Source organism: Mesorhizobium sp. M0040 (assembly GCF_040323505.1).
Lineage (GTDB): Bacteria > Pseudomonadota > Alphaproteobacteria > Rhizobiales > Rhizobiaceae > Mesorhizobium.
In genome coordinates, this window is sequence record NZ_JAMYVA010000015.1 from 56,390 (window position 1) to 146,151 (window position 89,762).

The following is an 89,762-nucleotide window of genomic DNA, read 5'->3' on the forward strand; positions in this document are numbered from 1 at the left end:
GCGGCCTGGTACATGGGCTTGAGCAAGCCGTGGCTGAAGGCCGCCAAGCTTGATCCGGCGACGATGAGCAAATCGATGCTGCCCTTCGTCGTCTCCTTCATCGCGGAGCTCGTCATGGCGCTGGTCATGTCGCTGATCATCGGCGCCGTAACCGGCGGCGAGCCGAGCCTGCTTGCCGGGGTGATCTTCGGCTTCGTTCTCTGGCTGGGGTTCGTCGCCACCACGCTTTCGGTCAACCATCGCTACGAAGGTTTCGGCTGGGATCTGACGCTCATCGATGTTGGTCACTGGCTCGGCGTGCTGCTTCTCATCGGCGCGGTGATCGGCTGGTTCGGCGCGGCGGCGGGCTGACCGTCAGCTCGGGGTCCTGGCGATTTCCTCGAGAAGCCAATCGCGAAAGGCGACGATGCGCGGATCATTCGCCGCGGTCTCCGGATAGACCAGGAAATAGGCGAATTCAGGCGCGACCTTGATGCCGAGTTCGAACGGCCGGATCAGCCTGCCTTCGGACAGGTCGTTTGCCACCATGGCGAAATCGGCGAGCGCGACCGCGTTGCCGTCGAGCGCGGCCTGGACGGCATCGGTCGAGTTGCCGAACACGATGGTCCGGCTGTCGTCGAAATCGTCGACGCCCGCCGCCGCCATCCACATGCTCCAATTCGGCCAGGTGACGCCCTGGCGCGACCACTCGATATGCGCCAGCGTGTGATGAAACAGGTCGCGCGGCTCTTTCAGCCGCGGCCCAGCCCGCAGCAAGGCCGGGCTGCAGACGGGGATGATGACGTTTTCGAACAGCCGGTGTGAGCGAAGCCCCGGATATTTGCCGGTGCCGAAACGGATGCCGAGATCGACGTCGTCGCGATCGAAGTCGCGCACCTCGTAACTGATGTCGAAACGCAGCTCGATTGCCGGATGCTGCTTGCGAAAATCGTCGACGCGCCGCATCAGCCACTTCGTCGCGAATTGCGCATCGAGGGTGACCTTCAGCAGCGCCGATCCGCGCGCCGCCTTCTGCGCCCGTGAGACGGCCCGGCCAAGCAGGTCGAGCGCATCGGTCGAAGCTTCGAACAGCACCGCGCCCGCCTCGGTCAGCCGGATCGTGCGGCTGGTGCGTGTGAACAGCACGATGCCGAGCTGATCCTCGATTTCCTTGATCTGATGGCTGACCGCTGCCGGCGTCAGGCCGAGCTCGTCGGCGGCGCGGGTGAAATTGAGGTGCCGCGCCGCTGCCTCCAGCGTCCGCAGCGCACGGGTTCCAGGCAGCAGGCGCGCCATCAGTGCCAGAGGAGGAGGGTTCGGTCGAGCATTCCAATCATCAAACAAAACTTGAAGATGCAGAAAAAACTACTCGTTTCTCGTTTGAATTTCAATCAGCCATGCTCTGAGCATCGAAGAAACATCAAACCGGATTTGATGTCCGGAGAAGCGGATTGCACCATGTCTGACATCGCCTTGCGCTCGGTAATCCTCCGCCCGGCCTGGCTGCGCGCCGTGCTTGACTGGTTTCGCCATGCAAAAATCGCCGTCAATCTTCCCTGCGAGAATGTCGAGGATCTCTCCGATCGCCAGCTTCGCGACATCGGCGGCGAACGCAAGGACATCGCACGCGCCATGGACCGAGAACTCGGCCGGCTCGGCCTTCTCGACATCGGTTGGCAGAGGCCGAGGAAGCGGATAGGGCAGTAGTGAATGCAGTAGTGAATAGTGAATGGTGAATGGTGAATGGTGAATGGGAAGCTAGGCGGTGCGCCTGCACATGTCCCTACCGATCGCTTCTCACCACTCACTATTCACTATTCACTATTCACTACCTCACCACCCTTACCACCGTCCGCTCCGACAGCAGCGGCAGCAGCCGTGCCATGGTGCGGGCCGTTACCGCGACGCAGCCTTGCGTCGGCGTGAAGCCGGGGCGCGCCAGGTGGAAGAAGATGGCGCTGCCGCGCCCGCGCCGGCGCGGCACAATGTTCCAGTCCAGCACCAGGCAGGCGTCATAGAGATCGTCGGTGCGCAGCATCCGCTCATGGCTGGCGCCATAGGGGATTTTGACCGGGCGGTTGTAGTTGCGGTCCCCAGGCACTTCGCACCAGCCGAGGTCGCGGCCGATCGGCATCATCGCCAGCCGCGTCCGGCGGCCGCCGGCAAAACGGTCGCCGCGAAAATATCCCGACAATATCCGCATCGAGGCAAGCGGCGTGGCGCCGTCGCCCTCGCGCTTGCCGGCCGAGATGCCGCCATGCCCCAGCGCACATGGAAACACCAGTTTGCCGGCCTGCAGAAAGCCCTGGCTGGGTTGGCCGGGGCGCGCGCGCACGGTGAGCACGGTGAGCCCTTTCGGCAAAATTGCGCCGACTGCATTGCGATCGTGTTTTTTCTTGTATGATCGTGCCACGGAACAAATCACTGTGAACGGCTGTTGTGCCCGGTCAGCTTCCGCATAAACAGGCAGCGGTCAACTGAAATCTCTTTTCAAAACAACGGATTGATCCATGACTTCACGCACCATTCTGATCGTCGACGACGATGACGACCTGCGCGGCACCCTTGTCGAGCAATTGTCGCTTTATGAGGAATTCGATGTCCTGCAGGAAGCGACCGCCGCCAAAGGCGTCGCCACGGCGCGTGGCGGGCTCATCGACCTGCTCATCATGGATGTCGGCCTGCCCGACATGGATGGCCGCGAGGCGGTAAAGATATTGCGCAAGGGCGGCTACAAGGCGCCGATCATCATGCTGACCGGCCATGATACCGATTCCGACACCATCCTTGGCCTCGAGGCCGGCGCCAACGACTATGTGACGAAGCCGTTCCGTTTTGCCGTGCTGCTGGCCCGCATCCGCGCGCAGTTGCGCCAGCACGAACAGAGCGAGGACGCCACTTTCTCGGTCGGCCCCTACACGTTCAAGCCCAGCCAGAAGCTTCTGATCGACCCGCGCGGCGCCAAGGTGCGGCTGACCGAAAAGGAAGCCTCGATCATCAAATATCTCTACCGTGCCGACCAGAAGGTGGTGACCCGCGACGTGCTGCTGGAGGAAGTCTGGGGCTACAATTCCGGCGTCACCACGCATACGCTCGAAACTCACGTCTACCGGCTGCGCCAGAAGATCGAGCGCGATCCTTCCAACGCGGAAATTCTCGTGACAGAAAGCGGCGGCTACAAGCTGGTTCCTTAAACATTTCATTATTCAAATAAGCGATCCGGGCGGGGCGCTTTTCGGGTACGGTCCTGAGGCTGGAGGTGGTTTTGGATCGGCCTCGTAGGGGAGGAGTCGGACTGACGGTTCGGGGACATAGCTAGATGGCGCTGGATGACGACATCCGCATCCTGTCCACCGTGAGGCTCTTCGAGGGCTTTACGCAGGAACAGCTGCGTCTGCTCGCCTTCGGCGCCGAAACCACCATGTTGAAAGCCGACCACAAGCTTTACCGCGAGGACGACGAGGCTGATTCGGCCTACATCGTGGTCAGCGGCCGCATCGTGCTCTACCGCGAGCACGATGGCGAGCGCATCCCGATCGGCACCGCCGGCCCCGGCACCATACTCAGCGAACTGGCGCTGATCGCCGACACCAACCGGCTGACCAGCGCCTCCGCCGAAATCGATTCGGAAGTGCTGCGGCTCAGCCGCAAGATGTTCCGCCGCATCCTCGAGGAATACCCGGAACTGGCGGTTCACTTGCACCAGCGCATTTTGGAGGATTTCCAGGCGATGATCCGCCGCATCGAGGAACTTGGGCCGCGTTTTGCCGGCTAATATAGCGCCTCTGGCCTAACCAGATCGATTTCGGAACTGCGAGGGCTCAGGGCCGGTGCGTTGCGGAAACAAGCTCGGCCTTGCGCCGTGCCGTCTCCAGTCCCAGCGCAATGAAGCGGCGCGCATGTTTGGCCAGCTCCATATTGTCGGTCCACAGATTGCGCCAGATCGCGGTTTTCCGCGACAGGTTCTCGTCGACGATTTCCGAGGAGAAGGATTCGAAGCTGAGGTCGTCGCTGTAGCCGATGGCGGTCAGCGCATCGAATATCGCGGCAAAATCGATATTGCCGGTGCCGAGGAAACCGCGATGGCTCTCGCCGATATGGACATAGCCGATCTTCCCGACCGCATTGCGAATGGCCAAGCCGACATCGGCCTCCTCGATGTTCATGTGGAAGCTGTCGAGATGCAGGAAGATATTGTCGGAGCCGCTGTCCGCGATGAAGGCCATGCCTTGCGCGGCGGTGTTGAGCAGATTGCTTTCGAAGCGGTTGACGATTTCGAGGTTGAGGGTGACGCCGGCTGATTTTGCCATGTCCGCCACCTCGGCCAGCGTGCCGGCGCTGCGGTTCCACTGGTCACGCGTCGGCGCCTCGCTCTGCAAGCCGTGGCTGGTGCTGAGGATGCCGGCAACCTTCTGGCCGCCGAGATCGCGGGTCAGCGCGATCGTACGTTCCAGGATTTCGACGCCGTGCGCCGCAATCGTTTTGTCGGCGCTCGAAATATCGCCGTCGGCCGGCAGTCCGATGCTGATCGCAACGCCGAGGCCGAGATCGGCGATCCGCTTGGCCAATCCGTCAATGTCGACATTGGCGGGGTCGAGATAGGAGAATTCGATCAGGTCGAAGCCGGCCTCCCTGGTGTTGGCCAGCGTCCACTCGAGGTCGCCCTGCGCCGAGCTCGCCGACCAGACGAATGAGTGGATTCCGATTCGCGACATGATTGTCTCCGGTCATTCCAGGAGTAGCGGACCCAAGGCCAAAGCGGTTTTGGCAATCCGCTGCTCGGACAAAAAAGGTGCGGCCGGTCATACCCGCCCCACCAGGCTTGGGAGGCTTAGCGAGCCGCGGTCCAGCCCTTGTAATCCTTCAAATTGTCGGCCGTGATCAGCTTCGGGTCGAGCAGCACCGTCGGCTCGGCCTGCTTCTTGCCGGCAAGCAGGTCAGCCGCCATCGTCAGCGACTGGCCGGCCATCACATAGGGATCCTGCGAGGCCGACGCCTTGATCATCGACGTGCCGGAGGCGAGTTCCTTCTCGATATCGGGTGCACCGTCGACCGCGGTGAAGATGAACTCCGAGCGGTTGAGCTGCTTGGCCGCAAGCTGGGCGCCGATCGCCGTCGGATCGTTGATGGCGAAGACCGCATCGATCTTGTCGAAACGCGTCAGCAGCGACTGGAACACTTTCAGGCCGCCGTCACGCGAGCCTTCGGCGTTCTGGTCGTCGGAAAGGATCTTGATGTCGGGGTGCTTTGCCAGCACGTCCTTGCAGCCCTTGACCCGCTCCAGGATCGACGACGAGGCCGGGCCATTGAGGATGACATAGTCGCCCTTGCCGCCGGTATGATCGACCAGATACTGGCACGCCTCTTCGCCGGCCTTGACGTTGTTGGTCATCACGGTGACGTCGGCGCCCGGCGCCGAAACGTCGAAAGCGGCAACGACGATGCCGGCCGCCTGCGCCTTCTTCACCGCCGGCGCGATCGCCTTGGCATCGACTGCGTTGAGCATGATGACGTCGACACCGGCAGCGATGAAGGAATCGACCTGCGATACCTGCTTGTTGAGATCGTAGTCGGCCGATACCGAGGTCACCTGCACATTCGGGTTGATCTTCTTGGCCGCGTCCTCGATGCCCTTGATGGTGGCGACGAAGAACGGGTTGCCGAGCAGTCCGACCGAGATGCCGACCTTGTTCAGATCCTTTGCCGATGCCGGCGCGATGACGGCGGCCGCAAGGGCGACGCCGCAGAGCAGTTTAGCGATGGTCTTCATTGTTTTATTTTCCTCCTGATGCCCCGCGCCTCTCACGGTGCGTTACACATGAAACCGGCTCGTTGGATGCCGGCGACTAAGGGCCATCACGTTCTTGCTCCTGCCTGGAGCCGGTAACGGTCGAGGGCGACCGCCACGATGATGACCAATCCCTTGATGATGTACTGCCAGATGTCCGAAACACCGGCGAGGATGAGCCCGTTGGACAGCACGGCGATGATCAGGCCGCCGATCAGCGTGCCCCAGATCGAGCCGACACCGCCGACGAAACTGGTGCCGCCGAGGATGACTGCGGCAATGGCGTCGAGTTCGTAGGACTGGCCGAGCTGAAGCCCGTTGGCGGCATAGAGCCGGGCCGCCGACATGGCGCCGCCAAGGCCGGCCAGAAGGCCGGAAACGCCGTAGACGAAGAGCAGCACCAGCGGCACCTTGATGCCGGTCAGCCTGGCGGCCTCGGCGTTGCCGCCGACGGCGTAGATCCAGGTGCCGAGCACGGTGCGCTTGAGCACCAGCCAGGACAGGACGACGACCGCCAGCGCGATGATTACCAGCCACGGAATGCCGAACAGCGAACCGTTGCCGATGAAGTCGAACGGCAGGTCCGCGTTGAACACCGTCGTGTCCTGGCCGAGCAGGCGGGCGACGCCGCGCACGGCGGTCAGCGATCCCAGCGTGACGATGAAGGGCGGCAGCTTGATATAGGCGATCAGCAGCCCGTTGATGACGCCGAAACCGAGCCCGACGAGAATGGCCGCGGGCACGCCCAGCAGTCCCCAATCGGGCACCAGCGACACCATCACCGCCACCATCGCCGAGGCGGCAAGGATCGAGCCGACGGACAGGTCGATGCCGCCGGTCAGGATGACGAAGGTCATGCCGGCGGCCAGCACGATGTTGATCGACGATTGCTGCATGACGATCAGCAGATTGGTCTGGGTGAAAAAGCGCGGATTGATGAACTGGAAGCCGACCGCCAGCAGGATCAGGATCGGCAGCATGCCGAGTGCGGCGATGGCGGTACGCCACCTCGTGCTCCTGCCGACCGCCCGGTCGTCCGCTTTCATCGTGTCGGCCACCTTGTCGGTCATCGCTGAGCCGCTCCCGTTGCAAGTTCCATGATCGCTTCCTGCCGCAGCGGCTCGCCCTCCGACGCCGTCACCTCGCCGGCAATGGTGCCGTCGCGCATCACCAGCACGCGGTCGGCGATGCCGATCACCTCCGGCAGTTCGCTGGAGATCATCAGGATGGCGATGCCTTTCTTGGCCAGGTTGTCGATCAGCCGATAGATTTCCGACTTCGCCCCGACATCGACGCCGCGGGTCGGCTCATCGAGGATGACGACCTGCGGCTCGGTTTCCAGCAGGCGGGCGAGCAGCACCTTCTGCTGGTTGCCGCCCGACAGCGAGCCGGCATTGGCCTGCACCGAGCTGGTGCGGATGGAGAGGTCTGACACCGCCTTGGCGGCGCGCTTTTCGGCAGCCGTGAAGTCGCGCAAACCGCCGGCCTTCGCGTCCTTTGCCAGCACGCCCATGCTGATATTGTCGGAGATCGACATGTCGAGAAACAGGCCAAGTTGCTTGCGGTCCTCGGTCAGGTAGGCGATGCCGGCATCGAGCGCCTCGCTCGGCGAACCGATGGATATCGGTTTGCCGCCGAGCTCCAGCGTGCCTGATGTGTGCCTGTCGGCGCCGAAGATCAGCCGTGCCAGTTCGGTGCGGCCCGAGCCGACCAGGCCGGCCAGTGCCAGCACCTCGCCCTTGTGGAGGTCGAAGGAACAATTCTTTATGAGATTGCCGTCCGACATGCCGCGCACCGACAGCGCGATGGCGCGCTTGCTGTCCGGCGGACGGTGATCCTTCTTGTAGAACGTCGACAGATCGCGCCCGACCATCATCGATACCAGGCGCGAGGCGTTCAGGTCGGCGCGGTCGAGCGTGCCGACATAGCCGCTGTCGCGTAGCACGCTGACGCGGTCGGCGAGCTGGTAGACCTCTTCCATGCGGTGGCTGATGTAGATGATGGCGATGCCTTGCGACTTCAGCGTCGCGATCACCTCGAACAGCCGGTCGGTCTCACGCGAGGTCAGCGACGTGGTCGGCTCGTCCATGACGATGATGCGCGCATTGGTCGACAGCGCGCGGGCGATTTCCACCAGCTGTCGCTCGCCGAGCGACAGGCTTGCGACCGGAGTGCGCGCCGAGAAGGTCACGCCGAGCCGCGCGATGATCTCGCTGGCGCGCCGATTGCACTGCTCGCGGTCGACAACGCCGAACCGTCGCGGCTCGTTGCCGAGAAAAATGTTCTGCGCTACCGACAGATTAGGCGCCAGCGACAGCTCCTGATAGATGACCGCAATGCCGGCGGCGCGCGCCTTGATCGGGTCGCCAGTCGCGGCCGGCACGCCGTCGATCAGGATTTCGCCGCCGGGGTCCGGCCGGTAGGCGCCGGACAGCACCTTCATCAGCGTCGACTTGCCGGCACCGTTTTCGCCCATCAGCGCGTGCAGCTCGCCGGCGTGAACGGTCAGCGACACATCGTGCAAGGCGCGGATCGCACCGAACGTCTTGGAGATGTGGCGCATCTCCAGCACCGGCTGGCGCACCGTCTCGATCCGGGCGGCGGCGCTCATCGCGCACCTCCTGCAGCTGCGCTGGCCACAGCCCGGTCGGCGGCAAGGTCGCGCCAGTCGTTGCGATAGCCGGCAAGGCCGCTGAAACTTGCCGCATGCACCGCCTCCGGCGCTTCGGTGGCAAACTCGCGTCCGACGCTTTCGAAGGCAAGTGCGGCAGCACCGGTGGCGCTGCCCTCCAGCGTTGCGCCCTGCAGGAAAGCCTGCCCGGGCCGCAACTGCGCCAGCAACGCGGCAAGCAGCCCGCCATTGTTCAGGCCGCCGTCGACGATCACTGTGTTGTCCGAATGGATCAGCTCGAGGCACAGATCGACCATCAGCGCGACATAGAGCAGCGCCATGGCCGCGCGTTCCTCGGCATTGGGCGTACGCCCGACCAGTTCGCCGCGGCGGTGCGGCATCGGGCCGCCGGGCGCGAAGCTCGGCAGCGCCATAATGCCGGCGTCGATCACCCGTTGTATCGATGACGGCGCGATTGCGCCCTGCCAGCCGGCGCTGATCGTGGCGAATTCGCGTCCGCCCATGAACCGGACGGTTGGCACCGGGCCGCCATCGACATCGACATTGACCAGCATGTCGCGCTCGCCGTCGAGTGCGTCGAGCGGGCAGTCCGGATTGAGCACGACCACCCAGGTGCCGGTCGAGACCACGGTCACCGGCCCGAGCTGCTGCCGGCGGTAGGCATGGAGCGCGGCATTGCTGTCGTGGACGCCATTATGGATGGCGACTGGCTTCGCGGCCTGGCCGAAGCGCTGCTCGCCGATCACCGCGCCGGCACGCTCGAAGGCGGGCATCTGGCCGCGCCAGCCCTCGGCATCGACCAGCGAGCTGAAATCGCGTTTGCGCGGCGCCCATAAATGCGAGTGGCAGCCAAGATACGACACTTCCGATACCGGCCGGCCGCCAAACCGCCAGCTCCAATATTGGGGGTAGCCGAGGATCGATTTCGCTGTGGCGAAGGCACCGGGCTCCACCTCCTTCAGCCACAACATGTGGCGGCCGTAGTTGAAGCCAAGCGGCAGGCGCGGCGAAAAGGTCTCGGCAAAATCCGGAATGCGGCGGTCGATCTGCGCGGCGATTTCAGCTGGCGGTTCCTGCTCGTAATCGAGGATCGGATGCGTCAGCGCGGCTTCGTCGACCAACGCGAAGGTGCAGCCATGGCCGGATACCATCAGCCCTTCCACGCCATGCGTGTCGACTGCATCATCGATGGCGCGGGCCGCCCAGTCGTGCAGCGCTGGCTCGTCGAGCACGCTGAAGCCGCCTTTGCGGATCCAGCTCGGCTGGGTACGGCGCTCGTCGAGGATCTGTCCGTCCTGGCCGAAGACGAACAGCTTCGAATTGGTCTTGCCGAAATCGAGGACGGCGATGTTCACTGGGCGCCTCCCGAGGAAGCCGCGATCCGCACCATGACGCCGGCATCTTCGAGCATGCGGGCATCTGTCTCGGACAGGCCGTCATCGGTGACCAGCGTGCCGATCCGCGACAGCGGCAGTGCCACATTGCGCGCGTGGATCGACAGTTTTCGGCTGTCGGCCAGCACGACGATCTGGTCGGCGCAGAGGCTGAGCTCGACGATCGAGCGGACCAGCAGCGGGTGCGATTCCAGAAGGCCTTCCTGGCCGATGCCTTGCGCGCCGAGAAAGAACTTCGAGGCGTAGAACGGCACCGTCTGCGTCAGCGAATGGATGATGCCCGGCTCGCGGTGCAGTTCGCCGCCGGCGACGGTGAGGCTGCAATGGCCGTGGTCGCTGAGATAGGCCGCGAGCGGCATCGAGTTGGTGTAGAGCCGGATGTTGCGGTCGGCGAGCTTGACGCCGAGATGGAAGCAGGTCGAACCGCCATGCACGATGACCGCGTCGCCGTCGCGCACCATGGTGGCGCCGAGAGCGGCGATCTGCCGCTTGGCCTCGACGGCGAGGTCGCGGTTCTCGTCATAGGGCCTGGCATAGGCGACGCCGGCTTGCGAAGCGCCATCGAGCGCCGAGATGCCGCCATAGACCTTGCGCGCTTCGCCGGCCTCGTCGATCTTGTCGATGTCGCGCCGCACTGTCGCCGCCGACACGCCAAGCCGTTCCTGCAGCTCGCGCACCGATGCGAAAGGCCGGTCCCGCAAAAGCTCGACAATCTGGCGCTGGCGGCCGGAGTCGCTCAACCCTTACCTCCCAATGCACTTGCCTCCCAAGCATTTTGCACGTCATTGCCATTTTGCACGGCAATTGGTGCAACTTACTCAACACGCCTCGGATTGCAAGCCTGATCTGACGCGATAACATCACTGTTGACGTAACTTACTCGCATCTGCGATACCAGCGTCGGTCTTCGTCCCGGCACCGGGACGTCCAAAGCCGTGGCCACGCGGCCGGTTTGTGGAGGAATTTCGATGACGATCAGTGCGGATGCGCAGGAACTGGCAGCGCTGCGGTCGCTTTCGGCCGCCATCGGCAGCGACCCGCATCTGACCCAGGCCGCCGGCGGCAACACCTCGCTGAAAGCCGGCGACACGCTCTGGATCAAGGCCTCCGGCACCTGGCTGAAGGACGCGCTCATCGCGGACATCATGGTGCCGGTCGGCATCCCGCCATTGCTCGACGCCATCGAACGGCGCGACCCGGCCGCCGAACAGCCGCAGGCCTTCACTGTCGACGCCCTCAACGCGCGCGGCTTGCGCCCGTCGATCGAGACCACCGTGCATGCGCTGATGCCGCAGCGCATCGTTCTGCATGTTCACTGCGTCGAGACCATTTCGCTGGCCGTGCAGGCCGACTGCGAGGCCGAGGCCGCCAGGCGGCTCGACGGCCATCAATGGGCGTATATTCCCTATCGCCGGCCGGGACTGCCACTCGCGCAGGGTATAGCCGAGCGCCTTCGGCCAGGCGTGGATATCCTGATCCTCGGCAATCACGGCCTGGTCGTTGCAGCCGAGACCGTCGCCGCGGCCGACATGCTGCTGCGGCGCGTGACACGACTGTTGGCGCGGCCGCCGCGCCAGGTGGCGGAACCGGACATCGCGGCATTGACGGCGCGCGCCGGCGACAGCGACTACAGATTGCCGGCGGACGTTGAGGCGCATGCGGTGGCGATCGACGCCGAAAGCTGCCGCATGGCTTCGGGTGGCAGCCTCTACCCCGACCACGTCATCTTTCTCGGCGAAGGCTCGGTCGTGGCGAGACCGGACGAGGGTGTGAAGCGCGTCATCGAGCGCTGCGGCGCCGCACCCGCGGCGATCCTGTTTCCTGGACTCGGCGTGTTGATGCGCGGCGACGCCGGCGCCGGTGCCGACGCCATGCAGCGCTGCCTTTCCGACGTGACAGCGCGGATCGATGTCGCGGCGAAGCTGAATTATCTGACAGCGGCGGAGAATGACGAGCTGATCAACTGGGACGCCGAAAAATATCGTCAGAAACTCAATGCCGGAGGCAGCTGACATGCCGCGTTCGTCTGGCCCGCTTGCCATCGGCATCGACATCGGCACATCCGGCGCGCGCGCCGTCGCCATGCGTCCGGATTTTTCCATTGCCGCGCATTCCGCTATTGCCCTCGAGCGATTTGGGCCGAACGGCCGCGACCCCGCCATATGGTGGGAGGCGGTCGGCGCGGCGTTGGCGGAACTGCTCAAATGTATCGATCGTGCGGCAGTGCGCTCGATCGCCGTCGACGGTACGTCGGGCACGCTGCTGCCGGTCGACGGCGCCGGGCGGCCGCTGGCCGAACCGCTGATGTACAACGACAAGGTCGCTGACGACACTATTCTGACAGCAATAGCCGGCGCGGCACCGGCAACGAGCGCTGCACTTGGGGCGACCTCCGGTCTCGCCAAGGCGCTGTCTTTCCAGCACCTGCCCGGCGTCGCCACTGTGCTGCACCAGGCAGACTGGATCGCCGGACAGTTTTCCGGCCGCTTCGATGTCAGCGACGAGAACAACGCCCTGAAGACCGGCTACGACGTCGAGGCCCGGCGCTGGCCGGACTGGATCGCGGCGACCGGCGTGCGCATGGAATTCCTGCCCCGCATCGTGCGGCCGGGCGATGTCACGGACACGCTCACCGCCAGCGCTGCGAAAATGTTCGGCCTGCCGCGCGACGTGGTTATCGTTGCCGGCACGACGGATGGCTGCGCCTCATTCCTGGCGACCGGTGCGAGTGCCGCGGGCGACGGCGTTACCGCGCTCGGCTCGTCGCTGACCATCAAGATCCTCTCCGACCGGCCGATCTCGGCGCCGCAATTCGGCATCTACAGCCATCGGCTGGGTGACACCTATCTGGCGGGCGGCGCCTCGAACTCCGGCGGCAAGGTGCTGGCCCAGCATTTCCCCGTCGCCCGCATTGTCGAACTCAGCAAAAAAATCGACCCGGCGACGAAGACCGGCCTCGATTATTACCCGCTGCCGGCGCCGGGCGAACGCTTCCCCATAGCCGATCCGGCGCTGCCGCCGCGCCTCGAGCCGCGGCCCGCCGACGACGCCGACTATCTGAAAGCGATGTTCGAGGGTATTGCGGCGATCGAAGCGCTCGGCTATCGCCGGCTTGCCGAACTCGGCGCCCCCCGGCTGACATCGGTCAGGAGCGTCGGCGGCGGTGCGGCCAATCCGGCCTGGACAGCGATCCGGCAGCGCAAGCTTGGCGTCGCTCTCGTGCCGGCTCTTTCGGAGGAGGCCGCTGCCGGCACGGCGCGGCTGGCGCTGATGGGCGCAAGCGCAGCGGGGCTTTTATGACGGCCAAGGCAATTCAACACCTCGACGGCATCGCCGCGCTGACCGACCGCTATCAGGTGTTCCTGCTCGACCAATTTGGTGTGCTGCACGACGGCACCAGCGCCTATCCGGGTGCTGTCGAAGCGTTGTCGGCACTCAAGCGCGCCGGCAAGACCATCGTACTGATCTCGAATTCCGGCAAGCGGGCGCAACCCAATGAGCGCCGCCTGCTGAAGCTCGGCTTCGAACCGGGAAGCTGGGATCACTTTGTCTCCTCCGGCGAGGTGGCGTGGCGCTCCTTCCACCAAATGGCAGCATCCGGAGCCCTGCGCCCGCAGACAAAATGCCTGCTGATCCGCCGCGACAATGACCGTTCGGCTGTCGACGGCCTGCCCTTCGTCCTGGCCAAGGACGGCAACGATGCCGAACTGGTGCTGATTTCCGCCAGCGAGGGCGATCGCTACGACCTCGACCATTATCGCCGGCTTCTTGGTCCGGCGGCGGCGCGGCGGGTGCCATGCTTCTGCACCAATCCCGACAAGATCATGCTGACTGCCGTCGGCCCTCGCTTCGGCGCCGGCCGGCTCGCCGATCTCTATGAGAGCCTCGGCGGCAGCGTGGCGCGCATTGGCAAGCCCAATCCGCAGATATTCGAGGCAGCGCTGGCACTGGCGGGCCACCCGGAGCGCGACAGCGTGGTCTGCGTCGGCGACAGCGTCGAGCACGACATCGCCGGCGGCAACGGCGTCGGCGTCGCGACGACGCTGGTCCTGTCGGGCATATTGGCGGGGGCGCCTGACCTGGAGGACGTTTTCGCCACGCTGAACGCCCGTCCCGACTACATCGCGGATAGTTTCAGGTTTCGCTGAGTTGTTAAGGCGAGACAAAGCTAATCCAGGTTGAAACGCCCGATCACCGGCACATGGTCCGAGGGCCGTTCCCAGCCGCGCGCCGGCCGCAGGATTTCATAGCCGGCAAAATGCGGCACCAGGTTTGGCGACGACCAGACATGGTCGAGGCGGCGGCCGCGATTTGAGGCCTGCCAATCCTGGGCGCGATAGCTCCACCAGGTGTAGAGTTTCTCCTCGTAAGGCACATTGAGCCGCATCAGGTCGATCCAGTCGCCGGCGAGCCGCATTGCCTCGAAGTTTTCCGTCTCGACCGGCGTATGGCTGACGACCTTGAGGAGCTGCTTGTGCGACCAGACATCGTGCTCGAGCGGCGCGATGTTGAGGTCGCCGACCAGGATCGAGCCGGAGTGCTCGTCATGCTCGGCGCGGACGGCGTTCATCTCGGCAACGAAATCGAGCTTGTGCTTGAACTTGCGGTTGACGGCCGCGTCGGGCTCGTCGCCGCCGGCCGGTACGTAGAAATTGTGCAGCAGGATCGTTTTGCCGCCGGCGTTGACGGTGACCGACAGATGCCGGCTGTCGTCGATCTCGCAGAAGCGGCGCTTTTCGACCACCTCGATCGGCCGCCGCGCTATGGTGGCAACGCCGTGATAGCCCTTCTGGCCATGGAAGGCGATGTGCTCGTAGCCGAGCTTGCGGAACGCTTTCTCCGGAAACAATTCGTCCGGAACCTTGGTTTCCTGCAGGCAGAGCACGTCCGGCGCCTGCTCGACCAGCAGGCGTTCGACGATCGGCATACGCAGCCGGACGGAGTTGATGTTCCAGGTAGCGACGGAAAACGGCATGTGGGTTCCGGATAACGCGAGATCCGCCGGATTGGTCCGACGGAAGTCAATCGCGGAAACTACTGCCAGCCGCGCACCGCAAAAACAAGCCGCCTGCACCAACGCGGAAAAGCCATCCCGCAGCAGTAGAAAGTTACCGCGTCTTGGTGTTCAGCTCGCGGTTCGCCGTATAGTCGATGGCGAAGGTGTCGGGGGCGAAGCTGACGCCCTCCTTGGTGTTGAAGATCATCACCGTCGTGTCCTTGCCTTGCGCATCGGTGATGGTCCACTGCCGCAATTCATAAGATTTCGGATCGAACATCATGGTGATCTTCGAATTGCCGAACACCGATTTGTCGGCAAGCTGGATGGTGGTGAGATCGTCCTCTTCCTTGACGCTTCTGACGCGCCCGCCCGACAGATCGATCTTGTCGTCGAGCAGCAGCTTCAGCGGCGTCTTCGACAGCGGATAGAGGTCGGAGGTCCGCAGCTTCTTGTTGAGGATGACCACCGACTTGCCGTCGGAAATCACTCTGAAATTCGAGGCGCCGTCGTAATTGAAGCGGATCTTGCCCGGCCGTTCCAGAAAGAACTTGCCGCCGGTCTGCTCGCCCTTGGGTCCGAACTGCACGAACTCGCCGCTCATCGATTTGACCGAGGAGAAATGATCGGCGATCTTCTGCGCCGTCGCCGGAACCGCTGCTTGCGCCGACGCCAGCAACTGGAAGCCGGGCACGAGGTTGGCGGCCGCCGCACCGGCCAGGACCAGGCCGAGGCCGAGCACCTGCCGGCGGGTTGGGGCGAAATCCCTGCTTGGGGCGAGAGTTGCGTTTTTCATGCCGGTCACCATCATCTGATTGCTTGCTCGTTATATTGGTCTGGCCCCCCAGTTGGGCTTAAGTTTGGCGGGCCGCACGGCGCCCGTCCGCTGCAACGCGCCAAAAGGTTCAAAGTTGCCGGCGCGGACGCGCTCTAGAACTTGTCGTCCTCCGTCGGCACCAGGATTTCGCGTTTTCCGGCATGGTTGGCCGGGCCGACAATGCCTTCCTTCTCCATCTTCTCGATGATCGAGGCGGCGCGGTTGTAGCCGATGCCGAGCCGGCGCTGGATGTAGCTGGTCGAGGCCTTGCCGTCGCGCAGCACCACCGCGACCGCCTGGTCGTAGGGATCGTCGGAATCCTCGAAATTGCCGCCGTCGCCGCCGCCACTGCCTTTGCCCGTCGGCTCGTCGTCATCCTTGTCGTCGTCCTCGGTGATGGCGTCGAGATATTCCGGCACGCCCTGCAGCTTCAGATGCGCGACAATTTTCTCCACCTCGTCGTCGGAGACGAAGGGACCGTGCACGCGCTGGATGCGGCCGCCGCCGGCCATGTAGAGCATGTCGCCCATGCCGAGCAGCTGTTCGGCGCCCTGCTCGCCCAGGATGGTGCGGCTGTCGATCTTCGATGTCACCTGGAAGGAGATGCGGGTCGGGAAATTCGCCTTGATGGTGCCGGTGATGACGTCGACCGACGGCCGCTGCGTCGCCATGATGACATGGATGCCGGCGGCGCGCGCCATCTGCGCCAGGCGCTGCACCGCGCCTTCGATGTCCTTGCCGGCGACCATCATCAAATCGGCCATCTCGTCGATGATGACGACGATGTAGGGCATCGGCTCGAGGTCGAGGTTCTCCGTCTCGTAGATCGCCTCGCCGGTTTGGCGGTCGAAGCCGGTCTGCACGGTGCGCGAGATCCTTTCGCCCTTTTTCTCGGCCTGCTGCACGCGCGCGTTGAAGCCGTCGATGTTGCGGACGCCGACCTTGGACATCTTGCGGTAGCGGTCCTCCATCTCCCGCACGGTCCATTTCAGCGCCACCACCGCCTTCTTCGGATCGGTGACGACCGGCGTCAGAAGATGCGGAATGCCGTCATAGACCGAGAGCTCCAGCATCTTTGGATCGATCATGATCAGCCGGCAGTCCTGCGGCGTCAGCCGGTAGAGCAGCGACAGGATCATGGTGTTGATGGCGACGGACTTGCCCGAGCCGGTGGTGCCGGCGACCAGCACGTGCGGCATTTTGGCGATGTCGACGATCACCGCCTCGCCATTGATGGTCTTGCCCAGCGCCAGCGCCAGCTTGGCCTTGGTGGTTTCGAAATCGCGGCTGGCCATGATCTCGCGCAAATAGACCGTCTCGCGCCTGGCGTTCGGCAATTCGATGCCGATCGCGTTGCGGCCGGGCACCACGGCGACACGGCAGGCGATGGCGCTCATCGAGCGGGCGATGTCGTCGGACAGGCCGATGACCCGCGACGATTTGATGCCGGGCGCCGGTTCCAGCTCGTAGAGCGTGACGACCGGACCCGGACGCACATGGATGATTTCGCCCTTGACGCCGAAATCCTCCAGCACGCCCTCGAGCAGGCGGGCGTTCTGCTCCAGCGCGTCCTTGGACAGGCTGGCGTCGCGCACCACGTTCTTTGGTTCCGACAGGAAGTGCAGCGACGGCATCTCGAATTTTTCCGAGCCGATCAGCGAAGTCTGCGCCTCGCGCTGGACGCGGGCGCCGGGGGCCGGCCGCGGCGCCGGCGCCTCGACGCGTGTCGCCGCGTCGGAACGGAAGTTCTGCACCTTCGCCGTCGGCGCCGCGCGGCGCTGGCCGGCCGGCTCGGGCGCGAAATCCATGTCGTCGTCATTGTCGTCGTTATCGAAGACGTCGGCATCGTCAGGGTCGATCGAGGCACTGCGGTCGTTGACCATGGCGGCGAAGAATTCCGGCTCGACGCGGGCGCGCCCGCCCGGGCTCATCCGCGCCTCGGCGAACTCGGCCGATTCGACCCGTTCGGCCGCCCGCCGCCAGGCGCTGGGCCGCGGTTCCATCTCCGGCTCGAAATCGTCGCGCTCGCGCCGGCGCGCGGCGCGGCGGCGCAGATAGGCCCGCAGCGACAGCCACCAGTGGGTGATGGCGCCAAGCGCCAATATACCTTCGTCGCCCTCGTCCTCTTCATTGTCGAAAAGCAGGTCGTCCTGCGGATCGGGCACTGCAGGCTGTTCGAGGACCGCAAAGCCGTTCTTGCGCGAAATCAGCGCCGAGCCATACAAGAATACCCACAGCGCCGGCGCTGCCAGGAGCACGGCGAGCACGCTGGCGACGAGGCCGGTCGGATAGCCGCCGATGACCAGGCCCGGGATATTGAGCACCATGTCGCCGAAGACGCCGCCGAGGCCGGTCGGCAGCGGCCAGGTCTTGGGCGGCACCACGCAGCCGGCAATTGCCGCGCCAAGCAGCGAAAACCCGAACCAGGCCAGCGCCCGTTTCGGCAGCCGGTCGACGCCGCGCGCGGTAAACAGCAGAAATCCCCAGATCACCGCCGGCACCAGCGCCGCAACGGCGGCAAGTCCGAAGAACTGCATGGCAATGTCGGAAAAGACGGCGCCGGCATAACCCATTGCATTGGTGACGATATTATCGGTGGCGTGCGAAAAGCTCGGATCGGCGACGTTCCAGGTGGCAAGGGCGGCGACGCCGAAGCCAACCAGAGCAAACAGCCCGGCACCGACCAGGCGCCCGACCTGGCGCCTCGCGAACGCCCGGATGCCGTGCCCCGTATCGGCCAGCGCAAGCGGTGCTGAAGCCCCTGAACGCATGCTCTTCCTCGTCTGTCGTTGCCCGGCCGGGCGCGGACGCGCAACACGGCAGATTCGGCTGTCAGACTAGCGGCGGGAAGGTTAAGGGCGCATTAACCATGGGCATTCTGCGTCACCGGTACGGGCGACCGCCACCACAGTTCGAAGCCGCTGCGGCCGATGTTTCACGCCGCCGGCGGATCGAGCACCTTGATCAAGCGACCGTGATCGAGCCATCACGGCCATCCGCGCGCAAAAAAGAGGCCCGGAAATCTTCCGGGCCTCAAGGCGTGAGCCCTTTCGGGAGCATCACGACGGGATCTTCCCGGCACCGGCAAAACGCCGGTACCAGCCAATACCTTTACGGCACCACTTCGCCGTGCTGGCTGATGTCGAGGCCTTCGACCTCTTCCGGGGTGGAAGGACGCAGGCCGACCAGCGCCTTGACGATGTAGAGGATCACGAAGCTCGCGATCGCCGTCCACAGGATGGTGAAGACGATACCGTAGAGCTGCTTGCCGACAGAGGCGCCCGAGCCGAGGCTGTTGATCGCCGGATCGGCGAGCACGCCGGTCAGCAATGCACCGATGATGCCGCCGATGCCGTGCACGCCGAATGCATCGAGCGAGTCGTCATAGCCGAACGCGTGCTTGAGCTTGACGGCCGAGACGTAGCAGAGCACGCCGGCGACGATGCCGACGATGAAGGCGCCGGTCGGATTGACGAAGCCGGAAGCCGGCGTCACCGCGACCAGGCCAGCGACGGCGCCCGAGATGATGCCGAGAACGCTCGGCTTCTTGGCGACGATCCATTCGGCGAACATCCAGGCGAGCGCCGCAGCAGCAGCGGCAACCTGGGTGTTCAGCATTGCGGCACCGGCAAGGCCGTCGGCGGCCAGTTCCGAGCCGGCGTTGAAGCCGAACCAGCCGACCCACAGCAGCGAAGCGCCGATGACGGAGTAGACGAGGTTGTGCGGCGCCATGTTGGTGGTGCCGTAGCCTTCACGTTTGCCGAGAACCAGCGCGCAGACCAGGCCGGCAACACCGGCATTGATGTGAACGACCGTGCCGCCGGCGAAATCGAGAACGCCGGCTGTGCCGAGGAAGCCGCCGCCCCACACCCAATGCGCGATCGGGGCGTAGACCACCAGCAGCCACGCGCCCATGAAGATGAGCAGCGCCGAGAACTTCATGCGTTCGGCGAAGGCGCCGGCAATCAGCGCCGGCGTGATGATGGCGAAGGTCATCTGGAACATCGAGAAGACGAACTCAGGAATGTTCGCCACGCCCGGCAGCCACAGCGAGGAGGTGGTGATGCCGTTGTGGAAGAACTTCGAGAAGCCGCCGAGATAGGCATTCATGCCGCCGCCATCCGAGAAGGCCAGCGAGTAGCCGAACATGAACCACAGCACCGTCACCAGGCAGGTGATGGCAAAGCTCTGCATGATGGTGGCGAGCACGTTCTTTTTGCGCACCATGCCGCCATAAAACAGCGCCAGGCCCGGTATGGTCATCATCAGCACCAGCGCCGTCGAGGTCAGCATCCAGGCTGTGTTGCCGGTGTCGAGCGCGGGCGCAGGGGCAGCCGGTGCCGCCGGTGCCGCTTCCTGCGCGAACGCAGCAACCGTGCCCAGTGCAGCGAGAGCGAGCGAACCTAAAACGGCCGCGCGTCCCGTTATCTTCAAGGTGGAAGGAATATTCATTGAACTCTCCATTGGAATACGTATCCGCAGCTCAAAGCGCGTCGGTGTCTGTTTCGCCGGTGCGAATGCGCACCGCCTGGTCGATGCCGAAAACGAAGATCTTGCCGTCGCCGATCTGGCCGGTCTTGGCCGCCGCAGTGATGGCTTCGACGGCCTTGTCGACCATGTCGACAGCGACCGCGACTTCGATCTTGATCTTCGGCAGGAAGCTGACCGCGTATTCCGCCCCGCGATAGATTTCCGTGTGCCCCTTCTGACGTCCGTAGCCTTTTACTTCGGTGACGGTCAGGCCCTGGATGCCGACTGCGGTGAGCGCCTCGCGCACCTCGTCGAGCTTGAACGGCTTTATGATTGCCATCACGATCTTCATAAGGTTTCACCCTTTGCTGTTGCGGGTCCCCGCGTTTGCACGACTTCGCCGATCCCCATGAGAGCCGGAGAGTGCCCGCTAGGATTCAAGCTCCGTGCCAATTGCCGAAGCAGGGTGTTAAGCTGTTGTTAAACAACGAAATCGAGAAGGTCTGGCAGCTGCCTGTTCACAGGCGCGGCAGTGCATATGCTTAAAAAATAGGCAAATTTCGAAAAATGCCTACTCCGCAGGCGGCCGCTTCAGCCGGATGAGTCCTTCTTGGGCAACCGAGGCGATCAAGGTGCCGTCGCGGGCAAACAGCGAGCCGCGGGTAAAGCCACGCGATCCTTGCGTCGACGGGCTGTCTTGCGTGTACAGCATCCAGTCGTCGAGCGGATGGCTGCGGTGGAACCACATGGCGTGGTCGAGGCTGGCTGCCTGGATATCACGATCGAAAATGGCGCGGCCATGGGCAAAGGTCGAGGTGTCGAGCAGAGTCATATCCGAGAGGTAAGCGAGCACGGCCGCCTGCGTGGCGCGGTCGGCCGGCACCGGGCCGGTGGTGCGGATCCAGATGTTCTGCTTCGGCTCGAGCTTTTCCCGGCTGGTATAATGCTTCAGCATCACCGGCTTCATCTCGATCGGCCGGTCGCGCTCCCAATAGCGCTTGATGCCGTCGGGCACGGCTTCGCCGAACTTGCCCAGCAATTCGCGCTGCGACAGCAACGTGTCGGGCGCCGGCACGTCCTGCGGCATCGGCACCTGATGTTCCAGGCCGACCTCATCCTGCTGGAACGAGGCTTCCAGCGAAAAGATCGCCTGGCCGTGCTGGATCGCCACGACGCGGCGCGTGGTGAAGGAGCCGCCGTCACGGATGCGGTCGACCTCGTAAATGATAGGCACCTTGGTGTCGCCCGGCCGCATGAAATAGCCATGCAGCGAATGCACGTGGCGCTCGGGCTCGACCGTTCGCTGCGCGGCGACCAGCGCCTGGGCGATGGTCTGGCCGCCGAAGATGCGCTGCCAATCGAGCTTGGGGCTGCGACCACGATACAGGTTGTGTTCCAGCTGCTCGAGGTCGAGAATGCCGAGAAGCTCGTCCATGGCTGCCGTCATCTTGACCTCGCCGCAAAATTACCATGGCGGTTTCCGACAGGAACAGCGGGCAGTCAAGGGCGGAATGCCCGGCGACAGTCAGGCTGCGAAAGGAATTGCCCATGGTCGACAGCAAGAATTCGCTCGACGTTCTGGTCGCCGGCGCCGGTTATATCGGCTTGGCCGCCGCCGTGTCGCTGAAGCAGGCGCGGCCGAGCCTCGCCGTCGCCGTCGTCGATGCAGCACCCGCCGGCGTCTGGCAGAAGGACGGCCGCGCCTCGGCGATTGCCGCCGCCGCGTGCCGCATGCTCGACCAGCTCGGCGTCTGGAATGAGATCGCGCCGGAGGCGCAGGCAATCACCGAAATGATTGTCACCGATTCGCGCACATCCGATCCCGTCCGCCTGGTGTTCCTCACCTTCGACGGCGAGGTCGCGCCCGGCGAACCCTTTGCGCATATGGTCGCCAACAAGGATTTGAACGGCGCCTTGCGCCGGCGCGCCGAACAACTCGGCATCGGCATCATCGAAGGCGTCGCCGTCAGCGCCTTCGACATCAACGGCGCCGGCATAACGGTGCATCTTGCCGACGGCGCGACGCTGAAGGCGCGGCTGCTGGTTGCCGCCGACGGCGTCAATTCGAAGCTGCGCGACATGGCCGGCATCAAGACGGTGAAATGGGAGTATGGCCAGTCCGGCATCGTCTGCACGGTGGCGCACGAGCGGCCGCACAACGGCCGCGCCGAAGAGCATTTCCTTCCCGCGGGCCCGTTTGCCACGCTGCCGCTCAAGCCGGGCAAGGACGGCACCAACCGCTCGTCGATCGTCTGGGTCGAACGGTCGCAGGATGCCGAAAAGCTGGTCGCGGGCGACACCCTGGTCCTAGAATACGAGCTCGAGCAGCGCTTTGGCCTCAAACTCGGCGAAATCCATATCGCCGACAAGCCCCGCGCCTGGCCTCTCGGGCTGACCATTGCGCGCGCCTTCGTCGCGCCGCGCATCGCCTTGGCCGGCGACGCCGCCCACGGCATCCACCCGATCGCCGGACAGGGTCTCAATCTCGGCTTCAAGGACGTGGCGGCGCTGGCCGAAGTGGTGGTCGAGGCCGACCGGCTCGGCCAGGACATCGGCGCGCTCGACGTGCTCGAGCGCTACCAGCAATGGCGGCGTTTCGACACGGTGCAGATGGGCATCACCACCGATGTGCTGAACCGGATGTTTTCCAACGATTTCGGCCCGCTGCGCACTTTGCGCGACATCGGCCTCGGCCTCGTCGAGCGCATGCCCCGGCTGAAGGGGTTTTTCATCCGCCAGGCGTCGGGTCTGTCCGGCGACACGCCGAAACTGTTGAAGGGCGAGGCGATTTAGGCTTGGCGAGTGCGCGTCTTTGGCCGTTCGGTCAGTTGACCTCGAAGCCCAGCTTCTGGCGCAGCCGCAGCATGCGCTGGTCGGGAATCTGCAGGTTTTGCCCACCGGCTTCCGCCACACGGCCGACCATCTGCAGCAGATCGTTCCTTTCAGCCGCGTCGAGGCGTTCGCGCAGGAACGGCGCCAGCTTGTCGATGACGACCGTGGCGTCATCAATTTGCGATGCCGCCCATTTGGCGTAGATCACCGCTTCATCGGTCTGTTTTTTGTCGGCAATCTCCGAGATCACCGATCGAATGGCAGCTTCGCGTTGCGGCAGCACAGGACCATGTTCGGAAACGATGGCGGTGATCAGCGTCGCGGCCGCCACGACCGGATCGTCGATCGCCGTCAGCGGCGAGAGTGCCGCCTGCTTGCGTAGCTTCTTGCGGCGCGCATTGCCCTGCACGCGACCAACGACGTCGGCAACCTCACGCGCCGCGTCGTTCATGATCTTCAGCCGGTATCACCAGAAGCCCGCTGCTCCGAGCAGGCCGATTGCTGCAATCAATATATGCATGCCCCGAAATCCCCCGATCTCGGCGACGATAGGAGAAGTATTGCTTCGCTTCAACACGCAAAAGTTGCGTCCGACGAAGAAAACGAAAGCCCGCGCCAGTCGTTGGTCGCCACCGCTCCGCGGAGGAACTTATCGAGACATCTCTATGACCCGGGCACCTTGTAGATCGCCCGCACCTCGATCGTGCCGATTTCGGCCAGCGGAATCTCGCCCGCGATCTCCAGCGCCTCGTCGAGGCTCTCGGCCTCGATCATGACGAAACCGAGCAACTGCTCCTTGGTTTCGGCGAAGGGGCCGTCGGTGACCAGCCGCTTGCCCTTGCGCCTGCGAACGGTTTTCGACGTTTTCACCGATTGCAGCGCCTGCGCGATGATCAGCATCCCGCGTTGGTCCAATGACCGGTCATGGGCCATCGAATCGGCGTCGAGCTTGGCCAGCCTCTCGGGCGTCATTGCGTAGAGATCTTTTTCTTCACCATAGACCAGGCAAACATACTTCATTTTATCTCCATTCCTGGCTTGAAGCCGAAGACGAGGCTACGGAAATCTCCGCGGAGCCCTTGCCTGCCGCAGAATCGAGACCGGCCGCAGCATAGTCGAGAAGAGATACCGCAATCCCGATAATGGCAATCGCCGCAAGCAATCGGCCGAAGCCGGAAGGCTGCAGGCGCGACCAGTCGGCTTGTTGTTCACCGGCCCTGTGGCCGGTGCTTGTCCAGTGAGCAGAAAACAGGTTGTTCATGTGGTCCTCCATCCGGCCACCAAGTCCATGGCCGCCCGCAGGACGGCCGGGACAGATGGAAGTCGACATTTTTGCACGCATATTTTTTCGCGATTTTTTTCCCGAGCGATTTTGCCCGACCATGCTGCTGTCGATACGAAAGCGCGGGTGGCCTTCGCTCCCGCGCGCGCTATAGTCGACTGGATGCCGATCACGGGCTCAGCCACGACAATCAAGGAGGAATTGATGGACCGCACCGCCAACGCCGTTTGGAAAGGCAGTTTCAAGGAAGGCAAGGGCACACTCGAAACCCAGAGCGGGGCGCTGAAGGGCACTCCCTATTCCGCCAAGATGCGTTTCGAGGACGAGAGCGGCAAATCCGGCACAAACCCGGAAGAGCTGATCGCCGCCGCCCATGCCGGCTGCTACGCCATGCAGCTTTCGCATTTCCTCGCCGAGAACGGCACCCCGGCTGCCGAGCTCGACGCCAAGGCCGTGGTAACGCTTGTCCCCGGCACCGGCATCACCGGCAGCGCGATCACGCTGGTCGGCAAGGTGCCGGGCATCGATGCCGCCAAGTTCAAGGAATTGGCCGAAAAGGCCAAGGCCGAATGCCCGGTCTCGAAGGCGCTCGGCGCCATCAAGGTATCGCTCGACGCCAGGCTCGGGTGAGAGCTGGTCTGCGGAAAGCGGGCGATCCTTCGCGCCCCCCTCTGCCCTGCCGGGCATCTCCCCCACGAGTGGGGAGATTGGCCGTCATCCTGCCTTTCGCCAATCTCCAACGCTGAATGAGAGGCGGGACGGCGAAGCTGCCAATCTCCCCCCTCGTGGGGGAGATGTCCGGCAGGACAGAGGGGGGCGCTGTCCCGCCAACCTCTCGAATGATTATTGGCTTTTTTCGCCAACGAGCGCGTCGAGGCGGGCGCGCAATGCCGCGACCTCTTCCTCGAGGGCCTGCACGCGCGTCTCCAGATCCGACGCCGGCGAGGACGACTGCAGGGGCGCTGCGGCAGCCGACAGCTGCGGCGGCCCGCTGAGCAGATGGACATAGCGATCCTCGCGCTGGCCGGGACCACGGTCGATCTGCTGCACAAGCGGCGGCCTGCGGCCGATCAGCAGATCGAGATTGCCGCGAAGCTCGTCGATCGACGGCAGCCGCGCCATGCGCTCGCTTCGCGCCAGCAATTCATAGGCCGTCTGCGGGCCGCGCAGCAGCAACAGGCCGAGCAGCGCGATCTGCGCCGAGGTCAGGGAAAAGCGCTGCGCTACGACATGGTCGTAGCGCTCGACGCGCGACGCGAACACCTGCCTGACTAGGCCCTTCTGCTCGAGCTGGCCAAGCGCTCTTCTGACCTCGGCAAGCTCGACCGACATCACCGGCTCGCGCGCCGTCTTCTGGTTGGCCGCCGCATGTGCCGCATTGAGCGTCAGCGGATAGACGTCCGGCGTCAGCTCCTTCTTCTCGATAAGGCAGCCGAGCACGCGGGCTTCGATGGGAGAGAGGATGGGAAGGTCGGAATCGGTCATAAGTTTGCTATCCTTTCGAACTCGGCGGGACAGCGCCCCCCTCTGTCCTGCCGGACATCTCCCCCTCTAGTGGGGAGATTGGCTGTCATCACCGCTTCGCCACTTTTCAAGGCTGCAGAAAGGGCGCTGTCCTCCAAGCTGCTAATCTCCCCCATTGAGGGGGAGATGTCCGGCAGGACAGAGGGGGCGCGAAGGATCGCTGCGGACGAGACGATCTCGGCTGCAACCCGCCCGCCGCCTACACCCGTCGCTCCACCATCATCTTCTTGATCTCGGCGATCGCCTTGGCCGGGTTGAGCCCTTTGGGGCAAGTCTGGGCGCAGTTCATGATGGTATGGCAGCGATAGAGCCGGAACGGGTCTTCGAGATTGTCGAGCCGCTCGCCCGTCGCCTCGTCCCTGGAATCGATCAGCCAGCGATAGGCCTGCAGCAGCGTCGCCGGGCCGAGATAGCGCTCGCCGTTCCACCAGTAGCTCGGGCAGGAGGTCGAGCAGCAGGCGCACAATATGCATTCGTAGAGCCCGTCGAGCTTTTCGCGGTCCTCATGGCTCTGCAGCCATTCCTTGGCCGGCTCGGGCGACACCGTCTTCAGCCACGGCTCGATCGAGGCGTGCTGGGCGTAGAAATTGGTGAGGTCGGGCACCAGGTCTTTGACCACAGCCATGTGCGGTAGCGGATAGACCTTGATCGCGCCGGAAATGTCGTCGCAGCCCTTGGTGCAGGCCAGCGTGTTCGACCCGTCGATGTTCATGGCGCACGAGCCGCAAATGCCTTCGCGGCAGGAGCGGCGCAGCGTCAGCGTCGGATCGATCTTGTTCTTGATCCAGAGCAGCGCGTCGAGCACCATCGGCCCGCAATCGTCCATGTCGACGAAATACGTATCCATGCGCGGGTTCTCGTCATCGTCCGGCGACCAGCGGTAGATGCGGTATTCGCGCAGGTTGGTCGCGCCCTCCGGCTTCGGCCAGGATTTTCCGGCCATGATCTTCGAGTTTTTCGGAAGCGTGAGTTCGACCATTACCTCAGGTCCTTTCGGATGACGAGCTTCAGCCCGGACCAGATCTCGTTCACGGCGGCGACCTTGACGTCGACGAGGTCGAGCTTCAGCGCCTCTGTGCGGATAACGTCCTCGGTGACGTCGATCGGCACTTTCGATGCCTTCTTCGGCCAAGAGACCCAGACCATGCCGTCCCGCTTGATCGCCGCTTCGACGTCGCCAAGACGGTCCTCGATCTCGACACGCTGCCGGGTGAAAGCATGCACGGCATCGTATTTGTCATGAACGCCCGAAATCGCCGACCAGTTGGCCAGCCGGTCGACACCGGCAAAATCGACGGCGTCGGCCAGATCGTCCAGTTCCGCCGGCAGCGCGATGAAGGCCGCGGTCATCCCGCCCTTCAGGCCGAGCTTGGCCGGAAGGAGCGTGCCGGAATATCCCGCAACCGCCAGCGCCATCGTCAATACACCCTGGCCTTTGGCGCGATCTTGGCCGGGTTGATGCCGCCGTCTGCTTCCTTAAGCAGCGTTTCGGTGTGCACCGGCCGGTAGGTGAGCGCCACCTCGCCGGCCTCGTTGAGCCGAGCCAGCGTATGCTTGCGCCAGTTGGCGTCGTCGCGGGCCGAAAAGTCCTCCCGCGCGTGCGCGCCGCGGCTTTCCTTGCGCGCCTCGGCGCCGTAGACGGTGGTGATGGCGTTGGCCATCAGGTTTTCCAGCTCCAGCGTCTCGACCAGGTCGGAGTTCCAGATCATCGAGCGGTCAAACACCTTGACGTCGCCGAGTTCACCCCAGATCTGCGAAATGCGCCTGCAGCCGCTTTCCAGCGATTCCTGGGTGCGGAACACCGCCGCGTCCTCCTGCATCGCCTTCTGCATCTTTTCGCGTAGCACCGCGGTCGGCGTCGAGCCGTTGGCGTGACGCAGCCGGTCGAAGCGGTCCATGATCTTTTCGACGGCGGCCTCGTTGGGCGAAGGGATCGCCGATGTGCGGTCGATCACCTGGCCGGCCCGGATTGCCGCCGCACGGCCGAACACCACCAGGTCGATCAGCGAGTTGGAGCCCAACCGGTTAGCACCGTGCACCGAGGCGCAGCCGGCTTCGCCGACCGCCATCAGCCCGGGCGACACCTGGTCCGGATTCGACGCCGTCGGGTTCAGCACCTCGCCCCAGTAATTGGTCGGCACGCCGCCCATATTGTAGTGGACCGTCGGCAGCACCGGGATCGGCTCCTTGGTCAGGTCGACGCCGGCAAAGATCTTTGCCGATTCCGAAATACCCGGAAGCCTCTCGTGCAGAACGGCCGGGTCGAGATGGTCGAGATGCAGGAAAATGTGATCCTTCTTCGGGCCGACGCCGCGGCCCTCGCGGATCTCCAGCGTCATGCAGCGCGAGACCACGTCTCGGGAAGCAAGGTCCTTGGCCGACGGCGCGTAGCGCTCCATGAAGCGCTCGCCCTCGGAATTGACGAGATAGCCGCCCTCGCCGCGCGCGCCCTCGGTGATCAGGCAGCCGGCGCCGTATATGCCGGTCGGGTGGAACTGCACGAACTCCATATCCTGCAGCGGCAGGCCTGCGCGTGCGGCCATGCCGCCGCCATCGCCGGTGCAGGTATGCGCCGAGGTGGCCGAGAAATAGGCGCGGCCATAGCCGCCGGTCGCCAGCACCACCATCTTGGCCGAAAAGCGATGGATGGTGCCGTCGTCGAGGTTCCAGGCGACGACGCCGGTGCAGGTGCCGTCCGGCTCCATGATCAGGTCGAGCGCGAAATACTCGATGAAGAACTGCGCATTGTGCTTCAGCGACTGGCCGTAGAGCGTGTGCAGCATGGCGTGGCCGGTGCGGTCGGCGGCCGCACAGGTGCGCTGCACCGGCGGCCCCTCGCCGAAATTCATCATCATGCCGCCGAACGGCCGCTGGTAGATTTTCCCGTCCTCGGTGCGGCTGAAGGGAACGCCGTAGTGCTCGAGCTCGTAGACCGCCGCCGGCGCTTCGCGCACCATGTATTCTTGAGCGTCGGTGTCGCCCAGCCAATCTGAGCCTTTGACGGTGTCGAAGAGATGCCACTGCCAGTTGTCGGGACCCATATTGGCGAGCGAGGCGGCGATGCCGCCCTGCGCCGCAACCGTATGCGAGCGCGTCGGGAACACTTTGGTGATGCAGGCGGTGCGCAGGCCCTGTTCGGCCATGCCGAGCGCGGCGCGCAGGCCGGCGCCGCCGGCGCCGACGACCACGACGTCGAATTTGTGATCGACATAGCTATAGGCGGAAGCCGTGTTGGCGTTCTTCGCGTCCTTGGCCAAAAAATCAGCCTCCAAATGCCAGTTTAAGCAGGGCGAAGACCGAAGCGACGCCGACGACTACGGGAAAGAATGTGTTGAGGGCGAGCAGCGCCAGCCTGGTGCCTTCGCCATGCACATAGTCTTCGATGATCGCCTGCATGCCGAGCCGCATGTGGTAGAGCACCGACAACAGCACCAGCGCCAGCACCAGTGCAACGAACGGATTGGCAAGTGCGGCGCGCACCTCGAGATAGCTGGCGCCGTTGAGTGCGATCAGGAAGCCGACGAAGAACAGGACCAGCGGGATGTTGGAGATCGCCGTCAGCCGCTGGCGCCAGAAATGGCCGGTGCCCTCGCGGGCGGAACCGAGGCCGCGGACCTTGGCCAGCGGCGTGCGCATGTCGGTGTTCTTGCCGTTCATGTCAGGCTCCCCGCGCCATGTAGCCGGCGATCCAGATCAGCAGCGTCAGCGTGACCGAGCCGGCAAGCGTCGCCCAGGCGATCCTCGATGCCGTATGCTTTTCCAGCCCTGCCCCAGTGTCCCAGATAAGATGGCGCACACCGCCCAGCATGTGGTGCATCAGCGCCCAGCTGTAGCCGAACAGCACCAGCCGTCCCAGCCACGAGCCGAAGGCCCAGTTGACGGCATTGAAGGTCGCCTCCGAGCTCGCCGCCGCCATCAGCCACAGCGCGACCAGCAGCGTGCCGAAATAGAGCGCCCCGCCGGTGATGCGGTGGACGATCGACATCGTCATGGTGATCGGCGGCCGATAGACGGTCAGATGCGGCGAAAGCGGCCGTTCACGTCTGGCAAATTCGCGGGTGGCTGGTGATTTGCTCATGGCTCCCCCAGTTCGGCGTCTCTGGAGCCTCAGGTGGGAATGCGGCATTACCGCTTCCGGTTGCGACTTCGGACAGCCGGTTTCTAATGCTCTTTTTGCACCGCGTCAAAGCCGGAAAACCGTTTCGAAAACGTAATTTAGTCTGATGAAAGCGAGGCTTTCAGCTTCAATCGATTAGGACTGTCGCCTTGCGCCGGCACAATGTCGCCGCACTGCAAAATATGGCTGGCGCAAGGGGCGGATCAGCGCTTGCAGGCCAGCGGTGATGCACCGCCCTTCATCACCAGCGCCTCACGCCCATCGATCACGATTGCGTCATGCGCCTCGCCGTAACGGCTGGTCTGATTGGCCGGTGACGCCGGCAGCTCGGCGCTGGCGCCGTTCTGGCCGAGGACGCGCACCGACGTGCCGAGATTCTCGATGGTCATCACGCTACCGTCGGCGCAGTTGTAAGTAGCTGTGCGCGGCTGCGGTGCCGTCGGTTCGCTAGCGGCGGGAGCCAGCGACACGGAAGCGGCGGCCGTGTTGCCGAGCTTGGGCGCGCTGGTCTGCGGCGCGCAGGCGGCGGCAGCCAGCAGCGGCGGAATGGCCAGCGCCATCCGAAACGTGCGGCGTAATCTCATTTGCTGCTTTCCCCCCGCGTATCGAGCCCGCCGCGATGCTCCGGCAAGCCACCGGATTTCATGCTTTTTGAGTCGCGCCCGATGCTGGGGATGGTGGGAACAAGGCATGGCCGAATGATGGCCGGTGGGCGATCGAGTATTAACCATATTTTCCGAGACCTCGCCCCTGCTGCGGTTGCCCTCTTAACAAAGGTTAATAAAAGGTTAATTTCTGATTCGAGGAGGCTTGCCTCTCAGCAATGGAGCAGCACGCCATGCATTCGAATTCAGCAGGATCGCGCCTTCCCTGGTTCCTATTGGCGGCGCTCGCCGTCGGCGTCGTCGCACCGGCATTCGCCGGGACGCGCCATCATGACCGCGTCTATGCCGATTCCTTCGGCAATCTCGTCATCGACAGTGCCGCCGGCTACAAGCGTATCCTCGTTGGCGAGGGCAAGCTGGCCAAGGAATTGTCCGACTACACCAGCGCCGGCCAGCCCGACGTGATCTACGAAAACGAATCGGACGATGTCCGCGGCGGCGACTGCTATAGGCCGCCGGTTTTCGTCAAGGGCCGCAGCTATATGTACGGCCTCTCCGACGGCGAAATGCCGGAGCTCAGCCCCTGCCGCTGACGGCCACGCCGCCCTTGGTTGACGGCGCCGGCAGGGCAACAGCCGGCCCCACCGAGACACGCACGCAATCGCGACCGCTGCCCTTCGCCTGATAGAGCGCTTTGTCGGCGCGCCGCAGCAGGTCGGAAAAGCTTTCACCCGGACCAAGCTCGGCAACGCCGAAGCTGGCGCTGCAGCGGTGATCCGCGGGCAGGCAGTCGATCGGCGTGGCACCGAAGGCGCTACGCGTGCCCTCGGCAAAGAGCCGGGCGGCGGCTAGATTGGTCCCCGGCAGGAAAATAGCGAATTCCTCGCCGCCGATGCGGCCGGCGACATGATGGTCGGCCGCGGCATCGCGGAGAAAACCGGCAAAGGTCTCGATGACCCGATCGCCCGACGCGTGGCCGTAAGTATCGTTGATGCGCTTGAAATGGTCGAGATCGGCAATGACCAGTGCCGCCGGAACGGCGCGCCGCATGGCGTCACGCAGTGCGATCTCGGCATGGCGCTCGAAGCCGCCACGGTTGAGCAGCCGCGAAAGCGTGTCGGTTTCCGATTTCGACGTCGCCTCGGCGAGCACGTCGCGGACCAGGATAGCCAATGTCACCAGCGCAAGCGCCAGGCCGAACACGGTGCCGACCGACTGCGACACCAACGCATAGCTGGTCTGCGCATAAGATTGCGGGTTGGCGCCCCAGCCACCAAGCGCATGGGCGATGAAGGGTTTGCTGGCGAACTGCAAGGTGCTGGCCGCCAGGACAGCCATCAGCATATAGTCGAGCCGCTCGCGTCTTTGCCTGGACGACACGACGATCGCCAGCCCGGTGAACTGCATGGCCGCATAGGGAAGCTGGTAGGCCGCCATTCGCACAAAGGATTGGCGTGGCAGGTCCTGCACGAAGTAGACCGCGAGGGTGGCGAAGACCAGGAAGAACAGCATCGGCGGCCAAGGCGGCGAAACGCGGTATTTATGGGCAAGCCCGCCATTGAAGGCGACGGTAGCGCCAAGGAAGGCGGCAAAGGCGGCGACAACCATGGGGCGCGCATTGTCGAAGGCAGGAATGCTGAACTCGATCGCGAAATAAGCCGTGCCGAGCACATAGCCGAACGCCAGCCAGCGTGCCGACACCCGGCCGGCGTCATAGACCGCGATCGTCATGAAGGCCGCCGCCAGCAGCCCGGCAACGAACAGGTTGATCATCAGGATGAAATTAGCGCTGCCCATGGCGTTTTGGCACTCCCCCCGAACAGCAAATCACCAACGCGCGAAAAAGACGTTAATTCGAAGCCGCCGCTGACGCTCAGCCAGCACTGGTCCGATTGGGAAGGACGACCGTTTCAGGCCGCTGACAGGACAGGCATACGCTGTCGCGGCCACTCCTTTTGGCTTTGTAGAGCGCTTCGTCGGCGCGGCGCATCAGTGGGTCCAGCCCTTCGTCGCTGGTGCGGGCGGCCACGCCGAAGCTCGCGGTCACTCTTGTGTCGGGCGGAAGTCCGTCGATTCTGCCCGCCGAATAGACCGTGCGAATGGCTTCGGCAAACAGTCTTGCCGCGCCAAGGTCGCTGAGCGGCAACAGCACGGCGAACTCTTCGCCGCCGATACGGCCGGCAACGCCGCGCGTACCTGCAGCCGACAGAAGCTTGGCAGCGAAGTCGGCGATGACGCGATCGCCGGCCGCGTGGCCATGCTGATCGTTGAGCGCCTTGAAATGATCGAGATCGGCAAGCACCAGCGCAACCGGCAATTGCGCCGTGGCACAGTGCTGCAGGACAAGCATGGCGCGCTCCTCGAAGCCGCGGCGGTTGAGCAGGCCCGACAGCGGGTCTGTCAGGGTTTCGGTCTTCAGGGCCTTCATCACGTCGAGCGCGGCGGCGCCGAACAGGCAAAGCGCAATAAGCAGCGACAGCAATGCATGCGACAGCAAAGCCGTCGTCCAGTAGGACGAGGAGTAAAGCCCTTCATAGCTGGTGAACGGCCCATGCGCGATGACGACGGCAAGCGTCCGCGCCAGGAAGTTCAGGCCGGAAAGCAGCGACAGCACGAACAGGATCATTTCTGTCGGGCCGTTGTTGCGCACCACGCGCAACTCGGCGGCGACAACCAGGCTGATGCCGCCGAAGCTGAAATTGATGGCAAGGATACGCCAGGTGAGATCCGGCCGGGCAAAAAGAAACCACGAGAACGCGGCCAGGCCGCCGCAGGCCAGAATGCCGACCGCCGGGTAAGGCACGCGCCGCCCATAGCGCGCAATGACCGCGCCGGCGAGACAGCAGGTGGCGAAGGTGAAGCACAGGATCGAGATGAGCTTGGTCGGTGCCATGCCGACCGGCAGCGTGAAATACTGGAGCAGGAAGCCTGCGGCCGAGGCCGAGTAGCCCGCCGCCAGCACAGCCAGATAGGAACGGTGGCGCTGATAGAACCACAGCACGAGAAATGCCGCGCCGAGTGTGAGGGCGATGCCTGGATTGAGCAGCGCTATGAGCAGGTCGGTGTCCAAGCGCTGTAATTTCCCCTCGCTTCCCCTTGGAGGACCTTAGAGCGGAAGCCCAAACAAGCGGTTAAGCGAAAGCGAATATACGACAGGTGCGTCGACAAAGCCGCTGGGCGGAACCGCGAACGGCGAGCGGCGTTTCACGACGGCAACCAGGAGACGCTCCGATGGCCGACACGATCATGCTGACCGATCACGATGCAATTCGCTCATGGGCCGCGGCACGCGCCGGCTTTCCGGCGATCGTCGACGTGTCGCCCGAAGCCGGAACGCAGCCCATGCTGAGGCTGGTCTTCGGCCAGCATGCCTACCAGGACCAGGATGAGGCCGAACGCCCGGTCAACGCCGGCGGCTACGAACTGGTCGAATGGGACGAATGGTTCAAACTCTTCGACGAGCGCCAACTGGCGCTGGTCGTCGCAAAGGACCAACCCGGCCGCCGTGAGGGATTCCACGAATTCGTCAGGCGGCCCGACTGAAGAATGCCCGAACCGCATTGCGGCTCGGGCTCCTCATATCCGACTGCGCGCGCCTGCCCTATTTCCACTCGCGGATGTCGACGAAATGGCCGGCGATCGCCGCCGCCGCGGCCATTGCCGGCGACACCAGATGCGTCCGGCCCTTGAAGCCTTGGCGCCCCTCGAAATTGCGATTCGAGGTCGAGGCGCAGCGCTCATGCGGCTTCAGCCGGTCGTCGTTCATAGCAAGGCACATCGAGCAGCCCGGCTCACGCCAGTCAAAGCCGGCGGCGACAAAGATCTTGTCGAGGCCTTCGGCCTCTGCCTGTTCCTTGACCAGGCCGGAGCCCGGCACGATCATCGCACTGACCCGCGGATTGACTTGTCTGCCCTCGATCACCTTGGCGGCGGCGCGCAGATCCTCGATGCGGCCATTGGTGCAGGAGCCGATGAAGACGCGATCGAGTTCGATATCGGTGATCTTGGTGCCCGGCTTCAGGCCCATATAGTCGAGTGCGCGCTGCTTGGAGGTGCGCTTGTTCTCATCAGTGATGTCGTCCGGGTTCGGCACGATGCCTTGCACCGAGACCACGTCCTCGGGCGAGGAGCCCCAGGAGACGATCGGCGGCAGCTTTGCCGCGTCGAGCACGACCACCTTGTCGAAATGCCCGCCTTCGTCGGACTGCAGCGTCTTCCAGTAGGCGAGCGCGGCGTCCCAGGCTTCGCCCTTGGGGGCGCGCGGCTTGTCCTTGACATAGGCGAAGGTGGTCTCGTCGGGCGCGATCAGGCCGGCGCGGGCGCCGGCTTCGATCGACATGTTGCAGATCGTCATGCGGCCTTCCATCGACAGCGCACGGATTGCCTCGCCGGCATATTCGATGACATAGCCGGTGCCGCCGGCCGTGCCGATCTCGCCGATAATGGCGAGGATGATGTCCTTGGCGGTGACGCCTTCCGGCAGTGCGCCGTCGACGCGCACCAGCATGTTCTTGGCCTTGCGCTGGATCAGCGTCTGCGTCGCCAGCACATGCTCGACTTCCGAGGTGCCGATGCCATGCGCCAGCGCCCCGAACGCGCCATGCGTCGAGGTGTGGCTGTCGCCGCAGACGATGGTCATGCCGGGCAGCGTAAAGCCTTGCTCGGGACCGATGATGTGGACGATGCCCTGGCGGATATCCTTCTCGGAATAATATTCGATGCCGAAATCCTTGGCGTTCTTGGCCAGCGCCTCGACCTGGATGCGGCTTTCCTCGTTCTTGATGCCGAACTTGCGCTCGGGCGAGGTCGACACATTGTGGTCGACCACGGCCAGCGTCTTTTCCGGATGCCGAACCTTGCGGCCGGTTATGCGCAGGCCTTCGAAAGCCTGCGGGCTGGTGACTTCGTGGACCAGATGGCGGTCGATATAGAGCAGGCAGGTGCCGTCGTCCTGGCGGTCGACAACATGGTCGTCGAAAATTTTGTCGTAGAGGGTGCGCGGTGCGCTCATTTGCGTAAATCCGTCGATTTAAAAAGGGAAAACGACGCCGGTCGGACCGGCGAAACAGCCTGGCGAGTCTGCCCTAGCTAAGTCGGCTGGTCAGCGCCCCGCAGACGCGCGCGGAAAATCGCGACGGCAGGCGTTTCCTGTCCTGCAGCACGAAACCTTTATAGGCCGGATCGCCAAAAAGCTCTTCCATGGCGCTGCTCATATCAATGTTTTGGCTTTTCAGCAATCGCGTCTGCCTTCGCAGGCGCTTCACAGCACCTCGAACACGAAGGTCTTCACCAGCGCGTCGGGCTCGGCGATTGCGTAGCAGCGAAACCACGGGCTCTCCTCGACCGGCCGCCATTTTTTCGCCTGCTCCAGTTCGCCAAACACGGCCTTGAACCCGCCGCTTTCAAACACCTGGTCGCGAACCGTGAAGATGGCGTGGCCGCCCGTCCTGGTGATGCGTACCAGTTCATGCAGGCCCGACGCCGGTGCGTGGCTGATGGTGAACACGCCGGTCGAGAAAAAGGCGCGGAAATACCCGTCCGCCCAAGGCAATGGCCCGCCGAGCATCGCCTGTTTCAGCTCGCTGTAGGCCTGCCGGCTGCCGGCGATTTTCAGCATGTCCTGCGACAGGTCGAGCCCGGCAATATCGTGGTAGCCGAGCGCCTTGAGCGACGGCCCCGACAGGCCGGTGCCGCAGCCGGCGTCGAGCAGCGGCCCTTCGCCCGCCGGCACGTGGCGCGCCACCCAGGCGGTGATCAGGAACGGCAGGAGATAGCCGAGCGCCGCGGTTTCGCCGTCATAGGTCGCGGCCCATTGCGCATAGGCCTTGGCGAGCGTCTCAGGCGTGTCGGCCGTATAGACCGCTTCCAGCGCCGCATTGGCCTTGTCGATGATCATGGGTCCTCCCCGGTCGCGTCCGCTCGATGGTAGCGCCGTTTTCGCCTGCCTTCTATTCCCCATGCTGGTGGCGGAGCCGCTTCTCCAGCGCCCGCAAGGCCAGCGACAGGCCGACGGTCAGGATGAGATAGATATAGGCGACGATCGAATAGGTTTCGAAGAAGCGGAACGAGCCGGCGGCGTAGATCTTGCCCATCTGGGTGATGTCGGCGACGCCCAGCACCGAGACCAGCGAGGAATCCTTGACCATGGCGACGAAATCATTGCCGAGCGGCGGCAGGATGGTGCGGATCGCCTGCGGAAAGATGACCAGCCGGAAGCGCTGGGTGCGCGTCAGCCCGAGCGCCTTGGCCGCCTCGATCTGCCCCTTCTCGACCGCCTGGATACCGGCGCGGAACACCTCCGAGATGAAGGCGGAATAGCCGATGGTCAGCGCCATGACGGCGCGCCAAAGCAACGACACGTCGCGTACCAGCAGCTCACCGAAGAGGCCGGCGCTTTGCAGCGGCGCCGTCAGCGCGTTCCATGCCGCGACGAAGGCCGGCGCGCCGGCAAAGGCGATCCAGAACAACAGCACCAGCATCGGCACGCCGCGGATGATCTCGACATAGAAGCGGCCGATCTGGCTGAGCCAGCGTGAGCCCGACAGGCCCATCAGCGCGACGCCGAGGCCGATCGCGCAAGCCAGCGCGAAGGCGACCACCGTGACGAAGATGGTGACCCCGATGCCCTTGGCGACGGTTGCGAAGACCTGGGCATAGAGGTCGCTGGCAGCGATGAAGATGGCGGCGGCCAAGGCGATCGCCACGGCCACGGCAAGCCACCACGGGAAGTCGGATTTGGCTGAGGCGAGAGGCGCCGACGGCATCAAGCGGTACCGATAACAGAGTCACGAAGGCAGCGTTCTGTCACACCCCCCTCTGGCCTGCCGGCCATCTCCCCCTCCAGGGGGGAGATCGGCAGCTTTGACCTCGCGGCCCGTTCTGCAACACTGAAAATTGGCGAAAGCCGATGCGAAATCCGATCTCCCCCTTTGAGGGGGAGATGTCCGGCAGGACAGAGGGGGGTGTACGAGCGCAGAGTCAGCGCGAGTTCCCGCGCACAATCGTCATGAAATGCGCGCAACAAGCGGGCCTACTGCCCCATCTTGTAGTCGAGGAACCACTTCTTGTTGAGCGCGTCGAGCGTACCGTCGGCCTTGAGCGCGGCGATTGCCGCGTTGACCGGCTTCACCAGGTCGGAGCCCTTGGGGAAGATGAAGCCGAAATCCTCGGTGCCGAGCGGGCCGCCGATCAGCTTCAGCCCGCCATTGGACGCATCGACATAGCCCTTGCCGGCAGTGCCGTCGGTGAGCACGACGTCGACGTCGCCGGCCTTCAGCGCCTGCACCGTCGCGCCGAATGTCTCGAACAGCTTTATGCGCGGGTTCTGCTCATTGCCGTCGAGCACGCTGTAGACAGCGGTGTAGAAGGGCGTCGTGCCGGCCTGCGCGCCGATCAGCCCGTCCTTGAAGACGGCGAACGTCTTGGCATCGGTGAAGCGCTTCTCGTCGCCGCGCACCAGCATGAACTGTTCCGAGCGCATATACGGATCGGAGAAATCGACCTTCTGCTTGCGGTCGTCCTTGATGGTGATGCCGGTCATGCCGATGTTGTACTGATTGTCGGAAACCGCCTGGATCATCGCGTCCCAAGAGGTATTCTGGTACTCGACCTTGAAATTCAGCCGTTTGGCGATCTCGTTCATCGCGTCATATTCCCAACCGATCTGCTTGCCGGTCTTGGCATCGATGAACTGCAGCGGCGGATAGGCGTTTTCGGTCACCACCACCACTTTCTTGCCGCCGAGGTCGGGCAGCGCCTGCGCCAGAGCCGCGACAGGCACGAGAAGGCAAGCCAGCAGGCCGGCCAGCAGCAGTTTCGAATTGATCATGACGATGCTCCCCAGGAACTGAACCGCCTCGATCGGCCGAGGCATGCAGGAAATCCGGCGCCGACTTTAGCTTTCCGCAGGCGCCTTGCAAGCCGCTCCGATGCGGCGTTCGGCACGAAAATGGATTCCAATGCTTTCAACGGCGGCATTACGCAACGATCCGTATCGATTGCGGCCGACGCAGCCCGGCAAAATAGAATCCGCCTCGCGAAACAAAAAGGCGGCCGAAGCCGCCTTTCCGAAAATACGTTCTTGAAAAGCCTTATTCGGCGGCAGCTGCTTCCGCGGCCTTCGCGGCCTCGTCGGCGGCCTTCTTCTCGGCGGCGTCCTGCGCGGCCTTCTCGGCGGCCAGCGCCTGGGCGGCGGCCACTTTCTCGGCCTCGATGCGCGCCTTCTCGGCGTTCAGCGCATCGCGCTCTTCGTCGTTGAGCTTGCGGGCGCGCACACCGGTGTTTTCCGAAATGCGGGCCGACTTGCCGCGACGGTCACGCAAATAGTACAGCTTGGCGCGACGCACCTTGCCGCGGCGCACGATCTCGACCCCCTCGACCATCGGCGAATAGACCGGGAACACACGCTCCACGCCTTCGCCGTAGGAGATCTTGCGGACGGTGAAGTTTTCCTGGAAGCCGGCGCCGGCGCGGGCGATGACGACGCCCTCATAGGCCTGGACGCGGGTGCGGGTGCCTTCGGTCACGCGGACCTGGACGCGCACGGTATCGCCGGGCTGGAATTCGGGGAGCTTGCGCTTGGCTTCGATCTTGGCGGCCTGCTCGGCCTCAAGCTGACGGAGGATGTCCATCTCATAGATCCACTTCTTGTTCTTCCGACAGTCAGAGCGTCCGACACTCGCCTTGCAGTCGCATCGACCGCTCGGCTATGCCCTTCGTTCGAGAACTTCTGTTCGAGAACATCGGGCAGGGGCGACTACACCGTCATTGTTGACGGGCCAGAAGATCGCTCTTGGCAGATTTTTCTTCCGGTTCGGCGCGCACATACAGCTATTTCGGCGCTTTGTCACGTCTTCGCCGTTTCTTTTTTGGGCCGTTTCTTTTTTGCGCTGCTTCTTGGGCTGGCGCCCGCTGTGGCAATCCCGTGATCGCTTGTGGTCCAGGGGGTTGCGCCCGCGCGTCAAGCTTCCTAAGCCGGAAGACAGGCATTTTCCTCCAGCGACGACACCCCTCATGCCAATCTTGGACGCGGTCCTGCTCTTTCTCGCCGGCTTTGTATCAGGCGCGGTCAATGCCGTTGCCGGCGGCGGCACGTTCATAACCTTTGGCGCCATGACACTGGCCGGCCTGCCGCCGATCGTCGCCAATGCGACATCGTCGGTGACGCAATTTCCTGGCTACATCACCTCGACGCTCGCCTATTGGCACGACATCAAGCATTTCTGGCGCGGCGCACTGCTGCTCAGCCTCATTTCGGCTCTCGGTGCGCTGTCTGGCGCGCTTATCCTTCTAGGGCTCGACAACCCGTCGTTCCGCGCCTTGGTGCCGTGGCTGCTGCTGGCGGCAACCGCACTGTTCGCTGCCGGGCCATGGCTGAAGCCGGCGCCCAAGCCGGAGCATGAGGCCGCGGTAGGTTCGCTGGTCGGGTCGCTGGCGCAGTTCGCCACCGCCGTCTATGGCGGCTTCTTCGGCGCCGGCATGGGCGTCATGATGCTGGCGACGCTCGGTCTCACCCAGTCCGGCGACTATCACCGGCTGAACGCACTGAAGAACATGCTGGCCGTGGTCATCGCTGCGGTTGCCATCCTCGTCTTCGTCTCGGGCGGCGTCATTGCCTGGCTGCAGGCGATCATCATGATCCCGGGTGGCGCGCTGGGCGGCTATGCCGGCGTCTGGATCGCCAGGCGCGTGCCGCAGAACGCGGTGCGCGGCTTCGTCATCGCCGTCGGCCTGTTCCTGGCTTTCTACTATTTCGATAAGGGCTGAGCGGCTGAAAGATCCGGCCGTCGCTCCTTCGTCAGCCTCTCCGCTTCGGCCCGCCGCCACGCCGCGATCTTCCTGTGATTGCCCGAAATCAGCACTTCGGGAATCGGCCGGCCCTCGAACTTCTGCGGCCGCGTATAATGCGGATGTTCGAGCAGGCCGTTTTCAAAGCTCTCTTCCTCGCCCGATACCGCATTGCCCATGACGCCGGGCAGCAGGCGCACCACGGCGTCGAGCAGCACGAGTGCCGCCGGCTCGCCGCCGGACAGGATGAAGTCGCCGATCGAAACTTCCTCGAGGCCGCGCGATTCAATGACCCGCTGGTCGACGCCTTCGAAGCGGCCGCAGACGATCACCGCACCCGGCCCGCCGGCGAGCTCGCGCACCCGTGCCTGCGTCAGCGGCTTGCCGCGCGGGCTCATCAGCAGGCGCGGACGTGGATCGCCTGCCGGCGAGGCGTGGTCGATGGCGCTGGCCAGCACGTCTGCCCGCATCACCATGCCGGCGCCGCCGCCGGCCGGCGTGTCATCGACGGTCCGGTGACGATCGCTGGCAAAGTCGCGGATCTGGATCGTTTCGAGCGACCAAATGCCGGTCTCGAGCGCACGACCGGCCAGCGACAGGCCAAGCGCGCCGGGAAACATCTCGGGATAGAGCGTCAGCACCGAAGCCGAAAAACTCACCGGTTGCCTCCGGCGTCCCTCGGCCCGCGCGGCCTGCCCTTGGGGTCGAAACCGTCGTCAGCGATAGGCTCGCCGTCCTCGTCCTCGACCAACCCTGCGGCGGCTGGATCAACGCGGACAAAGCCGCCGGCGATCGACACTTCCGGAACGGCGGCCTGCGTGAACGGGATGAGCACCCCTTTGCGCCCGACAAGCGTCACGTCGAGAATGTCGCCGCCGCCGAAATTGTGCACGGCGACGACCTTGCCGACGACCGCACCGGTGTCGTCCTTGACCTCCAGTCCGACGAGGTCGGCATGGTAGAATTCATCCTCTTCGCCCTCATCGGGCAACACCGAACGATCGACGAACAATTCGGTGCCGGCCAGCGCCTCGGCGGCATTGCGGTCGTTGACGCCTTTGAACCGCACCACCACCACGGTGTTGGCGGGCCTGATGTCGACGATCTGGAAGGCGCGGCCATCCCTGGCGTAGAGCGGACCGTAATCGGCCAGCGCCAGCGGGTCGCCGGTAAAGCTCTTGACGCGCAATTCGCCCTTGATGCCATGCGCGGCACCGATCACGGCCATCTGGACGGGGTTTTGCGGCTTGATCATCTGCGGAAAATCCTTTGCCTTGCTCTAACCCCAGCCCGTCGTCATTTCAATGACGCCGCTCTTCACCACTTCCTAACCCGCGTGCCGGAAGATGGCGGGGAACTGGAAGAGTGCAATGCAGGAATTCCTCATACCGGCAAAACCCGACCTGCAGGCGGCGCGCGAGGCCTGGCTGAAGATGCTGGCGCGCGAACGCCGGCTATCGCCCGAAACCGTCGAGGCCTATGAGCGCGACACGCGCCAGTTCCTGCATTTCCTGACCGGCCATTGCGGCGGCTCGCCCGGCATTTCCGACATCGCCGATCTGCGCCCCGCCGATTTGCGCGGCTTTCTCGCTGCCCGCCGTGCCGAGGGCGCCGGCGCCCGCACGCTCGGGCGCGGGCTGGCCGGCATCCGCTCGCTGCTGCGTTTCCTGGAACGGCGCGGCCTCGCCAATGCGGCAGGTGCGACAGCCTTGCGCGCGCCGCGGCAGCCGAAATCGCTGCCCAAGCCGCTGACCGCAAGCGATGCAAAACACGTCGTCTCGGTGGAAGGCCAACTGGCGGAGGAGCCGTGGATTGCCGCGCGCAACGCCGCCGTGCTGACCCTGCTCTATGGGTCCGGCTTGCGGATCTCCGAGGCGCTCGGCCTGTCGGGCGCCGATCTTTCCTCACCTGGTGATACCGTGCTGCGCGTCACCGGCAAGGGTGGCAAGACCCGGCTGGTGCCGGTGCTGCCGGTGGCGCTGCGGGCGATTGCCGAATACCGCCGCTTGTGTCCCTGGCATCTCGATCCCAAGGGCCTGCTGTTTCGCGGTGCCCGCGGCGGCCCGCTGAACCCGGCAATCGTCCAGCGCGACATGGCCAAGCTGCGCTCGGCGCTCAACCTGCCCGACACGGCGACGCCGCATGCGCTGCGCCATTCCTTCGCCACGCATCTGCTAGGGCGCGGCGGCGACCTGCGCACCATCCAGGAGTTGCTCGGCCATGCCAGCCTGTCGACAACCCAGATATACACCGGCGTCGACACCGCCAGGCTGCTCGAGATTTACGAAGCAGCTCATCCTCGTGCGTGATCGATGCATGTGTCGGTGGCCATCTCGCAACAATTTTGATGCGCCGATTAACCGTTTTGCCGCTTTTCGCGCTTAGAACCGCGGCATGAAACGCCTCATCGCCATCGCCGACCGCGCGACCCATATGTCGCTGAAGCTGCTCGTCGCGCTCAACGCCCTGTTTTTCCTCTCTTTCCTCATCGTCGCGCTGCTCGCCGCGGGCAAGGCACGCGCCGAGACTTCGGCCTGCGCCGGTAGCGATATGCTGAGCGCGCTGCAAAAGGACGACCCGGCTGCCTACCGCAAGATCGAGGCAGACGCGGCAGCGACGCCGAACGGCAAGGGCCTGCTGTGGAAGCTCGAAAAATCGGGCGAAAAACCGTCCTTCCTGTTCGGCACCATGCACGTTACCGACCCGCGCGTCACCACGCTGCCACCCGCCGCGCAGAAGGCATTCGATGCGGCTGGCACCGTCATCATCGAGACCACCGAAGTGCTCGACAAGCAGAAGATGATGGCCGCACTGCTGAAAGAGCCGGATCTGATGATGTTCACCGACAAGACGACGCTTTCGTCGCTGCTGTCGCCGGAGGATGCGGCGGTGGTCAACAAGGCGCTCGATGCGCGTGGCATCCCGCCAGCGACCGTCGCCAAGATGAAACCCTGGTTGCTGTCGGCGATGGTGGCGCTACCTGTATGCGAAGTCGCCCGCCAGGCTGGCGGTGCGCCGGTGCTCGACGTCAAGCTTGCCAAGGACACCGAGGCTTCGGGCAAATCGGTCGAGGGGCTGGAGACAATCGCCGACCAGCTGCGCGCCATGGCTTCGCTGCCGATCGCCTTTCACCTGAAGGGGCTGGTCGATACGCTGAAGCTTGGCGACAAGGTGAACGATGTCAACGAAACCATGATCGTGCTTTACCGGCGTGGCGACACTGGCATGTATGTACCGCTGTTTCGGGCCGTCATCCCCGAACAGGTCGACGACCAATCGGGTTACGCCGAATTCGAGCAGACCATGATCACCAGCCGCAACAAGGTGATGGTCGATCGTGCAGCGCCGATCCTCGCCCACGGCAATGTCTTCATGGCGGTCGGCGCCATGCACCTTCCCGGAGCGCAAGGCTTGGTCGAGGGTTTCCGCAAGACCGGCTATACGGTGACCGCCGTCAACTGAACGACACGGCGGAGTTGCACACCGAATCATTGCCGAGGCGGGATCAGCCCTTACTCGTGGCGCGACGGCGGACCAGCCGCGCTTCGTGCCAAGAAACTGAAAAAGGTTCGGTTTGGCTCGATCGAAACCCATTTTGCGGTGGAAATGCATGCCTGCAAGCGATTCCGGATCAGAATTGCCCTGTTTTCGGCGTTTTCAACGCCTAATGTGAAACCGATTCAACGATTGTACGTTGATGGCTATTACTTGATGTTTTTCATCCACGGAGGACACTTTTATGGCGAACACACCCAATCCGAACGACCCATTCACCTCACCGGGTACCGCACGGCCACGCGGCGGCGGCAGCGGCTGGCTGATTGCACTGGTCGTCGTTATCCTGGCAATTGTCGCCTATTATGTTTTTGGAAGACGTAGCGAGGCACCTGCGCCTGCCGAACCGCCCGCAGCCAGCACACCGGCTCCCGCCCCAGCGCCCGCCGAGCCGATGAAACCAGCCGAACCGGCTCCTGCGCCAGCTCCGGCAACACCCGCTCCGGCTCCGGCTCCGGCTGAGCCTGCACCCGCTCCGGCCCCTGCGCCAGCCCCGGCCCCGGCCCCAGCACCGGCACCAGCCCCGGCTCAGTGATCAGACTGCTGATTTAATATATGAACGGCCCGCTGAAAGGCGGGCCGTTTTGTTTTTGGAGCAGCAGTCGATGGTCTGAGCTGCGATTAGCCATAGGCTAACTTCATCTTCGTCATCCAGCGCGGAGCAGGAGCGAAGCGACATCGCGGAGATCCTGGAATCCATCTGCGGTTCAGAATGGAAGCCGTCTGTGGTGATCCTTCGCGCCCCTCTCTGTCCTGCCGGACATCTCCCCCACTTGGTGGAGATTGGCTACCAGCCCGCTTTCGCCAATCGCCACCGTCGCCCGCGATTCAACCGCTCAGATATGGATCGGCTTGAAGAACGTCGCCAATGCCGCCTCCTTTACCGCTTCCGACATTGTCGGATGGGCGTGGCAGGTGCGGGCAAGGTCTTCCGACGAGCCGCCAAATTCCATCAGCACGACCGCCTCATGGATCATCTCGCCGGCCCCGAAGCCGACGATGTGGACGCCGAGTACACGGTCGCTGGCCTTGTCGGCCAGGATTTTCACAAAGCCGTCGGTATGCAGCATGGCGCGCGCGCGGCCATTGGCGCTGAACGGGAATTTTCCGGCCTTGTAGTCGATGCCGGCCTTCTTCAATTCTTCTTCGGTCTTGCCGATCGTGGCGATTTCCGGCGTGGTGTAGACGACGCTCGGAATCACGTCATAGTTCACATGACCGGCCTGGCCGGCGATGGTTTCGGCCACCGCCACGCCCTCGTCCTCAGCCTTGTGTGCAAGCATCGGCCCGGCGATGACATCGCCGATGGCATAGATGCCAGGCACGTTGGTCCTGAGATGGCCGTCGGTCTTGACCCGGCCGCGCTCATCGACGTCGACGCCGGTCTCCTTCAGCCCGAGAGCGTCCGAATAGGCCCGTCGTCCCGTCGCAATCAGCACCGCGTCCGCCTCGATCGTCTCGGCTGCTCCGCCCTTGACCGGCTCAAAGGTAACCGTCGCCCCCTTCTTGGCCTTGGCGACGCCGGTCACCTTGGCGCCCAGCCTGAACTCAAAGCCCTGCTTCGACAGCAGGCGCTGGAACTGCTTGGAGACCTCGCCATCCATGCCGCCCAGGATGGTGTCGAGGAACTCGACCACGGTGACCTTGGCGCCGAGCCGCGCCCAGACCGAGCCGAGCTCCAGACCGATGACACCGCCGCCGACCACCACCAGATGGCCCGGCACCTTGTCCAGCGACAGCGCGCCGGTCGACGAGACGATCACCTTCTCATCGAAATCGACCTCGACGCCGGGAATGCCGGCAACGTCGGAGCCGGTGGCGATGACGATGTTCTTGGTCTCGATCTCCTCGACCTTGCCGTCATCGGAGGTCACCGACACCTTGCCGGCCGCAACCACCTTGCCGGTGCCACGAAAACTGTCGATCTTGTTCTTCTTGAACAGGAAGGCGACGCCATTGACATTGGCCGTCACCGTCGCATCCTTGTGTGCCATCATCTTCCCAAGATTGAGCTTGGGCGCGCCGATCTCGACGCCGAGCGCGTCGAAGGAATGGCCGGCCTCGGCAAACATCTCGGACGCATGCAGCAGCGCCTTTGACGGGATGCAGCCGATGTTGAGGCAGGTACCGCCGAAGGTCGGGTTCTTTTCGACTACCGCCGTCTTCAGACCGAGCTGCGCCGCCTTGATGGCGCAGACGTAGCCGCCTGGTCCCGATCCGATGATAACGACGTCATAGGCCATGATACTGTCCCTTTTGCTTTAGCGGCCGCCGCCGATTTCCAGATTGGCGCCTGTTGTGTAGGACGCCTCGTCCGACAGCAGCCAGAGAATTGCGGCTGCGACTTCCTCGGCGGTGCCGACGCGCTGCATGGGCACCACCTTGCGCATTCTCTCGACGCGATCCGGCTGCCCGCCGGAGGCATGAATTTCGGTGTCGATGATGCCCGGGCTGACCACGTTGACACGAATGCCTTCGCCGGCCACTTCGCGGGCAAGCCCGATGGTGAAGGAATCGATCGCGCCCTTGGAGGCGGCGTAGTCGACATATTGACCCGGCCCGCCAAGCCTTGCCGCGATCGAAGAAACATTGACGATGGCGCCACCCTTGCCGCCATGCCTGGTCGACATCCGCTTCACCGCCTCGCGGGCGCAAAGCATCGGCGCGATCACATTGATGCGCATCATGCTCTCCAGCCTTGCAGCGCTAAGCTCGTCGACGCGCGCGCTCTGGTCGACCACGCCGGCATTGTTGACGAGCGCGTCGAGTCGACCGAAACGGCCATCGACAGCCTCGAACATGGCCAATACGTCCGTCTCGCTGCCGACATCGGCCTTGACGGCGAAGGCTTCTCCGCCAGCGGCATCGACGTCGGCGACCACCGCTTCGGCGGCTTTTGCATTCGACGCGTAATTGACCGCAATGCGATAGCCGGCCTTGGCGGCAAGCCTGCATGTAGCGGCGCCGATGCCGCGGCTGCCGCCGGTCACCAGCAGGATTTTTCCGCTCGCGCTCATTCCTGACATCCCTTCAGGGCAAAGACGTCCCAGGGCACCTTGGAAAAGCCGTTGGCGCCATAGGCCGCCGACATCTGCAGCGACGCTCCCAGATCGGGCAGGATCAGCTTCTTCGGCGCATCCTTTCCTTCGCCCGGCAGCAACGCGATATTGCCCTGGTCGTCGGCAGTGTAGATGACGCCCTCCCACACAGTGCAGGCGGCGAGTTCGTCGCCGGTGACGTCGCCGGCCGGGCATTTGTACATCAGCGAGCCATGCGGCCGCGCCACGCCCTCCGTCCACATGACGATGCCGTCGAGCACGACGCCCTTGTCGAGCACCATCTTGAAGCTGTTGGTGACGGCGGCCGACTCGCCGGTCGGCCTGAAATCGATCTCGGCGGCGTTTTCAGGATCGCCATAGACGGCGAGCTCGAGCGGGCAGGCGGCATGGGCGGCGGAGACCGTCTGCACGCCGAGTGCGCAGATTGTGACAAACAAACCGGACCGGAAACGAGACGAACTCATCCGGCGGCGCAGATCCATGCTCCGGCTCACGTCGGCTGCCCCTAGAGGTCGAGCACCAGCCGCTCAGGATCCTCCAGGCTTTCCTTGACGCGGACCAGGAAGGTCACCGCTTCCTTGCCGTCGACGATGCGGTGGTCGTAGGACAGCGCCAGATACATCATCGGCCGGATGACGATCTGGCCGCCGACCACCATCGGCCGCTCCTGAATCTTGTGCATACCCAAAATGCCCGACTGCGGCGCGTTGAGAATCGGCGTCGACATCAGCGACCCGTAAACGCCACCGTTGGAAATCGTAAACGTGCCGCCTTGCATATCCGCAACCGACAGCTTGCCGTCGCGCGCCGCAAGCCCCAGCCTGCCGATGTCCTTCTCGATTTCGGCGATCGACATCTGGTCGGCATTGCGCACAACCGGCACGACAAGGCCTTTCTCTGTACCGACGGCAACGCCGATATGAGCGTAGTTCTTGAAGATGATGTCGGTGCCATCGATCTCGGCATTGACCGACGGGATCTCCTTCAGCGCATGGGTGACGGCCTTGGTGAAGAAGCCCATGAAGCCGAGCTTCACGCCGTGCTTCTTCTCGAACACGTCCTTGTATTTGCCCCTCAGCGCCATCACCGCGCTCATGTCGACCTCGTTGAAGGTGGTCAGCATGGCGGCGGTCGATTGCGCTTCCTTGAGGCGGCGCGCGATGGTCTGGCGCAGCTTGGTCATGCGCACGCGCTCCTCGCGCGACGCATCGTCGGCCGGGGACGGCGCGCGCGCGGCAACGGGTGCCGGTACAGGCGCTGCCTTCGGCATTTCGGCCGGCTGCGACGGCGCGCCCCTGGCGATCAGGTCGAGCACGTCGCCTTTCAGCACCTGGCCGCGCTTGCCCGAGCCCGACACCTGGTCGACTGCGAGATTGTGCTCGGCCAGCAGCTTTGCCGCCGACGGCGCCGGCGGCATGGTGCGCGTCTCGATTGCGCCGGCGTCGCCGGCGATCTTGGCCGTCTCGGCAGCGGCCTGCTTGACGCTCGAGGCCGCAGTCGGAGCCGAGGCCTGCGACACCGCCTCCTGCTTCGTTGCCGGAGCGGCGGCATTGGCTGCCGCGCCGGCGCCTGCCGAAATCGTGCCGAGCAGTGCGCCGACGCCGACCGTCTCGCCTTCCTTGACGGCGATCTCGGCGAGCGTGCCCGCGGCGGCGGCCGGCACTTCCACCGTCACCTTGTCGGTTTCGAGCTCAACCAACGGCTCATCGGCGGCGATCGCGTCGCCGACCTTCTTGAACCATTTGCCGATGGTTGCCTCGGTGACGGATTCACCAAGTGTCGGGACGCGGATTTCGGTTGCCATTGTGCCTGTCCGTTTCTTTCGGTTCTGTTCTATTCACCAAGCGCGTCGTCGAGCAAGGCGGCAAGCTGGGCGAGATGCTTCGACATCAATCCGGTCGCCGGCGAGGCGGCGGCCGGCCGGTCGGTATAGCGCACCCGCTGATGCTTGGCGTCGATATGCGCCAGCACCCATTCGAGATACGGATCGATGAACGACCAGGCGCCCATGTTCTTGGGCTCCTCCTGGCACCACACCATCTCGGCATTGCGGAAGCGCGACAGTTCGGTGATCAGCGCCTTGGCCGGGAACGGATAGAGCTGCTCGACGCGCAGCAAATAGATGTCGTTGATGCCGCGCTTCTCGCGCTCCTCGTAGAGGTCGTAATAGACCTTGCCCGAACAGAGCACGACACGGCGGATCTTCGAATCCTTGGTGAGCTTGATGGCCTGGCCCGACAGCAGCTGGGCATCGTCCCACAACAGCCGGTGAAAGGCGCTTTCGCCCGACATCTCCGGCAGCGTCGATACCGCCCGCTTATGGCGCAGCAGCGACTTCGGCGTCATCAGGATCAGCGGCTTGCGGAAGTCCCGCTTCAACTGCCGGCGCAGTATGTGGAAATAGTTGGCCGGCGTCGTGACGTTGGCGACCTGCATATTGTCTTCGGCGCAAAGCTGAAGGAAGCGCTCGAGCCGGGCCGACGAATGCTCGGGGCCCTGGCCTTCGTAGCCATGCGGCAGCAGGCAGACGAGGCCCGACATTCTGAGCCATTTGCGCTCGCCCGACGAGATGAACTGGTCGAAGACCACCTGGGCGCCGTTGGCGAAGTCGCCGAACTGCGCTTCCCACAGCGTCAGTGCCTTCGGCTCGGCCAGCGAGTAGCCATATTCGAAGCCGAGCACGGCCTCTTCCGACAGCATCGAGTTGATGACCTCGAAACCGGCCTGCGCCGCCGACAGATTGTTGAGCGGGATGTAGCGTGTCTCGTCGCGCTGGTCGTAGAGTACGGAATGGCGCTGCGAGAAGGTGCCGCGCTCCGAATCCTGGCCGGACAGCCGGATCGGATTGCCGTCGAGCAGGATGGCGCCGAAGGCCAGCGCCTCGGCCGTGGACCAGTCGATGCCTTCGCCCGACTCGATCGCCTGGCGGCGGTTGTCGAGGAAGCGGATGATCGTCCTGTGCGCCTCGAAATCCTTCGGCACCTCGGTCAGTTTCTTGCCGATCTCCTTCAGCGTCTTGACCGGCACCGCAGTCTTGCCGCGCCGCTGTTCGTCCTGGTTGTCGGCCGAGCGCAGGCCGGACCAGGCGCCGTCCAGCCAATCGGCCTTGTTGGGCTTATAGTGCTGGCCGACCTCGAATTCCTGCTCGAGATGCGCCCGCCAATCGGCCTTCACCTTTTCGAGCTCGGCCTGGGTGATGTGGCCTTCCGCGATCAGCCGGTCGGCATAGATCTGCATGGTCGTCTTCTGGTTGCGGATCTTGCGATACATGATCGGCTGGGTGAAGGCCGGCTCGTCGCCCTCATTGTGGCCGAAGCGGCGGTAGCAGAACATGTCCACCACGACAGGCTTGTGGAACTTCATGCGGAATTCGATCGCCACCTTGGTGGCATGGACCACGGCTTCCGGATCGTCGCCATTGACGTGGAAGATCGGCGCTTCGATCATCTTGGCCACGTCGGACGGATAAGGCGACGAGCGCGAGAAGCGCGGGTTGGTGGTGAAGCCGATCTGGTTGTTGATGATGAAATGCAGCGTGCCGGCGACGCGGTGGCCGCGCAGGCCCGACAGGCCGAGGATTTCGGCAATCACGCCCTGGCCGGCAAAGGCCGCATCGCCATGCAACAGCAGCGGCAGCACCTTGGCGCGCTCTTCCAGCGGCACGATCTCCTCGCGGCTGCGGCCGAACAGATAGTCCTGCTTGGCGCGCGCCTTGCCCATCACCACCGGATCGACGATTTCCAGATGCGACGGGTTGGCGGTCAGCGACAGATGCACCTTGTTGCCGTCGAACTCGCGGTCCGACGAGGCGCCGAGATGGTACTTCACGTCGCCCGAGCCCTCGACCTCGTCGGGCGCTGCGGAGCCGCCCTTGAACTCATGGAAAATGGCGCGGTGCGGCTTGGCCATCACCTGCGACAGCACGTTCAGCCGGCCGCGATGCGCCATGCCGAGCACGATCTCCTTCATGCCGAGCTGGCCGCCGCGCTTGATGATCTGCTCCAGCGCCGGGATCAGCGACTCGCCGCCATCGAGGCCGAAGCGCTTGGTGCCCTTGTACTTGACGTCGATGAATTGCTCGAAGCCTTCCGCCTCGACCAGCTTCTGCAGGATCGCCTTCTTGCCGGCGGCGGTGAAGGAGATCTCCTTGTCGGTGCCCTCGATGCGCGCCTGGATCCAGGCCTTCTCCTCGGGATCGGAAATATGCATGAATTCTACGCCGAGCGTCGAGCAATAGGTCCGGGTCAGGATGTCGAGCATCTGCCGGATGGTGCCGAATTCCAGCCCGAGCACATTGTCGAGGAAGATCGGCCGGTCGTAGTCGGCTTCGGTGAAGCCGTAATTCTCCGGCGACAGCTCGTTATAATCCTCGAGCGGCTTGGCAATGCCAAGCGGATCGAGATTGGCGTGCAGGTGGCCGCGCATGCGGAAGGCGCGGATCATCATGATGGCGCGGACGGAATCGCGCGTCGCCTGATGCACGTCGGCGTCGGAAAGCGCTGCGCCGTTGCCGGCGGCCCTGTCCTTGACCTTCTTTTCGATGTGCTTTTCGACCAGGCCCCAATTGCCGTCCAGCGCCGAGACCAGCTCGCCATTGGCCTGGATCGGCCAGGAGGGCTTGGCCCAAGAGGCGCCCTTGGCGTTCCTGCGCACGTCGCCGGCGTCGTCCTTCAGCGCCGCGAAGAAGTCCTGCCATTCGGGATCGACCGAAGCGGGATCGTCCTCATAGGCGGCATAGAGCGCGTCGATATAATCGGCATTGCCGCCATAGAGGAAAGAGGTAAGCGAAAACTGGTCGTTGGCCTGATCTTGTCTTGCCATTTTTTTCCGCGGAGCGCCTGCCCCGTCTCCTTTTCAGAAGTGAATGGTGAATAGTGATTGGTGAATGGGAAAAAGGGGAGGTCCCTCGCTCGCCCCATCACTCATCCGTTCCTCACCCATTCACCATTCACTATTCACCATTCCCTAACCCTTGATCGCCTCGACCAGCGTCGTGCCGAGCCGGGCCGGCGACGGCGAAACCTTGATGCCGGCCGATTCCATCGCCGCGATCTTGTCCTCGGCGCCGCCCTTGCCGCCGGAGATGACCGCGCCCGCATGGCCCATGGTGCGGCCCGCCGGCGCGGTGCGCCCGGCGATGAAGCCGGCCATTGGCTTGCTGCGGCCGCGCTTTGCCTCGTCCTTGAGGAACTGCGCGGCATCTTCCTCGGCCGAACCGCCGATCTCACCGATCATGATGATCGACTTGGTCTCGTCGTCGGCGAGGAACATCTCCAGCACATCGATGAACTCCGTGCCTTTGACCGGATCGCCGCCGATGCCGACGGCGGTGGTCTGGCCGAGGCCGACATTGGTGGTCTGGAACACCGCCTCATAGGTAAGCGTTCCCGAGCGGGAAACAACGCCGACCGAGCCCTTGCGGAAGATGTTGCCGGGCATGATGCCGATCTTGCATTCGTTGGGGGTCAGCACGCCGGGGCAGTTCGGCCCGATCAACCGCGACGTCGAGCGGTCGAGCCTCGCCTTGACCTTGATCATGTCCATCACCGGTATGCCCTCGGTGATGCAGACGATCAGCGGGATCTCGGCCTCGATCGCTTCCAGGATCGCTTCCGCGGCCCCTGCCGGCGGCACGTAGACGACGGAGGCATTGGCGCCGGTCCTGGCCTTGCCTTCGGCTACGGTGGCGAAGATCGGCAGTGCCTCGCCCTTGGCGCCGGTCCAGGTTTCGCCGCCTTTCTTGGGGTGGATGCCGCCGACCATTTTCGTGCCGTGATAGGCCAGCGCCTGTTCGGTGTGGAACGTGCCGGTCTTGCCGGTCAGGCCCTGCACCAGCACCTTGGTGTTCTTGTCGACGAGAATGGACATGATGGTCCTTTTTAAAAACCGTTGATCGGGGAAGGCCGCGCGCTCATGGTCACAACCGCTTCAGCTCGGCGACGGTAAGGTCGCTTTTGGCATTGCCGGTGTTGAGCGTCGTTGCCGGCTCGAACATCAGCACCACCGGCTCCTCGCTTAGCGAGCGCGGCCGGTGCTCGACGGCGCGCGGCACGACAATGAACTCGCCGCTGCCAAGCTCAACCTTGCCGTCGCGGAAATCGATGGCGATGCGGCCGCGCAGCACCAGGAATGCTTCGTCTTCATTGTCATGCGCGTGCCAGTCGAAGACGTCGCCGAATTTGGCGATCTTGACTTGGGAATCGTTGACGTCGCCGGCAATATGCGGATCGAAGACCTTGTTGATCTTCTGATCCGCCGCCTCGACGAGATTTATCTTGTACGGAGGCACAGGCTCATTCCTTTTCCGTTATCGGGCATCTGCAGCGTGCTGTTCATCAATCTCGTCCCGCAGGAAACGGTCAGGTGCATGTCCGAGATCATTCTCTTTGCCATACATCCAGGCTCTCATTTTCATCGTAGGTTTGAACGGGCTCTTTCCTGCTCCGACGACGACGTACCACTCGCGCCCAATCTCATCTGACACCTGATAAAGCCAGAAACGTCGATAATTATCGGTCTTCTCAGCGACTACGCCCCGCACTTTGTAGTGCATCGGTTTTTCGTCCAGCTTCCAATGATAGTGGCACTCCCAAAGGTATTGTTCGATTTCCTCGACCGAATAGGGGCTGCGGTCGGGCAGCCGGTCCAAGCTCTCAACCTCTTCTTCCCCGTGGATGGGGAAGCTACCCAACGCAACGCTCCTAGTTTGTCAGTGCTTCACCGCCGCGACGATCTTCTTGGCTGCGTCATCAAGATCATCGGCCGACACCACGTTTAGCCCGCTGTCGTTGATGATCTTCTTGCCGAGCTCGGCATTGGTGCCTTCCAGCCGCACAACCAGCGGCACTTGCAGGCCGACCTCCTTGACAGCGGCGATGACGCCCTCGGCGATGATGTCGCATTTCATGATGCCGCCGAAGATGTTGATCAGGATGCCTTTGACCGCCGGATCCTTGGTGATGATCTTGAACGCCGCCGTCACCTTCTCTTTCGACGCGCCGCCGCCGACATCGAGGAAGTTGGCGGGCTCGGCGCCATAAAGCTTGATGATGTCCATCGTTGCCATGGCGAGGCCGGCGCCGTTGACCATGCAGCCGATATTGCCGTCGAGCGCGACATAGGCGAGGTCGTATTTCGACGCCTCGATCTCCTTCTCGTCCTCTTCGGTGGTGTCGCGCAATTCGAGCACGTCCGGGTGGCGAAACAGCGCATTGTTGTCGAACGACACTTTGGCGTCGAGAACGCGCAGCCGGCCGCTCCTCATGACGATCAAAGGGTTGACCTCGAGCAGGCTCATGTCCTTCTCGACAAAGGCCTTGTAGAGGATGGGGAACAGCGTGGCGCCATCCTTGGCGGCGTCGCCGTCGAGCTTCAGCGCCGCGTTGAGCTTCTTCACGTCGTCGGCCGTAACGCCCTTTTCCGGGTCGATGGCTACGGTGATGATCTTTTCCGGCGTGTCGTGGGCGACCGCCTCGATGTCCATGCCGCCCTCGGTCGAGACGACGAAGGCGACGCGCCCGACCGAGCGGTCGACCAGGATCGACAGATAGAGCTCGCGCTCGATGTCGGCGCCGTCCTCGATATAGAGCCGGTTGACCTGCTTGCCGGCCGGGCCGGTCTGCTTGGTGACCAGCGTATGGCCGAGCATCTCCTTGGCGTTGGCGACGACCTCGGCCACCGACTTTGCCAGCCTGACACCGCCCTTGGCATCGGCGCCGAGCTCTTTGAACTTGCCCTTGCCGCGACCGCCGGCATGGATCTGGCTCTTGACCACATAGAGCGGGCCGGGCAACGCCTTGGCGGCGGCTTCCGCCTCGTTCGCCTTGAACACCGGCACGCCCTCGGCCACCGGTGCGCCAAAACCTTTCAGCAGCGCCTTGCCCTGATATTCATGGATGTTCATGCGCTATGTCTCCAGCTTGCTTGGCGGGCTTGGTTAGCGGCTTACTTGGCCGCGAGATGCGGAGCGATCTTGACGCAGGCGTCGCACAGGCCCTGCACCGCCGCGACCGAATTGTCGAACATCTTCTGCTCGCTCTTCGCGAGCTCGATCTCGATGATCCGCTCGACGCCGCCGGCGCCGATTACCACGGGAACGCCGACATAGGTGTTCTTGACCCCATATTGGCCGGAGAGGTACGCCGCACAGGGCAGCACCCGCTTCTTGTCCTTGAGATAGGCTTCGGCCATGGCGATGGCCGAGGCGGCCGGCGCATAAAAGGCAGAGCCGGTCTTGAGCAGGCCGACGATCTCGGCGCCGCCGTCGCGGGTGCGCTGCACGATCTGGTCGAGCCGCTCTTTCGAGGTCCAGCCCATCTTGATGAGGTCGGGCAGCGGGATGCCGGCAACCGTCGAATAGCGGATCATCGGCACCATGGAATCGCCGTGGCCGCCGAGCACGAAGGCAGTGACGTCCTCGACCGAGACCTTGAATTCCTCGGCAAGGAAATAACGGAAGCGCGAACTGTCGAGCACGCCGGCCATGCCGACGACATGGCTCTTGGGCAGGCCGGAAAACTTCTGCAGCGCCCAGACCATGGCGTCGAGCGGATTGGTGATGCAGATGACGAAGGCTTTCGGCGCGTATTTCTTGAGGCCGGCGCCGACCTGCTCCATCACCTTCAGATTGATGCCTAGAAGATCGTCGCGGCTCATGCCGGGCTTGCGCGGCACGCCGGCGGTGACGATGCAGACGTCGGCGCCCTCGATACCGGCATAGTCGTTGACGCCGGTCAGCCTGGAGTCGAACCCATCGACCGGTGACGACTGCGCGATGTCCAGTCCCTTGCCTTGCGGGATGCCTTCGGCGATATCGAACAGCACGACGTCGCCGAGATCCTTGAGGCCGACCATGTGGGCGAGGGTGCCGCCGATCATGCCCGAGCCGATGAGCGCTATCTTGTTGCGTGCCATGTCAGGATATTTTCCCTTTGACTATGACGGCGCCCAAATCCTTGACGATTTGATGACGGCGTCGGAGGAAGAGGCCGGAATGCTGCGGAACCGCGAAATTCGCCGCACGCAATAGCCCCGGCCGCACAAAAATTCAAACGATTATTTTGGAGTGAGTAATTTCAATCGGTTAGAAACAATGGGAATTACGTAAACGTCAAAATTCTGAAGCCGACTAGAGGAATTCTACACAATGGCACTGGAAATCAGAAGGCTGTTTCCTGACGATGACGCCCTTGTGATGCGGGTTGCCGATGAAGTCTTCGACGAGCCGGTCAGGCCGGATCGGCTCTCCGCCTATCTCGCGGAGCCCTGTCATTTCATGGTCGTGGCCCTCGCCGACGGCATCGTCGTTGGCCAATGCGCAGCCGTCATCCACCGCCACCCGGACAAGGTGAGCGAACTCTACGTAGACGAGGTCGGCGTGGCGCCGGCCTTTCAACGCCAGGGCATTGCGACGAGGATGCTCGGCGCCATGTTCGCACTCGGTCGCGAGCATGGCTGTGAGGAGGCGTGGGTCGGCACCGAGCCGGACAATGTTGCTGCTCGCGCACTTTACGAGTCGCGAAAAGAGCCGCATGGGCCGGCGGAGGGGTTCGTCATGTATGTTTATCGATTATAGGCGCCGGCGGCAGCGCCCCCTTCGGTACTATCCCTCACGCCTGTGCCTGCCGTGCCTCCGTCGATGATCCCTGCGCCCTCTGCCTCTCCGCCCAGTCCTCCAGCCAGTCGTGGCTCTGCATCTCGATCAGCCGCGATGCGGTGCGCTCGAACTCGAAGACTTCGTTGCCGCGCTTGGCCGTATAGAGCTGCGCCGGCGGTGCCGCGGCGCTCATCACCAGCCGCACATGATGATCGTAGAGCGTATCGACCAGCAGGATGAAGCGCTTGGCTTCGTTGCGCTTGCCTTCGCCGAGCACCGGCACATGGTCGATGAAGATGGTCGAGAAACGGCTGGCAATGGCAAGATAGTCGCGGGCGCCGAGCGGCCTCTCGCAGAGATCGGCGAAGGAAAACCGCGCCGCCTCGCCGGCAGCACGCGGCACTACGACGTGCCGGCCCTTCACCGTCAGCATCGTCTCGGCCGTCGGCCTGCCATGCGTCATCACCGCCCACGCGTCGTCGAGCGCATGGTCGGCGACGGCATCGGCCGGGGTGACGTAGACCGGCATGCGGCTGAGCTTGTCGAGGCGGTAATCCTTGTCGGCGTCAAGCGCCAGCACCTGCGCGTAGCGCTCCAGGATAGCGACAAACGGCAAAAACAACTGACGGTTCAGCCCGTCGCGGTAGAGATCCTGCGGCGCGACATTGGAAGTGGCAACCAGCACCACGCCATTGGCAAACAACGCCGAGAACAACCTTGACAGGATCATCGCATCGGCGATGTCGGTGACGGAGAACTCGTCGAAGCATAGCACCCAGGCTTCCTCGGCCAGCGCGCGCGCCACCGGCGGGATCGGGTCGTCCTCCTTGGCCGTGCCGTTCTTGCGAGCCTGCCGGTGCTTCTGGATGCGGTCCTGCACGTCGGCCATGAAGTCGTTGAAATGCACCCGGCGCTTGCGCCGCACCGGCAGCAGCTCGAAAAACATGTCCATCAGCATGGTCTTGCCGCGGCCGACGCCGCCATGGATGTAAAGGCCCTTGACCGCCTCGTGCACCTCGCGCTTGCGGGCGAACAACCACCCCAGCGCGCTTGATTTCTGCGCCAGCCGCTTTGCCGATATCTCTTCGATCAGCCGGTCGAGCGCAGCGGCGATCCGCTCCTGCGCCGGATCGCGCCCGATGGCGCCGGTCTCGACCAGATGGTCATAGCGCTGCTTGACGGTCGCATGGGTCTGGAGGCCGTCACGCAGATGCATTGGTCACGTCGTTCCGGAGCAATTCCAAGAAAAGTGTGTAGCGGTTTTCTGTCCGGAATTGCGTAACAATGGGGGGCCGTTCTCTTACCTTGTAAGCGAGATCGGCAGGCCGTTGGAAGTCTGGCCGTCGAATTTCTCGCCGCCCGAAGAATAGAGCCGTGCCAGCGTGCCGCCATTCTCGTCAAAGAGCGTCAGCTGTTTGCCGGCGACGTTCCACGATTTGATGCCATCGAGCGGCGCCGGGCAATGCAGCGGTCCGGCGCGGTAGCCCGAACCGAATTTGGTCTGCGGCGTCGCCACCTGACAGCTCTGGCCGGACACGCTTGCCTTCCAAACACCGGCGACGCTGGAGGCGGTCAGATCGGCCGCACCGGCCGGCGCCGTCCCGTCGGGCGGCAGCGAGGCGACCTGCGTGTTCTGCGGCGCGGTCGGAAATTTCGACGGGTCGGCCGGGCCGGGTGTCGCCGGTGGCGGCAGCTGGTTTGCAGTCACCTTGCCGGCCGGCGCAGCTTCCAGCGGCGCCGGCTGCTGCTCGTCCATCGATGAGAACCGTGAGGTTGAACAGCCGCTCGCAACGAGCACGGCCAACGATACGGCCAGCAGGCCGGTTTTCGAAAATTTCATTCTTCAACCTCCGTCGGATCGGGCTGGGGATGCCGTCCGCGCAATGTCCCCCTCACCAAGATGGAGAAGGTGGCGAAATTTCAACCCGATATGGTTAAAATACGGTTTGCGCCGCTAATGTTGCAAATTTGTCGCAAAATGCACATTGCCTGAATTGCGCTACGCCTGGCCGTTTGGCCGGCACTTCCGGTTGATGCGATACGGCGCGCTGGCGCCAAATCCTTGGCGTTCACCTCAAATGCTTGTGCGGGCCGGCGCCGGCATTATCTCTTGGGATCAGCAAACTGCAGGGAGCCGATTTCTTGGCCGCGAGAAAGAGAGCCGCCAACCGCTATTACAGCGGGCCGCCCAGCGATCATTTCGACGGCACCTTGTTCTTCAATCCCAACGGACGGCCGCCGGGTCGCTTTGCCGATCTGTTGAAATGGCAATTGAGCCGCGAGCGCTCGAAATGGCCGGCGGCGGATCCGAGCCCGTTTCCACCGGCAAGACCGGTCGAGCGCATCGATGGTTCTGCGCTGCGCCTCACCATGGTCGGTCATTCCTCGCTGCTCGTCCAGACAGCCGGCCTGAACATCCTGACCGACCCGGTCTGGTCGCGGCGTGTCTCGCCGCTCTCCTTCGCCGGTCCGAAACGCGTCAATCCGCCGGGCATCGCCTTTTCGCACTTGCCGCCGATCGACCTCGTGCTGGTCAGCCACAACCATTACGACCATCTCGACCTCGCCACGCTGAAGCGCCTGAAGACAAGACATGACCCGCTGCTGCTGACGCCGCTCGGCAACGACACGATCATCGGCGCTGCCGTGCCCCGTATGCGGCTTTCCGCGCATGACTGGGGCGAACGGGTCGATATCGGCGATGGCGTCGCCGTCTATGTCGAGCCGGTGCACCACTGGTCGGCCCGCGGTACTCGCGACCGGCGCATGGCGCTGTGGGCGGGTTTGGTCGTCGAGACACCCGACGCAAAGATCTATTTCGCCGGCGATACCGGCTTCCACGGTGGCATCAATTACCGGCTGATGGCGCAAAAGCACGGGGGGTTCCGCCTCGCCATCCTGCCGATCGGCGCCTACGAGCCGCGCTGGTTCATGGCGCCACATCACCAGGATCCGGAGGAGGCGGTGCAAGGCATGCTTTTGTGCAACGCCGCCTATGCCGCCGGCTGTCACTGGGGCACGTTCCGGCTCACCAACGAGCCGATCGACGAGCCGCCCAGAAAGCTCGGCGAAGCGCTCGATGCTGCCGGCCTGCCGCGGCAACGTTTTCGCGCCTTGCGGCCGGGCGAAGTCTGGGACGTGCCGGCGGTCTAGCGCGGCGACCGGCCTGACGGCGCAGGCGACCCCAAGGCTTCCATACACCTGGCTATGTGGGCGGCGTCGCGGCCTACATATGAGAGAAGGCCGGAGCCAAAGGTATGCATCCAATGGAGGCCAAGAAAATACAGGCCAGGAAAAGCCGTCACGCCACGCTGTTGAACGGGTGCACCGCGCGAACCGAAAATTGGCAAATCTATCCAGTTGTAGTCGAAGAGGTATCCCGTCCCCCAGATAACCGAGCTGACGTTCTCGCCGGAGATATCCACTGACCGGGCGCCGCCGACTTCCGCCAGGATTGGCGTTGCTGAGCGTTCATTGCCATCGCTGATGTGGTCCGCGACTTCAGGTTTCTCTGCCAACGCCTCTGCAGCGGAGACAAAATCGTCATAGGACCTATCGGCTTCAGCCAATATCTGCGAGGCATCCCCGGCCACCAACAGTTTTCCATCGGCGCATCCGAGCACACGTCCCAGCACCGTTCCGCTATCGCGGGCAAAACGGCGGACGTTCATATCGTAACCGCCATTGACACCGGTTACGACCGTCGAGGGGGGATACCGCTGCTCCGGGAAACTGTCGATGGTGATCTCGAAACGTCCCATTTTGTCGAACCACCACAAAACATCCTTGCCGCGATAGCGCCGAGGCACCCGACGATGGGGGCTGACCGAAAGATAGACATTGCGCCCGGATTGCTGGAGCTCATCGGCTATCTGGCTTCCAGATGCGCCGCTGCCCACCACCAGCACCGCTCCGGGGGGAAGTTCGTCGGGGCTGCGGTAGTTCGAAGCGTGAACCTGGTAAACGGATCGAGGCAAATCCCTGGCGGCCGCCGGTACCATCGAACGCTGGAACGGGCCCGTCGCCACTACGACATTGCGGGCTCTCATGCTGCCGGTGTTTGTCTCCAATGCATAATCGCCGGTATCCCTGTGCCGGAGCCTCGTGACCTCGACACCCTGGCGAACCGGAGCTGCAATTTTGGCCGCATAGTGCTCGATGAATCGCGTGACAGCGGTGTGATGGGCGAACCCCTCCGGTTCGGGGCCCTGATAAGAAAGCCCAGGAAGCTCTATTGCCTGGTTGATGAATTGAAATCGGAGCGAATCCCAACGCTCCGTCCGCCAGCGTTCGGCAATACGAGCGCGTTCCAACACAACATGCTCACGTTCATGTTGTTGAAGATAGTAGCTCATGGTGAGCCCCGCCTGGCCGCCACCAATAATGATTGTGTCCCAACGCTCGGTCATTGGAAAATTTACCAAGCCGTCGAGACTCAAATATGCAAGTCCCGACTTTCCTATCCGCCGGCCGCAGCTCATGTGCCAGCTAACACGTCGTTTGGATTATTCAATACTATGACACATTGCATCCGTAGCTGCATATCCCAGCCGGGTTCTCCGACCCGCCCCAGCCACCGCCGGCGGAACCCAAGGCCTCGCTGAAGCGTTTGTACGTGTTCAAACCTGTCGGCTGCGAGGTGTCTCTCATGATCAGGTGGATCATCATTCTTTTGATTGTCGCGGCCGCGGCGAGCCTGCTCGGCATGCCGGCTCTGGCCGGAGCCGCCGCCACCGGCGCCCGCATCCTCATCGGCATCGTGCTGATCATCTTCCTGCTGATCGTGCTTGGCGTATTCGCGGTGACCTGAAAATCACGCCGCGCTGGTAATTTCTGCCGCTATCCGCCATATAGGCGCCAAACCGGCAAGAGATGTTTCGATCGATGGCAAGCGCGGCCCCTTTCGCCAAGATGAACGGCATCGGCAACGAGATCATCGTTGCCGATATGCGCGGCCGTGCCGATCGCGTGGCGCCTGCGGCAGCCGTCGCGCTTAATGCAGATGCGGCGACCAGGTTCGACCAGATCATGGCGATCCACGACGCCCGTACGCCGGGCACCGCTTTTTTCATCGACATCTTGAATTCCGACGGCACCAGGGCGCAGGCCTGCGGCAACGGCATGCGCTGTGTCGTCCAGGCGCTCGCCGCCGAGACCGGCCAGAAGACATTTGCCTTCGAGACCGTCGCCGGCATCCTCAATGCCGAAGAACATGCCGACGGGCTGATCTCGGTCGACATGGGCAGGCCGCGCTTTGGCTGGCAGGACATCCCGCTGGCCGAGGAATTCCGCGACACCCGCATGATCGAGCTGCAGATCGGCCCGATCGATGCCCCGGTGCTGCATTCGCCGTCGGTCGTCTCGATGGGCAATCCGCACGCCATCTTCTGGGTCGACCGCGACGTCTGGTCGTACGAGCTCGAGCGCTTCGGCCCGCTGCTCGAAAACCATCCGATCTTCCCCGAGCGCGCCAACATCACCATCGCGCAGGTGACCTCGCCGGAGACCATGGCCATCCGCACCTGGGAGCGTGGCGCCGGCCTGACCAAGGCCTGCGGCACGGCTGCTTGCGCCGCTGTGGTCGCCGCGTCCCGCACCCGGCGTACCGGCCGCGGCGTCACGCTGATGACGCCCGGCGGCGGCTCGCTGCATGTTTTGTGGCGCGACGACGACCACGTCATCCTGACCGGTGCCGCCGAATGGGAATTTTCCGGCAGCTTCGATCCGTCGACCGGGGCGTGGGCGCGCGACACCGAAAGCGCCGCCTGATGGCTCCTCTTGGCAACAAGGGTATCGAGGTCGTCACCTTCGGCTGCCGGCTGAACACCTATGAATCCGAGGTGATGCGGCGTGAAGCCGAAAGTGCGGGCCTCGGCGGGCTCGAAGGCGGTGCCATCATCTTCAACACCTGCGCCGTCACCGGCGAGGCTGTACGCCAGGCCAAGCAGTCGATCAGAAAAGCCCGCCGTGAGAACCCGGCTGCCCGCATCATCGTTACCGGCTGCGCCGCGCAGACCGGCCCGCAGGATTTCGTCGCCATGGACGAGGTCGATCTCGTCCTCGGCAATGAGGAAAAGCTGAAGGCGCATTCCTATCGCGCGCTGCCGGATTTCGGCGTCAACGACACTGAGAAGGCGCGCGTCAACGATATCTTTTCGGTGCGCGAGACGGCCGCCCACATGGTCGACGCCATCGAGGGCCGGGCGCGCGCTTTTGTCCAGGTGCAGAACGGCTGCGACCACCGCTGTACCTTCTGCATCATTCCCTACGGTCGCGGCAATTCGCGCTCGGTGCCGATGGGCGCCGTGGTCGAGCAGATCAAGCGACTCGTCGGCAATGGCTATGCCGAGATCGTGCTCACGGGCGTCGACATGACCAGTTTTGGCGCCGATCTGCCGGGCGCACCGAAGCTCGGCAAATTGGTCAAGACCATCCTGAAGCAGGTGCCAGACGTGAAACGCCTGCGGCTTTCCTCCATCGACTCGATCGAAGCCGACGACGATCTGCTGGACGCCATCGCCACCGAGCCGAGGCTGATGCCGCATCTGCATCTGTCGCTGCAATCGGGTGACGACATGATCCTGAAGCGGATGAAGCGCCGGCACAGCCGCGACCAGTCGATCCGCTTTTGCGAGGATGTGCGCAAACTGCGCCCCGGCATTGTTTTCGGCGCCGACATCATCGCCGGCTTCCCGACCGAGACGGACGCCATGTTCGAAAACTCGCTGGAGATCGTCGAGGAATGCGGCCTGACGCATCTCCACGTCTTCCCGTTTTCGCCGCGCCAGGGCACGCCCGCCGCGCGCATGCCGCAGCTCCGCCGCGACGTCGTCAAGCAACGCGCGGCACGCCTGCGCGCCGCCGGCGAGGCCGCCTATCGCCGCCATCTTGCCTCGCTCGCTGGAACGCATCAGTCGATCCTGGTCGAGCGTGACGGCCTTGGCCGCACCGAAGGGTTTACGCTGGCCGCGGTCTCTGCCGGCGCTCCGGGCGACATCGTCGAGGCTGATATCGCCGGCCATGACGGTATCCGACTGATCGCCGCGCCGCTTGCCGCCCGCGCCGCCTGAGAGCGCAAGCATGGCTGGTTTTTTCAAGAAGATATTTTCGTTCGGCAAGAAGGAAGTCGTCGAGGAGCGGCCCGACGAGACCGCACCGCTGCCGCCGATCAAATGGGACGAAGTGGAGGCGCTGAAACCGGCCGCCGAGCAGGCCGTCCCGGAGTTTTTGAAACGCGACGAGTCGCGACCCGAAGTCGAAGCCGTACCTCCACCGCCAGTCGAACCAGAGTTGCCTCCGGCACCCCAACCGGCGCCGGAATCGCAGAAGCCTGAGCCGCCGCCGACCATTCCACCCGAGCCGGAAACGCCTGCTGAGGAACCGGAGGAGATTCGGGCCGAGCCGCAGCAGCCAGAAATCGTCCCCTCCCAGCCAGAACCTGCACCCGTCGAAATGCCGGTAGTGCCCACCGAGGCTCCCTCAGCAGCGCCAGCGCGCGAAGTCCCTCCCGCCGAAATACCGCCCCCGATCCGCCAGCCAGCGCCGGCCGAGACGAAACCGATCTTGACCGAGATCGCGCCCGAACCGGAGGTCGTGCCGGCGCCCCACCCTCCCATCGAGGGGGAGGTAAAGCCCGAGCCAGAAGCCGTTCCGCAACCATCGCCGGAGCCAAAGCCCGCCCCCGGCAAAGTCACCGTAACCAAGAAGGTCGAGCAGAAAGCCGAGCCGCAGAAGGCGCCCGAACCGGCGCCGAGGCGCTCCTGGTTCCAGCGCATGCGAGACGGGCTTGCCCGCTCTTCCAAGGAGTTGTCGGGCAACATCGCCGGCGTCTTCACCAAGCGGAAACTTGACGAGGACACGCTGCAGGACCTGGAGGATGTGCTGATCCGCGCCGATCTCGGCATGGAGACGGCTTTGCGCGTTACCGACGCGCTCTCCGCCAGCCGCTACGGCAAGGACGTCTCCGACACCGAAGTCCGGGCCATCATGGCGGCCGAGGTTGAGAAAGTGCTGACCCACGTCGCCATGCCGTTGGAGCTCGACCTCAGCCACAAGCCGCATGTCATCCTGGTGGTCGGCGTCAACGGCACCGGGAAGACCACGACCATCGGCAAGCTCGCCGCAAAGCTCACCGATGGCGGCCTCTCGGTGATGCTCGCCGCCGGCGACACCTTTCGCGCAGCCGCGATCGAGCAGCTGAAGATCTGGGGCGAGCGTACCAACTCGCCGGTCATTGCCTCGAAGCTCGGCGCCGATGCCGCCGGCCTCGCCTACGATGCATTCGAGCGCGCGAAGGAGGCCGGCTCCGACGTGCTGATCATCGACACCGCCGGGCGGCTGCAGAACAAGACCGAACTAATGGCGGAACTGGAAAAGATCGTCCGGGTGCTGGGCAAGCTCGATCCGGAAGCGCCGCACACCGTGCTGCAGACGGTCGATGCCACCACCGGCCAGAATGCGCTCAACCAGGTCGAGATCTTCCGCAATGTCGCCGGCGTCAACGGCCTGGTGATGACCAAGCTGGACGGCACGGCGCGCGGCGGTATTCTGGTGGCGATCGCGGCAAAGCACAAATTGCCGGTCTATTTCATCGGCGTCGGCGAACAGGTCGACGACCTCGAACCCTTTTCCGCAAGCGAATTCGCCAGGGCGATCGCTGGCGTGGCTTGACGAGCATGATCCCAAAAAGTTGCAGGCTTTTTGGATTGAATCATGCGTAAGAAGGACCCTATGAGCCCACCCATCCTCGAACGCGACCTGTCCGATCCGCGCCGCAAGGCATTGAACCCCGGCCTGAAATTCCTGCTCGAACTCGGGCCTGGCCTGGTGTTCTTTTTCACCACCATCCGCGGCGCGTGGCTTGTCGGGAAGTTTCCGTTCCTCGGCCATATCGGCGAGCCTATCCTGATTGCCACAGCGTTCTTTATGGTGGCGACGGCGCTATCGCTCAGCGTTTCGTGGATTTTGACGCGCAGCTGGCCGATCATGCCATTGGTCTCGGCCATCGTGGTGTTTGTGTTTGGCGCGCTGGCGCTGTGGCTGCAGGACAAGACCTTCGCTTTCATGAAGCCGACAATCATCAACAGCCTGTTCGGCATCACGTTGCTTGGCGGGTTGGCGTTTGGCAGATCGCTGTTGGGCTATGTCTTTGATTCCGCCTTCAATCTCGACGCCGAAGGCTGGCGCAAGCTCACTTTCCGATGGGGGCTCTTCTTCCTTTTTCTGGCTGCGCTGAACGAGGTCGTGTGGCGCAACTTTTCTGAGGAAGCCTGGCTTTATTTCAAGGTCTGGGGCACGATTCCCATTACCCTTGTCTTCACGTTAAGCCAAATGCCGTTGATCCTGCGCCATTCGCTCGAGGACAAGACCGGCAAGGAAGAGAAGGCCGGCAAATAGAGCAATTCCAGGAAAGTGTGTAGCGGTTTTCCCGGGAAAAGCGCGTAGCGCTTTCCCTAGGGAATTGCGTCAGAATAAGAGGAGAGGGGCATGGAATTCATCACCACACGCGACGAGTTGAGGACGATCTACAAGACGCCTCGGCCGACTGACGGCTCGATCCGCAAGGAACTGAAGGCATTGGACGGCCACTGCCGTTCCTTCATCGGCAAGAGCCCTTTCGTGCTGATCGGCTCGTCCGACGGCGCCGGCAATGCCGATGTGACGCCCAAGGGCGACAGGCCGGGCTTCGTAACAGTGCTCGACGAGAAGACCATCGCCATCCCCGACCGTCCCGGCAATAACCGGCTCGACACGCTGGAGAACATCCTTCTCAATCCCTCGATCGGGCTGCTCTTCCTCATTCCCGGCATGAACGAAACGCTGCGTGTCAATGGCGATGCCCGCATCACCGTCGATGCGGCATTGCGTGAGCGGCTGGCGGTCGACGGCAAGGCACCGCAAAGCGTCGTCGTGGTGACGGTCAAGGCCGCCTACATGCATTGCGCCAAGGCCTTCATGCGCTCCGAATTGTGGAAGCCGGAGAGCTGGTACGACCGCGCGACGCTGCCGACGCTCGGCCAGATCCTGCGCGACCAGTTGGCGCTCGCCGATTCGGCCGAGGCGACCGACCGCTGGCTGGACGAGGAATACAGGGAGACCATGTGGTAGCGTGATCGGCAACGAATCGCCCAAGCCGGTCTCCATTCCTTTGCTCAACATCCTCGCCATCTCCGGCAGCCTGCGCGCCGCCTCGACCAATTCGGCCCTGCTCGCGGCACTCGCGCAAAACGCGCCGCCGGACTGTCACGTCTCCGTCTACGATGGGCTTGGCCGGCTGCCGATTTTCAACCCCGACGAGGAAGGCGAGCGAACGCCGCCGCAAGCAGCGGCGCTGATCGATGCGGTCACCGCCGCCGACGGCGTCATCGTTTCCTGCCCGGAATATGCCCACGGTGTGCCAGGCGGCCTGAAGAACGCGCTTGACTGGCTGGTGTCGCGCGATGCCGCCGTGGGCAAGCCGGCCACGGTGGTCCACGCCTCGCCGCGCTCGCTGTTTGCCCGCGCCGCACTGGCCGAGGTCATGCGGACAATGTCTTTCGCGCTCCATGAGGAAGCAGCGCTCGAAATCGCGCTGCTCGGCAAGAGGCCGCCGGAGGTGGAGGATATCTTATCGCAGCCGGAAAACCGGCTGACGATGCGCCGCGCCGTTTCGGCCTTCGCGGGCTTCATCCGCTCGCGGTGAACGCCGGACCGTGCTTTCGTCATCCCAGGGTCTCCGCGACGGAGCTTCGCTCCTGCTCCGCCCTGGGATGACGACGCTAGGAGCTGCGGCCAATCTGTGCCGAGAACTATCCCTTGCCCCTCCGCGTCTCGACGTCGGTCTCGCCGACGAACCAGTCGCGTGCAGCGACCTCCTCGAAGATTATCCAGACATCATTGTTGGTCAGGCCGGTGACGCCGGTGATGGCCGCCGTCACCTGGGCGGCGATCGCGGCCTTTTTGCCGGCCGGGTCATCGGCAATCACCTCCTTGACCAGGCGGATATTCACGAATGGCATGGTTCCCTCCCTTGCATATGCTTGGCGGCCGCTCAGTAGGTTTTGGCGCCGTTGACCATGAGCCGGACCATGTAGAGGGATGTGGTGCCGGCGATGTAGAGGCAGTTCAGCTTGTTGCCGCCGAACAGGCAATTGGCGACGACTTCCGGTACCTTGACCTTGCCGATCAGCGTCCCGTCCGGATCGTAGCAATGGACCCCGTCGGCGGCACTGGTCCAGATGCGGCCGTCCGCATCCAGCCTGAAACCGTCGAACAGGCCGGCGGTGCAGTCGGCAAAGACCTTTTCGCCTGAGACCGTCTTGCCGCCCTGGTCGACATTGAACACCCGGATGTGCGCCGGGTTTTGGGCGCCATGGGTGCGGCCGGTGTCGGCGACATAGAGCTTGCTTTCGTCGAGCGAGAAGGCGAGCCCGTTGGGCCTGACCATGTCGGTGATCACCGCCTCGGTCTCGCCGGTGCCGGGATCGACCCGGTAGACATGGCAGGCGCCGATCTCGCTTTCGGCCTTGTCGCCCTCGTAATCGGTATCGATGCCGTAGCTCGGGTCGGTGAACCAGATCGAGCCGTCGGACTTGACCACCGCGTCATTGGGCGAGTTCAGCCGCTTGCCGCGCCATTTGTCGGCGATGGTGACTACCGACCCGTCATGCTCGGTGCGGCTGACGCGGCGGCCGGAATGCTCGCAAGTAACCAGCCGGCCTTGCCGGTCGACCGTGTTGCCGTTGGAATTGCCGGACGGCTGACGGAACACGCTGACGCTGCCGTCGGTCTCGTCGTAACGCAGCATGCGATTGTTCGGGATGTCGGACCAGACCACATAGCGCCCGGCCGCGAACCAGGCCGGTCCTTCCGCCCATCGGCAGCCGGTAAACAGCCTGTCGACCTGTGCATTGCCGTTGAACAGCCGCGAAAAGCGCGGATCGAGAACTTCGTAGAATTCGCTGGCCATGGTTCCTCCCGGTAGCAGTCGCTTGGCAAGGCGCGATCAAGCCAGCCCACGATCGATATGGCAAGATCGATGATGCGTCAGAAGCATTATGGAAGCGAATGCTGGCCCGGACGGCAGGTCACATCCCGTTAACCGGCTATGCGCCCAGCGCAACGGTGCATTGCAACATCTTATTTTTGCAATGCACCATAACTATGTCATGCTCCGTATCGATCAAGGGAGGAACAACTGGCCGCGAAACGCGGCGCAAAAGGAAACTCGCTATGATCATCGACAGCCTCATGAGCCGCGCTCGCGCCAGCATCGCCAAGCGCCGGCATTACAACCGCCTCGTCGCCGAAATCGACAGCTTCAGCAGCCGTGACCTCGCCGACATGCGCGCCGACCGCAGCGAAATGCTCTACCAGGTCCACAAGCAGATCTACGGCTGAGTCTTCGGTCGACCTATCACGTGGTCGACCTATCACGTTCGTCATCCTTGGGCGTAGCGACGCAAAGCGGAGCAAAGACCCTAGCATGACGAAACGGCGGGCCATCAGCCCGGCATGGCCAGCGCCTTCTCGATTTCGGGTAACAGCAGCGTCCGCGCCGAGTCCGGCGTCAGCGGCCCTACATGCTTATAGGCGATCTTGCCATCCTTGCCGATGACGAAGGTCTCCGGCACGCCGTAGACACCCCAGTCGATCGCCGTGCGTCCGGCCTCGTCGACGCCGATCGCCTGGAATGGGTTGCCGAGATCGCCAAGGAACCGACGGGCGTTTTCCGGCTGGTCCTTGTAGTTCAGCGCCGCCATGACGAAGCGTCTGTCCTGCGACAGCGCCAGCAGCACCGGATGCTCTTCGCGGCACGGCGCGCACCAGGACGCGAAGACGTTGACCAGCGTCACCTTGCCGGCGAACTGTTTTGAATCGAGGCCCGGCAAATTGGTGCCTTCGAGCGCCGGCAGGTTGGTCTGCGGCGCCGGCAGGCCGATCAGCGCTGACGGCACTTCCGACACGTCGTGCCCGGGCAAAAGCTGCGCCAGGAACAATCCCGCCAGCCCGAGAAAGACCAGCAGCGGCAGCAGCACGATCAGGCGGCGGCGCGCCGGTGTTTGGGTTTCCGCGCTCATGATTTTACTGCCTTATCGGAGCGCCGGCGCACGCCGGATGCCTCCAGCTCGGCAAGCTCTCGCTTGCGGCCGCGCTGGTCGAGCAGAATCCAGCCGATCAGCCCGCCCAGCACCACGGCCGTGATCGCATAGGCGGCGGTGACATAAAGCGCATGTACGCTCATGCTTTTCGCTCCGCGGCGCTTTCCAACCGGTCCGTCTCACGCCGTTCCAACATGTCTTCTCTTAACGCTGCGCCATCGGCTCCGCAATTGTTCGCCGCGCCGCAGGCATGAGCTGAAGCCAACGCATCAATCCGTTCCGTGCCGTAGCGCCAGCGCCGCCGCCACAGGGCCGAGCACGGCAAGAAACAAGGTCAGCGCGGCAAGAATGAGGAAGGGCTGCAGGAATGGATCGGGGTCCGCCACCGCGCCATAGCTTGCCGATACGCCGAAGATCAGCACGGGAATGGTCAGCGGCAGCACGAGCACCGAGATGAGCAGCCCGCCACGCGGCAACGCCACTGCCACCGCTGCACCGGCAGCACCGATGAAGGTGATCGCCGGCGTGCCTACCAGAAGCGTCAACGCCGTGGCGCCGATGCCGGCCGGCTCCATGTTCATGAACAGGCCGAGCAAGGGAGCGGCGATGACCAGCGGCAGCACGCTTCCCGCCCAATGCGCCAGGCATTTCGTCAGCACGGTCAAGGCCAGCATGTGCCGGTCGTTGCCAAGCACCAGAAGATCGAGCGAGCCGTCCTCGCGGTCGGCCTGGAACAGCCGGTCGAGGCCGAGCAGGCAGGCCAGCAAGGCGGCGATCCACAGGATCGCCGGGCCGATGCGGGCCAGCAGCTTCAGCTCGGGACCGACGCCGAAGGGGATGGTCGCGATGACGGCGAGAAAGAAAATCATGCCCGTCAGCGCCCCGCCGCCGGCGCGGATACTTAAGCGGATGTCGCGGAGGAAGAGGGCTAGCATGATGTGAGATGCTTTCGCCTGGGCACCCCCCTCTGTCCTGCCGGACATCTCCCCCTCAAGGGGGGAGATTGGCTGTCACGACTGCCTTCGCCAATCTCGATCGTTGAAAGATGGGCGCAGCAACGAAGCTGCCAATCTCCCCCCTTGAGGGGGAGATGTCCGGCAGGACAGAGGGGGGCGTGAAGGAATGCCAACATCAGCCGGTCATCCTCAATTCCTTTCCCTCGATCCCCAGCGGCAAATGCGTCGCCGCAACCACGATCCCCCCACTCTCGAGGTGCTTCCCCATCAATTCGCCGAATCTCTCCTCCGAAGCCTTGTCCAGTCCTGCCGTCGGCTCATCAAGCAGCCACAACGGCCGGTGGCTGACCAGCAGTTTTGCAATCGCTGCTCGCCGGCGTTGCCCGGTCGAGAGGTAGCCGAACGGCAGATGGCCGATGCCGCCCAGCCCGACGGTTTCCAGCGCCTCTTCAACACCCGCGGAACCGGCGCCCGAAAAATCGCGCCAGAAGCACAGGTTTTCCGTAACGCTCAGCGCCGTCTTCATCGCGTTGAGGTGGCCGAGATAGTGACAGGCCGAGGCGGCCGACGGAAAGTCCTCGCCACCACCTTCGAACCGCACACGGCCTGCCGCCACCGGCAACAGTCCGGCGACGATCCTGAGCAGCGTCGATTTGCCGGCGCCGTTCGGCCCGGTGACGACCAGCGCCTGGCCATCCCCCAGCGCGAATTCGATGCCGGAAAATACCGTCTCGCCGCCGCGTTCGCCGCCCAGATTTTCGGCGATCAGCCGCATCCGTCCCCCTTCGCCGAAAGTTCAGGTGCGGCTTCGGTGCGCCGCAGCAAAAATGGCGAATCCGTGTCTAGAACTATTCCAGAAAATTCTCTATATCCGCATCATCCGTGCCAGCGGTCGGCACGGGAACCGAATTTGCGCCGAACCAGCGCGCGTGCCGCCTTGAACGGCCCGGACGCTTGGGAACGGATAGCGGAAATGGCCGTACCCGCACCTTTGCGCGTGATTTGCATGCCCACTGGCGTCCGTTCCCTTCCGGCAACCGACAGTTAGGGATCGCACGTGTCCAAATCACTCGACAGCTTCAATTGCCGCCGCACGCTGACCGCCAGCGGCACCGAGTACATCTACTATGACCTTGTCGAGGCCGAAAAGAACGGCCTCACTGGTATTGCCCAATTGCCCTATTCGATGAAGGTGCTGCTGGAGAATCTGCTGCGCAACGAGGACGGCCGTTCCGTTACCAAGGAGAGCATCCAGGCGGTCGCCGGCTGGCTGACTGACCGGGGCACCGCCGGCGTCGAGATCGCCTATCGCCCGGCTCGCGTGCTGATGCAGGATTTCACCGGCGTTCCAGCCGTGGTCGACCTTGCCGCCATGCGCGACGCCATGGCCTCGCTCGGCGGCGACCCGCAAAAGATCAATCCGCTGGTGCCGGTCGATCTAGTCATCGACCACTCGGTCATCGTCGACGAATTCGGCACGCCACTGGCTTTCGCCCGCAATGTCGAGCTTGAATATGAGCGTAACGAGGAACGCTACAAATTCCTGAAATGGGGCCAGCAGGCGTTCCGCAATTTCCGCGTCGTGCCGCCCGGCACTGGCATCTGCCATCAGGTCAATCTCGAATATCTCGGCCAGGTGGTGTGGACCAACAGCGAAGACGGCGAGACCACCGCCTATCCCGACACCTGCGTCGGCACCGATTCGCACACCACGATGATCAACGGTCTTGGCGTGCTCGGCTGGGGCGTCGGCGGTATCGAGGCGGAGGCCGCGATGCTCGGCCAGCCGGTCTCCATGCTGCTGCCGGAAGTCATCGGCTTTCACCTCACCGGCAGGTTGAGGGAAGGCGTGACCGCCACCGACCTGGTGCTCACCGTCACCCAGATGCTGCGCAAGAAGGGCGTCGTCGGCAAGTTCGTCGAATTCTTCGGGCCGGGCCTGTCCAACATGACGCTGGCCGATCGCGCCACCATCGGCAACATGGCGCCAGAATATGGCGCCACCTGCGGCTTCTTCCCGGTCGACAGCGAAACCATCCGCTATCTCACAATGTCCGGTCGCGACGAAAGCCGCATCGCTCTGGTCGAGGCTTATTCGAAGGCGCAAGGCTTGTGGCGCGATGCCGGCTCTGCCGATCCGGTCTTCACCGACCTGCTGGAGCTCGATCTCGGCAGTGTCGTCCCGTCGATGGCCGGCCCGAAGCGGCCGGAAGGCCGGGTCGCACTTGAGGACATTCCGGCCGGCTTCGCCAAGGCCATGGAGTCCGAATACAGGAAGGCCGCCGAAATCGACAAGCGCTATGCCGTCGAGGGCACGAACTACGATCTTGGCCATGGCGATGTGGTCATCGCCGCCATCACCTCCTGCACCAACACCTCGAACCCGAGCGTGCTGATCGGCGCCGGGCTGTTGGCGCGCAACGCCAACCGGCTCGGCCTCAAGCAGAAGCCGTGGGTCAAGACCTCATTGGCGCCGGGCAGCCAGGTCGTCGCCGAATATCTCGAGAAATCCGGCCTGCAGAAGGAGCTCGACCAGATCGGCTTCAACCTGGTCGGCTTCGGTTGCACCACCTGCATCGGCAATTCCGGCCCGTTGCCGGCGCCGATCTCCAAGACCATCAACGATAAGGGCTTGATTGCTGCGGCAGTCTTGTCCGGCAACCGCAATTTCGAAGGCCGCGTCTCGCCCGACGTGCAGGCGAACTATCTCGCCTCGCCGCCGCTGGTCGTCGCCCACGCGCTGGCCGGGACCGTGACCAAAGATCTGACCACCGAGCCGCTCGGCGACGATCGCAACGGCAGTCCGGTCTATCTCAAAGACATCTGGCCAAGTTCGGTCGAGATCCAGGAATTCATCGAGAAGAACGTCACGCGCGAATTGTTCGCCCGCAAGTATGCCGACGTCTTCAAGGGCGACGAGTACTGGCAGAATGTCAAGGCGCCGGAAGGCCAGACCTATGCCTGGGACGACAATTCGACCTATGTGCAGAACCCACCCTATTTCGCCGGCATGAAGTCAGGCTTCGGCAAGATCGGCGATATCAAGGGCGCGCGTGTGCTCGGCCTGTTCGGCGACAAGATCACCACCGACCACATTTCGCCGGCCGGTTCGATCAAGGCGGCCTCGCCGGCCGGCAAGTATCTCACCGACCACGGCGTCGGCGTCGCCGATTTCAACCAGTACGGCACACGCCGCGGCAACCATGAGGTAATGATGCGCGGCACCTTCGCCAATATCCGCATCCGCAACCATATGCTGGGCGAGAACGGCCGCGAGGGCGGCTACACCATCCATTATCCCTCGAAAGAAGAGGAATCGATCTACGACGCCGCGATGCGCTACAAGAAGGAAGGCGTGCCGCTGGTCATCTTCGCCGGCGTCGAATATGGCAACGGCTCGTCGCGTGACTGGGCGGCCAAGGGCACCAATTTGCTGGGCGTCCGCGCGGTCATCGCCCAGTCCTTCGAGCGCATCCACCGCTCCAATTTGGTCGGCATGGGCGTGATCCCCTTCGTCTTCGAGGAAGGCACCTCATGGGCCTCGCTCAACCTCAAGGGCGACGAACTGGTCGAGATCGACGGACTGAGCAACATCAAGCCGCGGCAGAAGATGATCGCCAGGATCACCTACGGCGACGGCAGCGTCAAAGAGGTTCCGATCATCTGCCGCATCGATACGCTGGACGAGCTCGACTACTTCAAGAATGGCGGCATCCTGCAATACGTGCTGCGCGATCTGGCCGCTTAAGGGAGTAGGGCAATAAGGGAGTAGGGCAGTAGGGTGAAGCAAGGAGAAGCGACTTATTCCCCTACTGCCCTACTGCCCTACTGCCCTACTGCCCTACTGCCCTATTGCCCTATTGCCCTATTCCCCCAATTCCCGGCTTTCCAAACCGCGCTGTCGCCGCCAGCAGCACGCCGAGCATCAGCCCGTTGAATATGTGCCACAGGAAATGCGTGCCGAGCGGAAAGCCGCCGCAGACCAGCGGATCGATCATCCTGCAGATGACCGACACGACGAAGATCGCCGAACCCGCCAGATTGTACCAGCCGGCGCGATTGCCGCTGGCCGCCACCCAGGCGCCGAAGAAGGCGAGCGCCAGAAACGGAGGCAGATAGCCGGTCGTCCCGTTCGACGCCTGGCGCAGCCAGTCGGGCACGGCAAAGGTCACCAGCCCGGCAACGGCGTAAAAGGCGACGAAAATGGCGATCGCCTTGCCCCATTTCATGCCGAGAAAACGTCGCAGGTTGAACAGCGTGTAGGCCAGCGTGAACCCTGCAATGGGCAGCACGTCGGCCAGGATCATTGCTCTTGTGGCAAAGGTGTGGAACAGCGACGAGCCGACGCCGATCGCCACCACCCACCAGGCCAGCACTTCGGCGAAGGTGCCGGTGCCGCGCTTTCGCACCTGCCAGACACCCCATAGCCCGGCGGCAAAAAAAGCCAGATTGCTCAGCGCATTGAGCGGTTCGGCCCAGAATTCCGGCCCCGTCCGTTCGCAATAAAGGTCGACCGGCGCCAGGAGAGATTGCCACATGCTGATTGCCGCCCGAATCGCTTCCATCGTGAAGTGCAAGTCCACCTATTGCGCCCTTGCCAGCGGTTGCAACGGCAAAATTTCACCGCAACGTGACTTCCCGTTGACTGCCGCTTCTGCCACATATTTCGACAACCAGAACAAAGCCGGCGTCACCGGCGGGATCGGAACGGCCATGCCATCTCCCAGACCATTGCGGCTTGCGGCCCTTGCGCTGGCCCTCTCGGCGTTTGCCGGCACGGCCCTTGCCGAGCCAGCTGACAAGCCATTAGGCGTCGTCGAGCTCTTCACCAGCCAGGGATGCAACTCCTGTCCGCCGGCCGACGAACTCTTCGCCGAGCTTGCCGCCAAGGAGGACATCGTCGCGCTCGCCTATCATGTCGATTATTGGGATTACCTCGGCTGGCAGGACACGCTGAGCCGCAAGGAAAATACCGAGCGGCAATACGAGTATATGCGCGCCTTCGGCAGTCGTTCCGTCTACACCCCGCAAGCCGTCATAAACGGCCGCAGCCATGTCAACGGCGCCAGCCGCAAGGAAGTCGACGGCGCGCTGGCCCGCATGGAGAGGGTCGGCGAAGGCATGCGCGTCGGCATCAAGGTCAGCCGGACCAGCGATCGCGTCATGATCGATGCCGGCGACGCCGTGACCGGCCCCACCGACGCGCATGTCGTCATCGTCTATTTCAACCCGCCACAGACGATAAAAATCGGCAAGGGTGAAAACAGCGGCCGCAGCATGACCTACTGGAACGCCGTCTCCAGCATCCAGACCGCCGGCATGTGGCACGGCAAGGCGCAGCGCTACGAACTGCCGATGAGCGAGATCGCCAAGAAGGGCGGCTGCGCCGTGCTGCTGCAGTCGGTCGGCAAGGACGGCATGCCCGGGCCGATCCTGGGCGCAGCCTTTATCCGCAAGCCTTAAGCGGGGACCTCTCCTTCTCCCCTTGTGGGAGAAGGTGGATCGGCGCGCAGCGCCGAGACGGTTGAGGGGTGCTGGAAGAATTGAGGCGGCGGCGATTTCAAGGAAATTGCCAAGCTGGAACACCCCTCATCCGTCGCCTTCGGACACCTTCTCCCACAAGGGGAGAAGGGAGAACCGCGCTCAACCTTCTGATGGCAGCCAATCCGGACGGATCGCACCGCCACGGCTCCGGCCAATAAAAAACCGGCGTCAGCTTGCTTCTGACGCCGGTCATTTAGGTTTTGGGATCGTCGCACCCGATCTTTCCAAGGAAAAACCGAGGTTGGTTCGATCCGACGCAGACCCGTGGGCGGGGGGCTTGGGGTTTACGAGCCGGTGCCGGACCGAACCGTCTCAGGCAACACCGGTAAATTCGTCGGACATTGGGGCATGAGCACGGATAAAAAAAGGCAGGATTGTGGCGAAGCATCACCAATTCCAACAGGCGTTTCGCAAACGTGACTGGACGCTGGAGAAACCGCGCGGTGCTGGCCTTGCCCGGCCGGGCCTTGCAATTCGGCAACGAAAGCGCCAACTTTGGTCGGCGTACGATTCATTGCGAGGATCCAGGCATGACTGATCGCAGCAGCGGGACGGAGGATGGGGACGCATCCGCAATATTGATCCCGCTGCATGAGGCAAGACGCGAACGCCTCGACCAGCAGGTGAGGTTCGACCGGCGCGAACTGGACCAGATCCTCAGGCTCTACGGCCGTATGGTTGCCGCCAATGAGTGGCGCGACTATGCCATCGACCATCTCGCCGACCGCGCCGTTTTTTCCGTCTTCCGCCGCACCAGCGAAGTGCCGCTTTTCCAGATCGTCAAGGATCCGAAGCTGGCGCGCCGGCAAGGCGCGTTCGCCGTCATCGCCGCCGGCGGGCGCATCCTCAAGCGCGGCCAGGAACTCGGCCGGGTGCTTGGCGTGTTCGACCGAACACTGAAGCTGGTCGAGGCGTAACCCTTTATTTTTGCTGGCGGAACTTCCGCTCGGGCAGCGATTGCGGATCAGGCGGGATGGACGCCCCGCCGTTGATCGGCAGCTGCATGAACACCGTGTCCAGCCAGCGTCCGTGCTTGTAGCCTGAGCCTTCCAGGCGGCCGGAATGACGAAAGCCGAGCTTCTCGTGCAGCCGTACCGAGGCGCTGTCGGGCCGGCCGTCGCCGATCACCGCGATGATCTGGCGAAAACCCGCCGCCTTGGCCGCCTCGATCAGCCCTTGCATCAGGAGCAGCCCGACGCCTTGCCCTTTGGCCTCGGGCGCGACATAGACGGAATCCTCAACGACGAAGCGGTACGCCGGGCGCGGCCGGAACGCCCCGGCATAGGCATAGCCGAGCACGCCGCCGGCCTTTTCTGCAACGAGATAGGGAAAGCCGCCCGCCATCAGGTTGTCGAAGCGCGCGCCCATCTCGGTGCGGCTTGGCGGTTCGAGTTCATAGCTCGCCGTGCCATTCGTCACCGCGTCGGCATAGATTTCCGTGATCCGGTCGAGATCGGCCGACGTCGCGGCCCGCAAGGTGATGCTGCTCATAATTTAGGCACGTCGTTCATCTGCCCTATATCACAGCAAAAGCCGGCACAAAAGAAAAGGGCGGCCATTGGGCCGCCCTTTCCAAACTCGCTGGTCCAGGAAAACCGTATTTAGCGACGGTCGCCCATGAACTGCAGCAGAAACATAAATAGGTTGATGAAGTCGAGATAGAGCCTCAATGCGCCCATAATCGCCTTGCGGCCGGCGACATCAGTCTCGTCGCCCTCGAAGTACATCTCCTTGATGTTCTGCGTGTCGTAGGCGGTGAGGCCCGCGAAGATCAGCACGCCGATCGCCGAAACGGCGAAGGAAAGCGCCGACGACTGCAGGAAGATGTTGATCACCATCGCGATGATCAGGCCGACCAGGCCCATGACCAGGAACGACCCGAACGCCGAGAGATCGCGCTTGGTCGTGTAGCCGTAGAGCGACAGCCCGCCAAAGGCGGCGGCGGTGGCGAAGAAGGTCTGCGAGATACTGGCGGTGGTGTAGACCAGGAAGATCGACGACAGCGACAGGCCGACGAGGCCGGCGTAGACCCAGAACGTCGTCTGCGCGGCCGAAACGCTCATCGACTGGACTCGGAACGACAGGAACATCACCGCTGCCAGCGGGGCGAAGATCACCAGCCATTTCAGCGGCGAGCCGAAGATCGCGTAGCCGAACGAGGTCAGCATCTCGCCGCTTGGCAACGTCGCGACGGCCGAGGCGGGATCGCTGGTGGTGGCCAGCATGATTGTGCCGACCGCGGCAAGGCCGGTGATGAGGAGGCCAAGCCCCATCAGATTGTAGACCTTAATCATGTAGGCCCGCAGGCCCTGGTCGATGGCAGCATCGACGCCGGCGCCGGGCACGGCGCGCGTCTGATAATTGCGAACGGGATCAGCCATGGAAATCCTCATATTGCTTCTGCCCCGTCCGGTGTCAGGTCCTTTTGAACCCAGGCGCCGCTGGCGGGGCTCCAGCATGCCTGCGCCGAAATATGATGGTTCTTGGCGTAAAGGACAAGGCCGTAACCAAACGTAATGCTCCGTGAAGTGCCGGAGATACGGTTTTATTGGCCTTCCCGCCCGGAACATTACCGAGATTTAATCGAAACCGGCTCTGGCTCAAAGATTCCGCAGCACCGGCGCCGCCTTGTGGCCCAGCACCCGCCACGTGCCGGCAAGGCCTATGCCGACCGTGACCACCAGCGAAAAGCCGATGGTCGCCACCGCCACCTCCGGCATGAAGTGGGATGGCAGCGTCATGATGCGCGCGACGACGAACCACGCCGCCACACCGCCCGCTGCCAGCGCGAAGATCGCAGTGGCAAGGCCGATCAGCATGTATTCCAGCGAAAACGCGGCGATCAGCGTTTTCCTGGTCGCACCCAGGGTCTTCAGCACCACCGCGTCGTGAATGCGAGCCCGGTTGCCGGCGGCGAGCGCCCCGGCCAGCACCAGCACCGAGGCGATCAACGCCACGCCCGCTGCTGCCCTGATTGCTGTGCCGAGCTGCGCCACCAGCCGGTTGACGATTTCGAGCGCGTCCTTGACCCTGACCGTCGTCACCGCGGGAAAGGCACGCGTGACGGCGTTGAGAAGATGCGCATCGTCGGCTGCCGACGCATTCGTCTCGGTCAGCGTCGCCAACCAGCCATGCGGCGCACCGGCGAATGTGTTGGGCGAGAACACCATGACGAAATTGATGCCCATGGTTTCCCATTCGACCTGGCGGAAATTGGCGATCTTGGCCGTGATGTTGCGGCCGAGCACGTTGACGGTGATGGTGTCGCCGAGCTTCAGCCCGATCTCTTTGCCTTCCTCGGCGGAAAACGAGACCAGCGGCTCGCCGGCATAGTTCTCCGGCCACCAGCTGCCCTCGGTCAGCGTCGCATTCTCCGGCAGCTTTGCGTCATAGGTCAGGCCGCGATCGCCGCGCAGTACCCAGGCGCCTTCGGCCGGAACCTTGACCTTGTCGACATCGACGCCGTTGAGCGCCATCACCCGGCCGCGCAGCATCGGCACCTTGATCAGCCTGCCTTGCGGTGCCTCTTTGCCGACCAGCGCGGAGAAGGCATCGACGTCACCGCTCTGGATATCGACGAAGAAGAAGTTCGGTGCCCTTTCCGGCAGGCTGCCGGAGATCTGCCGCCTGAGATTGCCGTCGATCAGCGCCAGCGTCACCAGCAGCGTCAGCCCGAGTCCCAACGACAGCACCACGGACGGCGTCAAGGCGCCAGGCCGATGGATGTTGCCGATGGCGAGCCTGAGCGCGGTCGAGCGCACGCGCGGGCTTTTATTCGCCGCCCACTGCACCAGCGAGCCGACCACACGCAGCACCAGGAACGAAAAGATGGTGGCGCCAACGAAGATCGAGGCAATACGGCGGTCGCCGGAAAACAGGATCGCCAGTACCGCGAGCAGCAGCGCGATGCCCAATGCCGCGGCGATATAGAGCGGGCGGGGAAAACCGCGGCCCTCGAAACCCATTTCGCGAAACAGCGCCGTTGCCGGCACGTCCCGGGCGCGGCCGAGCGGCAGCAAGGCGAAAGCCAGCGTCACCAGCAGCCCGAACAGCGCTGCCATGCCGAGGGCGCCGGGATAGAACCCACCTTCCGCCGGCACTGGAATGACCGATTGGAGTGCCGCGCTGGCCGCGAACGGCATCAGCGCGCCAAGCACAAGGCCTAGCGTGATGCCGAGTGCTGCGATCATCAGGATCTGCACCAGATAGACGGCAAAGACGAACCCGCCCGAAGCCCCCAGGCTCTTGAAGGTGGCGATGACGCCGCGCTTGCCGTCGAGATAGGCACGCACGGCATTGGCCACGCCGACGCCGCCGACCACCAGCGCCGTCAACCCAACCAGCGTCAGGAATTGCGAAAACCGCTCGATATTCGAGGACAGCGCCGGCGCTGCGTTGCTGCGCGTGCGGATCGACCAGCCGGCCTGCGGGAACTGGTTTGCCGCCTGCTCCTGGATCGCCTTGATCTGTGCCTCAGTGGTGCCGCCGGGCAGGCGGACCTTATAGGCGTTCTCGACCAGGCTGCCCGGCTGGATCAGGCCGGAAGCGGCAAGCCCGTCGGTCGACACCATCAGCCGCGGCGCAAAACCGAAGCCATCCGACACTGCATCCGGCTCGTTGACCAGCCTGGCGCGCAGCTCGAACGTCGCGCTGCCGAGCTTTAGCCGGTCACCGATGCCAAGGTTCAGCCGCTCGAACAAGAGGTCCGGGGCGGCGGCGCCGAAGACGCCGGATTTTTCGCCGAACAGATCCTCTCGCGACAGCACCGGCTCGGTCTCCAGCGCACCGTAGAGCGGATAGGCGCCGTCGACCGCCTTGGCCTCGACCAGCGCCTGGTCGGAGCCGTCCTCGAGCCTCGCCATCGAGCGCATGTTGGCGCTGTGCGAAACCGTGCCAAGCCGGTCGAGGAAGCTGCATTCGGCTCTGGTCGGATCGCGTTGGTGGAGCTGGAAGCGGAGATCACCGCCGAGCAGCGTCTGGCCCTGGTCGGCAACACCGGCGGAAATAGCCTGCGCCACCGAATTGACGCCGCCGATCGCAGCGACGCCGAGCGCGATGCAGGCAAGGAAGATCAGGAAGCCGGACAGCCCGCCACGCATTTCTCGCAGCGAAAACCGAAAGGCGAGCCTCAGCGTGCGCGCCAGCGGCATCATGCGGTCACCTTGCCAGCCCTGGTGGCCGGCTTAGGCGCGTCTTCGATCAGCCCCGACCGCATCGACACCTGGCGCGAGCAGCGCGCCGCGAGTACAGGGTCATGCGTGACCAGCACCAGCGTCATGCCGCGTTCGGCCGCCTTGGCAAACAGCAGGTCGGCGACGTGCCGCCCCGTTGCCTGGTCGAGATTGCCGGTCGGCTCGTCGGCGATCAGGATGCGCGGCGACGGCGCCAGCGCCCGGGCGATCGCCACGCGCTGCTGCTCGCCGCCAGACAATTCGCCGGGGTAATGGGTGACGCGATCGCTGAGACCGACCGCCGCCAGCTCGCGCGCCGCCACGCCGAATGGATCGACATGGCCGGCAAGCTCCAGCGGGACCGCAACGTTTTCCAGCGCCGTCATATTGGGGATGAGATGGAACGACTGGAACACGATGCCGATGTTTCGCCCTCGAAACGATGCGATCTGATCTTCGCTTTTGCCGTTGAGCAGCTCGCCGGCAATTCGGACCGTGCCCGAATCGACCCTTTCAAGTCCGGCCAAAACCATCAGCAATGTCGACTTTCCCGAACCTGAAGGTCCAACGATGCCTGTCGCTTCGCCGCCCGCCACATCGAGGCTGACGCCCTTCAGCACATGGACCGAGGATGCACCTTCGCCGAGCGTCAGCGATACGTCTTTCAGCGAAATGACGGCTTCTTCCAAAATCAAATCGTCCTATATGGGGGATGAAGGCTAGTGCATCCGATGCTCGACAAAGACGAAAACCTGCCTTCGCCAACAGATGTTCCTGGTCATATGGGGCCTGCCGCATGGCTTTCAAACACACCTTTGCCGCAGCCTTCGCCCTTTTCCTCGCCATTTGCGGCGCCATTTCGTCGGCGCGCGCCGAACCGTTCACCATTGTCGGTTTCGGCGACAGCTTGATGGCGGGTTATGGCCTCGGGCCAGGTCAGGGCTTCACCGAGAAGCTGCAGGCGGCGCTGCGCGCCAAGGGCTACGATGTCACGGTCGCCAACGCCGGCGTCTCCGGCGATACGACGAGCGGCGGCCTGTCGCGGCTCGACTGGTCGGTGCCGGACGGCACGCAACTCGTCATCCTGGAGCTCGGCGCCAACGACATGCTGCGCGGCGTTTCGCCCGCCATAGCGGAAAAGAATCTGGACGCCATGCTGGCAAAGCTGAAGCAGCGCAAGATCGCCGTTTTGCTTGCCGGAATGCGCGCGGCGCCCAATCTCGGCGCCGACTACCAGAACGCCTTCGACGCGACCTTTCCGCGACTGGCTGAAAAATATGGCGTGCCGCTCTATCCTTTCTTTCTCGAGGGCATCGCCGGTCAATCCGTCCTGCAACTCGAGGACGGCCTTCATCCAAACGCCCGAGGCGTCGACCGCATCGTCGAGGGTATCCTGCCCAGTGTGGAGAAGACCATTGAAGCGGTCCGGGGCAATTCCTGAAGGCGAGGGTTCGCCGTCGCAACACCTTCCGCAGGGGAAGCTTTTAGGCAGGCCTGCGACCAACAAACCCCTTGCCCCGTTTGAATATCGATGATTCGCTAGGGGCAAGAGTTCGATTCGAGGACAGGAGGCTTCCCATGCCGCGTCTTTTTACCGCCCTCGAGATACCGCGTGATGCCGCTCTTTCACTGTCCCTGCTCAGGGGCGGCCTGCCCGGAGCCCGCTGGATCGACGTCGAAAACTATCATCTGACGCTGCGCTTCATCGGCGATGTCGAGGGCCATGTCGCCGACGAAATCGCCAATGCTCTTGACCGTGTTCACCGCCCGTCCTTCCCGCTGACGCTGTCCGGCGTCGGCGCCTTCGGCCAGAAGAAGCCGCATGCGGTGTGGGCCGGGGTCGCCGCTTCGCCCGATCTTTCCGCATTGCAGGCCGAGATCGAGCGCATCTGCCAGCGGCTCGGCATCCCGGCCGACCCGCGCAAGTTCATGCCGCACGTGACGCTGGCCCGCCTGCGCAATTCGAGCCCGCTCGATGTCGCCCAGTATCTGTCGGCACGCGGCAATTTTTCGACGCTGCCGTTCCGGATCGGCCGCTTCGTGCTGATGTCGTCGCGCGATTCAGTCGGTGGCGGGCCTTACGTCGTCGAGGAGGCCTGGCCGCTTTCAGGTGCTGACAACCGCGTCGCCAGCCGTTTGGTCGGCGCCGCCGACGCTTCGCGGATCATGCGGTAGACGGACATGGCCAGGGAGAAACTAGCAAAAGAGGCGATCCGCGCCGAACTTGCCGGCCTCGACGGCTGGTCGCTGGCCAAGGATGGTGGCTCGATCACCCGCAGCTTCACCTTCAAGAATTTCTCCGAAGCCTTTGCCTTCATGACCCGCGTTGCCCTGGCCGCGGAGAAGATGGACCACCATCCCGACTGGTCGAACGTCTACAAGACGGTGAACGTGACCCTCAACACGCACGACGCCGGCGGCCTGACCGCGCTGGATTTCGATCTGGCCAGGAAAATGAACCGCTATTTCGGCGGCTGAGCCTATCTGCACCTTGCAGCGAGGTTCGGCTTTCACCACATTTTGCGTCGCGGTCACGCGTGAAGTCACGCGACGGCCGCAAGGAGAGGTTGATGGCGCAAAAATCCGGTTTTGATTTCTTCGGCCTCGGCAGCAAGCCGGGCAACGAGAGCGAAGTGCGCGAAAAGTTCTGGCGTACGGCGAAGAAGGCCGCCCGGCAGATCCCGTTCATGGAAGAGGTGGTCGCCGCCTATTACTGTGCCATGGACAAGAAGACGCCGCTGCGCGCCAAGGGCACCTTGCTGGCTGCGCTCGGCTATTTCGTGCTGCCGACGGACGTCATCCCCGATTTCATCCTTGGGCTAGGCTTCACCGACGACATCGCCGTGCTGACCGCCGCGATTACCGCCGTCAGCGCCCACATCACGCCGGCGCACCGGCTCGCCGCCAGGCAGGCCATCGCCGACAAGAGCTGAGCCGGTACGGCGCAAAAAATCGCGCGAGACTTTCCGGCCGTCAAACCCACCGCCGCACCCGCGCCTTGTAGGCGCGATAGGCATCTCCGAACTTCCGCTCGAGATAGCGCTCTTCCGGCGCGATAACGCCGGTATTGATCACCCACAGCAGGGGGATGACGAGCGCGATAGCCCAAAGACTTCCGGCCGCGACGCCGAGGCCCAGATAGACGAGGGTCGTTCCCAGATAGAACGGATTCCTGGTGCGCCGATAGATACCGTCGACGACCAGCGCCGTCGTCGGCAAGGTCGGTGGTATGTTGGTGCCAGCGGCCTGAAAGCGGCCCGCCGCCATAAAGATGAACACGAAGCCACACACCGCGAGCACAGCGCCGGTCAGATAGCGGGCGAGCGCCTGCCCGGCCATGACCGGGAGCGGCACGAGCACCTCGAGCACGGTTGCCGCCACCAGGAAGCCAAGGAAGATCAAAGGCGGCAGCGCAATGACCCCGGCCACGTCGGGCGCGCCCGATCCGCCCGCCGTCTCCCCGGCATCCGACCGGCGCACCGCGCCACCGGCCGTCCGCCGCATGGCGACACGAATGCCGAACACAATCGCCAGGACGGCTGTGCCGCCCGCGAGGATCAGGACTGTCTCGGAAACGGCCATGGCCAAATCTCCCGTAAGCCGCCAGGGAGGGCACCCTGGCCGAGCGCCGTAGCGGCGAACGCAGACATGGTACCGCCTGCAGGGAAATTCGTCACGCACCTCAAAAAGCGAGAATCGCGGCAAGACCTAGCTGCTTGAAAAGTCAAACTCTTGCCGTTTTCGTGGCCTCCAAGTCGCGGCAGGGACATTGCGCCAGCCGCTTTTTCGAGCGGCAGCGCGAAGACGGCGGCGGTTTCCTGGCGTGAACATCCTTTTCTCAGGGGAATTTCACCGTTTGGTAACCCAGATTAAATCAAAATGAAGCGACGGGCAGGACGCCGAGCCGGCCTGCCGCCGCACCAGTGGAATACGGGAAAAGCGATGCGCGGATTGATTGCTATAGTTTCCAGCCTGGCCCTGGTGGCCTTGACGGCGCCTGCGCTGGCGCAGTCGGCAACCAAGATCGGCCAGCATAATGCCTGGGGCACCTACAGTTATCAGGCGTCGGGCGGCGGCAAGGTCTGCTATGTCCTGACGGTGCCAACCGACAAGCAGCCGCCGACGCTCGATCACGGCGACATGTTCTTCTTCGTCAGCCAGCGGCCTGGGCAGCAAGTGTCCTACGAGCCGCAATTCATCGCCGGCTATACCTTCCAGGAAGGTTCCAAGGCCACCGTCACCATCGACAAGAAGTCTTTTTCGATGTTCACGCGCGGCAAGTCGGCCTGGGTCGAGAACGCCGCCGAGGAGCCGGTGCTGATAGCCGCGATGAAGACCGGCACCGACATGAAGGTGTCGGCCAAGTCCGGCCGCGGCAACACCACCACCTACGTCTTCTCGCTGAAGGGCATCTCGGCGGCGCTGGCCTCGATCGCCAAGTGCAAGTAGGCGGTTAGGCGCGGTCTTCCCTTCTCCCACAAGGGGAGAAGGAAGAACCCCGGCATGACTCCGCCGCTAACCTGTGCTATGCGCCGCGCTTGATTTCGGGCACGATGCTGTATTCGGCCGCAAATCGCTTATATTGGCGCAACAATGACCCTTACATTCGATCTTACCGCCGAAGGCGCGCGTGACGCGTTGCGCACCCACACGACGCCTGAAAAGCCGTCGCTGATCGGCTTGACGCGCGCCGAACTCGGGGCCGCCCTCGTCGCCGCCGGCATCGTGCCGGAGCGCCAGGCGAAAATGCGCGCCCAACAGCTCTGGCATTGGATCTATGTGCGCGGCGTTTCCGATTTTGCCGGCATGTTCAACATCTCCAAGGATCTGCGCGCCGCGCTCGACAGGCATTTCACCATTGCCAGGCCCGAGATCGTCGAGGAGCAGATTTCCTCCGACGGCACGCGCAAATGGCTGTTCCGCTTTCCGCCGCGCGGCGCTGGCCGGCCGGTCGAGATCGAGACCGTCTACATTCCCGAAGAAGGCCGCGGCACGCTGTGCATCTCCTCGCAGGTCGGCTGCACCCTGACCTGCTCCTTCTGCCACACCGGCACGCAGAAGCTGGTGCGCAACCTGACGGCGGAGGAAATCCTCGCCCAGCTCTTGACCGCCCGCGACCGGCTCGGCGACTTCCCCGACCGCGACACGCCCGACGGCGCCATCGTGCCGGCCGAGGGCCGGAAAGTGTCCAACGTCGTCATGATGGGCATGGGCGAGCCGCTCTACAATTTCGAGGCGGTGAAGAAGGCGCTGCTGATCGCATCCGACGGCGACGGGCTTTCCCTGTCGAAGAGGCGCATCACGCTGTCGACCTCCGGCGTCGTGCCCGAGATCTTCCGCACCGGTGAGGAGATCGGCGTCATGCTGGCGATCTCGCTGCACGCCACCAATGACGATTTGCGCGACCTTTTGGTGCCGATCAACAAGAAGTATCCGCTGAAGGATCTGATCGCTGCCTGTCGTGCCTATCCAGGCCTGTCGAACGCCAAGCGGATCACCTTCGAATATGTCATGCTGAAGGACGTCAACGATTCCATCGACGACGCCAAGGCGCTGATCAAGCTGCTCAAGGGCATTCCGGCCAAGATCAATCTGATCCCGTTCAACCCGTGGCCGGGCACCAACTACCAGTGCTCGGACTGGGAAACGATCGAGAAATTCGCCGATTACATCAACAATGCCGGCTATGCCTCGCCGATCCGCACGCCGCGCGGCCGCGACATACTAGCCGCCTGCGGCCAGCTCAAGTCGGACTCCGAGCGCATGCGCAAGGTCGACCGGCTGGCGCTGGAAGCGATGATGATCGCGGGGCATGGCGAGGCGTGAACCGCCTCGTCGCCTATCTGATCCGCTTCGCCGTCATCCTTGTCGGCTATGGCGTTGCTTCGCTAGCGGCAAGCGCCTTCCTTAACATCATGTTCCTGGCGTCTCTTGGGCTGATGACGGACGAGACGCAACCGGCGGCGCAGGCCTCGCTGTGGTTTTCAATCCCCTTCGTCGGGCTGTTCGTCGCCTATTTCGCTTTCATGCCGGCCGTCATCGCCATCCTCGCCTCCGAGATCCTTGGCCGACGTGACTGGCTGTTCTATGCGCTGGCGGGTGCTGTGGTGGCAGCGGTCTTCCTTGGCTTCGTCCACCAGACGGCCGATGCCAATTTCGAGGTTACCAATACCAGCGTCATGCTGGCGGTGATCGGCTGCGGCATGGTCGGCGGTATTTTCTACTGGCTGAGCGCCGGGCGCTCGGCCGGAAGCTGGCGTCAGATCGGACGCCCTATTTCGCCTGGGCCGTCAGGATCTTGAGCGCGAAGGCCGAAAAAACGCCGGCAAAGAGATAGTCGACGACGCGGGTCACACGCGGGCTGGATTTCATCGCGGCCGAGAATTTTTCCGCCGCCAGCACCATCGGCGCCGTCACCGGGATCGCCAGCACGACGAACATCGCGCCGAGGAAGAACAGCTTTCCCGGCGCGTCGGGATCATGCGCGGAGACGAATTGCGGCAGGAAGGTCATGAAGAACAGGATGATCTTCGGGTTGAGCAGATTGACCCCGAGCCCCGCCGCCCAGCTGCGGAACAGCGAGATCTGCGGCCCGCTCTTCTTCTCCGGTGAAAACGCCGACCCTTTTGTGATCGCCTGCCATGCCAGGAAGACCAGATAGCCGGCGCCAAAAATCTTCAGCACGAAGAACGCCATCGGCGAGGCGACGATCAGCGCCGAGACGCCGACCACCACCAGCGTGGTGTGAATCAGCGTGCCGCACAAGGCGCCGGCCATCGAGGCAAAGCCGGTGGCACGGCCCTGACTCAGCGTGCGCGAGACGAACAGCGTCATGTCAGGCCCGGGCGTGATCGCCAGGATGAAGGTGGCGATGGAGAACTGGATAAGCGTCGTACTGTCGGGGATGAAGGACATGGCTCGTCTCGTAGTGGCAAAAGACGGCGCAGCCATAGCGCAAGAGCCGTGTCCTCGCCAGCCTCTTGGAGATGAAGCATCTGGTCCAGGCATCGTTCGTCCCTTGCGCTGGCCTAAAACGCCGTGATACCTCGCCCGCGAAGAACCCCTGTCGCGGAACTGCCCACCATGTCGAAAGCAAAAGCCGTCAAGAAAGTCGTGCTCGCCTATTCCGGCGGCCTTGATACCTCGATCATCCTGAAATGGCTGCAGACCGAACTCGGCGCCGAGGTCGTCACCTTCACCGCCGATCTCGGCCAGGGTGGCGAACTGGAGCCGGCCAGGCGCAAGGCCGAGATGATGGGCATCAAGGACATCCGCATCGTAGATGTCCGCGAGGAGTTCGTATCCGATTTCGTCTTCCCGATGTTCCGCGCCAACGCCGTCTATGAAGGCACATATCTGCTCGGCACCTCGATCGCCCGGCCACTGATCTCGAAACATCTTGTCGAGATCGCCAGGGAGACCGGCGCCGATGCGATCGCTCATGGCGCCACCGGCAAAGGCAACGACCAGGTGCGTTTCGAGCTGTCGGCCTATGCGCTCAACCCCGACATCAAGGTCATCGCGCCGTGGCGCGATTGGTCGTTCAAGTCGCGGACCGATCTCATCAACTTCGCCGAGCAGCACCAGATCCCGGTGCCGAAGGACAAGAAGGGCGATGCGCCTTTCTCGGTCGACGCTAACCTGCTGCATTCGTCTTCCGAGGGCAAGGTGCTGGAAGACCCGTGGAGCGAGCCGCCGGAATTCGTCCACCAGCGCACCATCTCGCCGATGGATGCGCCCGATGAGGTCACCGAGATCGAGATCGAATTCCTCAAGGGCGACCCGGTTGCGCTCAACGGCAAGAAACTGTCGCCGGCAACGATGCTGGCGGCGCTGAACGATCTCGGCCGCGACAACGGCATCGGCCGGCTCGACCTGGTCGAGAACCGTTTCGTCGGCATGAAATCGCGCGGCGTCTATGAAACGCCCGGTGGTACGATCCTGATCGCCGCCCATCGGGCGATCGAATCGATCACGCTCGACCGTGGTGCGGCCCACCTCAAGGACGAGTTCATGCCGCGCTACGCCGAGCTGATCTACAACGGCTTCTGGTTCGCGCCCGAGCGGCTGATGCTGCAGGCGATGATCGACAAGAGCCAGGAAGACGTCGAAGGCACGGTGCGGCTGAAGCTCTACAAGGGCAACGTCATTGTCACCGGCCGCAAGTCGAGGAAGACGCTCTATTCCGACGCGCTGGTCACCTTCGAGGACGACCGCGGCGCCTATGATCAGAAGGATGCCGAAGGCTTCATCCGCCTCAATGCGCTCAGGCTGCGTACGCTGGCGGCGCGTAACCGTAGAAAATAGCCAGTTTCTCTGCACAGTGATTTTGACGGATTGGAAGCGGCAGCAACCGTCGATAGTTCTGTCAGCGGCCAATTTCAGCTGCAAATCGCAACCTCGGAGATTTGCTGAGACACCCCTCGACTTCGTCATCCCAGGGCGGAGCAGGAGCGAAGCGACGTCGCGGAGACCCTGGGATCCATATGTGGACGGCGCCCTGCCTGCAACGGTTGTTTTGCGTCGTTTTCGATCGCTTGCGTCCATATGTCCGGCCTTTGAGCACGGTCCTTGCGGCCGC

The 89,762-nt window shown here is 63.6% G+C and carries 95 protein-coding genes (1 of these 95 cut by a window edge); 35 read left to right on the top strand and 60 right to left on the bottom strand.

Features of this window, described 5'->3' with window-relative positions; all coding sequences use genetic code 11:
• On the top strand, window positions 1-351 hold the 3' portion of the coding sequence (locus tag NKJ91_RS15595) for a DUF1761 domain-containing protein (protein ID WP_023680475.1). It extends 66 nt beyond the left edge of the window; 351 of the gene's 417 nt are visible here — the last part of the coding sequence; its start codon lies beyond the left edge, outside the window; its stop codon occupies window positions 349-351.
• A gap of 3 nt (window positions 352-354) precedes the next feature.
• On the opposite strand, the gene gcvA is transcribed toward NKJ91_RS15595, so the two are convergent.
• A complete protein-coding gene (gene gcvA / locus NKJ91_RS15600) occupies window positions 355-1,275 on the bottom strand; it encodes a transcriptional regulator GcvA (RefSeq protein ID WP_352456304.1) in 921 nt (306 codons plus the stop codon).
• Window positions 1,276-1,437: 162 nt separating this feature from the next.
• Here gcvA and NKJ91_RS15605 point away from each other — a divergent pair, with 162 nt between their 5' ends.
• On the top strand, window positions 1,438-1,686 hold the full coding sequence (locus NKJ91_RS15605) for a hypothetical protein (protein WP_352456365.1): 249 nt from the start codon (window positions 1,438-1,440) through the stop codon (window positions 1,684-1,686).
• A gap of 121 nt (window positions 1,687-1,807) precedes the next feature.
• On the opposite strand, the gene NKJ91_RS15610 is transcribed toward NKJ91_RS15605, so the two are convergent.
• Complete coding sequence (locus NKJ91_RS15610; protein WP_352456366.1) at window positions 1,808-2,344, bottom strand: L,D-transpeptidase family protein; 537 nt, start codon at window positions 2,342-2,344, stop codon at window positions 1,808-1,810.
• A 145-nt stretch (window positions 2,345-2,489) separates the two neighbouring features.
• Here NKJ91_RS15610 and NKJ91_RS15615 point away from each other — a divergent pair, with 145 nt between their 5' ends.
• Both NKJ91_RS15615 and NKJ91_RS15620 read left to right on the top strand, forming a co-directional pair.
• Entirely contained in the window at window positions 2,490-3,173 is a 684-nt protein-coding gene (locus NKJ91_RS15615; protein ID WP_023680479.1) for a response regulator transcription factor, read from the top strand.
• Between the two features lie 125 nt (window positions 3,174-3,298).
• The gene (locus NKJ91_RS15620; protein ID WP_023680480.1) at window positions 3,299-3,754 is read left to right on the top strand and encodes a Crp/Fnr family transcriptional regulator; all 456 of its coding nucleotides are present in this window, start codon (window positions 3,299-3,301) and stop codon (window positions 3,752-3,754) included.
• Between the two features lie 46 nt (window positions 3,755-3,800).
• Here the strand turns inward: NKJ91_RS15620 and NKJ91_RS15625 are convergent, their stop codons facing one another.
• The 6 genes from NKJ91_RS15625 to NKJ91_RS15650 form a co-directional block, all read right to left on the bottom strand.
• On the bottom strand, window positions 3,801-4,694 hold the full coding sequence (locus NKJ91_RS15625) for a sugar phosphate isomerase/epimerase family protein (RefSeq protein ID WP_352456305.1): 894 nt from the start codon (window positions 4,692-4,694) through the stop codon (window positions 3,801-3,803).
• A 116-nt stretch (window positions 4,695-4,810) separates the two neighbouring features.
• Window positions 4,811-5,749, bottom strand: a complete 939-nt coding sequence (locus tag NKJ91_RS15630) for an ABC transporter substrate-binding protein (RefSeq protein ID WP_352456306.1) — start codon at window positions 5,747-5,749, stop codon at window positions 4,811-4,813.
• Window positions 5,750-5,835: 86 nt separating this feature from the next.
• Window positions 5,836-6,813 (bottom strand): ABC transporter permease subunit, encoded by a 978-nt coding sequence (locus NKJ91_RS15635; protein WP_502894527.1) that lies wholly within the window; start codon window positions 6,811-6,813, stop codon window positions 5,836-5,838.
• 20 nt (window positions 6,814-6,833) lie between these two features.
• The gene (locus tag NKJ91_RS15640) at window positions 6,834-8,378 is read right to left on the bottom strand and encodes a sugar ABC transporter ATP-binding protein (protein WP_023680484.1); all 1,545 of its coding nucleotides are present in this window, start codon (window positions 8,376-8,378) and stop codon (window positions 6,834-6,836) included.
• Window positions 8,375-9,754: an FGGY-family carbohydrate kinase gene (locus NKJ91_RS15645; protein ID WP_352456308.1), complete on the bottom strand. Its 1,380-nt coding sequence runs from the start codon at window positions 9,752-9,754 to the stop codon at window positions 8,375-8,377. Before NKJ91_RS15645 ends, NKJ91_RS15640 begins: the two co-directional genes overlap by 4 nt.
• The gene (locus tag NKJ91_RS15650) at window positions 9,751-10,533 is read right to left on the bottom strand and encodes a DeoR/GlpR family DNA-binding transcription regulator (protein ID WP_352456309.1); all 783 of its coding nucleotides are present in this window, start codon (window positions 10,531-10,533) and stop codon (window positions 9,751-9,753) included. Before NKJ91_RS15650 ends, NKJ91_RS15645 begins: the two co-directional genes overlap by 4 nt.
• 228 nt (window positions 10,534-10,761) lie before the next feature.
• On the opposite strand from NKJ91_RS15650, the gene NKJ91_RS15655 reads away from it, so the two are divergent.
• The 3 genes from NKJ91_RS15655 to NKJ91_RS15665 are packed head-to-tail and all read left to right on the top strand — an operon-like array spanning window position 10,762 to window position 13,941.
• Complete coding sequence (locus NKJ91_RS15655; protein ID WP_023680487.1) at window positions 10,762-11,805, top strand: class II aldolase/adducin family protein; 1,044 nt, start codon at window positions 10,762-10,764, stop codon at window positions 11,803-11,805.
• Window position 11,806: 1 nt separating this feature from the next.
• Entirely contained in the window at window positions 11,807-13,093 is a 1,287-nt protein-coding gene (locus NKJ91_RS15660; RefSeq protein ID WP_031213171.1) for an FGGY-family carbohydrate kinase, read from the top strand.
• Window positions 13,090-13,941, top strand: a complete 852-nt coding sequence (locus tag NKJ91_RS15665; protein ID WP_352456310.1) for a TIGR01459 family HAD-type hydrolase — start codon at window positions 13,090-13,092, stop codon at window positions 13,939-13,941. The genes NKJ91_RS15660 and NKJ91_RS15665 overlap by 4 nt, the downstream gene beginning before the upstream one ends.
• A 20-nt stretch (window positions 13,942-13,961) precedes the next feature.
• Here NKJ91_RS15665 and NKJ91_RS15670 read toward each other — a convergent pair whose 3' ends face one another.
• The 6 genes from NKJ91_RS15670 to tesB all read right to left on the bottom strand — a co-directional run bounded on the left by NKJ91_RS15670 (window position 13,962) and on the right by tesB (window position 21,523).
• Complete coding sequence (locus tag NKJ91_RS15670; protein WP_352456311.1) at window positions 13,962-14,768, bottom strand: exodeoxyribonuclease III; 807 nt, start codon at window positions 14,766-14,768, stop codon at window positions 13,962-13,964.
• 133 nt (window positions 14,769-14,901) lie between these two features.
• Entirely contained in the window at window positions 14,902-15,585 is a 684-nt protein-coding gene (locus tag NKJ91_RS15675) for an outer membrane lipoprotein carrier protein LolA (protein ID WP_031213172.1), read from the bottom strand.
• Window positions 15,586-15,719: 134 nt separating this feature from the next.
• The gene (locus NKJ91_RS15680; RefSeq protein WP_352456312.1) at window positions 15,720-18,377 is read right to left on the bottom strand and encodes an FtsK/SpoIIIE family DNA translocase; all 2,658 of its coding nucleotides are present in this window, start codon (window positions 18,375-18,377) and stop codon (window positions 15,720-15,722) included.
• A gap of 340 nt (window positions 18,378-18,717) precedes the next feature.
• Complete coding sequence (locus NKJ91_RS15685; protein WP_031212694.1) at window positions 18,718-20,040, bottom strand: ammonium transporter; 1,323 nt, start codon at window positions 20,038-20,040, stop codon at window positions 18,718-18,720.
• A 49-nt stretch (window positions 20,041-20,089) separates the two neighbouring features.
• On the bottom strand, window positions 20,090-20,428 hold the full coding sequence (locus NKJ91_RS15690; protein ID WP_023679755.1) for a P-II family nitrogen regulator: 339 nt from the start codon (window positions 20,426-20,428) through the stop codon (window positions 20,090-20,092).
• Between the two features lie 219 nt (window positions 20,429-20,647).
• A complete protein-coding gene (gene tesB, locus NKJ91_RS15695; RefSeq protein WP_031212697.1) occupies window positions 20,648-21,523 on the bottom strand; it encodes an acyl-CoA thioesterase II in 876 nt (291 codons plus the stop codon).
• A 101-nt stretch (window positions 21,524-21,624) separates the two neighbouring features.
• Here tesB and NKJ91_RS15700 point away from each other — a divergent pair, with 101 nt between their 5' ends.
• The gene (locus NKJ91_RS15700) at window positions 21,625-22,869 is read left to right on the top strand and encodes a ubiquinone biosynthesis hydroxylase (RefSeq protein ID WP_352456313.1); all 1,245 of its coding nucleotides are present in this window, start codon (window positions 21,625-21,627) and stop codon (window positions 22,867-22,869) included.
• 31 nt (window positions 22,870-22,900) lie between these two features.
• On the opposite strand, the gene NKJ91_RS15705 is transcribed toward NKJ91_RS15700, so the two are convergent.
• The 3 genes from NKJ91_RS15705 to NKJ91_RS15715 form a co-directional block, all read right to left on the bottom strand.
• Complete coding sequence (locus NKJ91_RS15705; RefSeq protein ID WP_352456314.1) at window positions 22,901-23,359, bottom strand: hypothetical protein; 459 nt, start codon at window positions 23,357-23,359, stop codon at window positions 22,901-22,903.
• A gap of 212 nt (window positions 23,360-23,571) precedes the next feature.
• Window positions 23,572-23,928 carry a YciI family protein gene (locus NKJ91_RS15710; RefSeq protein WP_352450152.1) on the bottom strand — a complete coding sequence of 119 codons (357 nt, stop codon included), beginning with the start codon at window positions 23,926-23,928 and terminating at the stop codon, window positions 23,572-23,574.
• Window position 23,929: 1 nt separating this feature from the next.
• Entirely contained in the window at window positions 23,930-24,169 is a 240-nt protein-coding gene (locus NKJ91_RS15715; protein WP_352450153.1) for a hypothetical protein, read from the bottom strand.
• 225 nt (window positions 24,170-24,394) lie between these two features.
• Here NKJ91_RS15715 and NKJ91_RS15720 point away from each other — a divergent pair, with 225 nt between their 5' ends.
• Entirely contained in the window at window positions 24,395-24,820 is a 426-nt protein-coding gene (locus tag NKJ91_RS15720; protein WP_352456315.1) for an OsmC family protein, read from the top strand.
• 213 nt (window positions 24,821-25,033) lie between these two features.
• Here the strand turns inward: NKJ91_RS15720 and NKJ91_RS15725 are convergent, their stop codons facing one another.
• The 7 genes from NKJ91_RS15725 to NKJ91_RS15755 form a co-directional block, all read right to left on the bottom strand.
• Window positions 25,034-25,675, bottom strand: a complete 642-nt coding sequence (locus NKJ91_RS15725; RefSeq protein WP_352456316.1) for a YceH family protein — start codon at window positions 25,673-25,675, stop codon at window positions 25,034-25,036.
• 238 nt (window positions 25,676-25,913) lie between these two features.
• Window positions 25,914-26,693 (bottom strand): succinate dehydrogenase iron-sulfur subunit, encoded by a 780-nt coding sequence (locus NKJ91_RS15730; RefSeq protein WP_023679764.1) that lies wholly within the window; start codon window positions 26,691-26,693, stop codon window positions 25,914-25,916.
• The gene (locus NKJ91_RS15735) at window positions 26,693-27,130 is read right to left on the bottom strand and encodes a DUF3052 family protein (RefSeq protein ID WP_352456317.1); all 438 of its coding nucleotides are present in this window, start codon (window positions 27,128-27,130) and stop codon (window positions 26,693-26,695) included. The genes NKJ91_RS15730 and NKJ91_RS15735 overlap by 1 nt, the downstream gene beginning before the upstream one ends.
• 2 nt (window positions 27,131-27,132) lie before the next feature.
• Window positions 27,133-28,971, bottom strand: coding sequence for a succinate dehydrogenase flavoprotein subunit (gene sdhA, locus NKJ91_RS15740; RefSeq protein ID WP_023679766.1), 1,839 nt, complete (start codon window positions 28,969-28,971; stop codon window positions 27,133-27,135).
• Between the two features lie 4 nt (window positions 28,972-28,975).
• Window positions 28,976-29,371: a succinate dehydrogenase, hydrophobic membrane anchor protein gene (gene sdhD, locus NKJ91_RS15745; protein ID WP_292663226.1), complete on the bottom strand. Its 396-nt coding sequence runs from the start codon at window positions 29,369-29,371 to the stop codon at window positions 28,976-28,978.
• 1 nt (window position 29,372) lies between these two features.
• Complete coding sequence (gene sdhC, locus NKJ91_RS15750; protein ID WP_292663224.1) at window positions 29,373-29,792, bottom strand: succinate dehydrogenase, cytochrome b556 subunit; 420 nt, start codon at window positions 29,790-29,792, stop codon at window positions 29,373-29,375.
• Between the two features lie 242 nt (window positions 29,793-30,034).
• The gene (locus NKJ91_RS15755) at window positions 30,035-30,415 is read right to left on the bottom strand and encodes a hypothetical protein (RefSeq protein WP_352450157.1); all 381 of its coding nucleotides are present in this window, start codon (window positions 30,413-30,415) and stop codon (window positions 30,035-30,037) included.
• A 254-nt stretch (window positions 30,416-30,669) separates the two neighbouring features.
• On the opposite strand from NKJ91_RS15755, the gene NKJ91_RS15760 reads away from it, so the two are divergent.
• Entirely contained in the window at window positions 30,670-31,029 is a 360-nt protein-coding gene (locus NKJ91_RS15760) for a hypothetical protein (protein WP_352450158.1), read from the top strand.
• Here NKJ91_RS15760 and NKJ91_RS15765 read toward each other — a convergent pair.
• A complete protein-coding gene (locus NKJ91_RS15765; RefSeq protein ID WP_352456318.1) occupies window positions 31,013-32,233 on the bottom strand; it encodes a GGDEF domain-containing protein in 1,221 nt (406 codons plus the stop codon). The two genes, NKJ91_RS15760 and NKJ91_RS15765, sit on opposite strands and share 17 nt — an antisense overlap.
• A gap of 76 nt (window positions 32,234-32,309) precedes the next feature.
• The gene (locus tag NKJ91_RS15770; RefSeq protein WP_352456319.1) at window positions 32,310-33,506 is read right to left on the bottom strand and encodes a GGDEF domain-containing protein; all 1,197 of its coding nucleotides are present in this window, start codon (window positions 33,504-33,506) and stop codon (window positions 32,310-32,312) included.
• A gap of 161 nt (window positions 33,507-33,667) precedes the next feature.
• Here NKJ91_RS15770 and NKJ91_RS15775 point away from each other — a divergent pair, with 161 nt between their 5' ends.
• Entirely contained in the window at window positions 33,668-33,979 is a 312-nt protein-coding gene (locus NKJ91_RS15775) for a hypothetical protein (RefSeq protein ID WP_023679773.1), read from the top strand.
• A 58-nt stretch (window positions 33,980-34,037) separates the two neighbouring features.
• Here the strand turns inward: NKJ91_RS15775 and leuC are convergent, their stop codons facing one another.
• From leuC to rplS, 5 genes are all read right to left on the bottom strand, one after another.
• Window positions 34,038-35,447 carry a 3-isopropylmalate dehydratase large subunit gene (leuC, locus tag NKJ91_RS15780; protein ID WP_352456320.1) on the bottom strand — a complete coding sequence of 470 codons (1,410 nt, stop codon included), beginning with the start codon at window positions 35,445-35,447 and terminating at the stop codon, window positions 34,038-34,040.
• Between the two features lie 249 nt (window positions 35,448-35,696).
• Window positions 35,697-36,332: a class I SAM-dependent DNA methyltransferase gene (locus NKJ91_RS15785; RefSeq protein WP_352456321.1), complete on the bottom strand. Its 636-nt coding sequence runs from the start codon at window positions 36,330-36,332 to the stop codon at window positions 35,697-35,699.
• Window positions 36,333-36,384: 52 nt separating this feature from the next.
• Window positions 36,385-37,200, bottom strand: a complete 816-nt coding sequence (locus tag NKJ91_RS15790; protein WP_023679777.1) for an amino acid ABC transporter permease — start codon at window positions 37,198-37,200, stop codon at window positions 36,385-36,387.
• Window positions 37,201-37,466: 266 nt separating this feature from the next.
• Window positions 37,467-38,264, bottom strand: a complete 798-nt coding sequence (locus NKJ91_RS15795; RefSeq protein WP_352456322.1) for a transporter substrate-binding domain-containing protein — start codon at window positions 38,262-38,264, stop codon at window positions 37,467-37,469.
• A gap of 262 nt (window positions 38,265-38,526) precedes the next feature.
• Entirely contained in the window at window positions 38,527-39,066 is a 540-nt protein-coding gene (gene rplS / locus NKJ91_RS15800; protein ID WP_254817835.1) for a 50S ribosomal protein L19, read from the bottom strand.
• A gap of 382 nt (window positions 39,067-39,448) precedes the next feature.
• On the opposite strand from rplS, the gene NKJ91_RS15805 reads away from it, so the two are divergent.
• Window positions 39,449-40,201 (top strand): sulfite exporter TauE/SafE family protein, encoded by a 753-nt coding sequence (locus NKJ91_RS15805; protein ID WP_352456323.1) that lies wholly within the window; start codon window positions 39,449-39,451, stop codon window positions 40,199-40,201.
• On the opposite strand, the gene trmD is transcribed toward NKJ91_RS15805, so the two are convergent.
• Together trmD and rimM are read right to left on the bottom strand one after the other, a co-directional pair.
• Window positions 40,183-40,881 (bottom strand): tRNA (guanosine(37)-N1)-methyltransferase TrmD, encoded by a 699-nt coding sequence (gene trmD / locus NKJ91_RS15810; RefSeq protein WP_352456324.1) that lies wholly within the window; start codon window positions 40,879-40,881, stop codon window positions 40,183-40,185. The two genes, NKJ91_RS15805 and trmD, sit on opposite strands and share 19 nt — an antisense overlap.
• Window positions 40,878-41,477: a ribosome maturation factor RimM gene (rimM, locus tag NKJ91_RS15815; protein WP_352456325.1), complete on the bottom strand. Its 600-nt coding sequence runs from the start codon at window positions 41,475-41,477 to the stop codon at window positions 40,878-40,880. The genes trmD and rimM overlap by 4 nt, the downstream gene beginning before the upstream one ends.
• 115 nt (window positions 41,478-41,592) lie before the next feature.
• Here rimM and NKJ91_RS15820 point away from each other — a divergent pair, with 115 nt between their 5' ends.
• Complete coding sequence (locus NKJ91_RS15820; RefSeq protein WP_352456326.1) at window positions 41,593-42,531, top strand: tyrosine recombinase XerC; 939 nt, start codon at window positions 41,593-41,595, stop codon at window positions 42,529-42,531.
• Between the two features lie 85 nt (window positions 42,532-42,616).
• Window positions 42,617-43,684 (top strand): TraB/GumN family protein, encoded by a 1,068-nt coding sequence (locus NKJ91_RS15825; RefSeq protein WP_352456327.1) that lies wholly within the window; start codon window positions 42,617-42,619, stop codon window positions 43,682-43,684.
• A gap of 929 nt (window positions 43,685-44,613) precedes the next feature.
• On the opposite strand, the gene lpdA is transcribed toward NKJ91_RS15825, so the two are convergent.
• The 10 genes from lpdA to mdh all read right to left on the bottom strand — a co-directional run bounded on the left by lpdA (window position 44,614) and on the right by mdh (window position 55,749).
• Complete coding sequence (gene lpdA / locus NKJ91_RS15830) at window positions 44,614-46,020, bottom strand: dihydrolipoyl dehydrogenase (protein ID WP_352456328.1); 1,407 nt, start codon at window positions 46,018-46,020, stop codon at window positions 44,614-44,616.
• A gap of 18 nt (window positions 46,021-46,038) precedes the next feature.
• Window positions 46,039-46,794, bottom strand: coding sequence for an SDR family oxidoreductase (locus NKJ91_RS15835; RefSeq protein ID WP_352456329.1), 756 nt, complete (start codon window positions 46,792-46,794; stop codon window positions 46,039-46,041).
• Window positions 46,791-47,318, bottom strand: coding sequence for a hypothetical protein (locus NKJ91_RS15840; RefSeq protein ID WP_352450169.1), 528 nt, complete (start codon window positions 47,316-47,318; stop codon window positions 46,791-46,793). Before NKJ91_RS15840 ends, NKJ91_RS15835 begins: the two co-directional genes overlap by 4 nt.
• A 23-nt stretch (window positions 47,319-47,341) precedes the next feature.
• A complete protein-coding gene (gene odhB / locus NKJ91_RS15845) occupies window positions 47,342-48,640 on the bottom strand; it encodes a 2-oxoglutarate dehydrogenase complex dihydrolipoyllysine-residue succinyltransferase (protein WP_352450170.1) in 1,299 nt (432 codons plus the stop codon).
• A 29-nt stretch (window positions 48,641-48,669) separates the two neighbouring features.
• Window positions 48,670-51,657 (bottom strand): 2-oxoglutarate dehydrogenase E1 component, encoded by a 2,988-nt coding sequence (locus NKJ91_RS15850; protein WP_352456330.1) that lies wholly within the window; start codon window positions 51,655-51,657, stop codon window positions 48,670-48,672.
• A gap of 144 nt (window positions 51,658-51,801) precedes the next feature.
• A complete protein-coding gene (sucD, locus tag NKJ91_RS15855; protein WP_352456331.1) occupies window positions 51,802-52,704 on the bottom strand; it encodes a succinate--CoA ligase subunit alpha in 903 nt (300 codons plus the stop codon).
• 49 nt (window positions 52,705-52,753) lie between these two features.
• The gene (locus NKJ91_RS15860) at window positions 52,754-53,125 is read right to left on the bottom strand and encodes a cupin domain-containing protein (RefSeq protein ID WP_352456332.1); all 372 of its coding nucleotides are present in this window, start codon (window positions 53,123-53,125) and stop codon (window positions 52,754-52,756) included.
• An 18-nt stretch (window positions 53,126-53,143) separates the two neighbouring features.
• The gene (locus tag NKJ91_RS15865; RefSeq protein WP_352456333.1) at window positions 53,144-53,527 is read right to left on the bottom strand and encodes a hypothetical protein; all 384 of its coding nucleotides are present in this window, start codon (window positions 53,525-53,527) and stop codon (window positions 53,144-53,146) included.
• Window positions 53,528-53,545: 18 nt separating this feature from the next.
• Window positions 53,546-54,739, bottom strand: coding sequence for an ADP-forming succinate--CoA ligase subunit beta (gene sucC, locus NKJ91_RS15870; protein ID WP_352456334.1), 1,194 nt, complete (start codon window positions 54,737-54,739; stop codon window positions 53,546-53,548).
• 41 nt (window positions 54,740-54,780) lie between these two features.
• On the bottom strand, window positions 54,781-55,749 hold the full coding sequence (gene mdh / locus NKJ91_RS15875; RefSeq protein ID WP_352456335.1) for a malate dehydrogenase: 969 nt from the start codon (window positions 55,747-55,749) through the stop codon (window positions 54,781-54,783).
• A gap of 232 nt (window positions 55,750-55,981) precedes the next feature.
• On the opposite strand from mdh, the gene NKJ91_RS15880 reads away from it, so the two are divergent.
• On the top strand, window positions 55,982-56,410 hold the full coding sequence (locus NKJ91_RS15880) for a GNAT family N-acetyltransferase (protein WP_352456336.1): 429 nt from the start codon (window positions 55,982-55,984) through the stop codon (window positions 56,408-56,410).
• A 34-nt stretch (window positions 56,411-56,444) separates the two neighbouring features.
• On the opposite strand, the gene zapE is transcribed toward NKJ91_RS15880, so the two are convergent.
• Together zapE and NKJ91_RS15890 are read right to left on the bottom strand one after the other, a co-directional pair.
• Window positions 56,445-57,647 (bottom strand): cell division protein ZapE, encoded by a 1,203-nt coding sequence (zapE, locus tag NKJ91_RS15885; RefSeq protein ID WP_352456337.1) that lies wholly within the window; start codon window positions 57,645-57,647, stop codon window positions 56,445-56,447.
• 84 nt (window positions 57,648-57,731) lie between these two features.
• Window positions 57,732-58,271 (bottom strand): protease inhibitor Inh/omp19 family protein, encoded by a 540-nt coding sequence (locus NKJ91_RS15890; RefSeq protein ID WP_023679800.1) that lies wholly within the window; start codon window positions 58,269-58,271, stop codon window positions 57,732-57,734.
• A 302-nt stretch (window positions 58,272-58,573) separates the two neighbouring features.
• Between NKJ91_RS15890 and NKJ91_RS15895 the strand changes: the two genes are divergently transcribed.
• Window positions 58,574-59,584, top strand: coding sequence for an MBL fold metallo-hydrolase (locus NKJ91_RS15895; RefSeq protein ID WP_352456338.1), 1,011 nt, complete (start codon window positions 58,574-58,576; stop codon window positions 59,582-59,584).
• Here the strand turns inward: NKJ91_RS15895 and NKJ91_RS15900 are convergent.
• A complete protein-coding gene (locus NKJ91_RS15900; protein ID WP_352456339.1) occupies window positions 59,581-60,840 on the bottom strand; it encodes a flavin-containing monooxygenase in 1,260 nt (419 codons plus the stop codon). The genes NKJ91_RS15895 and NKJ91_RS15900 overlap by 4 nt on opposite strands.
• A 239-nt stretch (window positions 60,841-61,079) precedes the next feature.
• On the opposite strand from NKJ91_RS15900, the gene NKJ91_RS15905 reads away from it, so the two are divergent.
• The 7 genes from NKJ91_RS15905 (at window position 61,080) to NKJ91_RS15935 (ending at window position 67,112) form a co-directional block, all read left to right on the top strand.
• Window positions 61,080-61,241, top strand: a complete 162-nt coding sequence (locus NKJ91_RS15905) for a DUF1328 domain-containing protein (protein WP_352456340.1) — start codon at window positions 61,080-61,082, stop codon at window positions 61,239-61,241.
• Window positions 61,242-61,315: 74 nt separating this feature from the next.
• A complete protein-coding gene (dapF, locus tag NKJ91_RS15910; RefSeq protein WP_352456341.1) occupies window positions 61,316-62,200 on the top strand; it encodes a diaminopimelate epimerase in 885 nt (294 codons plus the stop codon).
• Window positions 62,200-63,501 (top strand): tRNA (N(6)-L-threonylcarbamoyladenosine(37)-C(2))-methylthiotransferase MtaB, encoded by a 1,302-nt coding sequence (gene mtaB, locus NKJ91_RS15915; RefSeq protein ID WP_031212717.1) that lies wholly within the window; start codon window positions 62,200-62,202, stop codon window positions 63,499-63,501. Before dapF ends, mtaB begins: the two co-directional genes overlap by 1 nt.
• 10 nt (window positions 63,502-63,511) lie before the next feature.
• Window positions 63,512-65,101 carry a signal recognition particle-docking protein FtsY gene (ftsY, locus tag NKJ91_RS15920; protein WP_352456342.1) on the top strand — a complete coding sequence of 530 codons (1,590 nt, stop codon included), beginning with the start codon at window positions 63,512-63,514 and terminating at the stop codon, window positions 65,099-65,101.
• A 60-nt stretch (window positions 65,102-65,161) separates the two neighbouring features.
• Window positions 65,162-65,827, top strand: coding sequence for a septation protein A (locus NKJ91_RS15925; protein WP_352456343.1), 666 nt, complete (start codon window positions 65,162-65,164; stop codon window positions 65,825-65,827).
• 90 nt (window positions 65,828-65,917) lie between these two features.
• Window positions 65,918-66,538, top strand: a complete 621-nt coding sequence (locus tag NKJ91_RS15930; RefSeq protein WP_352456344.1) for a pyridoxamine 5'-phosphate oxidase family protein — start codon at window positions 65,918-65,920, stop codon at window positions 66,536-66,538.
• Window positions 66,539-66,578: 40 nt separating this feature from the next.
• Window positions 66,579-67,112: an NADPH-dependent FMN reductase gene (locus tag NKJ91_RS15935; RefSeq protein ID WP_352456367.1), complete on the top strand. Its 534-nt coding sequence runs from the start codon at window positions 66,579-66,581 to the stop codon at window positions 67,110-67,112.
• Between the two features lie 106 nt (window positions 67,113-67,218).
• Here NKJ91_RS15935 and NKJ91_RS15940 read toward each other — a convergent pair whose 3' ends face one another.
• Window positions 67,219-67,428, bottom strand: coding sequence for a tautomerase family protein (locus tag NKJ91_RS15940; RefSeq protein WP_352456345.1), 210 nt, complete (start codon window positions 67,426-67,428; stop codon window positions 67,219-67,221).
• Window positions 67,429-67,460: 32 nt separating this feature from the next.
• Window positions 67,461-68,378, bottom strand: a complete 918-nt coding sequence (locus NKJ91_RS15945) for an SMP-30/gluconolactonase/LRE family protein (RefSeq protein WP_352456346.1) — start codon at window positions 68,376-68,378, stop codon at window positions 67,461-67,463.
• Window positions 68,379-68,641: 263 nt separating this feature from the next.
• On the opposite strand from NKJ91_RS15945, the gene NKJ91_RS15950 reads away from it, so the two are divergent.
• The gene (locus tag NKJ91_RS15950; protein WP_023721879.1) at window positions 68,642-68,809 is read left to right on the top strand and encodes a hypothetical protein; all 168 of its coding nucleotides are present in this window, start codon (window positions 68,642-68,644) and stop codon (window positions 68,807-68,809) included.
• 104 nt (window positions 68,810-68,913) lie between these two features.
• Here NKJ91_RS15950 and NKJ91_RS15955 read toward each other — a convergent pair whose 3' ends face one another.
• The 4 genes from NKJ91_RS15955 to ccmA form a co-directional block, all read right to left on the bottom strand.
• The gene (locus NKJ91_RS15955) at window positions 68,914-69,489 is read right to left on the bottom strand and encodes a DsbE family thiol:disulfide interchange protein (protein ID WP_352456347.1); all 576 of its coding nucleotides are present in this window, start codon (window positions 69,487-69,489) and stop codon (window positions 68,914-68,916) included.
• Window positions 69,486-69,653, bottom strand: coding sequence for a heme exporter protein CcmD (gene ccmD / locus NKJ91_RS15960; RefSeq protein ID WP_352456348.1), 168 nt, complete (start codon window positions 69,651-69,653; stop codon window positions 69,486-69,488). The genes NKJ91_RS15955 and ccmD overlap by 4 nt, the downstream gene beginning before the upstream one ends.
• A 126-nt stretch (window positions 69,654-69,779) precedes the next feature.
• Window positions 69,780-70,445, bottom strand: a complete 666-nt coding sequence (gene ccmB / locus NKJ91_RS15965; protein ID WP_352456368.1) for a heme exporter protein CcmB — start codon at window positions 70,443-70,445, stop codon at window positions 69,780-69,782.
• Between the two features lie 196 nt (window positions 70,446-70,641).
• Window positions 70,642-71,241: a heme ABC exporter ATP-binding protein CcmA gene (ccmA, locus tag NKJ91_RS15970; RefSeq protein ID WP_352456349.1), complete on the bottom strand. Its 600-nt coding sequence runs from the start codon at window positions 71,239-71,241 to the stop codon at window positions 70,642-70,644.
• A gap of 282 nt (window positions 71,242-71,523) precedes the next feature.
• Between ccmA and acnA the strand changes: the two genes are divergently transcribed.
• Entirely contained in the window at window positions 71,524-74,214 is a 2,691-nt protein-coding gene (gene acnA / locus NKJ91_RS15975) for an aconitate hydratase AcnA (protein ID WP_352456350.1), read from the top strand.
• Between the two features lie 109 nt (window positions 74,215-74,323).
• Here the strand turns inward: acnA and NKJ91_RS15980 are convergent, their stop codons facing one another.
• The gene (locus NKJ91_RS15980; RefSeq protein WP_023679817.1) at window positions 74,324-75,004 is read right to left on the bottom strand and encodes a ceramidase domain-containing protein; all 681 of its coding nucleotides are present in this window, start codon (window positions 75,002-75,004) and stop codon (window positions 74,324-74,326) included.
• A gap of 45 nt (window positions 75,005-75,049) precedes the next feature.
• A complete protein-coding gene (locus NKJ91_RS15985; protein ID WP_352456351.1) occupies window positions 75,050-75,181 on the bottom strand; it encodes a hypothetical protein in 132 nt (43 codons plus the stop codon).
• Here NKJ91_RS15985 and NKJ91_RS15990 point away from each other — a divergent pair.
• On the top strand, window positions 75,180-75,929 hold the full coding sequence (locus NKJ91_RS15990) for a DUF1223 domain-containing protein (protein WP_352456352.1): 750 nt from the start codon (window positions 75,180-75,182) through the stop codon (window positions 75,927-75,929). The genes NKJ91_RS15985 and NKJ91_RS15990 overlap by 2 nt on opposite strands.
• Window positions 75,930-76,540: 611 nt before the next feature.
• Window positions 76,541-76,927, top strand: a complete 387-nt coding sequence (locus tag NKJ91_RS15995; protein WP_352456353.1) for a DUF2794 domain-containing protein — start codon at window positions 76,541-76,543, stop codon at window positions 76,925-76,927.
• A gap of 4 nt (window positions 76,928-76,931) precedes the next feature.
• Here NKJ91_RS15995 and NKJ91_RS16000 read toward each other — a convergent pair whose 3' ends face one another.
• The 4 genes from NKJ91_RS16000 to NKJ91_RS16015 all read right to left on the bottom strand — a co-directional run bounded on the left by NKJ91_RS16000 (window position 76,932) and on the right by NKJ91_RS16015 (window position 81,870).
• Window positions 76,932-77,501 carry a GNAT family N-acetyltransferase gene (locus NKJ91_RS16000; protein ID WP_352456354.1) on the bottom strand — a complete coding sequence of 190 codons (570 nt, stop codon included), beginning with the start codon at window positions 77,499-77,501 and terminating at the stop codon, window positions 76,932-76,934.
• 110 nt (window positions 77,502-77,611) lie between these two features.
• Entirely contained in the window at window positions 77,612-78,391 is a 780-nt protein-coding gene (locus tag NKJ91_RS16005) for a Bax inhibitor-1/YccA family protein (protein WP_254817871.1), read from the bottom strand.
• Between the two features lie 219 nt (window positions 78,392-78,610).
• Window positions 78,611-81,160 carry an ABC transporter permease gene (locus NKJ91_RS16010; RefSeq protein WP_352456369.1) on the bottom strand — a complete coding sequence of 850 codons (2,550 nt, stop codon included), beginning with the start codon at window positions 81,158-81,160 and terminating at the stop codon, window positions 78,611-78,613.
• Window positions 81,160-81,870: an ABC transporter ATP-binding protein gene (locus tag NKJ91_RS16015; protein WP_352456355.1), complete on the bottom strand. Its 711-nt coding sequence runs from the start codon at window positions 81,868-81,870 to the stop codon at window positions 81,160-81,162. Before NKJ91_RS16015 ends, NKJ91_RS16010 begins: the two co-directional genes overlap by 1 nt.
• 107 nt (window positions 81,871-81,977) lie before the next feature.
• Here NKJ91_RS16015 and NKJ91_RS16020 point away from each other — a divergent pair, with 107 nt between their 5' ends.
• The 4 genes from NKJ91_RS16020 (at window position 81,978) to NKJ91_RS16035 (ending at window position 84,114) form a co-directional block, all read left to right on the top strand.
• On the top strand, window positions 81,978-82,622 hold the full coding sequence (locus tag NKJ91_RS16020) for an arylesterase (RefSeq protein WP_352450197.1): 645 nt from the start codon (window positions 81,978-81,980) through the stop codon (window positions 82,620-82,622).
• A gap of 137 nt (window positions 82,623-82,759) precedes the next feature.
• Complete coding sequence (gene thpR, locus NKJ91_RS16025; RefSeq protein WP_352456356.1) at window positions 82,760-83,356, top strand: RNA 2',3'-cyclic phosphodiesterase; 597 nt, start codon at window positions 82,760-82,762, stop codon at window positions 83,354-83,356.
• 6 nt (window positions 83,357-83,362) lie between these two features.
• On the top strand, window positions 83,363-83,659 hold the full coding sequence (locus NKJ91_RS16030; protein WP_023679826.1) for a 4a-hydroxytetrahydrobiopterin dehydratase: 297 nt from the start codon (window positions 83,363-83,365) through the stop codon (window positions 83,657-83,659).
• 92 nt (window positions 83,660-83,751) lie between these two features.
• Window positions 83,752-84,114: a YkvA family protein gene (locus tag NKJ91_RS16035; RefSeq protein ID WP_031212728.1), complete on the top strand. Its 363-nt coding sequence runs from the start codon at window positions 83,752-83,754 to the stop codon at window positions 84,112-84,114.
• Window positions 84,115-84,154: 40 nt separating this feature from the next.
• Here the strand turns inward: NKJ91_RS16035 and NKJ91_RS16040 are convergent, their stop codons facing one another.
• Window positions 84,155-84,763 (bottom strand): methyltransferase family protein, encoded by a 609-nt coding sequence (locus NKJ91_RS16040; protein ID WP_352456357.1) that lies wholly within the window; start codon window positions 84,761-84,763, stop codon window positions 84,155-84,157.
• Window positions 84,764-85,123: 360 nt separating this feature from the next.
• Between NKJ91_RS16040 and NKJ91_RS16045 the strand changes: the two genes are divergently transcribed.
• The 3 genes from NKJ91_RS16045 (at window position 85,124) to NKJ91_RS16055 (ending at window position 87,483) form a co-directional block, all read left to right on the top strand.
• Complete coding sequence (locus NKJ91_RS16045) at window positions 85,124-85,630, top strand: invasion associated locus B family protein (RefSeq protein ID WP_023721899.1); 507 nt, start codon at window positions 85,124-85,126, stop codon at window positions 85,628-85,630.
• A 144-nt stretch (window positions 85,631-85,774) separates the two neighbouring features.
• Window positions 85,775-87,007 (top strand): dual-specificity RNA methyltransferase RlmN, encoded by a 1,233-nt coding sequence (gene rlmN, locus NKJ91_RS16050; protein WP_352456358.1) that lies wholly within the window; start codon window positions 85,775-85,777, stop codon window positions 87,005-87,007.
• Entirely contained in the window at window positions 87,004-87,483 is a 480-nt protein-coding gene (locus NKJ91_RS16055) for a hypothetical protein (protein ID WP_352456359.1), read from the top strand. The genes rlmN and NKJ91_RS16055 overlap by 4 nt, the downstream gene beginning before the upstream one ends.
• On the opposite strand, the gene NKJ91_RS16060 is transcribed toward NKJ91_RS16055, so the two are convergent.
• Entirely contained in the window at window positions 87,455-88,096 is a 642-nt protein-coding gene (locus tag NKJ91_RS16060) for a LysE family translocator (RefSeq protein ID WP_023679833.1), read from the bottom strand. The genes NKJ91_RS16055 and NKJ91_RS16060 overlap by 29 nt on opposite strands.
• Window positions 88,097-88,264: 168 nt before the next feature.
• Here NKJ91_RS16060 and NKJ91_RS16065 point away from each other — a divergent pair, with 168 nt between their 5' ends.
• Window positions 88,265-89,488, top strand: coding sequence for an argininosuccinate synthase (locus NKJ91_RS16065; RefSeq protein WP_352456360.1), 1,224 nt, complete (start codon window positions 88,265-88,267; stop codon window positions 89,486-89,488).
• Window positions 89,489-89,762: the final 274 nt, after the last annotated feature.

Bases quoted from the DNA above. Each gene is read 5' to 3' on its own strand.
- gcvA (WP_352456304.1), bottom strand. From the start codon at position 1,275: ATGGCGCGCCTGCTGCCTGGAACCCGTGCGCTGCGGACGCTGGAGGCA.
- NKJ91_RS15890 (WP_023679800.1), bottom strand. From the start codon at position 58,271: ATGAAATTTTCGAAAACCGGCCTGCTGGCCGTATCGTTGGCCGTGCTC.
- NKJ91_RS15820 (WP_352456326.1), top strand. From the start codon at position 41,593: ATGCAGGAATTCCTCATACCGGCAAAACCCGACCTGCAGGCGGCGCGC.
- ftsY (WP_352456342.1), top strand. From the start codon at position 63,512: ATGGCTGGTTTTTTCAAGAAGATATTTTCGTTCGGCAAGAAGGAAGTC.
- mdh (WP_352456335.1), bottom strand. From the start codon at position 55,749: ATGGCACGCAACAAGATAGCGCTCATCGGCTCGGGCATGATCGGCGGC.
- NKJ91_RS15785 (WP_352456321.1), bottom strand. From the start codon at position 36,332: ATGATCATCGACAAGGCCAATGCGGCGCTGGAAGCGGTCTATACGGCC.
- NKJ91_RS15605 (WP_352456365.1), top strand. From the start codon at position 1,438: ATGTCTGACATCGCCTTGCGCTCGGTAATCCTCCGCCCGGCCTGGCTG.
- NKJ91_RS15995 (WP_352456353.1), top strand. From the start codon at position 76,541: ATGACTGATCGCAGCAGCGGGACGGAGGATGGGGACGCATCCGCAATA.
- odhB (WP_352450170.1), bottom strand. From the start codon at position 48,640: ATGGCAACCGAAATCCGCGTCCCGACACTTGGTGAATCCGTCACCGAG.
- NKJ91_RS15930 (WP_352456344.1), top strand. From the start codon at position 65,918: ATGGAATTCATCACCACACGCGACGAGTTGAGGACGATCTACAAGACG.
- ccmA (WP_352456349.1), bottom strand. From the start codon at position 71,241: ATGCGGCTGATCGCCGAAAATCTGGGCGGCGAACGCGGCGGCGAGACG.
- NKJ91_RS15675 (WP_031213172.1), bottom strand. From the start codon at position 15,585: ATGAAAAACGCAACTCTCGCCCCAAGCAGGGATTTCGCCCCAACCCGC.
- NKJ91_RS15805 (WP_352456323.1), top strand. From the start codon at position 39,449: ATGCCAATCTTGGACGCGGTCCTGCTCTTTCTCGCCGGCTTTGTATCA.
- NKJ91_RS15790 (WP_023679777.1), bottom strand. From the start codon at position 37,200: ATGCCGTCGGCGCCTCTCGCCTCAGCCAAATCCGACTTCCCGTGGTGG.
- NKJ91_RS15990 (WP_352456352.1), top strand. From the start codon at position 75,180: ATGCCATCTCCCAGACCATTGCGGCTTGCGGCCCTTGCGCTGGCCCTC.
- NKJ91_RS15715 (WP_352450153.1), bottom strand. From the start codon at position 24,169: ATGAACAACCTGTTTTCTGCTCACTGGACAAGCACCGGCCACAGGGCC.
- NKJ91_RS15670 (WP_352456311.1), bottom strand. From the start codon at position 14,768: ATGCCGTTTTCCGTCGCTACCTGGAACATCAACTCCGTCCGGCTGCGT.
- NKJ91_RS15660 (WP_031213171.1), top strand. From the start codon at position 11,807: ATGCCGCGTTCGTCTGGCCCGCTTGCCATCGGCATCGACATCGGCACA.
- NKJ91_RS16010 (WP_352456369.1), bottom strand. From the start codon at position 81,160: ATGCCGCTGGCGCGCACGCTGAGGCTCGCCTTTCGGTTTTCGCTGCGA.
- NKJ91_RS15620 (WP_023680480.1), top strand. From the start codon at position 3,299: ATGGCGCTGGATGACGACATCCGCATCCTGTCCACCGTGAGGCTCTTC.
- NKJ91_RS15980 (WP_023679817.1), bottom strand. From the start codon at position 75,004: ATGTGGCAATCTCTCCTGGCGCCGGTCGACCTTTATTGCGAACGGACG.
- NKJ91_RS15625 (WP_352456305.1), bottom strand. From the start codon at position 4,694: ATGTCGCGAATCGGAATCCACTCATTCGTCTGGTCGGCGAGCTCGGCG.
- rlmN (WP_352456358.1), top strand. From the start codon at position 85,775: ATGACCCTTACATTCGATCTTACCGCCGAAGGCGCGCGTGACGCGTTG.
- leuC (WP_352456320.1), bottom strand. From the start codon at position 35,447: ATGAGCGCACCGCGCACCCTCTACGACAAAATTTTCGACGACCATGTT.
- NKJ91_RS15705 (WP_352456314.1), bottom strand. From the start codon at position 23,359: ATGAACGACGCGGCGCGTGAGGTTGCCGACGTCGTTGGTCGCGTGCAG.
- NKJ91_RS15700 (WP_352456313.1), top strand. From the start codon at position 21,625: ATGGTCGACAGCAAGAATTCGCTCGACGTTCTGGTCGCCGGCGCCGGT.
- NKJ91_RS15985 (WP_352456351.1), bottom strand. From the start codon at position 75,181: ATGGCCGTTCCGATCCCGCCGGTGACGCCGGCTTTGTTCTGGTTGTCG.
- NKJ91_RS15730 (WP_023679764.1), bottom strand. From the start codon at position 26,693: ATGGTCGAACTCACGCTTCCGAAAAACTCGAAGATCATGGCCGGAAAA.
- NKJ91_RS15635 (WP_502894527.1), bottom strand. From the start codon at position 6,813: ATGAAAGCGGACGACCGGGCGGTCGGCAGGAGCACGAGGTGGCGTACC.
- ccmD (WP_352456348.1), bottom strand. From the start codon at position 69,653: ATGAGCGTACATGCGCTTTATGTCACCGCCGCCTATGCGATCACGGCC.
- NKJ91_RS15880 (WP_352456336.1), top strand. From the start codon at position 55,982: ATGGCACTGGAAATCAGAAGGCTGTTTCCTGACGATGACGCCCTTGTG.
- NKJ91_RS15735 (WP_352456317.1), bottom strand. From the start codon at position 27,130: ATGGCGCTGGCGGTTGCGGGATATTCCGGCACGCTCCTTCCGGCCAAG.
- NKJ91_RS15795 (WP_352456322.1), bottom strand. From the start codon at position 38,264: ATGATCAATTCGAAACTGCTGCTGGCCGGCCTGCTGGCTTGCCTTCTC.
- ccmB (WP_352456368.1), bottom strand. From the start codon at position 70,445: ATGCTAGCCCTCTTCCTCCGCGACATCCGCTTAAGTATCCGCGCCGGC.
- NKJ91_RS15835 (WP_352456329.1), bottom strand. From the start codon at position 46,794: ATGAGCGCGAGCGGAAAAATCCTGCTGGTGACCGGCGGCAGCCGCGGC.
- NKJ91_RS15825 (WP_352456327.1), top strand. From the start codon at position 42,617: ATGAAACGCCTCATCGCCATCGCCGACCGCGCGACCCATATGTCGCTG.
- NKJ91_RS15775 (WP_023679773.1), top strand. From the start codon at position 33,668: ATGGCCGACACGATCATGCTGACCGATCACGATGCAATTCGCTCATGG.
- NKJ91_RS15655 (WP_023680487.1), top strand. From the start codon at position 10,762: ATGACGATCAGTGCGGATGCGCAGGAACTGGCAGCGCTGCGGTCGCTT.
- sucC (WP_352456334.1), bottom strand. From the start codon at position 54,739: ATGAACATCCATGAATATCAGGGCAAGGCGCTGCTGAAAGGTTTTGGC.
- NKJ91_RS15615 (WP_023680479.1), top strand. From the start codon at position 2,490: ATGACTTCACGCACCATTCTGATCGTCGACGACGATGACGACCTGCGC.
- NKJ91_RS15955 (WP_352456347.1), bottom strand. From the start codon at position 69,489: ATGAGCGCGGAAACCCAAACACCGGCGCGCCGCCGCCTGATCGTGCTG.
- NKJ91_RS15945 (WP_352456346.1), bottom strand. From the start codon at position 68,378: ATGGCCAGCGAATTCTACGAAGTTCTCGATCCGCGCTTTTCGCGGCTG.
- rimM (WP_352456325.1), bottom strand. From the start codon at position 41,477: ATGATCAAGCCGCAAAACCCCGTCCAGATGGCCGTGATCGGTGCCGCG.
- NKJ91_RS15940 (WP_352456345.1), bottom strand. From the start codon at position 67,428: ATGCCATTCGTGAATATCCGCCTGGTCAAGGAGGTGATTGCCGATGAC.
- tesB (WP_031212697.1), bottom strand. From the start codon at position 21,523: ATGACGGCAGCCATGGACGAGCTTCTCGGCATTCTCGACCTCGAGCAG.
- sdhD (WP_292663226.1), bottom strand. From the start codon at position 29,371: ATGAACGGCAAGAACACCGACATGCGCACGCCGCTGGCCAAGGTCCGC.
- sucD (WP_352456331.1), bottom strand. From the start codon at position 52,704: ATGTCCATTCTCGTCGACAAGAACACCAAGGTGCTGGTGCAGGGCCTG.
- NKJ91_RS15690 (WP_023679755.1), bottom strand. From the start codon at position 20,428: ATGAAGATCGTGATGGCAATCATAAAGCCGTTCAAGCTCGACGAGGTG.
- NKJ91_RS15665 (WP_352456310.1), top strand. From the start codon at position 13,090: ATGACGGCCAAGGCAATTCAACACCTCGACGGCATCGCCGCGCTGACC.
- NKJ91_RS15725 (WP_352456316.1), bottom strand. From the start codon at position 25,675: ATGACCGATTCCGACCTTCCCATCCTCTCTCCCATCGAAGCCCGCGTG.
- NKJ91_RS15840 (WP_352450169.1), bottom strand. From the start codon at position 47,318: ATGGATCTGCGCCGCCGGATGAGTTCGTCTCGTTTCCGGTCCGGTTTG.
- lpdA (WP_352456328.1), bottom strand. From the start codon at position 46,020: ATGGCCTATGACGTCGTTATCATCGGATCGGGACCAGGCGGCTACGTC.
- NKJ91_RS16030 (WP_023679826.1), top strand. From the start codon at position 83,363: ATGGCCAGGGAGAAACTAGCAAAAGAGGCGATCCGCGCCGAACTTGCC.
- NKJ91_RS15630 (WP_352456306.1), bottom strand. From the start codon at position 5,749: ATGAAGACCATCGCTAAACTGCTCTGCGGCGTCGCCCTTGCGGCCGCC.
- NKJ91_RS15850 (WP_352456330.1), bottom strand. From the start codon at position 51,657: ATGGCAAGACAAGATCAGGCCAACGACCAGTTTTCGCTTACCTCTTTC.
- NKJ91_RS16000 (WP_352456354.1), bottom strand. From the start codon at position 77,501: ATGAGCAGCATCACCTTGCGGGCCGCGACGTCGGCCGATCTCGACCGG.
- NKJ91_RS15755 (WP_352450157.1), bottom strand. From the start codon at position 30,415: ATGAGATTACGCCGCACGTTTCGGATGGCGCTGGCCATTCCGCCGCTG.
- NKJ91_RS16040 (WP_352456357.1), bottom strand. From the start codon at position 84,763: ATGGCCGTTTCCGAGACAGTCCTGATCCTCGCGGGCGGCACAGCCGTC.
- rplS (WP_254817835.1), bottom strand. From the start codon at position 39,066: ATGGACATCCTCCGTCAGCTTGAGGCCGAGCAGGCCGCCAAGATCGAA.
- NKJ91_RS15950 (WP_023721879.1), top strand. From the start codon at position 68,642: ATGATCATCGACAGCCTCATGAGCCGCGCTCGCGCCAGCATCGCCAAG.
- NKJ91_RS16065 (WP_352456360.1), top strand. From the start codon at position 88,265: ATGTCGAAAGCAAAAGCCGTCAAGAAAGTCGTGCTCGCCTATTCCGGC.
- NKJ91_RS16005 (WP_254817871.1), bottom strand. From the start codon at position 78,391: ATGGCTGATCCCGTTCGCAATTATCAGACGCGCGCCGTGCCCGGCGCC.
- NKJ91_RS16045 (WP_023721899.1), top strand. From the start codon at position 85,124: ATGCGCGGATTGATTGCTATAGTTTCCAGCCTGGCCCTGGTGGCCTTG.
- NKJ91_RS15720 (WP_352456315.1), top strand. From the start codon at position 24,395: ATGGACCGCACCGCCAACGCCGTTTGGAAAGGCAGTTTCAAGGAAGGC.
- NKJ91_RS15760 (WP_352450158.1), top strand. From the start codon at position 30,670: ATGCATTCGAATTCAGCAGGATCGCGCCTTCCCTGGTTCCTATTGGCG.
- NKJ91_RS16060 (WP_023679833.1), bottom strand. From the start codon at position 88,096: ATGTCCTTCATCCCCGACAGTACGACGCTTATCCAGTTCTCCATCGCC.
- dapF (WP_352456341.1), top strand. From the start codon at position 61,316: ATGGCAAGCGCGGCCCCTTTCGCCAAGATGAACGGCATCGGCAACGAG.
- NKJ91_RS15680 (WP_352456312.1), bottom strand. From the start codon at position 18,377: ATGCGTTCAGGGGCTTCAGCACCGCTTGCGCTGGCCGATACGGGGCAC.
- sdhC (WP_292663224.1), bottom strand. From the start codon at position 29,792: ATGAGCAAATCACCAGCCACCCGCGAATTTGCCAGACGTGAACGGCCG.
- NKJ91_RS16020 (WP_352450197.1), top strand. From the start codon at position 81,978: ATGGCTTTCAAACACACCTTTGCCGCAGCCTTCGCCCTTTTCCTCGCC.
- mtaB (WP_031212717.1), top strand. From the start codon at position 62,200: ATGGCTCCTCTTGGCAACAAGGGTATCGAGGTCGTCACCTTCGGCTGC.
- NKJ91_RS15900 (WP_352456339.1), bottom strand. From the start codon at position 60,840: ATGACCGAGCGTTGGGACACAATCATTATTGGTGGCGGCCAGGCGGGG.
- NKJ91_RS16035 (WP_031212728.1), top strand. From the start codon at position 83,752: ATGGCGCAAAAATCCGGTTTTGATTTCTTCGGCCTCGGCAGCAAGCCG.
- thpR (WP_352456356.1), top strand. From the start codon at position 82,760: ATGCCGCGTCTTTTTACCGCCCTCGAGATACCGCGTGATGCCGCTCTT.
- zapE (WP_352456337.1), bottom strand. From the start codon at position 57,647: ATGCATCTGCGTGACGGCCTCCAGACCCATGCGACCGTCAAGCAGCGC.
- NKJ91_RS15710 (WP_352450152.1), bottom strand. From the start codon at position 23,928: ATGAAGTATGTTTGCCTGGTCTATGGTGAAGAAAAAGATCTCTACGCA.
- NKJ91_RS15765 (WP_352456318.1), bottom strand. From the start codon at position 32,233: ATGGGCAGCGCTAATTTCATCCTGATGATCAACCTGTTCGTTGCCGGG.
- NKJ91_RS15905 (WP_352456340.1), top strand. From the start codon at position 61,080: ATGATCAGGTGGATCATCATTCTTTTGATTGTCGCGGCCGCGGCGAGC.
- NKJ91_RS15925 (WP_352456343.1), top strand. From the start codon at position 65,162: ATGAGCCCACCCATCCTCGAACGCGACCTGTCCGATCCGCGCCGCAAG.
- NKJ91_RS15640 (WP_023680484.1), bottom strand. From the start codon at position 8,378: ATGAGCGCCGCCGCCCGGATCGAGACGGTGCGCCAGCCGGTGCTGGAG.